79 protein-coding genes and 2 pseudogenes are annotated in these 91,522 nt (G+C 69.7%); 44 read left to right on the plus strand and 37 right to left on the minus strand.

The features are described from left to right. The first annotated feature begins 1,163 nt into the window (after nucleotides 1-1,163). From ACZ7SW_RS40325 to ACZ7SW_RS40345, 5 genes are all read left to right on the plus strand, one after another. Complete coding sequence (locus ACZ7SW_RS40325) at nucleotides 1,164-1,556, plus strand: YciI family protein (protein WP_470235626.1); 393 nt, start codon at nucleotides 1,164-1,166, stop codon at nucleotides 1,554-1,556. Between the two features lie 88 nt (nucleotides 1,557-1,644). After that, entirely contained in the window at nucleotides 1,645-2,865 is a 1,221-nt protein-coding gene (locus ACZ7SW_RS40330) for an RNA polymerase sigma factor (protein ID WP_470235627.1), read from the plus strand. Then, nucleotides 2,858-3,976, plus strand: a complete 1,119-nt coding sequence (locus ACZ7SW_RS40335) for an epoxide hydrolase family protein (RefSeq protein ID WP_470235628.1) — start codon at nucleotides 2,858-2,860, stop codon at nucleotides 3,974-3,976. The genes ACZ7SW_RS40330 and ACZ7SW_RS40335 overlap by 8 nt, the downstream gene beginning before the upstream one ends. A 66-nt stretch (nucleotides 3,977-4,042) precedes the next feature. Next, on the plus strand, nucleotides 4,043-4,867 hold the full coding sequence (locus tag ACZ7SW_RS40340; RefSeq protein WP_470235629.1) for an alpha/beta fold hydrolase: 825 nt from the start codon (nucleotides 4,043-4,045) through the stop codon (nucleotides 4,865-4,867). A gap of 8 nt (nucleotides 4,868-4,875) precedes the next feature. Continuing rightward, nucleotides 4,876-5,628: an SDR family NAD(P)-dependent oxidoreductase gene (locus ACZ7SW_RS40345; RefSeq protein WP_470235630.1), complete on the plus strand. Its 753-nt coding sequence runs from the start codon at nucleotides 4,876-4,878 to the stop codon at nucleotides 5,626-5,628. A gap of 280 nt (nucleotides 5,629-5,908) precedes the next feature. On the opposite strand, the gene ACZ7SW_RS40350 is transcribed toward ACZ7SW_RS40345, so the two are convergent. Then, entirely contained in the window at nucleotides 5,909-7,522 is a 1,614-nt protein-coding gene (locus tag ACZ7SW_RS40350) for an IS1634 family transposase (protein WP_470235631.1), read from the minus strand. A 135-nt stretch (nucleotides 7,523-7,657) separates the two neighbouring features. Here ACZ7SW_RS40350 and ACZ7SW_RS40355 point away from each other — a divergent pair, with 135 nt between their 5' ends. Further along, entirely contained in the window at nucleotides 7,658-10,255 is a 2,598-nt protein-coding gene (locus ACZ7SW_RS40355) for a bifunctional FO biosynthesis protein CofGH (RefSeq protein ID WP_470235632.1), read from the plus strand. On the opposite strand, the gene ACZ7SW_RS40360 is transcribed toward ACZ7SW_RS40355, so the two are convergent. From ACZ7SW_RS40360 to ACZ7SW_RS40370, 3 genes are all read right to left on the minus strand, one after another. Next, nucleotides 10,256-11,221: a helix-turn-helix domain-containing protein gene (locus tag ACZ7SW_RS40360; RefSeq protein WP_470235633.1), complete on the minus strand. Its 966-nt coding sequence runs from the start codon at nucleotides 11,219-11,221 to the stop codon at nucleotides 10,256-10,258. Nucleotides 11,222-11,244: 23 nt separating this feature from the next. Next, complete coding sequence (locus tag ACZ7SW_RS40365) at nucleotides 11,245-12,207, minus strand: alpha/beta hydrolase fold domain-containing protein (RefSeq protein WP_470235634.1); 963 nt, start codon at nucleotides 12,205-12,207, stop codon at nucleotides 11,245-11,247. Between the two features lie 108 nt (nucleotides 12,208-12,315). Beyond that, nucleotides 12,316-13,386 (minus strand): FAD-dependent oxidoreductase, encoded by a 1,071-nt coding sequence (locus ACZ7SW_RS40370; protein ID WP_470235635.1) that lies wholly within the window; start codon nucleotides 13,384-13,386, stop codon nucleotides 12,316-12,318. A 117-nt stretch (nucleotides 13,387-13,503) separates the two neighbouring features. On the opposite strand from ACZ7SW_RS40370, the gene ACZ7SW_RS40375 reads away from it, so the two are divergent. Together ACZ7SW_RS40375 and ACZ7SW_RS40380 are read left to right on the plus strand one after the other, a co-directional pair. Continuing rightward, nucleotides 13,504-14,442, plus strand: coding sequence for a TetR/AcrR family transcriptional regulator C-terminal domain-containing protein (locus ACZ7SW_RS40375; protein WP_470235636.1), 939 nt, complete (start codon nucleotides 13,504-13,506; stop codon nucleotides 14,440-14,442). Continuing rightward, nucleotides 14,439-14,849, plus strand: a complete 411-nt coding sequence (locus ACZ7SW_RS40380; protein ID WP_470235637.1) for a hypothetical protein — start codon at nucleotides 14,439-14,441, stop codon at nucleotides 14,847-14,849. The genes ACZ7SW_RS40375 and ACZ7SW_RS40380 overlap by 4 nt, the downstream gene beginning before the upstream one ends. On the opposite strand, the gene ACZ7SW_RS40385 is transcribed toward ACZ7SW_RS40380, so the two are convergent. Beyond that, on the minus strand, nucleotides 14,846-16,144 hold the full coding sequence (locus ACZ7SW_RS40385; protein WP_470235698.1) for an LVIVD repeat-containing protein: 1,299 nt from the start codon (nucleotides 16,142-16,144) through the stop codon (nucleotides 14,846-14,848). The two genes, ACZ7SW_RS40380 and ACZ7SW_RS40385, sit on opposite strands and share 4 nt — an antisense overlap. A gap of 134 nt (nucleotides 16,145-16,278) precedes the next feature. Between ACZ7SW_RS40385 and ACZ7SW_RS40390 the strand changes: the two genes are divergently transcribed. After that, nucleotides 16,279-17,745 (plus strand): ABC transporter substrate-binding protein, encoded by a 1,467-nt coding sequence (locus tag ACZ7SW_RS40390; protein ID WP_470235638.1) that lies wholly within the window; start codon nucleotides 16,279-16,281, stop codon nucleotides 17,743-17,745. On the opposite strand, the gene ACZ7SW_RS40395 is transcribed toward ACZ7SW_RS40390, so the two are convergent. Continuing rightward, entirely contained in the window at nucleotides 17,742-18,620 is an 879-nt protein-coding gene (locus ACZ7SW_RS40395; protein ID WP_470235639.1) for a LysR family transcriptional regulator, read from the minus strand. The two genes, ACZ7SW_RS40390 and ACZ7SW_RS40395, sit on opposite strands and share 4 nt — an antisense overlap. A 71-nt stretch (nucleotides 18,621-18,691) precedes the next feature. On the opposite strand from ACZ7SW_RS40395, the gene ACZ7SW_RS40400 reads away from it, so the two are divergent. Beyond that, nucleotides 18,692-19,723 carry an SDR family oxidoreductase gene (locus ACZ7SW_RS40400; RefSeq protein ID WP_470235640.1) on the plus strand — a complete coding sequence of 344 codons (1,032 nt, stop codon included), beginning with the start codon at nucleotides 18,692-18,694 and terminating at the stop codon, nucleotides 19,721-19,723. On the opposite strand, the gene ACZ7SW_RS40405 is transcribed toward ACZ7SW_RS40400, so the two are convergent. Then, nucleotides 19,707-20,444, minus strand: coding sequence for an SDR family oxidoreductase (locus ACZ7SW_RS40405; RefSeq protein WP_470235641.1), 738 nt, complete (start codon nucleotides 20,442-20,444; stop codon nucleotides 19,707-19,709). The two genes, ACZ7SW_RS40400 and ACZ7SW_RS40405, sit on opposite strands and share 17 nt — an antisense overlap. Nucleotides 20,445-20,502: 58 nt before the next feature. Between ACZ7SW_RS40405 and ACZ7SW_RS40410 the strand changes: the two genes are divergently transcribed. Then, entirely contained in the window at nucleotides 20,503-21,135 is a 633-nt protein-coding gene (locus ACZ7SW_RS40410) for a class I SAM-dependent methyltransferase (protein WP_470235642.1), read from the plus strand. A gap of 132 nt (nucleotides 21,136-21,267) precedes the next feature. Here ACZ7SW_RS40410 and ACZ7SW_RS40415 read toward each other — a convergent pair whose 3' ends face one another. Further along, nucleotides 21,268-23,169 (minus strand): S8 family peptidase, encoded by a 1,902-nt coding sequence (locus ACZ7SW_RS40415; protein WP_470235643.1) that lies wholly within the window; start codon nucleotides 23,167-23,169, stop codon nucleotides 21,268-21,270. A 163-nt stretch (nucleotides 23,170-23,332) separates the two neighbouring features. On the opposite strand from ACZ7SW_RS40415, the gene ACZ7SW_RS40420 reads away from it, so the two are divergent. Both ACZ7SW_RS40420 and ACZ7SW_RS40425 read left to right on the plus strand, forming a co-directional pair. After that, entirely contained in the window at nucleotides 23,333-24,526 is a 1,194-nt protein-coding gene (locus tag ACZ7SW_RS40420) for an MFS transporter (RefSeq protein WP_470235644.1), read from the plus strand. Nucleotides 24,527-24,563: 37 nt separating this feature from the next. Then, nucleotides 24,564-25,064: a GNAT family N-acetyltransferase gene (locus ACZ7SW_RS40425; RefSeq protein WP_470235645.1), complete on the plus strand. Its 501-nt coding sequence runs from the start codon at nucleotides 24,564-24,566 to the stop codon at nucleotides 25,062-25,064. On the opposite strand, the gene lpdA is transcribed toward ACZ7SW_RS40425, so the two are convergent. From lpdA to pip, 4 genes and pseudogenes are all read right to left on the minus strand, one after another. Beyond that, nucleotides 25,054-26,439, minus strand: a complete 1,386-nt coding sequence (gene lpdA / locus ACZ7SW_RS40430) for a dihydrolipoyl dehydrogenase (RefSeq protein WP_470235646.1) — start codon at nucleotides 26,437-26,439, stop codon at nucleotides 25,054-25,056. The two genes, ACZ7SW_RS40425 and lpdA, sit on opposite strands and share 11 nt — an antisense overlap. 215 nt (nucleotides 26,440-26,654) lie before the next feature. Beyond that, complete coding sequence (locus tag ACZ7SW_RS40435; protein WP_470235647.1) at nucleotides 26,655-27,434, minus strand: lysophospholipid acyltransferase family protein; 780 nt, start codon at nucleotides 27,432-27,434, stop codon at nucleotides 26,655-26,657. Between the two features lie 55 nt (nucleotides 27,435-27,489). After that, complete coding sequence (locus tag ACZ7SW_RS40440) at nucleotides 27,490-27,894, minus strand: nitroreductase family deazaflavin-dependent oxidoreductase (protein ID WP_470235699.1); 405 nt, start codon at nucleotides 27,892-27,894, stop codon at nucleotides 27,490-27,492. A gap of 75 nt (nucleotides 27,895-27,969) precedes the next feature. Then, nucleotides 27,970-28,908, minus strand: a pseudogene (gene pip / locus ACZ7SW_RS40445) (prolyl aminopeptidase); the annotation flags it as partial. A gap of 91 nt (nucleotides 28,909-28,999) precedes the next feature. Here pip and ACZ7SW_RS40450 point away from each other — a divergent pair. The 6 genes from ACZ7SW_RS40450 to ACZ7SW_RS40475 all read left to right on the plus strand — a co-directional run bounded on the left by ACZ7SW_RS40450 (nucleotide 29,000) and on the right by ACZ7SW_RS40475 (nucleotide 36,409). Then, the gene (locus ACZ7SW_RS40450; RefSeq protein WP_470235648.1) at nucleotides 29,000-29,683 is read left to right on the plus strand and encodes a response regulator transcription factor; all 684 of its coding nucleotides are present in this window, start codon (nucleotides 29,000-29,002) and stop codon (nucleotides 29,681-29,683) included. 4 nt (nucleotides 29,684-29,687) lie between these two features. Continuing rightward, nucleotides 29,688-30,953 (plus strand): HAMP domain-containing sensor histidine kinase, encoded by a 1,266-nt coding sequence (locus ACZ7SW_RS40455; protein ID WP_470235649.1) that lies wholly within the window; start codon nucleotides 29,688-29,690, stop codon nucleotides 30,951-30,953. A gap of 873 nt (nucleotides 30,954-31,826) precedes the next feature. Further along, nucleotides 31,827-33,209 (plus strand): amino acid permease, encoded by a 1,383-nt coding sequence (locus tag ACZ7SW_RS40460; RefSeq protein WP_470235700.1) that lies wholly within the window; start codon nucleotides 31,827-31,829, stop codon nucleotides 33,207-33,209. Then, nucleotides 33,206-33,982 (plus strand): carbon-nitrogen hydrolase family protein, encoded by a 777-nt coding sequence (locus ACZ7SW_RS40465; protein ID WP_470235650.1) that lies wholly within the window; start codon nucleotides 33,206-33,208, stop codon nucleotides 33,980-33,982. The genes ACZ7SW_RS40460 and ACZ7SW_RS40465 overlap by 4 nt, the downstream gene beginning before the upstream one ends. Next, entirely contained in the window at nucleotides 33,979-35,673 is a 1,695-nt protein-coding gene (locus ACZ7SW_RS40470; protein ID WP_470235651.1) for a flavin monoamine oxidase family protein, read from the plus strand. The genes ACZ7SW_RS40465 and ACZ7SW_RS40470 overlap by 4 nt, the downstream gene beginning before the upstream one ends. 106 nt (nucleotides 35,674-35,779) lie before the next feature. Then, complete coding sequence (locus tag ACZ7SW_RS40475) at nucleotides 35,780-36,409, plus strand: TetR/AcrR family transcriptional regulator (RefSeq protein ID WP_470235652.1); 630 nt, start codon at nucleotides 35,780-35,782, stop codon at nucleotides 36,407-36,409. 204 nt (nucleotides 36,410-36,613) lie between these two features. Here ACZ7SW_RS40475 and ACZ7SW_RS40480 read toward each other — a convergent pair whose 3' ends face one another. Next, nucleotides 36,614-37,324, minus strand: a complete 711-nt coding sequence (locus tag ACZ7SW_RS40480) for a TetR/AcrR family transcriptional regulator (protein ID WP_470235653.1) — start codon at nucleotides 37,322-37,324, stop codon at nucleotides 36,614-36,616. A 69-nt stretch (nucleotides 37,325-37,393) separates the two neighbouring features. Here ACZ7SW_RS40480 and ACZ7SW_RS40485 point away from each other — a divergent pair, with 69 nt between their 5' ends. The 3 genes from ACZ7SW_RS40485 to ACZ7SW_RS40495 all read left to right on the plus strand — a co-directional run bounded on the left by ACZ7SW_RS40485 (nucleotide 37,394) and on the right by ACZ7SW_RS40495 (nucleotide 39,033). Then, nucleotides 37,394-38,260, plus strand: a complete 867-nt coding sequence (locus ACZ7SW_RS40485; protein WP_470235654.1) for an alpha/beta fold hydrolase — start codon at nucleotides 37,394-37,396, stop codon at nucleotides 38,258-38,260. Between the two features lie 93 nt (nucleotides 38,261-38,353). After that, a complete protein-coding gene (locus ACZ7SW_RS40490; RefSeq protein ID WP_470235655.1) occupies nucleotides 38,354-38,776 on the plus strand; it encodes a hypothetical protein in 423 nt (140 codons plus the stop codon). 71 nt (nucleotides 38,777-38,847) lie between these two features. Next, the gene (locus tag ACZ7SW_RS40495; RefSeq protein WP_344287092.1) at nucleotides 38,848-39,033 is read left to right on the plus strand and encodes a DUF5302 domain-containing protein; all 186 of its coding nucleotides are present in this window, start codon (nucleotides 38,848-38,850) and stop codon (nucleotides 39,031-39,033) included. Nucleotides 39,034-39,392: 359 nt separating this feature from the next. Here the strand turns inward: ACZ7SW_RS40495 and ACZ7SW_RS40500 are convergent, their stop codons facing one another. The 4 genes from ACZ7SW_RS40500 to ACZ7SW_RS40515 all read right to left on the minus strand — a co-directional run bounded on the left by ACZ7SW_RS40500 (nucleotide 39,393) and on the right by ACZ7SW_RS40515 (nucleotide 43,383). After that, nucleotides 39,393-40,466, minus strand: coding sequence for a Glu/Leu/Phe/Val dehydrogenase dimerization domain-containing protein (locus ACZ7SW_RS40500; protein WP_470235656.1), 1,074 nt, complete (start codon nucleotides 40,464-40,466; stop codon nucleotides 39,393-39,395). 147 nt (nucleotides 40,467-40,613) lie between these two features. Continuing rightward, on the minus strand, nucleotides 40,614-41,813 hold the full coding sequence (locus ACZ7SW_RS40505; protein WP_470235657.1) for a kynureninase: 1,200 nt from the start codon (nucleotides 41,811-41,813) through the stop codon (nucleotides 40,614-40,616). Next, the gene (locus ACZ7SW_RS40510; protein ID WP_470235658.1) at nucleotides 41,810-42,601 is read right to left on the minus strand and encodes a tryptophan 2,3-dioxygenase; all 792 of its coding nucleotides are present in this window, start codon (nucleotides 42,599-42,601) and stop codon (nucleotides 41,810-41,812) included. Before ACZ7SW_RS40510 ends, ACZ7SW_RS40505 begins: the two co-directional genes overlap by 4 nt. 8 nt (nucleotides 42,602-42,609) lie before the next feature. Further along, nucleotides 42,610-43,383, minus strand: coding sequence for a PaaX family transcriptional regulator (locus tag ACZ7SW_RS40515; RefSeq protein ID WP_470235701.1), 774 nt, complete (start codon nucleotides 43,381-43,383; stop codon nucleotides 42,610-42,612). 88 nt (nucleotides 43,384-43,471) lie between these two features. On the opposite strand from ACZ7SW_RS40515, the gene ACZ7SW_RS40520 reads away from it, so the two are divergent. Together ACZ7SW_RS40520 and ACZ7SW_RS40525 are read left to right on the plus strand one after the other, a co-directional pair. Next, nucleotides 43,472-44,176, plus strand: a complete 705-nt coding sequence (locus ACZ7SW_RS40520) for an SDR family NAD(P)-dependent oxidoreductase (RefSeq protein WP_470235659.1) — start codon at nucleotides 43,472-43,474, stop codon at nucleotides 44,174-44,176. After that, the gene (locus tag ACZ7SW_RS40525) at nucleotides 44,173-45,000 is read left to right on the plus strand and encodes an enoyl-CoA hydratase family protein (protein ID WP_470235660.1); all 828 of its coding nucleotides are present in this window, start codon (nucleotides 44,173-44,175) and stop codon (nucleotides 44,998-45,000) included. Before ACZ7SW_RS40520 ends, ACZ7SW_RS40525 begins: the two co-directional genes overlap by 4 nt. A 167-nt stretch (nucleotides 45,001-45,167) precedes the next feature. Here ACZ7SW_RS40525 and ACZ7SW_RS40530 read toward each other — a convergent pair whose 3' ends face one another. From ACZ7SW_RS40530 to ACZ7SW_RS40550, 5 genes are read right to left on the minus strand one after another with little or no spacing between them, the layout of a single operon-like run. Next, entirely contained in the window at nucleotides 45,168-46,088 is a 921-nt protein-coding gene (locus ACZ7SW_RS40530; RefSeq protein WP_470235661.1) for an SMP-30/gluconolactonase/LRE family protein, read from the minus strand. A 9-nt stretch (nucleotides 46,089-46,097) separates the two neighbouring features. Next, the gene (locus tag ACZ7SW_RS40535) at nucleotides 46,098-46,754 is read right to left on the minus strand and encodes a histidine phosphatase family protein (protein WP_470235662.1); all 657 of its coding nucleotides are present in this window, start codon (nucleotides 46,752-46,754) and stop codon (nucleotides 46,098-46,100) included. Between the two features lie 14 nt (nucleotides 46,755-46,768). Further along, on the minus strand, nucleotides 46,769-47,524 hold the full coding sequence (locus tag ACZ7SW_RS40540) for an SDR family oxidoreductase (protein WP_470235663.1): 756 nt from the start codon (nucleotides 47,522-47,524) through the stop codon (nucleotides 46,769-46,771). A gap of 44 nt (nucleotides 47,525-47,568) precedes the next feature. After that, nucleotides 47,569-47,766, minus strand: a complete 198-nt coding sequence (locus ACZ7SW_RS40545) for a hypothetical protein (RefSeq protein WP_470235664.1) — start codon at nucleotides 47,764-47,766, stop codon at nucleotides 47,569-47,571. A 1-nt stretch (nucleotide 47,767) separates the two neighbouring features. Next, nucleotides 47,768-48,064, minus strand: coding sequence for a YciI family protein (locus tag ACZ7SW_RS40550; RefSeq protein WP_470235665.1), 297 nt, complete (start codon nucleotides 48,062-48,064; stop codon nucleotides 47,768-47,770). A gap of 396 nt (nucleotides 48,065-48,460) precedes the next feature. Between ACZ7SW_RS40550 and ACZ7SW_RS40555 the strand changes: the two genes are divergently transcribed. Then, the gene (locus ACZ7SW_RS40555) at nucleotides 48,461-49,399 is read left to right on the plus strand and encodes a hypothetical protein (RefSeq protein ID WP_470235666.1); all 939 of its coding nucleotides are present in this window, start codon (nucleotides 48,461-48,463) and stop codon (nucleotides 49,397-49,399) included. Nucleotides 49,400-49,483: 84 nt separating this feature from the next. Here ACZ7SW_RS40555 and ACZ7SW_RS40560 read toward each other — a convergent pair whose 3' ends face one another. Next, a complete protein-coding gene (locus tag ACZ7SW_RS40560; RefSeq protein WP_470235667.1) occupies nucleotides 49,484-51,109 on the minus strand; it encodes an acyl-CoA synthetase in 1,626 nt (541 codons plus the stop codon). 253 nt (nucleotides 51,110-51,362) lie between these two features. Between ACZ7SW_RS40560 and ACZ7SW_RS40565 the strand changes: the two genes are divergently transcribed. Then, a complete protein-coding gene (locus ACZ7SW_RS40565) occupies nucleotides 51,363-53,057 on the plus strand; it encodes a bifunctional 3'-5' exonuclease/DNA polymerase (RefSeq protein ID WP_470235668.1) in 1,695 nt (564 codons plus the stop codon). Between the two features lie 245 nt (nucleotides 53,058-53,302). On the opposite strand, the gene ACZ7SW_RS40570 is transcribed toward ACZ7SW_RS40565, so the two are convergent. The 4 genes from ACZ7SW_RS40570 to ACZ7SW_RS40585 all read right to left on the minus strand — a co-directional run bounded on the left by ACZ7SW_RS40570 (nucleotide 53,303) and on the right by ACZ7SW_RS40585 (nucleotide 59,455). Further along, a complete protein-coding gene (locus ACZ7SW_RS40570) occupies nucleotides 53,303-53,944 on the minus strand; it encodes a hypothetical protein (RefSeq protein WP_470235669.1) in 642 nt (213 codons plus the stop codon). Between the two features lie 9 nt (nucleotides 53,945-53,953). Next, nucleotides 53,954-57,826, minus strand: a complete 3,873-nt coding sequence (gene hrpA / locus ACZ7SW_RS40575) for an ATP-dependent RNA helicase HrpA (RefSeq protein WP_470235670.1) — start codon at nucleotides 57,824-57,826, stop codon at nucleotides 53,954-53,956. Between the two features lie 76 nt (nucleotides 57,827-57,902). Then, nucleotides 57,903-59,096: a cation:proton antiporter gene (locus ACZ7SW_RS40580; protein WP_470235671.1), complete on the minus strand. Its 1,194-nt coding sequence runs from the start codon at nucleotides 59,094-59,096 to the stop codon at nucleotides 57,903-57,905. Nucleotides 59,097-59,137: 41 nt separating this feature from the next. Continuing rightward, a complete protein-coding gene (locus ACZ7SW_RS40585; protein WP_470235672.1) occupies nucleotides 59,138-59,455 on the minus strand; it encodes a hypothetical protein in 318 nt (105 codons plus the stop codon). 290 nt (nucleotides 59,456-59,745) lie between these two features. Between ACZ7SW_RS40585 and ACZ7SW_RS40590 the strand changes: the two genes are divergently transcribed. Together ACZ7SW_RS40590 and ACZ7SW_RS40595 are read left to right on the plus strand one after the other, a co-directional pair. Further along, the gene (locus ACZ7SW_RS40590; protein ID WP_470235673.1) at nucleotides 59,746-60,603 is read left to right on the plus strand and encodes a chitosanase; all 858 of its coding nucleotides are present in this window, start codon (nucleotides 59,746-59,748) and stop codon (nucleotides 60,601-60,603) included. Beyond that, nucleotides 60,567-61,151: a L,D-transpeptidase family protein gene (locus ACZ7SW_RS40595; protein ID WP_470235674.1), complete on the plus strand. Its 585-nt coding sequence runs from the start codon at nucleotides 60,567-60,569 to the stop codon at nucleotides 61,149-61,151. Before ACZ7SW_RS40590 ends, ACZ7SW_RS40595 begins: the two co-directional genes overlap by 37 nt. Here ACZ7SW_RS40595 and ACZ7SW_RS40600 read toward each other — a convergent pair. From ACZ7SW_RS40600 to ACZ7SW_RS40610, 3 genes are read right to left on the minus strand one after another with little or no spacing between them, the layout of a single operon-like run. Then, a complete protein-coding gene (locus ACZ7SW_RS40600; RefSeq protein WP_470235675.1) occupies nucleotides 61,117-62,100 on the minus strand; it encodes a PHP domain-containing protein in 984 nt (327 codons plus the stop codon). The genes ACZ7SW_RS40595 and ACZ7SW_RS40600 overlap by 35 nt on opposite strands. An 18-nt stretch (nucleotides 62,101-62,118) precedes the next feature. After that, nucleotides 62,119-62,622 carry a metallophosphoesterase family protein gene (locus ACZ7SW_RS40605; protein WP_470235676.1) on the minus strand — a complete coding sequence of 168 codons (504 nt, stop codon included), beginning with the start codon at nucleotides 62,620-62,622 and terminating at the stop codon, nucleotides 62,119-62,121. Nucleotides 62,623-62,626: 4 nt separating this feature from the next. Next, the gene (locus ACZ7SW_RS40610) at nucleotides 62,627-63,280 is read right to left on the minus strand and encodes a GntR family transcriptional regulator (RefSeq protein ID WP_470235677.1); all 654 of its coding nucleotides are present in this window, start codon (nucleotides 63,278-63,280) and stop codon (nucleotides 62,627-62,629) included. A gap of 118 nt (nucleotides 63,281-63,398) precedes the next feature. On the opposite strand from ACZ7SW_RS40610, the gene araD reads away from it, so the two are divergent. Next, on the plus strand, nucleotides 63,399-65,117 hold the full coding sequence (gene araD, locus ACZ7SW_RS40615; RefSeq protein WP_470235678.1) for an L-arabinonate dehydratase: 1,719 nt from the start codon (nucleotides 63,399-63,401) through the stop codon (nucleotides 65,115-65,117). Nucleotides 65,118-65,209: 92 nt separating this feature from the next. Continuing rightward, nucleotides 65,210-66,985: a VanW family protein gene (locus tag ACZ7SW_RS40620; protein ID WP_470235679.1), complete on the plus strand. Its 1,776-nt coding sequence runs from the start codon at nucleotides 65,210-65,212 to the stop codon at nucleotides 66,983-66,985. Here ACZ7SW_RS40620 and ACZ7SW_RS40625 read toward each other — a convergent pair. After that, on the minus strand, nucleotides 66,969-67,646 hold the full coding sequence (locus ACZ7SW_RS40625) for a TetR/AcrR family transcriptional regulator C-terminal domain-containing protein (RefSeq protein ID WP_470235680.1): 678 nt from the start codon (nucleotides 67,644-67,646) through the stop codon (nucleotides 66,969-66,971). The two genes, ACZ7SW_RS40620 and ACZ7SW_RS40625, sit on opposite strands and share 17 nt — an antisense overlap. A gap of 79 nt (nucleotides 67,647-67,725) precedes the next feature. Here ACZ7SW_RS40625 and ACZ7SW_RS40630 point away from each other — a divergent pair, with 79 nt between their 5' ends. The 5 genes from ACZ7SW_RS40630 to ACZ7SW_RS40650 all read left to right on the plus strand — a co-directional run bounded on the left by ACZ7SW_RS40630 (nucleotide 67,726) and on the right by ACZ7SW_RS40650 (nucleotide 72,296). Next, entirely contained in the window at nucleotides 67,726-68,292 is a 567-nt protein-coding gene (locus ACZ7SW_RS40630) for an ester cyclase (protein WP_470235681.1), read from the plus strand. Nucleotides 68,293-68,334: 42 nt separating this feature from the next. Beyond that, on the plus strand, nucleotides 68,335-69,105 hold the full coding sequence (locus tag ACZ7SW_RS40635) for an ABC transporter ATP-binding protein (protein ID WP_067582806.1): 771 nt from the start codon (nucleotides 68,335-68,337) through the stop codon (nucleotides 69,103-69,105). Continuing rightward, the gene (locus ACZ7SW_RS40640) at nucleotides 69,081-70,667 is read left to right on the plus strand and encodes a hypothetical protein (RefSeq protein ID WP_470235682.1); all 1,587 of its coding nucleotides are present in this window, start codon (nucleotides 69,081-69,083) and stop codon (nucleotides 70,665-70,667) included. Before ACZ7SW_RS40635 ends, ACZ7SW_RS40640 begins: the two co-directional genes overlap by 25 nt. A 79-nt stretch (nucleotides 70,668-70,746) precedes the next feature. After that, nucleotides 70,747-71,106, plus strand: a complete 360-nt coding sequence (locus tag ACZ7SW_RS40645; protein WP_470235683.1) for a YciI family protein — start codon at nucleotides 70,747-70,749, stop codon at nucleotides 71,104-71,106. After that, entirely contained in the window at nucleotides 71,103-72,296 is a 1,194-nt protein-coding gene (locus tag ACZ7SW_RS40650) for an RNA polymerase sigma factor (protein ID WP_470235684.1), read from the plus strand. The genes ACZ7SW_RS40645 and ACZ7SW_RS40650 overlap by 4 nt, the downstream gene beginning before the upstream one ends. A gap of 696 nt (nucleotides 72,297-72,992) precedes the next feature. On the opposite strand, the pseudogene ACZ7SW_RS40655 reads toward ACZ7SW_RS40650, so the two are convergent. Beyond that, nucleotides 72,993-74,344 (minus strand): annotated as a pseudogene (locus ACZ7SW_RS40655) (TrpB-like pyridoxal phosphate-dependent enzyme). 208 nt (nucleotides 74,345-74,552) lie between these two features. Here ACZ7SW_RS40655 and ACZ7SW_RS40660 point away from each other — a divergent pair. After that, the gene (locus ACZ7SW_RS40660) at nucleotides 74,553-75,332 is read left to right on the plus strand and encodes a PIG-L family deacetylase (protein WP_470235685.1); all 780 of its coding nucleotides are present in this window, start codon (nucleotides 74,553-74,555) and stop codon (nucleotides 75,330-75,332) included. A gap of 857 nt (nucleotides 75,333-76,189) precedes the next feature. On the opposite strand, the gene ACZ7SW_RS40665 is transcribed toward ACZ7SW_RS40660, so the two are convergent. The 3 genes from ACZ7SW_RS40665 to pucD form a co-directional block, all read right to left on the minus strand. Next, nucleotides 76,190-76,678 carry a (2Fe-2S)-binding protein gene (locus tag ACZ7SW_RS40665; protein WP_470235686.1) on the minus strand — a complete coding sequence of 163 codons (489 nt, stop codon included), beginning with the start codon at nucleotides 76,676-76,678 and terminating at the stop codon, nucleotides 76,190-76,192. After that, nucleotides 76,669-77,547, minus strand: a complete 879-nt coding sequence (locus ACZ7SW_RS40670; protein ID WP_470235687.1) for an FAD binding domain-containing protein — start codon at nucleotides 77,545-77,547, stop codon at nucleotides 76,669-76,671. The genes ACZ7SW_RS40665 and ACZ7SW_RS40670 overlap by 10 nt, the downstream gene beginning before the upstream one ends. Nucleotides 77,548-77,866: 319 nt before the next feature. Then, nucleotides 77,867-80,200, minus strand: coding sequence for a xanthine dehydrogenase subunit D (pucD, locus tag ACZ7SW_RS40675; protein ID WP_470235688.1), 2,334 nt, complete (start codon nucleotides 80,198-80,200; stop codon nucleotides 77,867-77,869). 83 nt (nucleotides 80,201-80,283) lie between these two features. Here pucD and ACZ7SW_RS40680 point away from each other — a divergent pair, with 83 nt between their 5' ends. Continuing rightward, entirely contained in the window at nucleotides 80,284-81,279 is a 996-nt protein-coding gene (locus tag ACZ7SW_RS40680; RefSeq protein ID WP_470235689.1) for a LacI family DNA-binding transcriptional regulator, read from the plus strand. A 24-nt stretch (nucleotides 81,280-81,303) separates the two neighbouring features. Here the strand turns inward: ACZ7SW_RS40680 and ACZ7SW_RS40685 are convergent, their stop codons facing one another. Then, nucleotides 81,304-82,287 carry an amidohydrolase family protein gene (locus ACZ7SW_RS40685; protein WP_009081542.1) on the minus strand — a complete coding sequence of 328 codons (984 nt, stop codon included), beginning with the start codon at nucleotides 82,285-82,287 and terminating at the stop codon, nucleotides 81,304-81,306. Nucleotides 82,288-82,627: 340 nt separating this feature from the next. Here ACZ7SW_RS40685 and ACZ7SW_RS40690 point away from each other — a divergent pair, with 340 nt between their 5' ends. The 6 genes from ACZ7SW_RS40690 (at nucleotide 82,628) to ACZ7SW_RS40715 (ending at nucleotide 89,961) form a co-directional block, all read left to right on the plus strand. After that, entirely contained in the window at nucleotides 82,628-84,028 is a 1,401-nt protein-coding gene (locus ACZ7SW_RS40690) for an amidohydrolase family protein (protein WP_470235690.1), read from the plus strand. A gap of 33 nt (nucleotides 84,029-84,061) precedes the next feature. Next, the gene (locus ACZ7SW_RS40695) at nucleotides 84,062-85,423 is read left to right on the plus strand and encodes a nucleobase:cation symporter-2 family protein (RefSeq protein WP_470235691.1); all 1,362 of its coding nucleotides are present in this window, start codon (nucleotides 84,062-84,064) and stop codon (nucleotides 85,421-85,423) included. Nucleotides 85,424-85,632: 209 nt separating this feature from the next. Further along, entirely contained in the window at nucleotides 85,633-86,994 is a 1,362-nt protein-coding gene (locus tag ACZ7SW_RS40700; RefSeq protein WP_470235692.1) for a nucleobase:cation symporter-2 family protein, read from the plus strand. A 9-nt stretch (nucleotides 86,995-87,003) separates the two neighbouring features. Next, the gene (locus tag ACZ7SW_RS40705) at nucleotides 87,004-87,609 is read left to right on the plus strand and encodes a UbiX family flavin prenyltransferase (protein ID WP_470235693.1); all 606 of its coding nucleotides are present in this window, start codon (nucleotides 87,004-87,006) and stop codon (nucleotides 87,607-87,609) included. Further along, entirely contained in the window at nucleotides 87,606-88,967 is a 1,362-nt protein-coding gene (locus ACZ7SW_RS40710) for a UbiD family decarboxylase (protein ID WP_470235694.1), read from the plus strand. Before ACZ7SW_RS40705 ends, ACZ7SW_RS40710 begins: the two co-directional genes overlap by 4 nt. A 13-nt stretch (nucleotides 88,968-88,980) precedes the next feature. Next, the gene (locus ACZ7SW_RS40715) at nucleotides 88,981-89,961 is read left to right on the plus strand and encodes a CobW family GTP-binding protein (RefSeq protein ID WP_470235695.1); all 981 of its coding nucleotides are present in this window, start codon (nucleotides 88,981-88,983) and stop codon (nucleotides 89,959-89,961) included. Between the two features lies 1 nt (nucleotide 89,962). Here ACZ7SW_RS40715 and ACZ7SW_RS40720 read toward each other — a convergent pair whose 3' ends face one another. Then, on the minus strand, nucleotides 89,963-90,361 hold the full coding sequence (locus ACZ7SW_RS40720) for a RidA family protein (protein ID WP_470235696.1): 399 nt from the start codon (nucleotides 90,359-90,361) through the stop codon (nucleotides 89,963-89,965). Between the two features lie 63 nt (nucleotides 90,362-90,424). Here ACZ7SW_RS40720 and mtnA point away from each other — a divergent pair, with 63 nt between their 5' ends. Beyond that, nucleotides 90,425-91,387 carry an S-methyl-5-thioribose-1-phosphate isomerase gene (mtnA, locus tag ACZ7SW_RS40725; protein WP_470235697.1) on the plus strand — a complete coding sequence of 321 codons (963 nt, stop codon included), beginning with the start codon at nucleotides 90,425-90,427 and terminating at the stop codon, nucleotides 91,385-91,387. Nucleotides 91,388-91,522 lie beyond the last annotated feature (135 nt).

Genomic DNA, 91,522 nt, shown 5'->3' on the forward strand with positions numbered 1-91,522 from the left:
CATTCTCAAAGGAAACCCCGACGAGGGGGTTTCATATTAAGCTCTACTGGCTTAGTTCACTAGCACACTGTTGAGTTCTCAAGCAACACACCCCGCATCAAACCCAACCCCGTAAGGGCGAGCCTGACCGAAGCGGTCATTCCTAGCAGTTTATGGTGGGACACCCACTCAATCACCCTAGAGGCGAGAGCTTGGTTCGTGTCCCGGCGGCCACCCGGTTTCCCTGGCGACTTGGAGAACTTTACATGGCTCGAAACGGTCCGAAACAGGGGGGTCCCTTAATGCGATCTTCGCAGGTCAACCGGCCGAATGGGGCCGTGGCGGCCGATCCGGCGGGCGGGCGGGCCGCGACTCGGCGGACCGGGCCCGGCAAATCCGGTGGCTTATCGGCTCGCGGATGCCGCAATGCGAAGGAACGGGCGGCGCGTTATCGGCGAATAGCGGGAGCGAGTGGTCCCCTCGCTCCCCGATAGAGACCGGCGGGCGAAGCACCGGGCGAGGCAATGGGCGGAGGTCGACTTGCGGCACAGGGCGGGGCGAGGTCGGCTCGGCGGATGAGGTGCGGGCAGAACCGGAAGCGGAAGGTGCGGGCTGGGCCTGGAACGGGAAGGGCCCGGAGGGAACGGGAGGGGCCTGGAACGGGAAGGCGCGGGCAGAACCGGAAGCGGGAGGCAGGGGCCGAGCCCAGAACCGGAGGGGAAGACGCGGGCAGAGCTGGAAGCAGCAGGAAGAAGGCCGCGTCGGCAGGTCGACAGGAGGAAGGCCGGAAGCAGCAGGAAGAGTGCCGGGTCGCAGGAGGAGTGCCGGGCCGGCAGGACAAAGGCTGGGGCGCTGGGAAGAGCACCGGGGCGGGAGGAGGGGCACCGGGGCGGCAGGAAGAAAGCCGGGGTGGGAAGAAGAGGACCGGGCGGGAAGAAGAGGGCCGGATCGGCAGCGAGGCCGTTCTGCCGGAGGCACCATGGTCGTCTGCCGAGGTCGACTGCCAGGGTCGCCTGCCAGTGCACCGTGATCGCCAAAGCGGCCCTGCCCCACCGGCGAGTGATCCAGGTCACTCGAATAGACGGGCAGGCGATGTCCGGTCCCAGGCAGCCAGCTTCGTTCTTTCCTCGACTGGCGGCCCAGCCCCGGTCGCACGAGCAGACCCGAGAGAGAAGGGAACACCGATGAAGTACCTGATCCTGGCGTACGGCAACCAGCAGGACTACGACCACCTCGGCGGCAAGGACGGCGCGGCTACCCCGGCGGAGATGGCGGCGATCGACGAGTTCCTCGCCGGGTTCACCGGGGCGCTGGCCGAATCGGGAGAACTGGTCGAGACGCAGGGGCTCACCGCTCCGGTGCTGGCTCGCCGGCTCGATCTGCGGGACGGGGTTCCGGTCGTCACCGACGGGCCGTTCGGCGAGACCGAGGAGGTCATCGCCGGGTACTGGATGGTCGACTGCGCCAGTTTCGACCGGGCGACCGACATCGCGGCGGGACTGCTCAAGGCACCGGGCCGGTTGTCCGAGGCCGGGGTGGTGGTCCGGCCGGTGATGGGGACCGACGGCGAACTCTGACATCCGCCAGCCGAGGCCGTGCCCGGGCGGCGCGGCGACCCAGGCACGACCAGGCAGCAGACCAAGGCGACAGACCAAGGCGGCAGAGATGACCGACGAGTCCGAGGCCACGGTCAACGACACCCTCCGCACCCTCGCTCCGCGGGTGCTGGGCGCGCTGATCCGCCGGTACGGGCGGTTCGACCCGGCCGAGGACGCCGTCCAGGAAGCCCTGCTCAAAGCCTCCCGGCAGTGGCCGGAGACGGGGATCCCGGAGCGCCCGTTCGGCTGGCTGCTCCAGGTCGCGAGCCGGAAGCTGATCGATCTGCTCCGGGCTGACCAGGCGAGACGCGAGCGGGAGGTCCGGGCGGCTCGCGAAGAGGTCGGCGAGCAAGCGGGCGACGCGGACGACACGTTGATCCTGCTCCTGCTCTGCTGCCATCCGTCGTTGTCGGCGGCGTCGCAGATCGCGCTCACGTTGCGGGCCGTCGGCGGGCTCACGACCGCGGAGATCGCGAGGACGTTCCTCACCTCCGAGGACTCGATGACGCGCCGGATTTCCCGGGCCAAGCGGACGATCCAGGACAGCGGGGTGCCGTTCCGGATGCCGCCGGTGCAGGCGCGGCGCGAGCGGCTCGACGCGGTCCTGCATGTCCTGTACCTGATTTTCACCGAGGGCTACTCAGCGACGTCAGGGCCGGATTTGCGCCGCGGCGACCTGGTCGCGGAGGCGATCCGGCTGGCGGAGACGACGGCCGCGCTGCTGCCCGGCGACAGCGAAGCGGCGGGGCAGCTCGCGTTGATGCTGCTGACCGACGCCCGGTCGCCCGCGCGGGTCAGCGCCCACGGTGAGCTGGTTCCGCTGCACGAGCAGGACCGGACGCGGTGGAAGGCCGAGCCGATCCGGCGCGGGGTGGAGCTGGTGACGGCGGCGTTGCCGCGCGGGCCGGTCGGGCCGTACCAGCTGCAGGCGGCGATCGCGGCGGTCCATGACGAGGCGGCCACCGCGGAGGAGACCGACTGGCGGCAGATCGTCGGGCTTTACCGGCTGCTGCTCAGGGTTTCGGCGAGTCCGGTCGCGAAGGTGAGTCACGCCGTCGCGGTCGGGATGGCGGACGGGCCGGCGGCGGGGCTCAAACTGCTCGAAGCACTCGACCACCGCGACCGGCGGTTTTACGCGGCGCGGGCACATCTTCTGGAAAAGGCGGGCGACCGCGAAGCGGCCCGGAGCGCGTACCTGCGCGCGGCCGGACTCGCCACCAACATCCGTCAGGTGCGGTATCTCAACGCCTGCGCCCGGCGGCTCTCCGAAGGAGCTGGCAATGACTGACGAGATCCGGCCGTATCGGCTCGAGATCCCGGAAACGGACCTGGTCGATCTGCGGGAACGGCTCGATCGAACGAGGTGGGCGCCCGAGCCGGTCGGCGGCGACCAGGGGTACGGCGTCAGCGTCGGCCGGGTGCGCGAGCTGGCCGAGTACTGGCGCAGTCGCTACGACTGGCGGGCTTGGGAACGGCGGTTCAACGAGTATCCGCAGTTCACGACGACGATCGACGGCAGCAACGTCCACTTCCTGCACGCCCGTTCGCCGGAGCCGGACGCGATCCCGCTGATCCTCAGCCACGGCTGGCCGGGGTCGGCGGCGGAGTACCTGGCCGCGGTCGGGCCGTTGAGCGATCCTCGCGCGCACGGGCTCGATCCGTCGATCGCGTTCGACGTCGTGCTTCCGTCGTTGCCGGGGTTCGGATTCTCCGGTCCGACGGCCGATACCGGCTGGGGTCCGCGGCGGATCGCGCGGGCGTGGGCGGAGTTGATGCGCCGGCTCGGATACCAGCGCTACGGGACAGCGGGCAACGACTGGGGTTCGGGGATCGCGCCGGAGGTCGGTCGCGTCGTGCCGGAGCGGGTGCTCGGCGCGCACGTGACGCAGACCTGGGATCCGCCGCCCGACGACGATCCACAATGGATCGCCCAGCTGTCCTCTAAGGACAAAGCCGCCTGGGACGCGTTCCACCGCTACTTCGCCGAGGAAGCTTCCTACGGCGTCGTCCAGGCGCAGCAGCCGCAAACTCTCGCGCACGCGCTGTCCGACTCCCCCGTCGGACTGCTCGGCTGGAACGCGCAGGCGATGCACGACCACGGCCTCGACGCCGACGGAATCCTCACCCACGTCACGATCCACTGGCTGACTGGCACGGCAGGGTCGGCGATCCGGATCTACGCCGAGGAAGCCCGCGAGACGCCCGCCGAAGGCCGCAATCCGGTGCCGCTCGGGGTCGCGCAGTTCCCGGGCGACCTCCCGTCGATCCGGGTGTTCACCGAGCACCACCGGAATCTGGTGTCGTGGAACGAGTACGACCGCGGCGGGCATTACGCGGCGCAGGAGGTGCCGGAGCTGTGGGTGGGCGACGTCCGCCAGTTCTTCGCGCAGCTGCGCTGAAAAACATTGCTCCGACTACATTGCGCCTTATTGCACTGAGAAATCGCCCCGATTAGCGTCGGGGACATGCAGACAGTCCTCCTCCCCTCCGGCGCTCGGATAGCCTACGACGACCTGGGGTCGCAGCCGAAGATCGCGGTGCTTCTCGTGCACGGGCACCCCTTCGACCGGTCCATGTGGGGTCCACAGGCGGAGCACCTCGCGCGGAACGGACACCGGGTCGTGGTGCCTGACCTGCGGGGATACGGGGACAGCACCGGTCCGGCGGTCCGCGAGCTCAAGGACTTCGCCGAGGATCTGATCGGGTTGGCCGATCACCTCGGCATCAGCCGTTTCGCGCTCGGCGGGCTGTCGATGGGCGGGCAGATCGTGATGCAGACCGTCCGGGACTATCCGGAGCGGATCGCCGCGCTGCTGCTCGCCGACACGTTCGCCGAGCCCGAGACCGCCGAAGGAAAGGTGGTGCGCAATCAGGCCGCGGACCGGGTGCTCGCGGAAGGCATGACCGCGTACGCGGACGAGCTGTTGCCGAAGATGGTGTCGCCGGGCACGCTCCGGGCAAAGACCGAAGTGGCCGGGCACGTCCAGAAGATGATGCGCGACGCACCGGCGGCAGGCGCGGCGGCGGCGTTGCGGACCAGGGCGAAACGACCGGACTATCGCGATTCCCTCAAACAGGTCAGCGTGCCGACGCTGGTCGTCGTGGGCAGCGAGGACGAGTTCACTCCGGTCGCCGACGCGCAGCTGCTGCACCAGCTCGTGCCCGGCTCGGAGCTGGTGGTGCTCGACGGCGCGGGACACCTGCCTAACCTGGAAAGCGCGGCCGGGTTCAACGACGTGTTCGGCCGCTTCCTGGACCAGGTCCGGCCGGACCACGCAGAAGAACGGTGACGCACTCCATGAAGACCGTATTGGTGACCGGCGCGAGCGCCGGGTTCGGTGCCGCGATCACGCGCCGGTTCGTCGCGGAGGGCGCGCGGGTCGTCGCCGCGGCCCGCAACGGCGACCGGCTGAAGACGCTCGCGGACGAACTGGGCGACGCGGTGTACCCGCTGGTGCTCGACGTCCGCGACGCGGCCGCGGTCGCGGACGTCGTCGCGGAGCTGCCCGAGGAGTGGGCGAAGATCGACATCCTGGTCAACAACGCCGGCCTCGCCAAGGGTCTCGAACCCGCGCACGAGGCGAAGCTGGAGGACTGGGACCAGATGATCGAGACCAACGTGACCGGTCTCGTCCACCTCACCCGCGCGGTGCTGCCCGGAATGGTCGAACGCGGCGCCGGGCACGTGATCAACATCGGCTCCGTCGCGGGCAGCTACGCCTACCCCGGCGCGAACGTCTACGGCGCGACCAAGGCGTTCGTCCACCAGTTCAGCCTCAACCTGCGCTCCGACCTGCGCGGCACCGGCGTCCGCGTGACGAACGTCGAACCCGGCCTGGTCGGCGGCACCGAATTCTCGACCGTCCGGTTCGGCGGCGACCAGGCCAAGGCGGACAACGTGTACGCCGGGACGACTCCGCTGACCGCCGACGACGTCGCCGAGTCGGTGTACTGGGCCAGCTCCCAGCCCGGACACGTGAACATCAACGTCATCGAACTGATGCCAGTGGTCCAGACCTTCTCCGCACTGAACATCGACCGCAAGTCCTGAGCCCCCGACGTCCGTGAGGGGAACCCTGAGGGAATCTAATTCCCTCAGGGTTCCCCTCACAGCCCTCCCGCCAGCCGCACCCCGCACACCCCACGCGACCAAGCAGCCAGCCCCCGCCCTGCACCCCGATACGAAGCCTTCCCTGCGGTTCGGGGGTGCTTGTCAAGGCATCTTTCCCGCCTTGACAAGCACCCCCGAACCGTCAGCACAATCGGGCTTCGGGGTGCCCCCACGACGCCAAAAGCGATGTCGCCCCCAGGCGACGAGCCGATCGAGCCGATCACCCAGGCCCGAACCGCTCCAGCCCGAACAACTCGAACAACGCCTGCTGCCGCACAGTCCGGTCAGACAAAATCCGCCGCGTACGAGGCCGCCCTCCCGTAGACCGATGCCGCAGCACCGTCTCCCCGATCCCCCGCAACTGGTCGAGCAACTCCGCCACCGACAGGTTCATCCCGGCCCGGTCCGCCTCCCGCCGCATCAGGTGCGTGACCGTCGCGGAAAGCACCGACACGAGCGTATGCACCGCGATCCGGTGCGAAGTCCACTCCCACCGCGGCGACGGCCCGGCCGCAGCGGGCCCGGTCAGCCAGCGGAACGTCGACTCGAGGTGCGTCCGGGCCCGGTAGGCGGTGACCACCTCGGCGACCGGCCAGTCCCGGTCCGTCACGAGGATCTGCTTGCCGAAGAACTCCTCCGCCAGCCGGGCGACCGCGGCGTCGTCAACCCGGCACTCCAGCCGGAGATCCCCCGCGCGAGTGCCGGTCAGCGTCGTGTTCAGCACCCGCTCCACGCGGCGGCCGCGAATGATCCGGGACATCTCCGCGTGCACCTGGGTCCGGTCGCCGCGGTGGGTGCCTGCCGCGAGAGCGGCGGCCAGCCCGTCGAGTTCCCGCACCGTCGTGCTCAGTTCGCTGGTGAACGCCCGGTATTGCGCCGCGTGCAGCGTCGCGGAATGGGTGAGGATGACGCGTCGGCGGGCACCGTCGACAGTCGCCACGGTGTCGAACGCGGTCAGCCCGGCGAACCGCTCCGGGTCCACCCGCCGCCGCACCGACGCCGGGCGCGAGAGCAGCTCCGGGTGATCAGCCAGCGGAAGCGAGCCGACGAACCCGGTTCGCGCGCCCAGATCAAGCTGCGCGGCCTGGCCGGCGTGGAAGACCAACGTGACGTCCGCAGTCGGATACCGCTCCCCCAACTCGACCGCCAAAGCGCCGAAGGTCGGGGCCTTTTCCCTTCGATAGACCCGAGAAGCCAGCGGAATCGCCCCGTCTCGCGTGACGACCAGGCCCAGCCCGGCGAGCACGTCCTGACAGGCCGACGGCAGCGTGCAATCCGCGGCGGTGAACGCGGCGAACTGCGCGACGTCGACTGCCAGGGCTTCCGTCCCGTCGTCGCCCAACAGCTCCAGAACCGCTTCAGCGACAACGGTTTCCACTCCAGCGATCCGCTCCGGGTTGAGCCGCTGCAGCGCCCGCCAATGGCCAGCGGTCGTGATCGATCCCTTGGGCGGCCGCGGCCGGACGAGATCCTGCGCCAGACAGCCGGTCCACCACTCCTCGAACTCCGTCTCCGGCGCGGTCGCCCGATGCAATACCGCCAGCGCGACGTGGAGGCCGAGCGTCGGCCGGGCGCGCTGCGGTCCAGCGACAGAGTCGACGCGCCGGACGAGGTCGAGCCGCTGCAGCGTCCCCCACACGGCGGAAACATCGCCGAACGACCGGTGCCGCGCGCCGGCCGCCTCCGGTCCGCCGCCGGCGACTGCCGCCGCGATGTCCTCGGCGGTCCCGAGGTAGCGCTGGCCGACCACGCGCGGCTTGCCGTCGACGCGCGCGGACTCGGCGAGGTAGTAGTAGGTCCGCCCGCCGATGCGCTTCCCGATCACTGACGCCACCCTTTAGGTAATACCGCCGCCGGACCGCGGCGACAAGCCCGCAACCTGCGCTAATGATCACCCTGGACCGAGAGCGCGCACCGTGGCGGGCTAAGAGCTGGCTGGTCGCGGCGGCCGGGTCCTAGCGTGGCGGGAATGGAGCCCGAAGCTGGCGTGACCACGCCCACCCCGTCGGCCATGCGCCGTGCGCTCGCCCGCGCGCGGGACGGGAAGACGCTCGACGTCGCCGAGGCGGCCGTGCTGCTGCACGCCCGCGGCGACGACCTCAAGACTTTGTCCGGATACGCCGCCCGCATCCGCGACGCTGGCCTCGAAGAAGCCGGTCGCGCGGGGATCATCACCTACAGCCGCAAGGTGTTCATCCCGCTGACCCGGTTGTGCCGGGACCGGTGCGGCTACTGCACCTTCGTGACCGTCCCCGGCAAGCTCGAATCGCCGTTCCTGTCGCCGGACGAGGTGCTCGACATCGCGCGCAAGGGTGCGGAAATGGGCTGCAAGGAAGCCCTTTTCACCCTCGGCGACCGGCCGGAGGACCGCTGGAAGGCCGCGCGCGAATGGCTGGACGCGCACGGCTACGACGACACGCTGTCCTACGTCCGCGCGATGGCGATCCGGGTGCTCGAGGAGACCGGCCTGCTGCCGCACCTCAACCCCGGGGTCATGAGCTGGCAGGACTTCCAGCGGCTGAAGCCGGTCGCGCCGTCGATGGGCATGATGCTGGAGACCACCGCCCGTCGCTTGTGGAGCGAGAAGGGCGGGCCGCACTACGGTTCGCCGGACAAGGATCCCGAGGTCCGGCTGCGCGTGCTGGAGGACGCCGGCCGCAGCTCGGTGCCGTTCACCACCGGCGTGCTGATCGGGATCGGCGAGACGCACGAGGAACGCGCCGACGCGCTGTTCGCGATCCGCAAGACCGCGCGCGAGTACGGCGGCATCCAGGAAGTCATCGTGCAGAACTTCCGGGCCAAGCCGGACACGAAGATGCGCGCGACCCCGGACGCAGACCTCGAAGAACTGGCCGCGAACATCGCCGTGGCCCGGCTGGTGCTGGGCCCGAGGATGCGCATCCAGGCGCCGCCGAACCTCATCGGCGACCAGTACGACCTGATGATCCGCGCGGGCATCGACGACTGGGGCGGCGTTTCGCCGCTCACCCCGGACCACGTCAACCCCGAACGCGCGTGGCCGCAGATCGACCTGCTGGCGCGGCAGACCGAGAAGGCCGGGTACGCGCTGCGCGAGCGGCTGACCATCTATCCGGAGTACGTGAAGCGCGGCCAGCCGTGGCTCGACCCGCGCGTCACGCGGCACGTCGCGGCGCTGGTCGACGGGGAGACCGGGCTGGCCCGGGACGGCGCGATGCCGGTCGGGATCCCGTGGCAGGAGCCGGACGGCGGCTGGCAGGAATCCGGCCGCACCGAGCTGCACACCGAGATCGACACGACCGGCCGCACCGAGGACCGCCGCGGCGACTTCGATTCGGTCTACGGCGACTGGAAAGAAATCGGCCGGAAGATCAAGACCGGACCTCAGCGGTTCGACACCGACGTGCGGGATGCGTTGCGCAGCGCGGAAAAAGACCCGGCCGGGCTGTCCGACGACGCCGCGCTCTCGCTGCTGCACGCTGACGGGCCGGAGCTGGACGCGCTCACGAAGCTGGCCGACGACCTGCGGCGAGAGGTCGTCGGGGACGACATCACCTTCGTCGTCACGCGGAACATCAACTTCACCAACGTCTGTTACACCGGCTGCCGCTTCTGTGCCTTCGCACAGCGAAAGACCGACGCCGACGCGTACACGCTCTCGCTGGAGCAGGTCGGCGAGCGGGTCGACGAGGCGTGGGCCGCGGGGGCGACCGAGATCTGCATGCAGGGCGGGATCCACCCGGATCTGCCGGGCACCGCGTACTTCGACCTCGCGGCCGAGGTGAAGCGGCGGCAGCCGGACATCCACCTGCACTCGTTCAGCCCGATGGAGGTCGTGAACGGCGCGTCGCGGACGAATCTGTCCATTCGCGACTTCCTGATCCGGGCGAAGGAGTCCGGTGTGGACTCTCTGCCGGGCACCGCGGCGGAGATCCTCGACGACGACGTCCGGTGGGTGCTCACCAAGGGCAAACTGCCGACCGACGCGTGGATCGAAGTGGTCACCACCGCGCACGACGTCGGGCTGCCGACCACGGCGACGATGATGTACGGCCACGTGGACAACCCGAGCCACTGGGTCGGCCACCTGAAGCTGCTGGCGAAACTGCAGCGCGAGGGCGTCGAACGCAACGGGCGGCGCGGGTTCAGCGAGTTCGTGCTGCTGCCGTTCATCCACCAGAGTTCGCCGATCTACCTGGCCGGTCTCGCCCGCGCGGGCACGACGCTGCGCGAGAACCGGGCGGTGCACGCGCTGTCGCGGCTGCTGCTGCACGGCACGTTCGACAACATCCAGAGCTCCTGGGTGAAGCTCGGCGAGGAAGGCAGCCGGGCGGTGCTGCAGGGCGGCGTCAACGACATCGGCGGCACGCTGATGGAGGAGACGATCAGCCGGATGGCGGGCGCGGCGAACGGGTCGTACAAGACGATCAGCGACATGCGCGCGATGGTCGAGCCGCTCGGGCGTCCGCTGCGGCAGCGGACCACGTCCTACGGGACGCCGACCGACGAGCGGATCGCCGCGGCCGTCGAGTCCGACGGCGTCGCGACGGCGGTGCGGAAACCGTTGCTGCCGCTGCTCACGCCGTGATCAACCGGTGCGGTGCAGCCGCCACAAGGCGATGGCGAGCTGCAACCGCAACCGGCCGGCGGGATCGCGCACTGGCCAGCCGAGCAGGTGCTCGGCGTGGGCCAGGCGCTCCTGCAGCGTCGAATGGTGCACTACCAACGTGTTCGCGGCGCCGCGCAGACTCGGAGCGCCCGCCACGGCGACCAGCGTGGGCAAGACCCACGGGGCCGTCGTGCGGGCGTTCTCCAGGCTGGTGACGTCAGCGACCGGTTTGGCGCCCGGCCCGACCGCATCGGCGAGCACCGACAGGCCGCCGAGTTCGGCATAGTCCACAACGGACGGTCCAGGGTCGTCTTCGGTCGCGGTGAAACGGAAAGCGGTCCGGGCTTGTTCGCCGGACACCGGAAGGTCGGCCAGGTGCACCACCGCTCCCAGGCCGACCCGGGCGCGTTCCGGCGGAGTCCACTGTGGAGGGACGACCAGCGGGACCGCGTCCGCCACGACGGCCCGCGCGCTCGTGCCGAGCCCAAGCCGGTGCGCGGCGCGGAGCCGGGTCTTCTCGTCGGCTGAAGCGTCGAGCACCACCTCGACCGACGCCGGATCGACGACCCGGCCGCGCGTGCGGTCCAGCACCGCCCGAGCCGCCGCCGACGCGCGCTCCAGCACCATCGCGTCCACCGGACTCGCCGGACCAGGCCGTTCCAGCCACAGCGCGACCGGCCCGTCCGGCCGCACCGGAGCCGACGGCCATTCCGGATCCGGCGGTTCGGCCGAGGGCACCACCCGTCCGTCCGGTTCGACGCGGACGCGCACCCGGCGTTCGTCGTCGGCCAGCCGCGCGGGGCAGCCGGACAGCACCGCCGCCCCGCGCACGATCGGCTCCAGCCCGGCGCGGCCCTCGACCAGCCGGTCGAAGTAAGCGATGACCTTGACCGTCTCGGCCGCGCCGGGATCGAGCGCGCTCAGATGCGTGACCAGCTCCCTCATCGGTCCATCATCGCCCGTCCGGTTCAGCCGAGCAGCCGCCGCAGCCACGGCAGCCGCTCGGCGCGGGCCTGCTGCGACAGCGCGGCCTGCGGAGCCGAGCCGTCGAAGCCGTGGAACGCGCCCGGCCAGACGTGCAGTTCCGCCTGCACCCCGGCCAGCCACAGCTGGTTCGCGTAGGCGATGACCTCGTCGCGGAAGGTCTCGGTGCTCCCGACGTCGAGGAACGCGGGCGGGAGGCCGGACAGGTCTTCGGCGCGCGCGGGCGCGGCGTATGGCGACACGTCCGGACCGCCGCGGGCGTCGCCGAGCAACGCGGTCCAGCCGACGTTGTTCGCGGTGCGGTCCCAGCTGCCCATTTCGGCCATCTGGATCGCCGACGGAGAGTCGTTGCGGTCGTCGAGCATCGGGTACACGAGCAGCTGGCCGAGCAGTTCCGGGCCGCCTCGGTCCCGGGCCAGCAACGCCGTCGCGGCCGCGAGCCCGCCGCCCGCGCTCGCCCCGCCGATCACGACGCGGGAGGCGTCGAAGCCGTACTCGGCGGCGTGCTTGACCGTCCATTCGAGACCGGCGTAGCAGTCCTCGACCGGTGCGGGATGCGGGTGTTCAGGCGCGACGCGGTAGTCGACGCAGACGAAGCCGAGACCCAGTTCGGTCGCGTACTCCTTGAGGAAGTACAGGTCGCCGCCCTTGTGCCCGCCGATGATCATGCCTCCGCCGTGCAGCCAGTACAGCACCGGGACGTCGACCGCCCCGGCCGGCCGCGCGACGATCAGCGGGATCGGGCCGCGCGGCCCCTCAGCGTCCACTTCGGACACTTCGAGGGCGCCGTCGGCGGTGATCTCGTCCAGCGAGATCTGCCGCTTCCCCGCCGCCGCGCGCACCGCCGGGATCGACTCGAGCGTTTTGATCGGCGGACGCTCCGCTTCGAGCACCTCGAGCGCCGCGGCGAGCTCGGGATCGAACGGGAGCGGCGGATACGCGGTCATCGCGGGGACCTCCATGGAGCTCGGGTACTCGGGTACTCGACCCATCCTCGCCGCCCGGGAGCCGGACGGGGCCAGCCGGGCGGCGGGAATCTCCCGCCACCTGGCGGGTCAGTGCCGGACTCGGGTCAGGCTGATCGCGTTCTTCGCCCGTTCGACGGATTCCTCCGGTGCGGGCCCGGTCGGGTTTTCCGTGGCCAGCGCCTGGTTCAGCTCGACGAACGGGCGCATCCGGGTCTCGTAGTCGGCGAGGCCGTCGGCCAGGATGTACGCGCCGACCAAGGCCAGGCTCGTGCCCTGCCCGGACAGCACGGACGCGCAGTACCCGGCGTCGCCGACCAGCGCGACCCGTCCGGTCGTCCAGCGGTCGAGGCGGATCTGGAGCATCGCGTCGAAGAAGAAGGCCGGGGAGTCCTCCATCGCTTTGACCAGCTCGGGAACCGGGCCGCCGACCTCGGCCAGCCGCTGCGCGACGAGCTTCTTCTGCTCCGCGACGTCCCGGATCTCGCGGTACTCCGGCTCGCCGAAACCGAAGGTCACCCGGATCTCCTCGTTGCCGGGCACCGGGTAGACCGCGCCGCCGACGCCCTCGCCCTGGAACCAGATCTCCCAGTCTTCGAGGCCGACGGTGTTGGCCGCCGGGAAGATCGCCAGGTACTGCCCGAGGTAGCGGCGGAACTGGTCTTCCGGGCCGAACGCGAGCCGCCGGACCGCCGAGTGCGCGCCGTCCGCGCCCACGATCAGGTCGAAGGTGCGCGGTTCGGCCTTGGCGAACTCGACCCGGCCGGACTCGGCGTCGAGCGCGATGATCTCGTCGCCGAAGCGGTACTCCACGTCGGCCGCGTCGTGCAGCAGCCCGACCAGCTCGTCGCGGAGGATCTCGATGTCCGCGCTGTCGAGCCGTCCGCTGCTGAAGGTGCGTTCTTCGGAACGGAACACCTCGTTGCCGGACGCGTCGAGCATCGACATCCCGCGCATCCGCGTGCGCTTGGCATCGACCTGCTCGCGCAGTCCCATCCGGTCGATGACCTCCAGCGCGACCCCGCGGATGTCGACCGCCTGACCCCCGTTGCGCAATCCGTCCGCGCGCTCGACGACCGTCACGTCGTAGCCGTTGCGGCGCAGCCAGTAGGCCGACGCGCACCCGGCGATCCCCGCGCCGCACACCAGTGCTTCAGGCATTTCCTCACCCCTTGATACGGTGCATCATTACCCTGATGAACCTGCCCTGACCTGGCTTCCCACGCCAAAACTGACCTAGTACAGATACCCCGCTGACCTAGTACAGACAGGACGCCGATGCCGACCGAACCGCCCTACCTCCGCATCGCCGCCGCCCTGCGCGAAGAGATCGCGCGGGGAGAGCGGCCGCCGGGTGCGAAGGTGCCGTCGACCCGTCAGCTGGCTTCGGCGCACGGCGTCGCGACAGCCACCGCGGCCAAGGCGCTCGACGTGGTGCGCCGCGAGGGCCTGATCCGCGCCGAACCCCGGGCGGGCCACGTCGTCGCCGGTCAGCACCCTGCGGCCGACTCGAAGCGGCCAGTGCTGACCCGGGATCGGCTGGTGCGCACGGCAATCGCGATCGCCGACGCGGAGGGCGTGGCGGCGCTGTCGATGCGCGGACTCGCCGCGCGGATGGGCGTTCCGGCGATGGCTCCGTACCGCTATCTGTCCGGAAAGGACGAACTGGTTTTCCTGATGGCGGACACCGTTTACGGCGAAACCGGTTATCCGGCCCGGGAACCGGAGGGGTGGCGGGCGCAGTTGGAGCTGTCGGCGCGCACGCTCTGGTCAGTGCACCGGCGGCATCCGTGGCTGGCGCATCTCGTGCCGCTCACCCGGCCGTGGCCGCTGCCGAATCTCGCCGCGCACAACGAACGCGCGCTCGCCGCGTTGTCGGTCTTCGGGCTCAACTCGGCTGATCTGTGCGATCTGAATGTGTTGTTCTTCAACCACATTCAGGGCACCGCGATCCATCTGGAACGCGAGCGGCACGCGGTGGGCGCGACCGGGATCACCGAGGATCAGTGGATGGAGACGCAGGCGCGGGGGTACGCGGCGTTGACCGGGTCGGGGCGGTTTCCGGTGCTGGCGCGGATGGTGGAGGATCTGGCCGAGGGGTACGACCTGGATCTGGACCATCTGTTCGAGATCGGTCTGCAGGCGCTGCTGGACGGGCTGGCTGTGCGATATCCGGTTGGCGGCAAGGCTTCCGCGAGGCAGGATCGGCGGGTGTGAACCGCATCCGCCTGGTCCCCACGATCCGCGAGCGCAAGCAGCACCAGCGCGAACGCACCTATCTCGACTTCGAGGTCGACGGGGGCAGCCTGCGCGGCTTGGTCGACACCGAACTGGACTTGATTTCGATACTGGCCACCGACGACCCGCGCGACCCGCTGCGCTTGGCCCGCGTGCTCGGGGAGGCTCCTGGCGACGCGCCGGACGGCCGGGTGCTGCTGTACGTCTGCCCGGAGTGCGAAGACATCGAGTGCGGTGCCATCGCCGCGAAGGTTTCGAGGCGAGGCGACCTCGTCACCTGGCGAAACCTCGGCGTACCGGAAGAAGACGAGGCGGACAACGAGTTCACCGAGCACACGGTCGCCTTCTCCGCGCGACAGTTCCTCCGCGAACTGGCCGGCCGCTAAGCAGTCAGCTTCAGAATGTCGATCCCGCGCTTGTTGTCCGCCACATACGCGTACCCGTCGTGCCAGTACGGCGCCCACGAAGCCGCGTCGGCCGGCCGGAAGTACGCGATCTGCGTCGGGTTCGACGGGTCGCTCACGTCCAGGAACCGGGTCCCCTGCGCGTAAAACGACTGCACCAGCACATGTCCGCGCAGGTCGAAGTAGTGCGCCGAACAGTCGTCGGACACCGGGTCGCTGCCTTCCTGCCCGGCGACGCCCCAGGTGCCGATGCTGCGCATCCGGAACGGATTCTCCGGCGTGGACCGCCAGCCTTCGCCCTGGTACGAGCCCTCCAGCGAGGAAATGGTCAGTACGCCGTCGCCCGCGCAGCCGGGGAGGAAGCTTTCCTCGGTGGCGTACACGAGGTCGTGGCCGCGCCAGGCGCCGTCGTCCCGCGAGCCGACCGGGTGGAAGCTGTTGTGCAGGAACTTCGACGGCGCGGCCGTTTCCGACACCCCGCCGCCCGCGTACGGCACCGGCTTGAGCGCGGTCGCCCAGCGGTAGCGGTTCTGCACCGGGTCGCGATGGAGACCGGACGTCCAGTAGCCGCGCACGCCGCCCGCTCCGGACACCCACGCGACACCCGTTTTGTCCACCTGCACGTCGTGCACGTAGTCGGTTTTCCCGTCGTTGCGGGCGAGTTCGATCGGATCCGGGTGCACCTTCGGGGCGCGCGGGTCGCGCACGTCGGTGACCCAGATCGGCCTGCCGCCCCAGTCCGCGGGCTGGTTGTCGGCCTTCGCAGGGCCGCCGGTCCAGAGGTAGCGGCAGTCGTCGACGCAGCTGGTGGTGTGGCCCGCCGGGACCTTGACGTAGCTGAGGATCTCCGGCTTCTCCGGATGCGACACGTCGACGACGTAGATCCCGGACTCGCCGGTGTGCGTGTTGCCCTTGAACGCGCGCGGGTCGCGGGAGAGGAACACGAGCTTGCGCTTCGCGTCGACTTCGGTGTCCTCGGTCTCCCACAGCCCGGGCAGGCTCAGCTCGCCGATCGCGCGCGGCTTCGCCGGATTGTCCGTGAGGTCGTAGACCTTCAGGCCGAACTGACCGGACACGACCATCACGTCACGCTTGCCGTAGCCGAGGAAGTTCGCCGAAATGGCCCCTTGCGCGTCGGGCACGTTGCCGACCGGTTCCACGCCCTTGATCGCGCCGGGGTCGCCCAAAGAGTGCTTCGCCTCGGTGACCGGCTTGTCGTCCTCGCAGGCGGCGGCGGGCCAACCGGTCGCGACGAGAGTCGCCGCCGCCGTCGCCATCGCCAGTCCGGAACGAATCCACCAACGGCGCACGCGAAACCTCCCGGAGACCCCAGTGTGACTGAAGTACTTTAAGACGGTCCCTAACCGGACACAACCGCCTTTCGTTGCTTTCCACCTGGTAGTAAGACACCATGCGATCGCGTCTGCTGGTCCCGCTCACGCTCGCCGCCGTCGTCGCGGCCGGTCTCCCCGGCTGTTCGTCGTCGGCCGAACCCGCCCGGCCCGGCGTCTTGTCGGTCGGCCTCGGGGAACCCGGAACCCTGTTGCCCGCCGACGTCACCGATCCTTCCGGGCGGCTCGTCACCGGCGCGCTGTGGACCCCGCTCGCCGATTACGATCCGGCCAGCGGAAAAGCCACCCCGCGCGCGGCCGAGTCGATCAGCAGCGCGGACCGGGTGACCTGGACCGTGCGGTTGCGGCCCGGGAAGTTCCACGACGGCACCCCGGTCACCGCGCAGTCCTATGCGGACACCTGGAAGGCGATCGCGGGCCACCACTGGGCCAGTACCCCGGTGCTCACGAAGTCGTTGCGAGCCAAGGAAATCACCGCGGTCGACCCGGCACAGCTGCGGATCGTGCTCGACCGGCCGTCGAATCAGGTGCCAGCGTGGCTGTCCGCGCCGGGCCTGGTTCCGCTGCCCGCTTCGGTGCTGAAATCGCGCGACTGGAACGGATTCGCCCGCCATCCGATCGGCAACGGCCCGCTGCGGCTGGAGGGGGACTGGCAGTCCGGCTCCGGCGGCAAGCTCGTCCGGTTCACCGCGGATCCGGGGCGGGCCAAGGAAATCGAGCTGCGCGTCGGCAATCCGGCGGAGCAGTACGACGACGTCAAGGAGGGCACGCTCGACGTCGCCACGTCCGTCCCCGGCGACCGGCACGAGGCCATGCACGCCGATTTCGCCGACCGGCACGCGATGTGGGCGCTCCCCCGCGCCGGTTACCTGGTGTTTTCCGCTGAGGCGACGCGATTCGCCGACCCGGCGGTACGGCACGCCTTCGCGCTCGGCACCGACCGCGGCGCGCTGGAGTCCGGGCCCCTCGCGCACCAGGCGGACGCGGCCAAGGGATTGCTGCCGCCGGCGGTCGCGCCCGGCGAACGGTCCGGGAGCTGCCGTCCGTGCACTTTCGACGGTCCGGCCGCCAAATCCCTGTTGAACCAAGCGGGATTCACCGGCGATGCCGCGGTGTACTACGACAGCTTCGACGGCACTTGGCCGCAGGCGCTGGCCGACGGTTTGTCGAAGAGCCTGGGAATCTCGGTGACCGCGCAGCGAAAAGCGACCGGGGGCAAGCCGACCGGACCGTCCGCGTTGGAACTCAAGGCCGTGTCGCCGAGCCCGTCCGACATCTTGCACGCTCTCGCGGACGCCGCCGGTTACCCCGACGCGGGGTTCGCCGCCGATCTCAACTCCGCCGAAACGACCGCGTCGCCGGAAGAAGCCGCGCAGCTGTTCCGGATCGCGGAGAACGAAGCCCTGCGAGATCTCCCGGCGATTCCACTGTGGACTGGACACGGGCACGCCGTCTGGTCCGCCCGGGTCCACGACGCGGTGACGACGCCGTTCGCCGGAATCGATCTGACTCGGCTGCGGGACTAAACCCGCGCGTGCTGCGCCAGCACGTCGCCGAACGCTGCTGTCAACGGATCCGGTTCGCTGCGGCCGTAAGCGACCAGCTCCCGTCGGATCGGCTTGCCAGGACGCAAAACCCGGCCGCTGAACTCGGCAGGCAACACGTTCGCCGGAACCAACGCGGGCCCCAATCCGGCCGCGGCGAGCAACGGGGCGGCGGCGGTCTGCTCCGTGCGCACCGCTGGCCGAGGCCGGAACCCCGCTTCCGCACAGGCAGCGTCGAGAAGCTCCGCTAAGCCGTGCCCAGGCGCGTAATGCACCCACGCGCAGTCGGCAAGCTCGGCTAACTCGACCGTACCGTCCGAAGTGGACTCCGTCGCGCCGTCGGCCGGGAGCACCACGACGAACTCCTCGGTGCCCAGCGACCGCACCGGGCCGGTCCAGTTATCCGGACGCGGACCGATCGCGAGGTCCGCTTCCCCGGCCAGCATCGCGTCGCGCAGTTCGTCGGCGTGGCGGTATTCGAAAAGCCGCACGTCGACGTCCGGCCGCTCGCGCCGCCACACCCGGAGCGCGGGCGGCAGCACGCCGAGACTCACCGAGTACACGGTCGCGATCAGCAGTTCCCCAGCGACCTGGCCAGAAGCTTGCCGCGCGGCGCACCGGGCGCGTTCGGCGTCGGCGAGCGCGGCGCGGGCATGCGGCAGCATCGCGCGGCCCATCGGCGTGAGCCGGACCGAACGCGGCAACCGTTCCAGCAACGGCCCGCCGACGCTGTGTTCCAGCGCTCGCATCTGGTGCGACAGGGCGGGCTGCGTCACGTGCAACTGCTCGGCGGCCCGGGTGAACGAACCGGTGTCGACCACCGTGACCAGGTATTCGAGCTGCCGCAGGCTTGTCATAAACATAGTTTATCGAAGCGGTGAGAAGTAAGCCTTGGACTCATCACTCCACCGGGGTCAGGATCGAAGACATGAGCAGCACACGCGTGGCCCTGGTGGCCGGGGCCAACGGGATCATCGGCCGGAAACTCGTCTCTCACCTGCGGACTCTCGACGGATGGGAGGTGCTCGGGCTCTCCCGTCGCGGCGGTCCGGACAGCCTCGCCGTCGACCTGCTCGACCCGGCGGGCACCCGGGCGGCACTCGCCGGCATCGGCGCGACGCACCTGTTCTACGCGGCCTACCAGGACCGGCCGACGTGGGCGGAACTCGTGCCGCCGAACATGGCGATGCTGGAGAACCTGGTGAACGGCCTCGACGAAGGCCCGCTGGAGCACGTCAGCCTGATGCAGGGCTACAAGGTCTACGGCGCGCACCTCGGCCCGTTCCCGACTCCCGCCCGCGAAGCCGACGCCGGACAGCACATGCCGCCGGAGTTCAACGTGGACCAGCAAAAGTTCCTGGAACGCCGGGCCGCGGCAGGCGGCTGGTCGTGGTCGGCGATCCGGCCGTCCGTGGTCGGCGGGACGACGCTCGGCAACCCGATGAACCTCGCGCTCGTGATCGCGGTCTACGCCTCGATCTCGAAGGAACTCGGCCTGCCGCTGCGGTTTCCCGGCAAGCCCGGCGCGTACGACAGCCTGCTGGAAATGACGGACGCGCAGCTGCTCGCCGAGGGCACGGTGTGGGCGGCGACGTCCAGCCGCGACGAAGCCTTCAACATCGCCAACGGGGATCTCTTCCGCTGGCGCGAGCTGTGGCCGAAGCTGGCCGCGTACTTCGACCTCGAAGTCGCGCCGCCGCTACCACTGCCGCTGACCACGGTGATGGCCGACAAGGAACCACTGTGGACGGAGATGGCGGCGAAGCACGGCCTCACCGCGTCATACGCCGACGTTTCTTCGTGGGCCTTCGGCGACTTCGTTTTCTCCTGGGACTACGACATGTTCGCGGACACGTCGAAGTCGCGCCGCGCCGGTTTCCACTCCTATGTGGACACTGAGCAGATGTTCTACCGGCTGTTCGACGAGTTCCGCCGCGACGGCGTCATCCCCGGCCGATGAACGGCATCGTGGTGGCGGTGATGGTGAGGAACTGGACGTTGGCGTCCAGCGGCAATCCCGCCATGTAGAGCACCGCGTCGGCGACGTGGCCCGCGTCGAAGGTCGGCTCGGCCAGCAGCCGCCCGTCGGCCTGCGGGATGCCCGCGGCCATCCGCTCGGTCATCTCGGTGGCCGCGTTGCCGATGTCGATCTGTCCACACGCGACATTCCAGGCACGGCCGTCGAGCGAAATCGACCGGGTCAGGCCGGTGACGGCGTGCTTGGTGGCGGTGTAGGCGACGCTCGCCGGGCGCGGAGCGTGCGCGGAGATCGAGCCGTTGTTGATGATCCGGCCGCCACGGGGGTCCTGGTCGCGCATCAGCCGCACGGCCTGTTGCGCGCACAGGAACATGCCGGTGAGGTTCGTGTCGACGGTGCGCCGCCAGTCCTCGACGGACAGATCCGCGACGGTGCCGCCGAGCGATACTCCGGCGTTGTTCACCAGCAGGTCCAACCGGCCCCATTCGCTGCGCACCGTCGAGAAAAGCGCCTCCACCGAAGCGGGATCGGCGACGTCCGCGGGCACGACCAGCGCGTTCGCGTCCGAACCGGCCGTCTCACGCAAAGCGTCCTCGCGACGCCCGGCGAGCGCGACCCGGTAACCGGCGCCGAGCAGCGCTTCGGCGATCCGGCGGCCCAGCCCGGAACCTGCCCCGGTGACCACAGCGGTTTTCTCCGGCACGTCGCCTCCTCAAAAGTCCGTTCGCCCGCACGTTGCCATATCGCGGCACACTGGGTTCATGGGACCACGTGACACTTTGCTCGCCGGTTTGGCCAAACAGCTGGGTCATCCGCGGGGCCGGGCCGGGCAGGCTGTCGTCCGGTTGCTCAACAACGTCAACCGCGGGCCGGTCACCGGAGCGGTCGACGCGCTGGAGATCCGCCGCGGCGAAACCGCACTGGACCTCGGTTTCGGCGGCGGGCTGGGTCTCGACCTGTTGCTGCGGGCCACCGAGGGCGGCACCGTGCACGGCGCGGAGATCTCCGAAACGGCGCTGGCCCGGGCGCGCCGGACGTTCCCGAAGAACCTCGCCGCCGGACGGCTGGTGCTGCACCAAGCCGGAATGGCCGAGCTTCCGCTGGAAGACGGGACGATCGACGCGGCGCTGACCGTCAACACGGTCTACTTCATTCCCGACCTGGCGCCCGCGTTCGCGGAGGTCGCGCGGGTGCTCGCGGCGGGCGGCCGGTTCGTTGTCGGCATCGGGGATCCCGAAACGATGCGCGAGATGCCGTTCACCGGCCACGGCTTCCGTCTCCGCCCGCCGGAAGAGATCGAAAGCGCGCTCGCGGACGCGGGGCTGGAACTCCGCCGCCACGACCGGCTCGGCGACGGGCCGCGGGCGTTTCACCTGCTGGTCGCCGGACGCTGAAAGGGCGGGTTCCCAGCTCCCGAAGAAGTCCGTGAGGGGCCCTTGAGGGAATCAGATTCCCTCAAGGGCCCCTCACGGACCACCGCCCTTGGCGAGAAACCCCGGTCGGGGAACCCGCCGTTCCCGGTACCGCTACTTCTTCGGCACACCCAGCGCGGCCAGCGCCGGGCCGGCCATGATCACGCCCTTGCCGGTCACCGCGTCGAACCCGGGCGCGCCGAGGTCGATCGCGCTCGACACCAGCGCCGTGCGGACGTCCGCCGGGGTCGCGGACGGCTTGCCCGACAGCAGCAGCGCCGAGATCGCCGCCGCGTGCGGGGCCGCCGCCGAGGTCCCGAAGAACGGCTGGAAGCCGGCGACCGAGGTGGCCACGCCGTCCGCCGCGGTGATGTCCGGCTTCGCACGGGTCGCGCCGCCGGTCGAGGAGACGTTGCCCGGGGTCAGCTCCGTGCCGTCGGCGTTGTAGAAGAGGTGCCGCTGACCGTCGGAGGTGAAGCGCTCCCACTTGCTGGCCGAGGTGAACAGACCCGGGTACGGGCCGGCCGGGTTCGCCGGGTCGCCGGTCTCCAGCGGACGTCCGAACGCGGTCGCCGCCGGGGCCGCGGCCACCGAGAACGCCGCAGCCGCCGCCGAGTGTCCCGAGGTCACGCCTGCGGTGCTGAAGCCCTTGAGCGAACCGGAGTCGACGAACCGGCCGCGGACCACGTTGAGCGCGAAGAAGCGGTCCGCACCGTTGTACTTGACCACCGCGAGGCGGTAACCGGAACCGGACGTCGGCACGGTCAGGCTCTCGTACGGGTTCTGCGAGCCGTTCTGCGGGTTGGCGCTGGAGGCGACGACGCTGCCGGAAGCGTCGAGCAGGAACAGGTCGTAGTCGCTGGTCGAGTGGCCCCACGGGTCCGACCAGAACAGCGTCACCGGCCTGCCGAGCGAGCCTGGCGACAGCGGGTCGGTGGTCTGCACGCCGCTGCCCGGGTCGAAGTCGTGCGGGGTGCCGGTGACGCCCGGCAGCGTGGTGCCGGACGAGCGGAAGTCGCCCTCGTAGTAGCCGCTGCTGCCGTCGGTGAGATTGCCGGAGTTGCCCGCGGAGGAGAAGTAGAGCGCGCCGGCCGCGGTCACGTCGTTGACCGCCTGCGCGACCTGCGTGTCCTGGAACGGCGACTCGTCGAAGTACGCGACGTCGTCGACGATCACTGTGCACTTGCCGGTGTTGCGCAGCGCGCGGATGTTGTCCGCGAAGCTCGACTCGCTGGTGAAGGCGGTCGCGAAGCCGAGCGTCGCGCCCGGGGCGAGGTCGTGGACGATCTCCAGCATCGCGGTGCCCTCGTCACCGCTTCCCGCCTGGCCGGGCAGCACGTCGACCGCCGGCAGTTCGCCAGCGTCCTGCGACTTCTTCAGCGAGTTGACGCCGTCGGAAAGCACGCAGACCTTCACGCCGGTGCCGTTCACGCCGTAATCCGTGCGGGCGGTGTCCGCGCCGTGGGCTTTGTCCCCTTCGGACACCTGCGCGGCGGCGACGGCCTTCTTGGCCAGCTGCTGGCGCTGCGCGTCGGGCTCGTTCCAGGTCATCGCCTGCGTCGCGGGCTGGACCTGGCGGACGTCACCGCGCGCCGCGATCCGGTCCACCGCGTTCAGCGGCAGCTGGGCGCGAACCGAGCCATTGGACGAGGTGGACTGAACGGTGCCGCCCGCGGCGCGCACGGCCTTCGCGATCGCGGCACCCGCCGTGCCCGCGATATCCACCGAAACGGTGCCCGCCTGGCTGACCGGCAGCCCGGTGCGGTAATTCGGCAGCAGCGCGGCGAGACCGCGGTCGGCGCGCAGGCGCTTTTCCACGACGAGCTGGCTGGACTGCTTCTGCTCGGCCGGGCTGAGGGTCTTCTTGATTCCCTGCAGCGCGCTGATCCCCGCTCCCGAGCGCGCGTTCGCCACGTCCGCGGCAGACGGCTGCGCGACGGCGACCCCGCTCCCCGCGAGCACCACCCCGACCGCGAGGGGCACCGAATACGCGGCTACCCGGCTCGTTCTTCTCATGACAACTCCTGTTCTCGCCCCCGGCCACCCACTGTGGTCACGTGAATCTAAAGAGCGACCGCGAGTAAGACCACCGACCAAAGTGGTATCTGCCCGGATGGCCCATCTGGTGAGACTCCGACGCCTCTTCCCGGTGCCGAAGCGGAGCTGGCACTCTGCTCTCGTGGCGAACCTGGGGAGGGATTTCGCGCGGCTGTGGGCTGCGTACGCGATCAGCACGGCGGGCAGCACGGTCGGCGCGGGCGCGCTCGGGCTCGTCGCGGTGCTCGTGCTCGACGCGCCCGCCTGGCAAGTCTCCCTGATCACCGCCATCTCGGCCGCCTCCAGCGCGGTCATCGCTTTCCCGCTCGGGCCGCGCGTCGAATTCGCCCGGAAGCGTCCCGCGATGATCACCGGAGATCTGGTCCGCTGCGCCGTGCTGGCGAGCGTGCCGTTGGCGGCCGCGCTGCACGTGCTGACCATGCCGCAGCTCTATGCCGTCGACATCGTCGTCGCCACCGCCGCCGTCATCTTCTCCGCGGCCAGCGGCGCACACCTCAAAGCCCTTGTCGCACCGGACGAGCGAGCGATCGCCTTGAGCCGCTTCGAGAGCACCGATTGGGTCTGCTGGTCAGCCGGACCGCCGTTGGGCGGGCTTTTGATCAGCGCGCTGGGCGCTACCGCGACGATGCTCATCGACGCCTTCTCGTTCCTGCTGTCCGCGCTCGGAATCCGCCGCTTGCGTGCGCCGGAGCCGCCGCCTGCGGTTGCTTCAGGACCTGCGCGCCGAGGGTTCACCGACGGATGGCGTTACCTGCTGCGAAGTCCTGAACTACGGCCGTTGTTCTTCAACTCGGTGTTGTTCAGCGGCGCGGTCCTTTGGGTCACGCCGCTGCAAACCGTGCTGATGCTGCGGGATCTCGGCTTCGCGCCGTGGGAATACGGGCTCGTGCTCGGCGTCCCGTGCCTCGGCGGGCTGCTCGGTGCTCGTCTCGCGCCGACGCTCAGCTCTCGACACGGTGCGCCGAAAGTGTTGCTGTGGACCAGTTTCGCGCGTACGCCGTGGTTGCTCGCGCTGCCGTTCGCAATTCCCGGAGCCGCCGGAGTCACCCTGCTGATCGCCGCGAACTTCGGGCTGTTGCTGGTGGCGGGCATCTTCAACCCGACCTACTCGGCGTACCGCCTGTCGCTGATCGACGACTCCGTTCTGACGCGGACGCTCACCGCCTGGTCGACCGGAACCCGTACCGCCAAACCGATTTTCATCACCCTCGGCGGGATCGCCGCCGGAGTGCTCGGCGTGCGCTTCTCCCTGGGGATCGGCGCCGTGCTCTGCCTGCTCAGCGCCGCGGCGCTGCCCGCCCGCCGAGCCGAGTGATCAGTTTTTGTCGGTGGTGCCGGTTACCGTTCCTGGCATGTTCAAGATCGACCGCGCGACCGCTGCCGACGCCGCCGCGCTCACCGACCTCATGCACTCGTCCTCGGCCTACCAAGGCCAGTACGCCTCGATCCTGGAGGGCTACGCCGTCACGCCGGATTACCTTCGCCAGCACCAGGTTCTGGTCGCCCGGGGCCCGTCCGGGCCAGTGGGTTTCGCCGCGCTCACCGATGCCGAACTGGACCTGCTGTTCGTCGCCGACGAAGCGCAGGGAACCGGGCTGGGCGCCCGGCTTGTGCAGCGAATCCTCGAGCTGGCAGGGGAAAACGGGCTGACCGAGGTGCGCGTGGTGTCGCATCCGCCCGCGGTGAAGTTCTACGAACGCATGGGCGCCCGGCAGGTCGGGACCATTCCGCCGAAACCGCCGAAGATCTCGTGGTCCCGGCCGGAACTGGTGTTCTCCCTGCCCGAAAACGACAGCGCCCCGGACCGCGAAACCACCGCGGGCCAGGGCGACCGTCGAAGAATCAGAAGTTGATCATATGCCCGGCCAGACCGTGTACCGCTTCCTTGACCGCCTCGCCCAGTGTCGGGTGCGCATGCACATTGCGCGAAACCTCGTGCACCGTAAGGTCCCACTGCTGCGCCAGCGTCAGCTCCGGCAGGAGCTCCGTGACGTCCGGGCCGATCAGGTGCGCGCCGAGCAGTTCGCCGTATTTCGCGTCGCTCAGCACCTTCACGAAGCCCGCCGCGTCGCCGAGGCCGTGCGCCTTGCCGTTGGCCGTGAACGGGAACTTCGACACCTGGACGTCAAAGCCCTTCTCGCGCGCCTGTTCCTCGGTCCAGCCGAAGCTCGCGATCTGCGGCTGGCAGTAGGTCGCGCGCGGGATCATCACGAAGTCCAGCTCCATGGTCTCCGCACCGGCGATCGTCTCCGCCGCCACGATGCCCATCGACTCCGACGCGTGCGCCAGCATCAGCTTCGCGGTCACGTCGCCGATCGCGAACAGGTGCGGCACGTTCGTCCGGCCGCGGCCGTCGATCGCGATCGCGCCGCGCTCGGTGACCTCGACGCCGGTGTTCTCCAGGCCGTAGCCCTCGATGTTCGGCCGGAACCCGATGGCCTGCAACACCTTGTCGGCCTCGAGCACCTGCTGCTCGCCGTTCTTCGACACGGTCACCAGCACCTTGGCTCCCGAGTCGTCGATCGCCTCGACCTTGGTGCCCAGCAGCACCTTGATGCCCAGCTTGCGGTAGCGCTTCGCCAGTTCGGCGGACACCTCGGCGTCCTCGAGCGGCACCATCCGGTCGAGGAACTCGACGATCGTCACGTCCACGCCGTAGTTGCGCAGCACGTAGGCGAACTCCACGCCGATCGCGCCGGCCCCGGCGATCACGATGCTGCCCGGCAGCTCGCTTTCGAGGATCTGCTTCTCATAGGTGACCACGCGCTCGCTGCGCTGCGTGCCCGGCAGCAGCCGAGCCGTCGCGCCGGTCGCGATGATGCCGTAGGTGAAGGTGATCCGCTCGCCGTTCACCTCGAGGGTGTTGGCGTCCACGAAGGTGCCGCGCCCGTCGTACTCGGTGATCTTGTTCTTCTTCATCAGGAAGTGCACGCCCTTGACGCGCCCGTCCGCGACCTTGCGGCTGCGCTCGTACGCCGCGGTGTAGTCGAACCGGATCTCCCCGTCGGAGGAGATGCCGTAGGTCTTGGCCTCCTCCTTCACCGTGTGCGCCAGCTCGGCGTTGCGCAGCAGCGCCTTCGAAGGGATGCAGCCGACGTTGAGGCACACCCCGCCCCAGTACTTCTCCTCCACGACCGCCACGCTCAGGCCCAGCTGCGAAGCCCGGATCGCCGCGACGTACCCACCGACTCCGGCCCCGAGGACCACCACGTCATAGTCTGCGCTCATACCGTTGAAACTACCCGCCGCGCCCGCGCGGGGCGGCGTGACGGCGCCCGCTTTCAGACCGGCGGCCGCTCGCCCCGGACCTGCCTGCCGCCCCGGCGAATCCTGGCGATGCTCGCCGGAATCGGACGTCGCCCGGTCCGTAATTCCGATTCGGGCGCGGCCGAATCGTCCACAGTGGTCGCCGCCGCGGCGAGCCGGACCGCCGGATCCGGTTGTCAGACCGGCGGGCGCACGCCCCGGATGCCGGCCAGCAGCTCCGTCACCGCGGCCATGATCCGCGCCGTCGCCTCCTCCAGCACGTCCCTGGTCAGCTCCCGCCCGCGCAGATCGACGAGCTCCACCGGCGGCCCGGCGACGAACTCGATCTTCCGCCGCGGCAGGACGCGCGGAAACCAGGAGCCGGCGGGCAGCAGTTCGTGCGTGCCCCAGTTCGCGACCGGAATCACCGGCACGCCGGTCTCCAGCGCGATCCGCGCCGCGCCGGTCTTGCCCTTCGCCGGCCAGCCGTCCGGATCCGCGGAGAGCCCGGCCTCCGGGAAGATCGCCACGCATTCGCCTGCCCGCACCGCGGCGACAGCGTCGCGGTACGCACCCGCCGCGGTCGGCGCTCCCCGGTGGACCGGGATGTGCTTGCCCGAACGCATCACCGACTTGATCACCGGCGCGTTCCACAGGCTCGCCTTCGCCAGGTACCGCGGCACCCGGCCGGAGCCGAGGCAGAACGCGGTGAGCGTCGTCGGGTCGGCGTTCGAGAGGTGGTTGGAGGCCACCACGACCCCGCCCGAGGCCGGGATGTTCCGCGCGCCGCGCACGCGGAACCGGCTCGTGAGGGCGAGCAGCTGCCAGACGACCTCGATCGCGAAGTGGTACCAGGCGCCCCGGCCGGACTTGGCGAACCGCCTGCCGTACCGCTGCATGCCGCGGAAGCCGAGCAGCTCCCCTTCGAGAGGGGTCCAGTGGTCCCGGGTCCGGGTGCGCAGCGCCATGAGCGTCATTCGTAGCGGAAGACGCTCCGGTTCGGTGCCGCGCGGACCCGGGACGCGGCGGGAATCACACCCGCTCGAGCACCACCACGGGGATCTCGCGGTCGGTCTTCTTCTGGTAGTCGTTGTAGGCGGGCCACACCGCGGCGAGCTTGTCCCACAGCCGGGCGCGTTCCTCGCCGGTCGCGGTCCGGGCGCGCGCGGTGAACTTGTCCGCCCGCACCTGCACGCGGACCTCGGGGTTCTCCCGCAGGTTCAGGTACCAGCCGGGGTGGTTCTCCGCGCCGCCCTTCGAGGCGACGATCACCGGGTTGCCCTCGTCCTCCTGGTAGATGAGGGCGAACTTGCGGTCCTGCCCCGTCTTGCGGCCCTTCGTGGTGAGCACCAGCGTCGGCACGCCCTCTTGCCAGTCGTGCCCGACCTCCCCGTCGGTCTCCTCGTAACGGCGAACGTGCTCGTCACCGAACAGCATGCGGATTTCCTTTCGTTCGACTTCCGCGCTCGACAGCCCGGACCTGCCCTCCCACCCTGCCGCGAACCGGTCGGTCGCGCTGATCAGCTCGTGCAGCGTGCCCGGTTCGTCGAAGGCGTGCCCGGCGTCGCCGATCATCTTCAGCTCGGCGCCCGGCAGCACCTGTGCGAGTTCCCAGGCGGTGGTGGCGGGAGTGACCACGTCGTACCTGCCCTGCACCAGAACACACGGGATGCCCGAGAGCTTCCCGGCGCCGCGGATCAGCTGGTCAGGGGCGAGCCAGCCGCCGTGGCGGAAGTAGTGGTTCTCGATCCGCGCGATCGCGAGCGCGAACTCCGGCTCGGCGAACGCGGCCACCACTTCTTCCTGCGGGGTGAACTTGACGGTTTCGCCCTCCCACCGGCTCCAGGCGAGCGCGGCGGGCCCGTGCACGTTCGGATCCGGGTGGTTCAGCAGTTCGTGGTACACCTCGAGCAGGTCGCCGCCGCGGCGGGCGTACGGCACCGGCGCGAGGAAACGCGACCACGCCTCCGGGAACACGCACGCCGCGCCCCCGCCGAAGAGCCACTGCACTTCTTTCAGCCGCAACGTCGCGACGCCGCGCAGGATCAGCTCGGTCACCCGCTCCGGATGCGTCTCGGCGTAGGCGAGCGCGAGCACGCTCCCCCACGAGCCGCCGAACAGCTGCCAGCGGTCGATGCCGCGGTCCTCGCGCAGCTGCTCCATGTCGGACACCAGGTGCCAGGTCGTGTTCACCGAGAGGTCGACGTCCGGGTCGCTGCAGTGCGGCGTGCTCCGGCCGCAGCCGCGCTGGTCGAACAGCACGATGCGGTAGCGCTCCGGGTCGAACAGCCGCCGGTGCCGCGCGGACGCCCCGCCCCCGGGCCCGCCGTGCAGGAACGCGACCGGTTTGCCCTCGGGATTGCCGCATTCCTCCCAATACAGCATATTGCCGTCTCCGACCGGCAGCATCCCGTGGTCGTACGGATCGAGTTCCGGGTACAGACCGAGCATGCAGCCACTATGCCCGACCTCGGCCGCGTCCCGCTGAGGGTCCACTGTGGACGCGGGGACACGGCCGGGAGGGGCCGGTTAGGCTTCCCGCATGGCGAAGGTACTGGTGGTGGAGGACGACGCGGCGATCGGCAGCGTCCTCGACTCCGCGCTGCGCGGGCACGGCCACACAGTGCGATGGTGCCGGGACGGCCGGAGCGCGCTGCGCGAGACCGCGGCCGATCTCGTGCTGCTGGACCTGGGCCTCCCGGACGTCGACGGCGTCGAGGTGTGCCGCAGGCTGCGCTCGGCCCTGCCGGGCGCGGTGCTGGTGATCCTCACCGCGCGGGCGGACGAGATGGACGTCGTGGTCGGGCTGGAGGCCGGGGCCGACGACTACCTCACCAAGCCCATCCGGCTGGCCGAACTGCTCGCCAGGGTGCGCGCGCACCTCCGCCGCGGCGCGCCCGCCGCGCCGTCGACGCCGGTCGTGCGGATCGGCGCGCTGGAGGTCGACATCGCGAGCAGACGGGTCAGCCTGAACGGCCGGGAGGTCGCGCTGCGGGCGCGGGAGTTCGACCTGCTCGCGCGGCTGGCGGTCCAGCCGGGGCAGGCGGTCAGCCGCGACACGCTGATGTCCGAGGTGTGGGATTCGCACTGGCACGGCTCCACCAAGACGCTCGACGTGCACATCGCCGCGCTGCGCCGCAAGCTCGCCTCGGCCGCCGAATCGCCGTACGAGGTGCCGAGGATCGCGACCTTGCGCGGGCACGGATACCGGTTAGAGGGGGACTGACGGGGTGCGCCGCCGGATCGTGACGCTCACCGTCCTCGCGGCGGTCCTGGCCACGAGCCTGTTCGGGCTGCCGCTCGCCGTCGGGGCGATGTGGTACTTCCGCACGCACACCACGTCCGCGCTGGAGCGGGCCGCCGACAGCACGGCCGTCGTGGTGTCCGACGCGCTCGCCGCCGGCGAGCCCTTCCAGGTCCCGGACAACGAGGACGGCGCCGAGGTCGGCGTCTACGACCCGGCGGGCAAGCTCCTCGCCGGAGACGGCCCGCCCACCGCGGACGACGTCGTGCGCGGAGTCGCCGCGAGCCGCAGCGACATGCTGAACCAGAAGGTCGGCGACGAGGACGTGCTGGCCGTGCCGGTGCTGACCGGAGCGCGCCTCACCGGCATCGTGCGCGCGGCATTGCCCCGGTCCGCGCTGACCCGCGACGTCGGCATCACCTGGCTGGTGATGGCCGGGTGCGCGATCGGCGCGGTGCTCGGGAGCTGGCTGGTCGCCCGCCGGATCGCCGCGCGGCTGACCCGCCCGCTGGAAGACCTCGCCTGCGCCGCGGCCCGCCTGGGCGAAGGCGACTTCTCCGCGCGCTCCCGGCGCTCGGCGATCCCGGAAATCGACCGCGTCGGCGCGGCCCTGGACGTCACTGCCACCCGCATCGGCGAAACCCTGGAACGAGAACGCGCCTTCTCCGCCGAAGCGTCGCACCAGCTGCGCACCCCGCTGGCCGGGCTGCGCCTGCAACTGGAATCCGCACTGGAAACCCCCGGCCGCGACCCATATGCCGCGGTCCGCGCCGGGATCACCGCCGCCGACCGGCTGGAACGCACCGTCGAAGACCTGCTGGCGCTGTCCCGGGAACGCCGCGCCCCTCGCGACGAGCTGGACCTCACTTCTCTCCTGGCCGAGTTGACCGACGGCCCGCTGCCCGACCACCGCGAGTTGCGCCTGGAAATCACCGACCCGCCGCCAGTCCGAGCGTCGGCCCCCGCGGTCCGGCAAGTGCTCGCCGTGCTGCTGGACAACGCGCTGAACCACGGCGAAGGAACCATCACCGTCCGAGCCCGCGACGCCGGCGGTGCCCTGGCCGTGGACGTCGTCGACGAAGGCCCGGACCTCGGAGAACGCGACCCGTTCGCCGACCACACCCCCGGCGGGCACGGCATCGGCCTCCGGCTGGCCAGAAGCCTGGCCGAAGCCGAGGGCGGCCGGTTACGCCTTTCGCAGCCCGATCCGCCGACGTTCACGTTGCTGCTTCCGGAAGCACCCGCCTCCTGACCGGGCCCAGCGCATTCCTGCCGCTCGGACCCCAGCGAAGTTCCGCCCGCAGCCATAGCCGCCAGGGCTGACCGCGCAGCACCTTCGCCAACCCGCCTGCCGCACCGCTCCAGCCGACAGACCCTTCGCCAACCCGCCTGCCACACCGCGCCAGCCGACAGACCCTTCGCCAACCTGCCAGCCACACCACTCCAGCCAACGGGGCCTTCGCGCCAACCTGCCTGCTACACCGCGCCCTTCGCCAATCGGCCTGCCACGCCACTCCACCCAACGGCGCCGCCCCGCCCCGAGCCGGAACCCGGAGCGCCCTCGCCTATCACCCCGAGTCGCTCGGCCCAACCGATCCGCGCGCAACGAGTGATACCGCCCGAGCACGCACTGCCCGGTGGCCACGCGCGCCCGACACCCACGACTCCAGGTCGCCCCGCCCACTTCCGCCCGGCAGCCGGAATCCGAAGCGCTCGCGCCCACCACCCCCAGGTCGCTGCGCCCAACCGGCCCGCGCGCGCTGACCGGCACCGCCCGAGCACCCACCGCAGCCCCGGTCTCCCAGCCACCGCTCCAGCGCACCCCGCCAAACACCCGATCCGCGCGGGAAAACCCGCCGCCGCGGACCCGCTCCCCGATCACTTAGAGTCATTCGCGGCCCGGAAGCCCGGACCTCTCCAGGCCGCACCTCCTCGCAGCAACCGACCCCGAGAGCGCAATGAATCACCCACCACTGCCAGCAATCCACAACAGATCTCGGTTCTCGGGGCAATTTTCGATCGATACCGTGGCTCGAAGTCGACACTGCCGTCACAATCAATCGCTAGGAGCCGCCCGGTGAGCCCCACCACCTCCAATCCTGCGCGCGGGAGGCTCGCCGCGGCGATGCTGCGCCGCAAACCGGTCACCGATCTGGTGTCCGAGGCGGATCACGGTCCGCTGAAGCGGTCGCTCGGGCTCAGCCAGCTGACCATGCTCAGCATCGGAGCCACCCTGGGCAGCGGGATTTTCGTGGTGCTCGGCGAGGCGGTCCCGGTGGCCGGGCCCGTTGTCGTGGTCTCGTTCGTTCTCGCCGGGATCACCGCGCTGTTCTCCGCGCTTTCCTACGCCGAACTGGCGGGCATGATCCCGCGCTCCGGATCCTCCTACTCCTACGCGTACGCGACGCTCGGCGAACTGGTCGCCTGGGTGTGCGGCTGGTGCCTGGTGCTGGAGTACGGCGTCTCTGTCGCGTCCGTCGCGGTCGGGTGGGGTCAGTACGTCAACGAACTCCTGCACCTGGCCTTCGGCGTCACGCTGCCGGAGGCGCTCAGCGGGCCGCCGGGTGACGGCGGGCTCGTCAACATCCCGGCGATTGTCGTGGTGCTGCTGGCGATGGTGCTGCTGCTGTCCGGCGCGAAGGAGAGCGCGCGGGCGAACGCGGTCATGGTCGTGGTGAAGATCGGCACGCTGATTCTGTTCTGCGCCATCGCGTTCACCGCCGTCCGCGCGCAGAACTTCACTCCGTTCCTGCCGCTCGGGCTGGCCGGGATGAGCGCGGGCGGGGCGAAATTGTTCTTCTCCTACATCGGGTTCGACGCCGCCTCCACCGCCGGAGAGGAGGCGCGCAACCCGCAGCGGGACCTGCCGCGCGCGATTCTGTTGTCGCTGGGCATCGTCACTGTCCTCTACTGCCTGGTCGCGGTCGCCGCGATCGGCGCGCTGCCCTGGCAGGAGTTCGGCGACAAGCAAGCCGCGCTGTCGCACGTGCTGACCACGATCTCGAGCAACCCGCTCTGGGCGATCCTGCTCGCGATCGGCGCGATCGTGGCGATCTCCAGCGTCGTGCTGACCGTCCTTTACGGACAGACGCGGATCCTGTTCGCGATGTCCCGCGACGGGCTCGTGCCGAAGGCGCTGTCCAAGGTGCACCCGAAAACCGGTGTGCCGCGCACCAACACGCTCGTGGTGTCCGGTTTCGTCGCGGTGCTCGCCGCCTTCATCCCGCTCGGCAAACTCGCCGACGCCACCAGCATCGGCACGTTGTTCGCGTTCGGGCTGGTGAATATCGCCGTGCTGATCCTGCGCAAGCGCCGTCCCGAGGCCGAACGCACCTTCCGCGTGCCGTTCTCGCCGGTCACCCCGATCCTCGGCGTACTCTGCTGTGCCTACATGATGTTCAGCCTCGACGGGGCGACCTGGATCGTGTTCGGTGCGTGGATGCTGCTCGGCCTCGTGATCTACTTCGGCTACAGCATCCGCCGCTCGCGGCTCGCGGAGGTCCGATGATCATCGCCGTCCACCAAGGACCGTACGACCGGCTGCCCGAGGCGATGGCCACGGCGGCGGAGCGCGGTGCCGAGCTCCTCGTGACCGCCGAGATGGGCACGACGGGCTACAACATCGGTGCGAAAGCCGTCGCCGAGCTGGCCGAACGGGCGGACGGACCGCGCGCGGCCGAGCTGGGCGCGCTAGCTGCCCAGCACAAGATCGGGGTGGTTTACGGCTATCCCGAGCGCGACGGCGACGCGGTCTTCAACTCGGCGCAATTGCTGTCCCCGCAAGGGGAACGGCTCGCGAACTACCGCAAGACCCACCTGTTCGGCGACCTCGACCGCGACCAGTTCTCTCCCGGCGACGAGCCGGTGGTGCAGGCTGACTTCAACGGCCTCCGCGCCGGCCTGCTGATCTGTTATGACGTCGAGTTCCCCGAACTGGTCCGCGCGCACGCGCTCGCGGGCACGCAGGTGCTGCTCGTACCCACCGCCTTGATGCGGCCGTACGAGCGCGTCGCCGACTTGCTCATTCCGGTTCGTGCGCACGAAAGCCAGCTGTACGTCGTGTACGCGAACCGCTGTGACACCGAAGGCGAGCTGAGCTACTGCGGACGCTCGACAGTCGCGTCGCCGGATGAAGTCGTCGCGAAGGCCGGGCCGGACGAAGAACTGCTCTTCGCCGACCTCGATCCCGCCGTGCTCGCTCAGGCGCGAGCCGAAACCCCGTACCTGGCCGACCGACGGCCGTCGCTGTACCGCTCTCTCACCGAAGGACCCCGGGCATGACCTCCGCAGTTCCCGCCGCGATCCACGCCGAGGAACCGGCCGGCAGGCCGATCACGATGTTCGGCCCCGATTTCCCGTTCGCCTACGACGATTACCTCGCGCATCCGGCCGGGCTCGGCACCGTGCCGGAGCAGGCGCACGGCGCCGAGGTCGCGGTGATCGGCGGCGGCCTCTCCGGCATCGTGGCCGCCTACGAGCTGATGAAGCTCGGGCTGCGGCCGGTCGTGTACGAGATCGACGGGATCGGCGGACGGCTGCGCACGCACCATTTCCCCGGTCTGCCCGACGACGTCGTCGCCGAGATGGGCGCGATGCGGTTCCCGCCGGCGTCGACGTCGCTGTTCCACTACCTCGACACGACCGGACTGGAAACCATCCCGTTCCCGAACCCGCTTTCCGCCGCCACACCGAGCACAGTGGTCGATCTCAAAGGCCGCAGCCATTACGCGCGCACGCCCGAAGATCTGCCCGACGTGTATGGCGAAGTGGCTAAGGCGTGGCAACGCACCCTCGATGAGCACGCGTCGTTCACCGAGATGCAGACCGCGATCCGCAATCGCGACGCCGCGACGGTCAAAAAGATCTGGAACGAACTGGTGCCCCGGCTCGACAACCAGACTTTCTACGGATTTCTGTGTGATTCCCCGGCATTTTCCTCATTCCAGCATCGAGAGATCTTCGGGCAGGTCGGATTCGGCACCGGCGGCTGGGACACCGACTTCCCCAACTCGATTCTCGAAATCCTCCGGGTGGTCTATACCGGCGCGGACGACGAGCACCGCAGTATCGTCGGCGGCAGCGGGCAGCTCCCGAAGCGGCTGTGGGAGCACGTCCCGGACCAGCTCGCGCACTGGCCGTCCGGCACGAATCTGGCTTCCCTGCACGAAAACGGCCAGCCGCGGCCCGGTGTCACGCGGCTGCACCGCACCGCGCCGAACAACATCACCGTCACCGACGAGTCCGGGCACATCCGCACGTTCGGCGCGGCGGTGTTCACCGCGCAGAGCTGGATGCTGCTGTCGAAGATCGAATGCGACGAGGCGCTCTTCCCGATCGACCACTGGACCGCCATCGAGCGCACGCACTATATGGCTTCCTCCAAGGTGTTCGTGCCGGTCGACCGCCCGTTCTGGCTTGAGAAGGACCCGGTCACCGGCCGCGACACGATGAGCATGACGCTCACCGACCGGATGCCGCGCGGCACCTATCTTCTCGGCGACGACCCGGACCGGCCCGCGGTGATCTGCCTGTCCTACACGTGGGCCGACGATTCGCTGAAGTGGCTGCCGCTTTCCGTGTCCGACCGCGTCGAGGTGATGTTGCAGTCGCTGCGCGAGATCTACCCCGGCGTCGACGTGCGGCGGCACATCGTGGGCGACCCGGTGACCGTGTCGTGGGAGGCCGAACCGCATTTCATGGGCGCGTTCAAGGCGAACCTGCCCGGGCATTACCGGTACCAGCACCGGCTTTTCACGCACTTCGTGCAGGATTCACTGCCCGAGCGCTATCGCGGTTTATTCCTTGCGGGCGACGACATCTCGTGGACGGCGGGCTGGGCCGAGGGCGCGGTGCAGACCGCGCTCAACGCGGTGTGGGGCGTGCAGCGGCACTTCGGCGGCGCGAGCGATCCGGCGAATCCCGGTCCGGGCGACCGGTTCGCGGACCTCGCGCCGATCGAGCTTCCGGACTGAGCGGGGCCGTCAACCCATACCGCGCGGTAGCAGCCGAACGTGTTTCCGCCGCGACATTCCGCCCGGTTAATCCGCCTTACTGAACCGATCATGCCAAACTGATGCCATGAGCACCGATCCGGCGCCGAAGTGGCGGCGACTCGAACCGGACGAACGCAAAGAGCAGATCTACGCCTGTGCGGCGAGACTGTTCGGCGAACGACCGTATTCGGAAGTGTCCACTTCGGACATCGCGGCCGAGGCAGGCGTGGCCCGCGGACTGATCAATCATTATTTCGGAACGAAAAGGGAGTTGTACCTCGAAATAGTTCGGCGCGCGCTTACCGTGCCACGGATTGCGGTGCAGATTCTGCCGGACGGACCGCTGGAAGTGCGCGCGGACGCCGCCATCGACTGGCTGCTCGACATGGTGCGCGGGCAGGAGAAGCTGTGGCTCGCCGCGATCGCGCCGGAGGGCATCGGCCGCGATCCGGAGGTGGACCGGATCGTCGCCGCGGCCGACCGCGCGTCGGCCGACCGCGTGCTGGAGGCGGTCGGGCTGTCCCGCGACAGCGCGCACGGCGAGGAGCTGAACGCCGCGGTGCGCGCGTTCGCCGGCATGGTGAAGGCGGCGGGCCGGGAGTGGCTCGTGCACCGCTCGCTGGACCGGCACCAGGTCCACACGCTGCTCACGATGTCGCTCGTGACCGTGGTGGGCCAGGTGTTCCCCGCGATCCAGCACCCGCCCCGGCACTGAGGCGCCGGAAGGAGAACCCCCGGCACCACGAGGGGGGAGGAAAGTGCCGGGGGCCCCTTCCGGAGGCAAGGCCCCCGGTAGCTGTCCACGCTACGCCGGGAAAGCGTCGAATCGGTGTCGGTCGGCGCAGCGACGGCCCGACTTTTCATCATGACCACGCGGACGGCCCAGCGCGGGCCCCCGGGCGGAGCAATTTCGCGAATTTCAGTCGCGCAACTGAGCCAATCGGCACGTGAGCCCGTCGAGGCACCGGCGGATCGCGAAGTCGAACAGTCGCGGATGGTAATCGGCGGCGGCCTCTGGGTCGGCGAGCAGTTCGTGCATCGCGGCGGCGTGCGAGGCCATCCCGGGCAGGTCCTCGCGGCCGAGATAGGAGGCGTACTCCTCGGTGTTGTCCAGGCGCAACGCGAGGCTGCAGTCGCGGTCGTCCTCCAGCGCGACGTACTGGCACGCGGTGGTGGTGAGCACGGTGTAGGCGAGCGGGCTCTCGGCGCCGAAGCCCGCGTCCAGCAGGATCCGCACGCCGCGGTCCACTGTGGGCGTGGCCGCCGCCACCGACGGGCCGAACGACGCCATCCGGCGTGCGGTGCCCGGGTGCTTGCGCAGCACCTCGCGCAGGCCGGTCAGCAGCTCGACGAACCACTCCTGCCACTGCAGCCCGTCGTCCGGCAGCCGCAGCTGGCCGACGACCCGGTCGAGCACCGCGCACACGACCGCGTCCCGGTCCCCGACGTGGTGGTAGACGACCGCCGGATACGCGCCGATCGCGGCGGCCAGCTGCCGCAGCGTCCAGTTTTCCAGCCCGCGTTCGACGGTGAGCTTCACCGCCGCGTCGATCACTTTTTTCGCGGTGACCGCGGGCAGCCCGGCGGCCGAACGGGACCGGGCGCGCTGTCCGGCACGCGGAGTCGGCATGCCGTGCACCGTAACCGGCAACCCGCCGGCTCGGCCACCCGCGGTTCCACGCTGCGGCATGATCGGGGCATGCCACGCGCACAGGCCAACGGCCTCGAACTCGAGTACGACACGTTCGGCGATCCGGGCGCCCCGCCGATCGTCCTGGTGATGGGGCTCGGCGCCCAGATGATCACCTGGGAGGAGGGGTTCTGCGAGCTGCTCGCGAACCAGGGCTTCCACGTCGTGCGCTTCGACAACCGCGACGCGGGCCTGTCCACCTGGTTCGACGAACTGGGCACGCCGGACCTCGCCGGGATCGTCGCGGGCACCGCACCGGCTCCGTACCTGCTGTCGGACCTCGCGGACGACACCGTCGGGCTGTTCGACGCGCTCGGGTTCGCGAAGGCGCACGTCGTCGGCGCTTCGATGGGCGGGATGGTCGCGCAGCAGCTCGTGCTCGACCATCCGGACCGGGTGCTGAGCCTGACGTCGATCATGTCGACGACCGGCGACCCGTCGGTCGGCCAGGTCTCCCCCGCCGCGCTGGCGACGCTCACCAAACCGGTGCCGGAAACGCGCGAGGAGCAGATCGAACTGAGCGTCGCGAACTACCGTGTGACGGGGTCGCCGGGCTATCCGGCCACCGAGGAATACCTGCGGCGCAAGGCAACCCGGAACTACGACCGGGGACGGCACCCCGCCGGGATGCAGCGGCAGGCCGCCGCTGTCGTGGCGTCGGGCGACCGTACCGAACGACTGCGCGACGTGCGGCTGCCGACGGTCGTGCTGCACGGCGACTCCGACGTGATGATCGACGTCAGCGGCGGGAAAGCCACCGCGGCGGCGATCCCGGAGGCGGAACTGGTCATCGTTCCGGGCATGGGGCACGACCTGCCGGAACAGCTGTGGCCCGAGATCGTGGCCGCGATCGCCCGCGCGGCCGCTCGCGCCTGACGGGAGTCAAGAAGCCGTCAATAACCAGCGCCTGGGCGTACAGGTCCTGTACGCGCGCCCTGGTTTACGCGGTCGCGCGGGGTGCCATGGGGCATGCGTACTGAAGGACGGCTGGCGGGCGGGTTCGGTTTTCCGCTCGGTTGTGTGGCGGTGGTGGCGGCCGTGGTCGCGGCGGACCTTGTCGGGGCCACCGCGCATCCCGGTTACGCCGTGGTGGCCGTGGCGCTCGCGGTCGGAGCAGTGGCAGTGATCACGACGCCGCTCGCTGGGGCCGGGGTGGCGGCGGTGGGCTGGGCGGCGCTTTCCGGGTTCGTTTACGGCCGGGCCGGGGAGCTGCTTTTCACCGCGGCGACCGGGTGGGTCGCGGTGATTTTGGCTGGTACGGCGGGGTTCGGGCTTGTCCTCGGTGCCGGATGGCGTGCGGTTCGGCGGGTTCGTCCGGTCTTGGCGGAGGCTGTCGTGCCGGCGCCTCGGCGGTCTGTCGATCCTGGCCACCGCCGGGTGGCATCACTCTGAAATAGCTCGCCAAGGTGCGTGAAGGGTGCCAGGCTGACGGGGTATCACGTCGTCACCTTCGGAGGTCAGCCATGAGTGAAGCGCAACCGGCACCCAGCGACGGGGAGGGCGACGTCAAGCGGAAGTTCCGCGAGGCGCTGGAGCGGAAGCAGGCCAAGTCCCGCGAGGGGGCCGCGCACGAGAACGCCGGGCAGCAGGGGCAGCACGCGCATGGGCCCGCGGCTAACAAGCGGACTTTTCGGCGGAAGAGCGGCTGATCGCCGCTGGGGTGCGTGGGGGCACCCCGAAGCTTGATCGTGACTACGGTCTGGGGTTGCTTGTCAAGGCGGGAAAGATGCCTTGACAAGCAACCCCAGACCGCGTTTTGGCTTCGTATCGGGGTGCGGGGGTGGTGTGGGTGCTTGGATCTGTCGGGGGTGTGGGCTGCGGTTCTTGGTGATGGGGCCGGCGCCCCATTCGGCGTTGGTGGATCGCGACGGCGGGGGCGAGTCGGGTCGCGAAGGGCCGCTTGAGGAAGCCAGGTTCGTGGAGGGGCCGTCACTGCGCGCGGGGGTCGTGAGGGGAACCCTGAGGGAATTAGATTCCCTCAGGGTTCCCTTCACGGACTTTCGCGGAGCTACACCGTGAGGATCGAGCGCAGGCGGCCGACGTCGGTCATCCGGCGTTCGGCCAGGCGGTCGGCTGCGGCGGCGGGGGGTACGCCGTCGGCCTTCGCCAACTCGTACACCGCCTTCGTGGTGTCGAAGATGGCCGCTGTTTTGCGCTGCGCGCGGGCGAAGTCGAAGCCGTGCCGTTCGTCGTCCACCTGGATCACGCCGCCCGCGTTCACCAGGTAGTCGGGGGCGAAGAGGATGCCGCGGTCGTCCAGCAGCTTGTCCACGCCGGGGTGTGCTAGCTGATTGTTCGCCGCACCGCAGACGATTCGGGCGCGCAGGACGGCCACGGTCTCGTCGGTGAGCACGCCGCCCATCGCGCAGGGTGCGAAGACGTCCAGTGCGGTTCCGATCATGGTGTCCACATCGGACACCACCTCGACGCTCGGGTACGCCGCGCGAGTGCGTTCGACGGCGCTGGGTGCGACATCGGTGATCACCACGTGCGCGCCAGCCTCGACCAGGTGGCCGACGAGGATGTGCCCGACCTTGCCGACACCTGCCACGCCGACGCGGCGGCCGGTCAGCTCGGGGACGCCCCACGCCTGGTCCGCGGACGCGCGCATTCCTTGATACACGCCGAAAGCAGTGAGCACAGAGGAGTCTCCGGCCCCGCCGTCCTCTGGCGACCGTCCGGTGACGTGCCGGGTCTCGCGGGCGACGACGTCCATGTCGCGTACGTAGGTGCCCATGTCGCAGGCGGTGATGTACCGGCCGCCGAGCGAATCCACGAACCGGCCGAACGCGCGCAGCAGTGCTTCGGACTTCAGCGTGTTCGGGTCGCCGATGATGACGGCCTTGCCGCCGCCGAGGTCGAGGCCCGCGAGTGCGTTCTTGTACGCCATTCCCTTGGAGAGCGCGAGAACGTCGTCCAGCGCGGCGTCTTCGGTGGCGTAGGGGTAGAACCGGGTGCCGCCGAGGGACGGGCCCAAAGCGGTGGAGTAGATGCCGATGATGGCTTTCAGCCCGCTGGCCTCGTCGTGGCAGAACACGACTTGTTCATGGCCGCCGTGCCGGCCGAACACGCCTTCGGTCACGGTGGTGACTCCTTTGTCTCCCACGCGGCTCGTGGCCGCGCAAATGTGTGAACGGTGCGCACCGGGAAACGGGGGTTGCCCGTTCCACAGTGCACACCGTCAACCTACTTCGCCGTTCTTCGCGCCACCACCCGCGTCCCGGGAGGTTCACCCCAGATCCGCGACAGCTTCCCGAAGGGTGGAAATCGCGGTCTCGAGCTGTTCATCCGACAGATACGGCGCGGGGCCGAACCGGAGGTAATGGCCCCGGCTGTCGGTCCGCACGCCGCGCGCGGCCAGGCGTTCGCACAGTTGCCCGGCGACTGGACTGCGCAGCGATAGGAAGCCGCCGATGCCCTCCAGCGGGGTTTCCCGGTCTCGGGTGACGACGTCGTCGGGGAGGCCCAGATTGTCGAAGCAGCCGGCGAGCAGTCCGACCTGGTGCTGCGACACTTCGCGCAGGAACTCTGCGGTGAGTCCCTCTTCGGCGAAGAACCGCTGCACTCGCACGGCGCGGTAGTGGCTCGACGGGTCGTAGGTGGCTCCGGCGAACCGGTCGCCTCCCGGGGCGTACGCGACCTCGTCCGGTCGGCGTTCGTCGGCGAGGGCACCGAATTCCGCGTACCAGCCGGTAATCACCGGGCGCAGTTCCTGGGCGTGCGCGGGCAGTCGCAGGAAGCAGTTGCCCTCGCCGAGCTGGAGGTATTTGTAACCGCCGCCGAGCACCCACGCGTTGGTGAGGCCGAGGTCGTGCAGCGGGAACGGGACCGCGCCGACCGCGTGGTAGGCGTCGACCACCAGCTCGACCGAGCGGCTCCGGCAGGTTTCCGCCAAGTGTGCGAGACCCGGCACGATCCAGGACGTCTCGAACAGCACTGCCGACGTGAGCACCGCGGCGGTGCGGTCGTCGACCTGATCGGCGAGCCGTTCGGCCAAAGTGGTCACCGGCGCGGCGGGCACGCGGACGACCTCGACGCCCTCCTCGGCCAACCGGGCGAGCTGGCGGCGCAGGGTGTGGAATTCCCCGTCCGTGGTCACCAATCGCGGCCGCTTCCGCAGTTCGATCGCGGACAGGAACCGCAGCACGAGTTCGTGCGTGTTCTGGCCGAGCGCGTAGTCGCCGTGCGGATCGGACAGCCACTGCCGGAACCCGTTTCGCAGCTCGTCGGCCTTCGCGAACGCCCGGCCCCACTTCTCGTCCACCTCCTCCGCGGCGTCGGCGAACGCTTCGCGCAGGCCCTCTTCGGCGACGTCCGGCCAGGCCTGGTGCGAATGCGCCGACAGCAGCAGCCGGTCGGCGACGCGGAACCGCGAGTAGTGCGGGGCGAGCGCGTTTTCCTTGGCGCGCAAGGATTCCACTGTGGTCACAACCGGCTCCGGACAGCCCAGAGGTCCGGGAACATCGGGTTGAACAGCGTGGTGCGCAGGTAGGTCGCGCCGGACGAACCGCCGGTGCCGGTCTTGTCGCCGATCGTGCGTTCGACCATCTTCACGTGCCGGTAGCGCCATTCCTGCAGGCCCTCGTCGAGGTCGACCAGCGCCTCGGCGAGCACCGACGGGCCGCCGTCGTCCTGGTAAACCTTCAGCAGCACTTCTTGCAGCTCCGGCGACGCCTCAATCGGACGGGTCACGTCGCGATCGGTGGCAACCGGGTAGCCCTTTCCGGACAGATAGGTCAGGAACGAGTCGAACACCGACGGGCGGCGCATCGCGTCGGCGATCCGGGTGCGCTGCTCGCCGCCGTCCGGATAGTGCGCGAACACGCGCTCGTCGCGGCGGCCGAGCACCGCCTCCAGTTCGCGGAACTGGCCGGACTGGAAGCCGCTCGACGCGTCGAGGCGGGCGCGGAAACTGGTGAACTGGCTGGGCGTCATCGTCTCCAGCACGTCGATCTGCGCGACCACCACCTTCAGCACGGTCAGGATGCGGCGCAGGGTGCGGATCGAATGCGCGGTCTTGCCCGCCTCCAGGCTCTCCTGCAGGAACTCGGCCTCGTGCAGGATCTGCTTGAACCACAGCTCGTAGACCTGGTGGATCACGATGAACAGCAGTTCGTCGTGTTCGTCCGAGCGCGGGCGCTGCGCGGTCAGCACCTCGTCGAGCGCCAGATAGGACGTGTAACTGAGCGCGGCCCGGGTGTCGTCGGTTCCGGTCATCGGGTTCCTCATCTCGTGGACAGGGTTCGGTCGAAGTGGCGCTGAGCGGGTGGCGCGAGCGCCGAATACAGGTCGTGGAACAGCTTGACCGCGGCGTCCCGGGTTTCCGGAGCCGGGATCAGCGCGGACGGCAATTCCGGGTCCAGCGAAGGAAATTCGCGATAGGTGTGCACCAGCCGGGTGCGCACGACGAACGCCTGCGCGTCGCTCAGCTCGCCCGGGCAGTCGCCGAACTCGGCGACGAACGCGGCGTAGCGGGCGGACAGTCCCTCGAGGTCCCAGGCCCGTCCGGCGAGCCGGCGCACGTCCAGCGCGGCGGACGGGGTGCCGAGCATCAGGCCGGCGTGCTCGGCGACGTCGAGTTCGGCGAGCACCGCGAGCACCTCGGCCTCGCGGTCGTGCGGGGCGAGCCAGGTGCCGTCCTGGACCGGGCCGAATCCGAGGAAACGCAGCCGCCGCACCAGCCGTTCGCGGGATTTGCGCCGGGTTTCCGGGATGTTCTGCCACAGCACGGTCCAGGTCCCGGCCGGTTCGTCGCGGCGGCCGAGACCGAAGATCCGGCGGTCGCCGTCGTCCAGCAGGGCGACCGTGCGCGAGGTCAGCGAGTAGTGCACCAGCCTGCCCTCGCGGTGCCGGGACAGCAGGCCGCGGCGCACCAGCCGGGTCAGCGCGATCCGGGCCGCGCCGTCGGAGAACCCCAGCTCGTGCAGCAGCGCGACGAGCCCGCCGGACCACACGCGCCTGCTCTCGCGCGGACGCACGTAGCTGCCCAGCAGCGTCATCACGAGCTCCTGGGGCGTGCGGGCGGGTTCGATGTCGGGCACGAGGCAACTCTATACACCTCAGCCCGCTGCAGTGTAGCTTTCGAGAGTGAGCAGTTTTTCGGATCGAGTCGTCGTGGTCACCGGCGGCACCCGCGGCATCGGCGCGGCTGTCGCCGAACGGTTCCGCAGCGCCGGCGCGACGGTGCACTCCCCCGGCCGCGCCGAATGCGACGTGACCGACGAGGCCGCCGTCCGCGCGTACTTCGCCCAGCTCGGACCGGTCGACGTGCTGGTCAACAACGCTGGGGTGTCGTCGAGCGCGCCGCTGGCGAAGACGGCCCTCGACGATTGGCGCGGCCAGTTCGAGGTCAACGCGACCGGCGCGTTCCTGTGCACCCGCGAGGTGTTGCCGGGGATGCGCGAGCGCGACTTCGGGCGGATCGTCACGGTCGCGTCGACGGCGGGCCTGGCCGGTGCGCGCTACACCTCGGGCTACACCGCGTCGAAGCACGCGGCGGTCGGTTTGATGCGGGCGGTGGCGGCGGAAGTGGCGGGCACTGGCGTCACGTCGAACGCGGTGTGCCCGTCGTTCGTGCGCACCGACATGACCGCGACGTCGGTGGCCCGGATCCGCGAACGCACTGGCCGCGACGAAGCCGACGCGGAAGCCGCGCTCGCCGCCGCCTCCCCGCTCGGACGGCTGCTCGAACCCGGCGAAATCGCGTACGCCGTGGAGTTTTTCGCCGCCCCGGAGGCGGCCGCGATCAACGGACAGACTCTCGTACTCGACGGTGGAGGAATCCAGAAATGAGCCCGTTCCGCGCCAGTGTCCCGCTCACGAAATCGTGGGAGCACTTCGAGTTCACGGTGGACGACGGGGTCGCGACGGTGACCTTCGACCGTCCGGAAAAGCTCAACGCGCTCACCTTCGACATCTACGCCGACCTGCGCGACCTCGTCGCCGAATTGCCGCACCGCGGCGATGTGCGAGTGCTCGTGCTCACCGGGAAGGGCCGCGGGTTCTGTTCGGGCGGCGACGTCGAGGAAATCATCGGCGAGCTGCAGAAAATGGACACCGCGGAACTGCTCGAATTCACCCGGATGACCGGCGCGGTGGTGAAAGCCATGCGCGAAACGCCGATCCCGATCATCGCGGCGATCAACGGCGTCGCGGCCGGAGCCGGTTCAGTGCTCGCGCTGGCGAGCGATTTCCGGCTGCTGGCCGAATCCGCGAAGTTCGCGTTCCTGTTCACGAAGGTCGGTTTGGCGGGCGCGGACATGGGTTCGGCGTATCTGCTGCCGCGGCTGGTCGGTCTCGGGCGCGCGACGGAACTGCTGATGCTGGGCGACAAACTCCCCGCCGCGCGCGCCGAAGCGATCGGGCTGGCGAACCGGGTGGTGCCGGATGCCGAACTGGCCGACGAAGCTACCGCGCTGGCGCGACGCCTCGCAGACGGCCCGGCGCTCGCGTACTCGACCACCAAGGTGTTGCTGACCCGGGAGCTCGACAGCGACCTCGGCAGCTCGATCGAACTGGAAGCCATCACGCAGGCGTTGCTGATGACTGCCAAGGACCACAAGGAGTTCTACGCCGCCTGGACCGCCGGTCGCAGTCCACAGTGGACCGGCCGCTGATCAGGCCGGGGTCACCGATGCCTGGAGTTCCGGCACCCAGTCGTCGCGGTTTTCCGGACACTCCAGGGTGACCTCGCGCGGATAGCCGGTCGGCTGGGTAGCCATTCGCGTCGATCCGGCGGGCCAGCGCCTGGGACGTTGGCCGGGCGCAGCAGTCAGTTCGCTGATCAGAGATCCGTGTAGGCGAGCGCGTTTTCTTCCAGAGAACCGAACCACAACCGCCCGTGGTACTCGCGAATGCCCACCAGCAGGTGGAATCCGGGGATCTCGCCGCGCAGTTCCCGCACCACCGCACCGTCCGGGGTGACCGCGACCGCGCCCACCCGGCGTTTCGGGGCTGGCTGCAGCGCATCCGGCAACGCGCGGACTGCTGTCCGGACCGCCGGGGGAAGACGGCGCACGACGTCGAGGGCCCGGACGCGCGGGCTGGCCTCGGTGATCCAGATCAGCCCGTCCGAACCGGTCGCGATGTTGTCCGGGAAGCCCGGCAGATCGTCGATCAAGACGTCGCGATCGCCCGCGCGCGGGCCGGTCAGCCAGACCCGGCTCACCCGGCACGCGCCGGTTTCCGCTACTGCCACATAGGATTCGTCCGGCGGCAGCGCGACGCCGTTCGCGAACTGGAGACCGTCGGCGAGCAGGTCGATCTCGCCGTCCGGGGTGCGGCGCAGCAGCCGTCCGCCGGCGGTCTGCTCGATGAGATCGTCGCGCCAGTTGTCGATGCCGAAGCGGCGCGAGGAATCGGTGAAGTAGACCGTGCCGTCGGCGGCGACCGCGGCGTTGTTGCAGAAGACGAAATCCAGCCCGGCGCCGGAGGTCGCGAGGGTCGTGGTCTCGCCGCCGGCCAGCGGCATGGTCAGCAATCCGGCGCGGGCGTCGCAGATCAGCAGTTCGCCGTCGCCGTACAGTTCCAGCCCGAGCGGGCGGCCGCCGGTGTCGCCGATCAGGTCGATCCGCCGTCCGTCCGGCGAGACCCGCAGGATCCGGCCGTCGTCGACGCCGGTGTAGACCCGGCCCTCGGCGTCCACGACCACGTCTTCGGGACCGTGCCCGTTCACCGGGACGATCGTGACCTCACCGAACCGCACGCCAGCCTCCTACCGGTAGCTGAGCAGCCGCGCCGTCTCGCCTTCGAGATGCGGATGCTCGTTGAAGGACAACAGGGTCACGCCGCCGCGGCCGGACGTCAGCTTCGTGATGCCGGTGTTCACGGTGACGCGGTTCAGCTTCAGCAGCCCGGGCCCGGGCGTGCCCAGCAACGATCCGGCGACCGCGCCCAGCACGCCGCCGGAGGTGAACACGAGCCCGTTCTCGCCCTTGCCCAGCGATCCGGCCAGTTCCGCCAGCGCCGCCGTGCAGCGGCTTAGGAAGGCTGGCCAGCTTTCCGCGCACGGACCGGTTTCGCCGGAGTCGACCCACGCGGTCAGCGCGGCGTCCAGCAAGCGCTGGTACTCGCGCGAATCCTGTTGCGGCGCACCGCCCGCGTGGTGCGCCGCGATGTCGACGTGGTCGTATTCGTTCCAGCGTTCGTCCTCGATCACCGGCACGTCACAGCCGAGCGCCTTCAACGCCGTCGCCGCGGTGTCCCGCTGGCGGGCCAGCGTTCCCGAGCGCACCTGCGCGAATTCGACGCCGCGTCGCTTCAGCTCCGCACCGACCAATGTGGACTGTTCGAAACCCAGCGGCGACAAGGCGTCGTAATCCGCCGCGCCGAACGACGCCTGTCCGTGCCGGATCAGGTAGATCGCACCCATTTACGCCCGTCCCGTCAGGAAAACATCCGCAGCAACCGGCCCGGCGCCAAGCGTACCGCCAGACTCAGCGGCACCCAGGGCCACGAAGGCACGTACGCGCGCTTCAGCTCCGCTTCGATCGCCTTGACCAGCGCGTGCGCTCCGGCTTCGGCCGACACCATCAGCGGATTGGGTTTGGTCGAGCGCGCGGTCATCTCGGAGCTGATGTAGCCGGGCCGCACGTCAGTGACCGTGATGCCGTGGCTACTCAGCTCCAATCGCGCGCCCTCGGCGAACGCGGAGATCCCGGCCTTCGACGCGGAGTACGCGGTGAGGTTCCGGGGAAAACCGCGCAGTGCCATGAACGACGAGATCACCGCGAGGTGCCCGTCGCGCTGCTCGCGGAAGATGCCCGCCGCCGCCTCGATCTGGGCCACCGCGCCGACGAGGTTGGTTTCGAGCGTCTGCCGGTTGGCGTCGAACCGGCCCGCGCCGACCGGCTGTCCCTTGCCGAGCCCGGCGTTGACGATCACGCGGTCGAGCCTGCCGAGCTCCGTCCGGAACTCCTCGAACACCTCGAAGACGCGCGCGTGGTCGGTGACGTCGAGCGCGCGCGTCGCGACGGTGATGCCCGGGTACGCCTCCCGCAGCTCGGCGGCCAGGTCGTCGAGCCGTTCGGTGCGCCGGGCGCACAACGCGAGGTTGCGGCCGCGAGCGGCGAACTGCCGGGCCATTCCCTCGCCGAGACCGGAGCTGGCTCCGGTGATCAGGATGTTCTGCCGCAGGACCATGCCCGGAGCCTACCCGCTGGTAACCCGCCTGGCGGTCCGGCGGCTCACCCCGCCCACCTCCGCTCGGCCCGCTCCCGGCTGCCGGGAATCAGCCGGAAGAGAAGCTTCGGCAAAGCACCGGCGAAGTAGTACGTCTTGCCGTCGACCTCCAGCGCGTGCTGCGCCTTGCCCGCGGGAGCTTTGCCCGCCGGCGCCAGGCTCAGCGCGAACGCGCATTTGCCGTCGAACTCCGGCGCGGCCATCTCACGCCCCCGGCGGCGGGAGAATCTCCAGCACGTCGATCGTGCCGATCTCGGTGTGCGGGTGCCCGACGAGAAGACCCCGCACCGCCGCCGCCGAATCGGCCCGCAGGATCGAGTACCCGCCGATCGTGCCGTCCCCGCCCGCGGTGGGCGCGCCGCCGTCCACCACCGCGTCGCCCGCTTTCGCGAACCACGCCGTCCAAGCCTGCATCCCGGCGGCCTGCTGTTCCGGCGTCGCCTGGGCCATGCGCTCCGCGGCCGACTGGTCGGCGCGGTAAAGGAGAAGGAATTTCGCCATGCCGGTCACCTGCGATCGAGGGAAACCGCCCCGCTGACGGGGATCGCACCTATGGTCTGCCGCTTCGGCGGCTCGCGCAAGTGCGGGCGGGTCCGGCGCGGATGACCGGTGGCCCGGCCTCTGGGGGCATGCCGGGCCACCGGTTCCGGGCGCGGCCGCCGGCCGGGCGCGGGGCGCGGTCCGCGCTGCCGGGGCCGAGGCTCCGGACGCGCCGGGGGCGGCGCGTTCCGTCCTGGCCATGGAAGCGCGACCGCGCAGGTCACGGCAATGGTTCACAGTTGCCAGTACTAGCCCGTTCGCCGGAGTGGTACGGCGGTACAACCTGGTCCGGCGGCTGCTACCGTGCCTGTGTCGGACTCGGCACGGTCGGTTACCGGTGGGGGCGGTCGACGGGAAATGACGCAGCGACATGCGGACCACGCCGGTCCGGACACTGACGGAGGCGCCCGGACCGCGTTCGCGAGCGCGCTGCGCGCCGCGATCGGGGCCAGCGGGCTCTCCCTGGACCGGATCCAGGCACGGCTGCGCGCCCGCGGCGCGACGGTCAGCGTCACCGCGCTCAGCTATTGGCAATCGGGCAAACGCCAGCCGGAACGGGCCGGGTCGCTGTCGGCGGTGCGGGTGCTGGAGGAAATCCTCGACGTCCCCGACGGCGCGCTGCTCGGCCTGCTGCCGCCGCCCCGGCCGCGCGGCGCGAGCAGGCGCGACCGGGCGGGCGAGGAACCGGTCACCTTCACCCGCGAGATCCTGCAGCCGCTGCTGGACCGCGTCGGCGCGCCCGACGCCCTGGACCAGCAGCACCAGCTGAAGCTCATCGGCCTGCACGACCGCTGCGACATCGCGGCCGACGGCGGCCAGCTCGCGGTCACCTCGCGCGCGGTGTTCCAGTCCGGTGCGGACGGTCAGGACCGCTGGCTGCTGGTGTACGCACAGGGTGACGCGACGGCGGTGCCCGACTTGCAGCCAGTGCGCAACTGCCGCGTCGGCCGCGCCGAAGTGGACGACGACCACGGCATCCTGGTGGCCGAACTGCTCTTCGACCGAGCGCTGGAACGCGGCGAGACACACCTCATCGAGTACACCCTGCGCAACTCCGGGCCGCCGTATCCGCAATGCCGGGCGACGCACTACCGGGAATTCCGCCGCCCGGTCCGCGAATACCTGCTGGAGATCCGCTTCGACCCGACCGCGGTGCCCGCCCGCTGCTGGCAGTACGCGAACGCCACCGACGAAGCACCGGCCCGGCGCCGGCTGCGGCTCGACAGCGGCAACGGCGTGCACGCGATCGCGCTGGACTTCGGACCGGGGATCTTCGGCATCGGCTGGGGTCCGTGATCCCGGCGGCTGAGCTGCGCGAGCCGACCGTTCTGGTCGACACCGGACGGTGGCGCGAGAGGGTTCTGGACTCGGTGTGCGCGCTCAGCTCAGCTTGGTCCGCAACACCTTCCCGGTGGCGTTGCGCGGCAGCTCCTCCAGGAATTCCACATCCCGAGGCACCTTGTAACGCGCCAGATTCGCCTTCACGTACTCGCGCACGCCGTCCTCGTCGAGCGTCGAGCCTCCCGTGCGCACCACGAACGCCTTGAGCCGCTCGCCGAAGTCCGGGTCCTCGACGCCGATCACCGCCGCCTCGAGGACGTCTTCCCGCTCCACCAAGAGGTTTTCCACCTCGATCGGGAACACGTTCTCGCCGCCGGAGACGATCATTTCGTCGTCGCGGCCGTCGATGAACAGCAGGCCGTCCTCGTCGAAGTGGCCGACGTCGCCGCTGGAGAGCAGGCCGTCGATGATCTCCTTGTTGCGGCCGTCGGTGTAGCCGCCGAAGCTGAGCCCGCTGCCGACGAACACCCGACCGGTCACGTGCGGCTCGGTGATCTTGGCGCCGCGCTCGTCGTACAGCGCGACGCGGCAGCCGACCGGCGCGCGGCCGACCGTGCCCGGCGCGCGTTTCCAGTCCTCCGGCGTCGCGACTGTCGCCACGGCGACTTCCGTTGAGCCGTACAGGTTGTGCACGACGTCGCCGAATTCCTCGTTCGCCCGGTTGCCGAGATCCGGCGACAGCGCGGACCCGGCGACGAAGATGATCCGCAGGCACGAAGTGTCGTAGCGATCGCGGACTTCCTTCGGCAGGTCGACGATCCGCTGCAGCATCGTCGGCACCAGAACGAGCGCGGTGCACCGATGCGTGGCGACGCCCTTCAGCGTGGCCTCCGGGTCGAACTTCCGGCGCATCACCACCGTGCAGCCGAGCGCGAAGCTGAGGATGAACTGCGACAGGCCGGTGCCGTGGAACAGCGGGGCGCCCATGAAGGTCGCTTCGCCGGAGCGCAGCGGGATGCGGTCCAGGAACTGCGCCGACGCCAGCGCGGACGTGTGCGGTCGCGGCGCGCCCTTGGGAGTGCCGGTGGTGCCGCTGGTCAGCAGCACGAATCCGCCGGGTTTGGCGGGCGCGGGCAGCGGGCGGTCGTCGGTGCTGGCGATGATCTCGGCGAGCACCGGGATCTCGTGGCCGCCCGGTTGGTCCACCCAGGCCAGGTAGCGGTCGACGTCCCCGTCGATCGCGTCGAGCAGGCCGGTGAACTCCTGGTCGTAGACGAGCGCGGTGACGCCCTCGCGCTTGGCGACGTCGGCGAACTGCGGTTTGGCGAACCCGGTGTTCATCAGCAGCAACCGCGCGCCGAGCTTGCCCGAGGCGGCCATCGTGAGCACCAGCCCGCGGTGGTCGCGGCACAGCGCGGCGATCACCGAACCGGGGCCGAGGCCGCGCTGCGACCAGGCGCGGGCGAGCGCGTTGGACTGGTCGTCGAGCTGCTTGAAGGTGAGCGGGCCGAGGTCGTCGACGATCCCGACGGCCGTCGAATCGCGCCGGGCCGCGATGTGGTTCGCGCCGGCGAACGGGCCGTACTTGCGGATCGCGACGAGGGACCGCAACCCCTCGTCGAGACGAGGGAACGGCACCAGCCCGGCGCGGCGCATCACCTCGACGCTGCGCACGGTCTCGGTCAGCTTGCCTGCCACCTGGCCGGCCAGCTCGGCCACACTCATCCGGGCACCTCCATTGCTGCTGCGGGAGCGCCCACGCCGACGGTCTCCGTACCGCCGGTATGGGAGTTACTCGACAGTAAAGCAAGGCCCGGCCGCGCACCAGTGCCCGGCCGGGGAGGAAATCTCCGGTACCGGTCACGGACCGTCCGTGAAGGGCTCCTTGAGGGAATCTGAGTCCCGCAAAGAGCCCTTCACGGACGTCGGGGACGCTGGGTGCGCGGAAATTGTCGGTGCTGGTCCGCACAATGTGACAGTGCAGGTGATCACCGGCCGGGAGGAAGAGTCCGGCTATACGATCGAGGGCTCCTCGGGGACCCTCCGCGGGCTGTCGCTCGCCGACTGGGCCGGCGAGGTGCGTCGGCTGGAGGCGGCCGAGAGCCCGCGCTGGGTGCTGCCTTCGGTCGAGGAGATCTATCCCGCGCTGGTCAAGGCCGGGGTGCGGCTGGGCCGCTGCTACGACCTCTCGCTCGCCGAGGGGCTGCTGCTCGCCTACGAGGGCCGGGAGGACGAATCGCGCAGCTTGCGGGCGGCGTGGGCGCGGGCGAACGGGGAGGAACCGCCCGACGACGGCCCGGCCTTCGGCGAGGACGCGCAGCCCACGCTGTTCTCCCCGCGCGGCCCTGGTCTGCCGCCGGGAGTCACGGTCGTCGCCGCGGCCCGGCGGGTCCTGGCTGAGCAGGAGAAACGCGTCGCCGCCACTGAGGCACCCGCGCGGATGCGGCTGCTCCTCGCGGCCGAATCGGCGAGCGCGCTGGCCGCCGCCGAAATCTCCGCAGCCGGGCTCCCCTGGCGCGCCGACCGCCATCTGCAGTTGCTGGAAGAACGTCTAGGACCGCGCGTACCCGCTGGTCAACGCCCGAAAGCCCTCGTCGACCTCGCCGCGAGGATCTCGGCGGCCCTGGGCGGACGGCCCGTGAACCCGGACTCGTCGGCCAGCGTTGTCCGCGCACTGGCCAGGGAGGGCATCGAAATCCCGGCGGCGCGGAAGTATCTGCTGCAGGACATCGACCACCCCGCCGTCGCGCCCCTGCTGGAGTACAAGGAACTGTCCCGGCTGCACTCCGCCAACGGCTGGGCATGGCTGGACGAATGGGTCAGCGACGGACGATTCCGGCCGCACTACGTGGTCGGCGGCGTGGTGTCCGGCCGCTGGGCCACCCGGGGCGGCGGGGCCTTGCAGATCCCGCGCGCGCTGCGCTCGTGCGCGTCCGCGGACCCCGGCTGGAAACTCGTCGTCGCCGACGGCGCGCAACTGGAACCGCGTGTCCTCACCGCTCTGTCCGGGGACCGCCGCCTGGCCGAAGTCGCCGCTGCCACCGATTTGTACGCCCGTTTGGCGGAAGCCCTGTTCTCCGGCACCCGTTACGTCCCGCTCCGCCCCGGAGATACACGAGACGACCGTTCGCGCGCGAAGATCGCCATGCTGTCCGCGATGTACGGCGGCACCTCCGGCGAGGCCGGACCGCTGCTTGCGTTGCTGCGCCAGCGTTTCCCGGACGCAGTGTCCTATGTGGAGCATGCCGCCGCGGCGGGCGAACGAGGCGAACGAGTCCGATCCCGGCTGGGCCGGACCTCTCCCGCCCCGTCCGCCGCCTGGCGGGCCCTGACCGGCGGGCTCACCGAGGACGAGGCGACGGAAACCCGCGCCCGCCGAGCGTCGCGCAGCTGGGGGCGGTTCACGCGGAACTTCGTGGTGCAGGCCAGCGCGGCTGACCTGACCGCGGTCCTGTTGGCCACCCTGCGCGGACGGCTGCCCGAACCGGCGCACCTGGTGTTCTTCCTGCACGACGAGGTGATCGTGCACGCGCCCGCCGAGCTGGCGGACGAGGTCGCGGGCATCGTGGAGGCGGCGATCCAGGAATCCGCCCGTTTGGTGTTCGGCGAGGCGTGCCCGGTGCGGTTTCCGATGCACGCGAAACCGGTGGACACCTACGCGGAGGCGAAGTGATCGCGTCCGGAACCGCGCCGCCGGACCCCACCAGCTTCGGCTCGCTCCGCCGAACTGCCCGCGATCGGTCTCGCCCCGGCGGTTTTCCCAGGCACCCCAAGACTGTCCAGGCACCACACGGCGGAGCCGCGCCTCACCAGTTCGGCTGAGCATCCGGCCGCACCGGGTCACCGCGGACGGATTTCGAGCACTCTCCCGGTGCCGCCCAGGCGCGAGTCGGCGGCGGTCGTCCGGCCGGTCCGTCCTCAGTCCCCGATCTTGATATGCATTCGCACGGTTCCGCCGGGATGCGTGCGAAAGTAGGTCAGGACCTGCGCGCTGTCCGCCGTGCATCCGGCGTTCGTGAAGCCGTTTCGTTCCGTGTAGCCCAGAATGACGGAACATTTCGCGATAAAGGTGTACTCGTCGGGCAGCAGCACGAAGAACGTCGCCACCGCGGTGCCCGGCCCGCCGTCATTGCGGAAAATGGCGCTCATCGTGCACGCGGAGCCCTGGCACGGTCCGTCCCATTGGGAGGATCGCACCTGGAAGGAGGGTTCCGCGGGCGCGGTGCCGCTGGGGCTCTCCGAAGTTTCCGGGGTCCTGCCCGGGGTGGTGCTCGGCGTGATTTCGACTGTGCGCACCGGGCTTGTCGGCGGCGCGCCAGCAAGCGTGTCCGTCGCCTGCGACCTGCTGGCCCCGGCGACCGAATCGCCCGCGGCTCCGGAAACCGGCGCGGTTTTGCTCGCGGGCGGCGAAATCCATTCCTTTACCGGATTGAACCCGGTCAGCGTGGTGACGGCCACCAGAATAGCCAGAACACCGCTCACCACGCCGATGATCAACGACCATTTCTTGACGCCGGAATCGTCGTCGGGCTTCTTCGGCTCGTCCCCCTCGCCTGCCATCGGGCGATTCTACAGCGCTTCGTCCAACGCCTTCGTAATCCGCTTCAGCGACACCGGATGCGCCGTCCCCAAGGTCTGCGCGAAGAAGCTCACCCGGAGTTCCTCGATCATCCACCGCACCTCCGCCAGGGCAGGCGACGACGTTCCCGGCGGCAACGCACTCAGCGCGTCCTGGTACTCCTTCGTGATCCACGCGACGTCAGCCATGCGCTGCAGGTCCCGCGTCTGCTCCAGCGGCAGCTTCTCCAGCCGCCGCTCGATGCCGCGCAGATACCGGACCACGTTCGACAGCCGCCCGGCGCCCGTTTCCGTCACGAAGCCCGCGTGCACCAGACCGTCCAGCTGACGGCGGATGTCCGCCAGCGACTCAGCCGGGCCGCGCGTGTCCGACAGGCGCGTTTCGACGTCGATGGCCGCGCGCAGGATCCGCTCGACCTCCGTCAGCACCTCCAGCACCTTCGTGTTCAGCCCCGCCCGCACCTTTTCCAGCAGCGCGGCGAAACCCGCCTCGTCCCAGGCCGGGCCGCCCGCCGAGGCCATCAGTGCGTCAACAGCACAGTCGACACAGTCCTCCAGCAGACCCGCGACGCTGCCGTGCGGATTGCGGTTCAGCACGAGCTTCGAGGAGTTCGACAGCGACCGCGTAATGAACTTCATCGGCGAGTTCAGGTTCAGCCGCAGCATCCGCCGGGTACCGGCCCACATCGCGTGTTGCTGTTCGGCGGGCGTGTCGAGCAGCCGGACGGCCACCGACTCGCCCTCGTCCACGAGCGCCGGATACGCCTTCACGTCGTGGCCGCGCCGGGTGGAGGCGAACACCTTCGGCAGCTCGCCGAACGACGGCTGCACCAGGCCGGCCTTCTCAATGCTGTTGGCGGCCTTGGAAATCGTCTCCCGCACGCGCGGCGCGAGACGGCGCTTCAGCTCGTCCAGGTCCTTGCCCTCGGCCACCCGCTTGCCGCGCTCGTCCACCACGCGGAACGTCATCCGGAGGTGGTCCGGCACCGTCGAAAGATCCCACGCCGAATGCGGGACGTCGATGCCGCGCATCGCGTGCAGCTCGTCGCCCAGGATGTCGAGCAGCGGACCGTCCGAAGGGGACATTCGCGTCAACGCGTCGGCGGCCGTGTCCGGAGCCGGGACGAAGTTGCGCCGCAACGTTTTCGGCAGCGATTTGATCAGCTGAGTCGCCAGCTCGCCGCGCAGCCCGGGCACCTGCCAGTCGAAACCGTCCGGCGTCACCTGGTTCAGCACTGGCAGCGGAATGTGCACGGTCACACCGTCGGCATCCGCGCCGGGCTCGAACTGGTAGGTCAGTTTGAAGACGTGCGTGCCCTGCGTCCACGAGTCCGGGTAGTCCGATTCCCGGACCGCGCCCGCGACCTCGTTGATGAGCATGGACTTCTCGAACGACAGCAGGTCCGGCTCGTTCCGCCGCGCCTTCTTCCACCAGCTGTCGAAATGCCGCACGGACACGACGTCCTCGGGCACTCGCGCGTCGTAGAACTCGTACAGCGTCTGGTCGTCCACCAGGATGTCGCGCCGCCGGGCGCGGTTCTCCAGGTCCTCGACCTCGTCCAGCAGCGCGCGGTTCTCCGCGAAGAACCGGTGGTTCGTGTGCCAGTCGCCCTCGACGAGCGCGTGCCGGATGAACATCGCGCGCGAGATCTCCGGGTCGATCCGGCCGTAGTTCACCCGCCGGTCGGCGACGAGCGGCACGCCGTACAGCGTCACCTTCTCGGTCGCCATCACCGCGCCCTGCTTGCGCTCCCAGTGCGGCTCCGAATACGAACGCTTCACCACGTGCTGCGCGAGCGGTTCGACCCAGTCCGGCTCGATCCGGGCGTTGACCCGGCCCCACAGCCGCGACGTCTCCACCAGCTCGGCCGACATCACCCAGCGCGGCTGCTTCTTGAACAGCGCCGAACCGGGGAACACCGAGAACCGTGCCCCGCGCGCGCCCAGGTAGTCGCCCTTCGCCGGGTCCTTGAGCCCGATGTGCGACAGCAACCCGGAAATCAGCGCCGTGTGCACGTGCTGCGGTTCGGCGGGCGTGGTGCTGAGCGTGATGCCGAGCGGTTTGGCGAGCTGGCGCAGCTGGCCGAAGATGTCCTGCCACTCGCGGATCCGCAGGTAGTTCAGGTATTCGGTACGGCACATCCGGCGGAACTGGTTGCCGGTCAACGTTTTCTGCTGTTCGCTGACGTACTCCCACAGCTTCAGGTAGGAGAGGAAGTCCGACGTCGGGTCCGCGAACCGGGAGTGCTGCGCGTCGGCGGCCTGCTGTTTCTCCGCCGGACGCTCGCGCGGGTCCTGAATGGACAGTGCGGCGGCGATGATCATCACCTCGCGCACGCAGCCGTTCCGCGCGGCCTCCAGCACCATCCGGCCCATCCGCGGGTCCACCGGCAGCAGCGCCAGCTTCCGGCCGACCTCGGTGAGCTTCGAGGAATCGCCGGTCTCGAACGCGCCGAGTTCCTGCAGCAGCTGCACGCCGTCGGTGACCTGGCGGCGGTCCGGCGGCTCCACGAACGGGAACGCGTTCATGTCGCCCAGGCCGAGCGACGTCATCTGGAGGATGACCGACGCCAGGTTCGTCCGCAGGATCTCCGGATCGGTGAACTCCGGCCGCGATTCGAAGTCTTCCTCGGAGTACAGCCGGATGCAGATGCCGTCCGAGGTACGCCCGCAACGGCCCTTGCGCTGGTTCGCCGACGCCTGCGAAATCGCCTCGATCGGCAGCCGCTGCACCTTCGTGCGGTGGCTGTAGCGCGAGATGCGCGCGGTCCCCGGATCGATCACGTACTTGATCCCGGGCACGGTCAGCGAGGTCTCGGCGACGTTCGTGGCCAGCACGATCCGCCGTCCGGTGTGCCGCTGGAACACGCGGTGCTGATCGGCCGCGGAGAGCCGCGCGTACAGCGGCAGCACCTCGGTGTTCCGCAGGTCCAGCCGGTTCAGCACGTCCGCGGTGTCGCGGATTTCGCGCTCGCCGGAGAGGAACACGAGGATGTCGCCCGGCGCCTCGCCGGACAGCTCCTGGACCGCCTCGGCGATCGCCTGCGTCTGGTCGCGGTCCGGGTCGCCCTCGGGCTCGTCCGGGTCCACGAGCGGGCGGTAGCGCACCTCGACCGGGTAGGTCCGGCCGGAGACCTCGACGATCGGCGCGTCGTCGAAATGCCGCGAGAAGCGCTCCGGGTCGATGGTCGCCGAGGTGATGACGACCTTCAGGTCCGGACGGCGCGGCAGCAGCTGCTTGAGGTAGCCGAGGATGAAGTCGATGTTGAGGCTGCGCTCGTGCGCCTCGTCGATGATCAGCGTGTCGTACTGGCGCAGCATCCGGTCGGTCTGGATCTCGGCCAGCAGGATGCCGTCGGTCATCAGCTTGACCAGGGTGTCCTGGCCGGAGTGGTCGGTGAACCGGACCTTGTAGCCGACGGTGTCGCCCAGTTCGGTCTTCAGCTCGCTGGCGATCCGGTCGGCGACCGTGCGCGCGGCCAGCCGGCGCGGCTGGGTGTGCCCGATCTGCCCGCGCACGCCGCGGCCCAGCTCGAGGCAGATCTTCGGCAGCTGCGTGGTCTTGCCCGACCCGGTCTCCCCCGCGACGATCACCACCTGGTGGTCGCGGATCGCGTCGCCGATCTCGTCCTTGAGCCTGCTGACCGGCAGTTCGGCCGGGTACTCGATCTTCGGCACGCTCTCGCGGCGCTGCCGCACGCGCAGCAGCGCCGTTTCGACGTCGGCGGCGATGCGCTCGGCCGTCTCCTGCTTGCCACGAGACCGGCGCGCGCCGTCGAGACGACGACGGAGCCGGTACTCGTCGCGCAGCATCAGTTCGGGCAGCTGGGCGCGCAGCTCTGCGAAGGGGGATGGAGTGGACATACTTGGAGCAAGGATAGCCGTGCGTGACCGTCGTGGCTTCCGAATATGCCGCGAGTGACAGCCCGGCACCCCCGGCTCACGACACCGGGGCCGGGCGCGGCCGCCCGAGCTTGGCCGGAAGCAGCCAGGTCAGCCGGTCCGAGCGGAGCACCGCGAGCGGCCCGATCACGGCCAGGAGCAGCACGTACCCGGCGACGAACGGGGCCACCCGCGCATCGAGCCCGGCCGTGGTCGCCATTGCCGCCAGCACCAGCGAGAACTCGCCCCGGGTGAGCACGGTCAGCCCGATGTTCACGCCTTCCTGCCGGTCGAAGCCGTGCAGGCGGGCGGCGAACGCTCCGGCGGCGAGGTTCAGCACCAGCGTCAGCACGACCGCGGCGAGCACCGGGAGAACGACCGTGCCGACCGCGCCCGGGTCGATCGACAGCCCGAAGATGAAGAAGAACAGCGCGCCGAACGCGTCCCGCAGCGGCAGCACCAGCTTGTGCACCCGCGGCGCGACCTTGGAATTGCCGAGCATCATGCCGACCATGAACGCGCCGATCGCGTCGGAAACGCCCACCTCCTCGGCCACCGCGGCGCCGAGCACGGCCACACCGACGAAGCAGACGGTCAGCAGTTCGTCGTCCGCCGAGCCGAACAGCCGCGACACCAGCCGTCCGCCCCAGCGGGCCAGCGCGGCGAGCACGAGCAGGAAGCCGAACGCCTTGCCGAAGTCGGCGAGCGCCGCGCCGAAGCCGTCCGCGCCGGACAGCACCGGCTGCAGCAGCGCCAGGTACAGCGCGAGGAAGAGGTCTTCCAGCACAATGATGCCCATGATCAGGCGGGATTCCCGGTTGTTCATCCGCCGGGTTTCCAGGAGCAGTTTGGTGACGATGGCCGAGGAGGAGATGCCGATCGCGCCGGCGATCACCAGCGCCTCGCGCGCGCCCCAGCCCAGCGCGAAGCCGAACGCGAGCCCGCCGCCGACGTTCAGCACCAGGTACGCCAGCCCCGCCCAGGCGAGCCTGGCGCCGCCGCGGGCGAGGTCGTCGAGCGAGAACTCCAGTCCGAGATAGAAGAGCAGGAACACGAGCCCGAGCCCGGCCAGTACGCCGAACTCGGCCGGATCGTCCACAAGGGACAGTCCGGGGGTGTGCGGGCCGAAGACGAAACCGGCCAGCATGAACAGGGGAATCGTGGGCAGCCCGATCCGGGCGCCGACGCGGGCGAGGGCGCCGGCGGCGAGAAACGCGCCGCCGACGGCCAGCAAAGCATGACCGTTGCTCATGAAATCCTCTTAAGAGCCGGGTACAGGCGGGGAACGAGTACTCAGCAATCGGGAGGGGCCCGCGCCGCGGCGGGCGCTGGCGCGCGGTCCAGTTCGACCGGTGGCGCGGCGGAGAACGGGACGGTGCGCCAATCCGGCCGCGCGAGGCGGATTTCGCCCGGGGCGTCGGCGAGCGGCAGCGGATGCGCCGCCACGAGATGCGGGCCTTGTTCCTGGACCAGAGCCGGTTCGGGGTCGTGCGGACGCGGGCCCGCCGGTCCCGGGCCGGGGACTGCGACGCCGAGCAGGAGCAGCGCGGCGAGCAGCAGGACGAGGATGGACCGGTGCCGTGGCGCGGGAGCGGCGGCAGCAGTCGTCATCTCGGGTCGAGTTTACCATGTCTTTAATGTGCGCCGAGGGCTCTCCGCGACATCCATAGTGGACAGTCCAACGAAGACTCCCGCAGTTCCAGCGGATTTTCGGCCGCCTTCAGGCAATCTTCATCGTCCACAGTGGACGGCCCGTGTTCACATCCGTGAAAAATTTTCGCATCCCTTGCCCCACGGCTTCACGCTCGGTTATCGTGGCGCTACGCCGCAGCAGTACCCGGAACCGGTCCCTTCGCCGGTCCGGCCGCCTTGCCCACGTACCGCGGAAAGGGATTCCCCTCATGCGCAAGACGACGCGGCCCACGCTGGTCGCCGGTCTCACGGCCGCCTCGGCCCTGGCCCTCGTGCTCAGCACTCCCGCTCTCTCGGCCGCCGCCGTGCCCGCCCCGCTCGCCGCCTCGGCAGTGTCTTCATCGGTGCTGGGCTCCGGCGGCGACCTCGCGTCTCCGGAGAAGAAGGAGATCGCGATGCAGCTGGTGTCGAGCGCGGAAAACTCGTCGCTCGACTGGAAGAAGCAGTACTCCTACATCGAGGACATCAAGGACGGCCGCGGCTACACGGCGGGCATCATCGGATTCTGCTCCGGCACCGGCGACATGCTCGAACTGGTGCAGGCCTACACCAAATCCGTGCCGGACAACCCGCTGGCGAAGTTCTTGCCCGCACTGGAAAAGGTCAACGGCTCCGATTCGCACGACGGTCTCGGCGCGCCGTTCGAGAACGCCTGGAAGGAAGCCGCGGGCACGAAGGAATTCCAGGCCGCGCAGGACAGCGAGCGCGACCGCGTCTACTTCGACCCGGCGGTGAACCAGGCCAAGTCCGACGGCCTTGGCGCGCTCGGCCAGTTCATCTACTACGACGCCATCGTGATGCACGGCCCCGGCACGAGCACCGACAGCTTCGGCGGCATCCGCGACGCCGCGCTGTCGAAGGCGAAGCCACCGGCCCAGGGCGGCGACGAAACCGCTTATCTCAAGGCGTTTCTCGACGCGCGCAAGGTGGTCATGAAGAAGGAAGAGGCGCACGCGGACACCTCCCGCGTCGACACCGAACAGCTCGTCTTCCTCAACGACGGCAACCTCGATCTGCACACGCCGCTGAAGTGGAAGGTCTACGGCGACCCGTACGAGATCAACTGAACCCGCAACAGGTTCTCGCGGTCACCGCGCACAGCGCGTCCGCATGGGACCACGACGGCGGCCGCTGGGTACGGGCACTCGGTCCGTACCCAGCGGACGTCGGCGCGCAAGGAATCGGCGTTGCGAGCGAAGGACTTTCGCGCACGCCCGCCGGAATCTGGCCGCTCACCGAGGCGTTCGGCATCGAGCCGAACCCGGGCACCCGGCTCCCCTGCCGGCAGGTGACCACTTTGGACTGGTGGGTGTCCGATGTGCACTCTCCGCTCTACAACACGCATTACCGAGGCGCACCAGGCCCATTCGATGAAGCGGCGGGCGAGAATCTCGGTACGGCAGGCCCGGCGTACGCGCACGCGGTGGTGATCGACTACAACCGCTCGCCGGTCGTGCCCGGCGCCGGTTCGGCGTTCTTCCTGCACGTGGCCACCGGCGGGCCGACCGCGGGCTGTGTCGCGCTGGCCCGCGACGAGCTGATCGCCGTGCTGCGCTGGCTCGATCCCGCTCGGAATCCCGTTATCGCAATAACTGGTCGGCCGTCCGCGTGTTGATGACCCGTTCCGGCCCGATGCCCGCGTTTTCCGCCCGCTCGCAGCCGTAGACCTGCCAGTCGAGCTGGCCGGGCGCGTGCGCGTCGCTGTCGATGGCGAACTCGCAGCCCAGCTCGACGGCCTGGCGCAGCAACCGCGTCGGCGGATCGAGCCGGTCCGGCCGCGAGTTGATCTCCACCGCCACCCCGTTTTCGCGGCAGGCGGTGAACACCTTCTCCGAGTTGAACTGCGACTCCGGCCTGCTCCGTCCGCCGACCAGCCGTCCGGTGCAGTGCCCCAGCACGCGGACGTGCGGGTTCTCGACAGCGGCCAGCATCCGCGGGGTCATCTCCCGTGCGGGCATGCGGAGCTTCGAGTGCACGCTCGCCACCACGAAATCCAGCCGGTCCAGCAGCTTCTCGGTCTGGTCGAGCGCGCCGTCGTCGAGGATGTCGACCTCGATGCCGTGCAGCAGGCGAAACGGGGCCAGCTGCTCGTTCACCCGCGCGACTTCGTCCATCTGCGCGCGCAGCCGCTCCGGGGACAGGCCGCGCGCGACGGTCAGCCGCGGCGAATGGTCGGTGAGCACGATCCACTCGTGCCCCAGCTCGCGTGCCGTCTCGGCCATCTCGAGGATCGGGCTGCCGCCGTCGGACCAGTCGGAGTGCGTGTGACAGTCGCCGCGAAGCGCCGTACGCAACGCACCGCCGTCCGGGAACTTGCTTTCGGGCAGCTTCGCCGCGTACGCAGGCGTACGGTCGTGCCACGCGTCTTCAATGACCCCAGCAGTGGCTTTGCCGATCCCCTTCAACGCCTGAAGCGTCTTCGCACCGACGCGGGACGTCAGCTCGTCCTCGGACAACCGGTCGACCACCGCGGCGGCCTGACGGAACGCGCGCACCCGGTAAGTGGGTTCACCGGCGCGTTCGAGCTGGAAGGCGATGTCGCGCAGGGCGCGGGCCGGGTCCATGACTCCTGTTTTACCCGTTCAGCCGCGCCGAGGCAGCTCGTGCAGCTCGACGTCGCCGAGCCGGCCGTCGCGGATTTCGGCGGTTTGGTAGGTGCAGAACGGCTGCCGCCGCCGGTCGGTCGGCGAACCGGGGTTGAGCAGCCGCAGCCCGCCGGGCGTCACTGAATCCCACGGGATGTGGCTGTGGCCGAAGATCAGCACGTCCACGTCGGGATACCGCGCATCGCAGCGGGCCGGACGGCCCTTCGCGTCGCCGGTCTCGTGGACCACCGCCAGCCGGACGCCCTCCAGTGTCTCGCGCGCCACCTCGGGCAGACGTTTCCGCAGTTCAGGACCGTCGTTGTTGCCGTAGACGCCGATCAGCCGGGCGCTGCGGGCATCAAGCGCGTCGAGAGTGTCCACGTCGACCCAGTCGCCCGCGTGCACCACGACATCGGCCTGCGCGACTTCGTCCCAGACCTGCGCCGGCAGTTCCTTCGCCCGCTTGGGCAGGTGGGTGTCCGCGAGGAGCAGCAACCGCACGCCGTCACTCCTCCCCGATCGCCTCGAGCACGTGGTCTAGGAACGCCGCGATGTGCGCTCGCAGCAGCTCCGCCGCGCCGTCCTCGTCGCCCTTCTTCGCGGCGGCGAGCACGGCCTTGTGCTCGTTCCATTCCTTGCGCCAGCTGGGATTCGCGTCCCAGCCGACGACCGTGATCAGCGCCGCGCGGTCGCGCAGATCGTCCAGCATCGACACCATCAGCGGGTTGCCGCAGCCCGCGTACAGCGCGCGATGGAACCGCCGGTTCAACAGGCTCATCGTGGTCTGGTCGGCATCGGCGGCCGAGGCTTCCTTGAGGATCTGCCCGGCCTCGTCGAACCCCGTCCGGTCCGCCGAACGCACGGCGCGGCGCAGCGCTTCGGGCTCCAGCACCATCCGCACGTCGTAGACCGACCGCGCCAGCTCCGCGTCGACCACGCACACCGAGGCGCCCTTGTACGGGCTGAACGTGACCAGCCCGGTGTTGGACAGCACCTTGAGCGCCTCGCGCACGGGCGTCTTCGACACCCCGAGCCGCGCGGCCAGCTCCGCCTCCACCAGCTGCTGACCGGGCACCAGCTCGCGGGCGAGAATGCCGCGCCGGATCTCCTCCAGCACCACCTCGGTGCGGGAGGCGGGGAGGCTGAACGTGGACGGCATGCCGACCCTCCTGGCTTTCGCGCTCGTCCCCGCACATTCAACCAGGCGGGCGTCTCCGAGCGTCGACACGTACGATCATATATCAGATGCCATCCGCCGACCGAGGAGACGCAGCCCGATGAAGGCACCCGAGGACTTGCGCAGCCACCGCTGGTTCGGCGGCGACGACCTGCGGAATTTCAGCCACCGCACCCGCGCCCGCCAGCTCGGCTACGAGGCCGAGGAGCACCTCGGCAAGCCGGTGATCGGCATCCTCAACACCTGGAGCGACATCAACCCGTGCCACCAGCACCTGCGCGAACGCGCGGAGCAGGTCAAGCGCGGCGTGTGGCAGGCGGGCGGATTCCCGCTGGAGTTCCCGGTGGCGACGCTGTCGGAGACCTACCAGAAGCCGACGCCGATGCTGTACCGGAATCTGCTGGCGATGGAGACCGAGGAACTGCTGCGGTCGTATCCGGTCGACGGCGCGGTGCTGATGGGCGGCTGCGACAAGACCACCCCGGCGCTGCTGATGGGTGCCGCGAGCGCGGGGCTGCCGTCGATTTTCGTGCCCGCCGGGCCGATGCTGCGCGGAAACTGGCGCGGCGAGGTGCTCGGCAGCGGCACCGACATGTGGAAGTACTGGGACGAACGGCGCGCGGGCACGATCGGCGACCGCGAACTGGCCGAACTGGAACGCGGTCTCGCCCGCTCCCCCGGACACTGCATGACGATGGGCACCGCGTCGACCATGACGTCCGCCGCCGAGGTACTCGGGCTGACGCTGCCCGGCGCGGCGTCGATCCCGGCGGTCGATTCCGCGCACCACCGGATGGCCGCGGCGAGCGGCGCGCGGATCGTGGGCATGGTGCGGGAAGACCTCACGATCGCGAAGATCCTCGACGAACGCGCGTACGCCGACGCGATCACCACGGTGCTGGCGCTCGGCGGGTCGACCAACGCGGTGATCCACCTGATCGCGATGGCCGGGCGCAGCGGGATCTCCTTGTCCTTGAAGGATTTCGACGAGATCGCACGGCGGGTGCCGGTGCTGGCGAACATCCGGCCGGGCGGCGACTGGCTGATGGAGGACTTCTATTACGCGGGCGGCCTGCCCGGGCTGTTGTCCCGCTTGACCGACCTGCTGCACCTCGACCGGATCACCGTCACCGGGCGTCCGCTCGCCGACTCTCTCGCCGACGCCCGCGTGCACAACGACGACGTGATCCGCGCGCGCGACAACCCGGTCGCCAGCGAAGGCGGCGTGGCCGTGCTGCACGGGAACCTCGCTCCCGGCGGCGCGGTGATCAAGCACATCGCCGCCGACCCGTCCCTGCTGACCCACACCGGTCCGGCGGTGGTTTTCGACAACTACGCGGACCTGAAGAAGCGCATCGACGACCCGGCGCTGGGTATCACCGCCGATTCCGTATTGGTGCTGCGCGGGTCCGGTCCGCTCGGCGGTCCCGGGATGCCCGAGTACGGGATGCTGCCGATCCCGGCGCACCTGCTGGAACAAGGCGTGCGGGACATGGTGCGGATCTCCGACGCCCGGATGAGCGGCACCAGCTACGGCGCGTGCGTGCTGCACGTGGCCCCGGAATCGCACGTCGGCGGTCCGCTCGCGCTCGTCCGCGACGGCGACCTGATCACCCTGGACGTGCCTTCCCGGACGTTGCGGCTGCAGGTGGACGACGCCGAGCTGGAGCGTCGCCGCGCTTCGTGGGCCGCCCCCGCGCCGAGGTTCGAGCGGGGTTACGGTGCGCTGTACGCGGAGCACATCACGCAGGCCGACGAGGGCTGCGACTTCGACTTCCTCGCCCGCGCCGGCGCCAATCCGGAACCGGACGCCGGGTGACCGGTTTGTTCCGCTGGGGGCAGTAGTCCGGCATGTCCGGCTCGGCCCGTACGCTGTGCCCCTGACCGCAGCGAATCGAAGGGGTCGTAGAGGTGCAGTACGAACCGCGCTGGCCGGAAACCGACAGCGACCAGACCGAGATCCTGCCGGTCGTGCCGCCCGAGGAACCTCCGTCCCCGCCGCGAAGGCGCGGCCTGCGCAAAGCGGGCTGGATCAGCGGCGGCGTGCTCGGCGTCCTGGTCGTCGCCTACCTCATCGACCTGCTGACCAGCCAGGGCCGGGTGCCGCGCGGCGTCGTCGTGGCCGGCGTGGACGTCGGCGGGCTGGAGCGGCCGGTCGCCGAACGCGAACTGCGCGGGAAGATCGAACCGCGGCTCACCCAGCCGCTCACCGTCACCGCGGGCAACGCGCACACCAAGCTGTCGCCGACCGAGGCCGGGCTGGGGCTCGACTGGAGCGGCACCCTCGACCAGGCGGGCGACCAGCCGGTCAACCCCTTCACCCGGCTCGCGTCGTTCTTCAGCACCCGGGAACTGGGCGTCGTGTCGCACGTCGAGGCCGAGAAACTCGACCCGGCGCTCGAGGACCTGCGCGGGCGCGTCGACCGGGAGCCGGTCGAGGGCACGATCCGGTTCGACGGCGCCACCCCGGTCGCGGTGCCGCCGCAGGCCGGGCAAAAGCTCGATGTCGCGGCCGCTCGCGCGAAGGTGCTGAGCGGCTGGGCTTCCAGCAACGAACTGACGCTGCCGGTCGCGCCGACGCCGGTTCGCACCACCGCCGAGGGCGTCCAGCGGGCGCTCGCCGAATTCGCCAAGCCCGCGGTGTCCGCGCCGATCGTGGTCAAGGGCGAAGGCGCGGACGCGACCCTGACGCCGGAGCAGATCGCCGGCGCGCTCACGTTCGTGCCCGGCGACGGCGGCGGCCTCGCCCCGCAGGTCGACCCGAAGAAGGTCACCGACGCGCTCGCGCCGCAGCTGAAGTCCACCGAACAGGAGGGCAAGGACGCGGCCATCGCGTTCTCCGGCGGCAAACCGGTCGTCGAACCGTCCGCCGACGGCAACACGGTCGACTGGGAGCAGAGCCTCAAGCCGCTGCCGAACACGCTGAAGCAGACCGATTCGCGCGAGCTGAAGGCGATCTACAAGAAGACGCCCGCGAAGGTCACCACCGAGCAGGCGGACAAGCTGGGCGTCAAGGAAGTCATCGGCGAATTCAGCACCGGCGGGTTCGCCGCCGACTCCGGCACGAACATCCGCGTGGTCGCCGAGAAGGTGAACGGCGCGATCGTGAAACCGGGAGAAACGTTCAGCCTCAACGGGTTCACCGGTCCGCGCGGACGTCCGCAGGGCTACGTCGAGGCTGGTGTGATCGAAAACGGCGCGCCCGCCCGCGAGGTCGGCGGCGGCATTTCGCAGTTCGCCACCACGCTGTACAACGCGGCGTACTTCTCCGGAATGAAGGACGCCGGGCACAAGGAACACAGCTACTACATCAGCCGTTACCCGGCCGCGCGCGAGGCCACGGTGTTCCAGAATCCCAACGGCGCCAGCGTGATCGATCTGAAGTTCACCAACGACTCGGACACCGGCGTCGCGATCCAGACGGTCTGGACGCCGTCGTCGATCACCGTGAAACTGTGGGGCACCAAGCGGTACACCGTCGAATCGGTTCCCGGCGAGCGGTCGAACCCGACGCCGCCGCCGACGAAACCGGGTCCGGCGGAGAACTGCCACGCGTCCAACGGCGCGCCCGGTTTCACCGCGAGCGACACCCGGATCCTGCGGGACGCCGCGTCGGGCCGGGAAGTTTCGCGGCACACCCGGTCGGTCCGCTACAACCCGCAGCCGAAGATCACCTGCGGGGAGTAGCGAGCCGCTGCATCGTGGCGGCCACCGCCAGGTCGACGGCGAAGGAAAACTCCGCTTCGTGATCACACCGCGCCAGATGCGGCGCGGATTCGACGACGGCGGGAAGTTCGGTCTGCTCCAGTTCGGCCCGGCGGCGGGCGATTCCGGCTTCGTCGGTGACGCCGAACGCCGGTCCCGCGCCGGCCTCGCGCAGGAGCGAGCCGACCACGACGGCCAGCAGCGACCGCAGCAGGTGCACAGCCTCTTCGGGGGACGCGCCTGCCTTGCGCAGCACCGAAAGCACGGCTTCGACCGGCGCGAGCGCGGCGATGGACGGCAACTGTCTGGTTAGGACGAGCGCGGCGGCCTGCGGATGCGCGCGCGTCGCCTTTCGGAAGGACTGGGCGATCGCGCGGAGGTCTTCTTCGGGCTGACCGGTCAAGTCCGGGAGGTCGATCCCGCCGAGCACGTGCCCGGCGACGGCGTCGAGCAAGGCTTCTTTGCCGTCGATGTGGTGGTAGAGGCTCTTCGCGTCCACGCCGAGGCGCTGCCCGACGGTCCGCATGCTCACCGCTGCCGCGCCGTCGGCGTCGACTACTTCCAGCGCGGCCGTCAGGATCGCTTCCCGCGACAGCCGGGCGTCTCCCTTGCGCGGGCGTCCCCGGCGCGTCGTGGTGTTCACGGCTCCATCATGGCGCACTTGCGTTAAACCCACAGCGTGGATTAAATTGCGGTTCCGCTCTCCCGGCTTGGAGGAACCCGTGGACCCGTTGGCGATCCCCGCGCCCGAAGTGCTGCGAGCCCGGCAAAAGCTCGTCCTCGACCACTTCCACGACGAGGTGCGCCAGGACTGGGACGACGTGCTGGCGACGTTCCCGCACCCGCGCTACGAGATCGTCCCGACGATGACCGTGCACGACGGCGATTCCGCAGTGCGCGGCTACTACGACGAAACGCGTCGCGCTTTTCCCGATCAAGACCACGAAATCATCGCGCTGCGGCACAGCGCAGATGCGGTAATCGTTGAGTTCTGGCTTCTCGGCACGCATCTCGGACCACTCGGCACGATTCCGCCGACCGGGCGGCGGTTCCGGGTCCGGATGACCGCGTACTTCCTGTTCGACGCCGGCGAACAGCTGGTGTGCGAACGCATTTACTTCGACACGCTCACCATGCTCCGCCAGCTGCTGCGCGCGTACGACGTCCGGAAACCCACGTCCTGGCCCAAGCTCGTCCGGGCCGTGCGCGGGCTGCTGGCGATGTCCGGAACCCCTGATCCCCGGCTTTCCGGCACCACTCCGCCGGAGCTGTCCGCTTTTTGTCGGTGACCCCTTGTACAGTCGGGCGCACACCACGGGAAGGGGGAACCGGTGTCCGACGACGCGGCCATGGGGCTTTACGGACTCACCAAACGGTTCGGGACCACGCTGGCAGTAGACGATGTGCGGCTGGAAGTGCCACGAGGGTCGTTCTTCGGCCTCGTCGGGCCCAACGGAGCCGGGAAAACGACGTCGTTGTCGATGGCGGTCGGGCTGCTTCGGCCGGACGCCGGCGAAGCGCGCGTGTTCGGAGTGGACGTTTGGCGGGAACCGGAACGGGCGAAAAGCCTGATCGGGGTTCTTCCGGACGGATTGTCCATTCCGGAGCGGCTCACCGGGCGGGAACTGCTGACGTACATGGGCTTGCTGCGCGGGCTCGCGCCGGACACGGTCGCCGAACGCGCGCAGGAACTGCTCGGCGTGCTGGAGCTGACGGACGCCGAGCGCACGCTCGTCATCGACTATTCCGCGGGCATGCGCAAGAAGATCGGCCTCGCGACGGCGTTGCTGCACGGCCCCCGGCTGCTCGTGCTGGACGAACCGTTCGAGGCGGTCGACCCGGTTTCGGCGTCGACGATCCGCACGATCCTGCAGCGGTTCGTCGCTTCCGGCGGCGCGGTCGTGCTGTCGAGCCACGTGATGGCGTTGGTGGAACAGCTGTGCAGCCACGTCGCGGTGATCACGCGCGGGCGCGTCGTCGCCGCGGGCGCGGTGGCTGACGTACGGGGCGAAGGCACGCTGGAAGACGCGTTCGTGCACATTGTCGGCGGGCGGACCGGTGGAGCGGAGGGGCTGGCGTGGTTGGCGTCCTCGTCCGACTGAAGCTGCGGGTCCTGCGCAACTCTCTGCGCGGGCGGCAGATCGCCGGAATCGTCGTCGGCGGCGTCTTCGGTCTCCTGGCGGCCGCGTTCACGGTCGGCGTCGCGGTGTTCCCGGCGCCGGAAGCGCGGATCACCGTCGACCTGCTCACCTCGGTCTACGCGGTGTGGATGGTCGGCTGGGTGCTCGCGCCGATCGCGACCGGCGGCGGAGACGACACCCTGCGGCCGGAACACTTCGCGCTGCTGCCGATCGGCCGGCGCAAGCTGGCGGTGGGCCTGCTCGCGGCGAGTTTCGTGGGCGTCACGGCGCTGGTAAGCCTGCTGGCGTTCCTCGGGCTGGTGTTCTACGGGCTGCGGTTCGGCGCCGGAGCGGCGCTCGTCGGGCTCGTGTTCACGGTGCTGCAGCTGGCGTTCGTGGTGTTGCTGTACCGCGTGGTGATGGCCGCGCTCGGCGCGCTGCTGACGTCACGCAAGGGCAAGGAACTGGGCATCATCCTGGTGGCGCTCACCGGGTTGTCCGGCGTCGCGGTGAACTACGTGATGAAGAGCGTCGGCCCGGCGATCGTCACCGGCCAGATGCCCGGTTTCGTCAGCGTCATGCACGCGCTGCCGTCCGGTTGGGGCACGCTCGCGGTGCACGCCGCCGGGGTCGGCAATTGGGGCACCGTCTGCGGCCTCTTCGCCGCATTGCTCGGCGCAGTGGCGGTTCTGGTCCTGGTCTGGGGCGCGTTGCTGGCCCGTCAGGTCACCACCCCGTCCTTCCGCGGTGCCTCCCGCACCCGCGCGAAGAGCACCCGGACGCGGCGCAGCCTGCTGCCCGCCACTCCGGTCGGTGCCGTGGCGCGCAAGGAGCTTTACACCTGGTGGCGGGACGCCCGCCGACGCGTCGCTCTGCTGTCGACGCTGCTCATCGGCTTCGTCATCACTGTCGTGCCAGCCCTGTCCGGCGGTGGCGGACAGTCGGTGATGCTGCCGTATTTCGGGGTCGCAGTGGTGGTTTTCGCGTCCATGCAGTCCGGCAACCTGTACGGAATGGACGGCAGCGCTCTCTGGCACACGCTGGTCGTCCCCGGTGCCGAACGCGCCGACGTACGCGGCCGGCAACTGGCGTGGGCCCTGATCGTCGCCCCCGTGGCCTTGGTGCTGGCGCTGGTCCTGCCCGGCGTCACCGGCGTGCCGGGCGCGTACCCGTGGGTCCTCGGCCTAGTCCCGGCGACGCTGGGCGCCGGAGCCGGAATCCTGATGCTGCAATCGGTCTTCCTGGCGTTCCCGCTGCCGGATCAACGCCGCAGCGGCAGCCCGTGGTCGTCCGGCGGGCGGCCCGGTTGCGCCCGCGCCGCCCTGATGCTGGCGACGACGCTGCTCATCGTGCTCGGCGCGTTGCCGGTGGTGGCGCTGTGCGTGGCCGGAAAGCTCGCGGACCTGCCCGTGCTTCAGTGGCTGGGCATTCCCGCCGGGATCGCGACCGGCGTCGCACTGGCGTGGTGGTGGGGTTCGCTCGCTCAGCAACGCCTAGTCGCGCGCGGCCCGGAGCTGCTGGCGACCGTCTCCAAAGAACGGTGACAGATTTTTCCCACCGGGTGTCGAATGGCGTCGAGCGCGTTCGTAGCCAAGGTAAGAGACCCGGTTTGAGGAGTTCGCCATGAAGCAATATCTGCTTGCTGTCCAAGGAGACGAAACCACGCTGGAGACCGGCGACGAACTGGCCGCCCAGATGGCCCGCACCACGAAGGTCACCGACGACATGAAGGCCGCCGGCGCCTGGGTCTTCGTCGGCGGTTTGCGGCCCTCGCACGCCACCACAGTGGTCCGCCCGGCGAACGGCACCACCACGACGACCGACGGCCCGTTCGCCGAAACGAAGGAGCAGCTGGGCGGCTTCTGGGTGATCCGATGCGCGGACCTGGACGAAGCCCTGTCCTGGGCCGATAAGTGCGCCCAAGCCTGTGGCCGCCCCATCGAAGTACGCCCGTTCGCCGACGGCCCGGAGGACGTTGCGTGACGCTGGACGCGGTCTACCGAGCCGAGTACGGCCGCTGCGTCGCCACCCTGACCCGCCTCCTCGGCGACATCGGATTAGCCGAGGAGGCGGTGCAGGACGCCTTCGCCATCGCCGTCACCGCCTGGGCCGAGTCGTTGCCGGCCAACCCCGGCGCCTGGATCGTGACCACCGCCCGAAACCGCGCGATCGACCGCCTCCGCCGCGAATCCACCCGCGAGGCCCGGCACGCGCAAGCCCTGCTCCTCCACCAGCCCGGCGAACCAGCAGAGGAGGGCCCCGTGCGCGACGACCAGTTGCGGATGATCTTCACCTGCTGCCACCCGGCCCTGTCGCCCCTCGCGCAGACCGCACTGACCCTGCGCCTGCTGGGCGGTCTGGAAACCGCCGAAATCGCACGCGCGTACCTGGTCCCGGAACCGACGATCGCCCAGCGCATCGTCCGGGCCAAGAAGAAGATCCGCGACGCCGGCATCCCGTACCGGGTCCCCGACGAGGCCGCCCTGCCCGATCGCCTGGCCTCTGTCCTGACGGTGCTGTACCTGGTTTTCAACGAGGGCTACACCTCGACCTCCGGCCCCCTGGTGCGGACAGACCTGTGCCTGGAAGCCGTCCGCCTGACGCGCGCCCTGGCCGGCCTGATGCCCGACGAGCCCGAGGTCCAAGGCCTGCTGGCCCTGCTCCTCCTGAGCGAAGCCCGCCGCCCGGCCCGCGTCGACTCCGCTGGCGACCTCGTCGTCCTGACCGCACAGGACCGCTCGCTGTGGAACCAGGACCTGATCGCCGAAGGCCACGCCCTGGTAAGGCAATGCCTGCGCCGCGGCCAGCCCGGGCCGTACCAGTTGCAAGCCGCCATCAACGCCGTCCACACCGATGGCGCCACGACGGATTGGCGGCAAGTACTGGCCCTCTACGACCAGCTCCTGGCCCATGCGCCAACCGCCGTGGTCGCCCTGAACCGCGCCGTCGCAGTCGCCGAAGTACACGGCCCAGAACTGGCCCTGGCCCTAGTGGACGAACTGCAACTGCCCGGCTACCACCTGCTCCCCGCCACCCGAGCGGATCTGCTGACCCGTCTGGGCCGCCGCGCGGAAGCCGAAGCCGCCTACACCGAGGCGATCACGTTGGCCACGAACGACACCGAACGGACGTTCCTTGAGACCCGCCGGTCGCGGCTCGGCGGGGATGTCTGAGCCTGGTCTCGCTTCCTGCCCCAGCGCTGGTCCTTCGCTCCGGCCGTTGCCACGGTTCGGCTCGGCGGGGCTTTTGGCTTCCGTTCGCCGTCTCTGCTTGCCTCGCCCAATAACCAGCGCAGGCCAGCCCGCGGACACCGGCTGGTGTCCGACCCGGCACGGCATTCAACCCCCGTCAACCAGCCCGCGAGAACACACCGCGGCGTAATTCGCCGGAGCTTCCGCCTTCCGCCGCCAGGACCCCGCCCATCCGCTGGATCAGGCTCGTCCGCCAAGTCAGCTAAGCCCAGCGATAACGGCGAGGACGGCGAGGACGGGGCTCAGGCGGGCACCGAGCCAATTCGCCGGAGCCCCGCGTCACCCGAGACGAAGCCGGACCGCTTCCTGCGCAACCGACTGCAGCCCACTCAAGCCGGGCCGTCGTCCCGCCATCGTCAGGCCATTCCACCCAACGACACCTCACCACACCAACCGACCGCAATCCACCTGGGCCGCCAACTGATCCATCCGTCCAGCCTGCCGCCTGCTCACCAAACGAACCGACCGCAACCCGCCTAGGCCGCCAGCTAATCCATCCGTCCGGCCTGCCGCCTGCTCACCGATCCCAACCGCCCGCTTCCGGTCAGCCCACTAGCGCCGCATCGCCTGCCAGCTAGTTCCCTCAGCCCCTCCTCTCCACTCCGCCAGCCGCACCCGTCAAGGAAGCGCCGCCAGCGATTCCTCCAGCACCGTGTCCGGAAGTTCGTTGTCCACCATGTCCCCCGCCAGATACGCCCCGTACGCGGGCAGGTCGAGGTGCGCGTGTCCGCAGAGCGCCGTCAAGATCACCTTCTCCTCGCCAGTCTCCTTGCAGCGCAACGCTTCCTGGATGCACGCGGCCAGCGCATGCGTCGGTTCCGGCGCGGGAATGATGCCTTCCGTGCGGGCGAACTGCACCCCCGCGGCGAAACATTCCTGCTGACCGATCGCGAGGGCCTCGATGAGACCCAGCTCGTAGATGTGCGAGATCAGCGGCGACATCCCGTGGTAGCGCAGGCCTCCGGCGTGGATCGGGTCCGGGATGAAGCCGTGGCCGAGCGTGTGCATTTTCAGCAGGGGCGTGAGGCCAGCAGTGTCGCCGAAGTCGTAGGCGTAGCGGCCTCGGGTGAGGGTCGGGGAGGCCGCCGGTTCGACCGCGCGGATCACCGGGTTCATCCGGCCGGCCAGTTTTTCCCGCAGGAACGGGAAAGCAAGCCCGCCGAAGTTGGAACCGCCGCCGGTGCAGCCGACGAGCACGTCCGGGGTGTCGCCGGCCAGTTCGAACTGCCGGAGGGCTTCCTCGCCGATCACCGTCTGGTGCAGCAGCACGTGGTTGAGCACGCTGCCCAGCGCGTACCGCGCACCCGGATCCGCCGCGGCCTGCTCGACGGCTTCGCCGATCGCGATCCCGAGACTGCCCGTCGACTGCGGGTTCTCCGCCAGGATCGCGCGGCCGGCGGCAGTGCGGTCCGATGGACTCGGGTACACCTGCGCGCCGAAGGTCTCCATCATCAGCTTGCGGTACGGCTTCTGGTCATACGACGCCCGCACCTGCCAGACCTCGCACGACAGCCCGAAGGTCGCGCACGCGAACGCCAGCGCGCTGCCCCACTGCCCGGCGCCGGTCTCGGTGGTGAGCCGCGTGACGCCCTCGGCCGCGTTGTAGAACGCCTGCGGCACAGCGGTATTCGGCTTGTGCGAGCCGACCGGGCTGACGCCCTCGTACTTGTAGTAGATCCGCGCCGGGGTCCCGAGCGCCTTCTCCAGCCGACGGGCACGGTAGAGCGGAGACGGACGCCAGAGCCGGTAGACGTCGCGGACTTCCTCGGGAATGTCGATGTACCGCTCGGTCGTGACTTCCTGCTCGATGAGCGCCTGCGGGAACAGCGGGGCCAGGTCCGCGGGCCGACGGGCTCGCGCGTTCCCGGATGCGGCGGCGGAGGCGGCGGCTCGGGCAGGTCCGGCACCACGTTGCACCACTGCGCCGGGAGATCGGCCTCGTCCAGGATGTATTTCGTCCGTTCTGCCATGACGCCTCCTCGGTCGGCGGACCCCAACGTAAGCCGGGCGGCGGGAGAAGCCAAGCGCCGGAGCGCGCGAGGGGACCCCTCGCGCGGACAAAACGGCAGGTCCACCCGTGTGGGCGACCTGTCCACAATGGAGGGTGTGGAGGATTCGCCGGAAACCGTTTCCGGCGGGCACCGGTTTTTGTCGGTGGGTGGCGGTAGGTTCGTTGGCATGGCGACATTGGTGACGTTCCACGCCCATCCGGACGACGAGGCGATCATGACCGGCGGCGTGATGCGCAAGGCGGCCGACGAGGGGCACCGTGTGGTGCTCGTGGTGGCCACGCGCGGGGAAAAGGGCGAGATCCCCGAGGGCCTGCTCGACGACGGCGAGCAGCTCGCGGACCGGCGCGTGAAGGAAACGCAGGCGGCGGCCGAGGTGCTGGGTGTCTCGCGGGTGGAGTTCTTGGGATACCAGGACTCCGGAATGATGGGCGACCCGTCGAACGACGGCCCGGACACGTTCTGGAGCGCGCCGGTCGAAGAAGCGGCGGAACGGCTGGCGACGATCCTGCGCGAGGAATCGGCCGACGTGCTCACGGTCTACGACGACTTCGGCGTCTACGGCCACCCGGACCACATCCAGGTCCACCGCGTCGGCATGCGAGCGGCCGAGCTCGCGGGCACGCCGCGGGTCTACCAGGGCTCGGCGAACCGCGACCAGATCCGCCGAGCCGCCGAATCCGCGCGGGCAGCGGGCGAGGAAGGCGGCCCGGACGAGGAGATGGTCATCGGCAAACCGGAAGCCGAGCTGACGGCCGAAGTGGACGTCACGGCATACCTGAAGGTGAAGCGGGCCGCGATGCGCGCGCACCAGAGCCAGATCAGCGAGGAGTCGTTCTTCCTTGCCCTGCCGGACGACAAGTTCGGCGAGGCGTTCGGGACGGAATGGTTCATCCGGGAAGGACAGGGGCCGGGGGTGACCGAGACGGATCTGATGAAGGGGCTCTGACTGGGGCTGGGCGAGCCGCGGGGGCGCGGGGTTTTCGACGCGGGTCACGGGACCCGGGCCGGGCGGGGCCGGGCCGGGTCGGGCCGGGCGGGGCCGGGTCGGGCCGGGCGGGGCCGGGTCGGGTCGGGCGGGGCCGGGTCGGGTCGGGTCGGGAGGTTGGCGCCGACGGTCGCACGCGGTCGGGATTTCCAGCGCGGATCTTTGGGCCCAGTCCGGTCGGCGGATCGACGCCAGCGGAGCCGTCCACAGGCACGGTTCCCAGGCCCAGATCGCTGACCGAGCCCGGTCAGCGGACCGACGCCAACTGAGCCGTCCACAGGCACGGTTCCAGGCGCGGGTCACGAGACCAGACCCAGTCGGCGGGTTGGCACGGGCGGTCGCACGCGAGCGCGATCTTCCGACGCGGATCGCTAGCCGAGGCCAGTCGGCTAGCGACGCCAATTGAGCCGCCCGCAGGCGCGGGTCACGGGGCCAGGTCGGGTCGGCAGGTTGGCACCGACGCTCGCACGCGGGCACGGGGCTCTGGCACGATGGCTAGCCGAGTCCGGTCGGCGGACCGGCACCAGCGGAGCCGCCCACAGAGGCGATTCCCAGGAACAGTCCGCAAACCGAGCCCGGTCGGCAGATCGGCACTGGCGATCCCACGCTGACCGAACGTGAAGAGCGGCCGGGTCCGCCGTGGGCCGGTGGTTGAGGGCGAAACTGACCGTGCCCGGAGCGGGCGGGGTTTTCTCGCTGGACACCGTGCAAGGCGGCCCCGCAGCCTCAGGCAGGTGCTCAGAACTCAGTTCGAACGAGGCCGTAAGAGCACAGACTCGTGCTGATCCGACGTGATGGTCCCCGCAAACGGGCCGCCATCACGAAGGACTAGCGGGCTCCGCCTCCCCGACTCGCGCCGCTGCCAGCCGCACCGCGTCCAGGATTTTCTCGTACCCGGTGCAGCGGCACAGATTGCCCGCCAGGGCTTCGCGAATCTCCGGGTCCGTCGGGGCGGTCACGCGGTGCACGAGTTCATGTGCGGCGACGACCAACCCCGGCGTGCAGAAACCGCACTGCACGGCGCCGGCCTCGACGAACGCTTGTTGCACCGCGTCCAGTTCGTCGCCGTCCGCGAGGCCCTCGACGGTGCGGACATTCCTGCCTTCTGCCTGGCCCGCGGCGACCAGGCACGAACACACTGGGGCACCGTCCAAATACACTGTGCACGAACCGCATTCGCCCTGTTCGCAGGCGTTCTTCGAGCCCGGCAAGCCCAGTTGGTCACGCAGCACGAACAGCAGGCTCTGCCCTTCCCAGACCTCGTCGACGGTCCGGGGTTCGTCATTGACAGTGAGGTTCAGGCGCATTTCGGCTGCCCGCCTTTCCGATAGTCTTCCCAGGCCCACTTCACCGTCCGGCGGGCCAGTACTGCGATCGCGTGGACGCGGTAATCCGCGCTGCCCCGGACGTCGTCGATCGGGGACGCGGCGCTCGCGGCCAGTTCGCCGAAGCGGCGGACCACCGGGTCCGGCAGCGGGGCGCGGGACTCCCACGAATCGGAGAGGGCGTCGCGGAGGAAGTCCTCGGCGGCGGTGGCCCGGCGCGGCGTCGGGGCGGCCGATCCCACGGCCGCGCCCACCCAGCCGGTTTCCGGGGCCAGGTCCAGCGCGAACGAGCACACCGCGATGACCATCGCGTTGCGGGTGCCGACTTTCGCGAACTGCTGCGGGCCGGTCGCGACCGGGAGATGGATGGCGGCGATCAGCTCGTCCGGGGCCAGTGCGTTGCGTTTGACGCCTTGGTAGAACTCCGTCGCCGGGATCATCCGGGTGCCGCGCACGGACGCGACCTCGATCGTCGCGTCGCAGGCCAGGAGCATCGGGTGGGTGTCGCCGGCCGGGGAGGCCGCACCCAGGTTTCCGCCGACGGTGCCGCGGTTGCGGATTTGCGGAGAGCCGACGGTGCGGCTGGCCATCGCCAATCCCGGCAGCCGAGTGCCCAGTTCGGTGATGATCCGGGTGTACGACACACCCGCACCCAGCCGGATCCGGCCGTCTTTCTCGGTCCACTCGGTCAGGTCGCCGATCCGGGTGAGGTCGAGCAGCGCGGTCGGGCGGCGGTGGTCGAAGTTGAGTTCGACGAGGACGTCGGTGCCGCCGGCCAGGGGGACGGCGTCCGGGCGGTCGGACTTCACCGCCAGGGCTTCCGCCCAGGTCGCAGGGGTCAGGAAATCCACGGGGCACCTCCGGCCTCGGGCAGGAACGGGATAGGTCGAACAAGCAGAACGGCCGCGTTGGGGAAGCCGGTTACGCGGCTGTGCCCGGCGACGACTCGGCCGCTGCGGCGCATGGCGGTCACGAACGCGGCCGATGCCGCCCGGACCAACCCAGCCACCGCAGCTGTCACGAAGCGGTGCCCGACGCCAATCCAGCCACCGCAGCTCACGATGGTCACGAAGCGGCACCCCACGCCGCCTGTGCCAACCCAGCCATCGCGACGCGCGGTAGTCACGACGCGGGCCCCGCCGTCGACCCGGCCATCGCAGCTCGCGGCAGTCACGAAGCGGCTGGCAGATCCGCACCGCGATCACCGGCCAGGGCGATGTCGTCTGGGCGGATGGGGGCGTTCGGCAAAGCCAAGCCGGTCGCCGAGCGGAGGGCGTTCAGGATCGCCGGGGTCGAGGACAGGGTCGGCGGCTCCCCTACGCCGTTCAAGCCGTACGGCGAGTCCGGGTGCGGGAATTCGAACAGGCTGATCGGCATCGGCGGCACATCGAGCACGGTCGGGATCAGGTAGTCAGTGAAGGACGGGTTTCGCACTCGTCCCTCGGCGTCCACCAGGATTTCTTCCATCAACGCCAACCCGAGGCCCTGCACGCTCCCGCCTTCGATCTGGCCTTCCACGGCCAGCGGGTTCATCGCCTTGCCGACGTCCTGGGCGGTCGCCAGCTCGACGACCTTCACCAAACCCAATTCGACATCCACATCCACCACCGCGCGGTGGGCGGCGAAAGCGAAAGCGATGTGTGCGTCGCCCTGGCCGGTTTCCGGGTCGATGCCTTGGGTGGGGCGGTGGTGGTATTCGAAGGTGTGCGAAAGAGTCTCCGAACCGACGAGGTCGGCGATGGAGCACACGGGGCGTCCGGCGGAGTCCAGGACTTGATCGTCGGCCAAGGAGAGCGCAGAGAAGCCAGAAGCGGCAGAGGCGCGGCGCAGGAGTTCTCGGGCGAGGTAGCGGCAGGCGCCTTGCACAGCCCCGGTCGACATCCAGGTCATGCGGGAAGCGGACGCGGAGCCAGCGTCGCCGATTTGGGTGTCGGCGGGGAGGACGACTACCCGGGATACGCCTAGTTCCGTGCTCGCCACCTGCGATTGCACTGTCGTAACGCCTTGTCCGCATTCCGCGGCGGCGGTGTGCACCGAGACCACCGGAGCACCGTTTACGACGGCCAAAGCGACTCGGGCGGTCGAGATGTCGTCGACACCGCCTGAGTAGCCGATCGCTTTCACCCCTACCGCGTAGCCGACTCCGCGACGCACCCCCTCGCCGTGCGTCGTGTTGGCGGCTCCGCCGGGGAGGGAAAGCAAGTCGGTCGCGCTGGCGGGCGGCAGCGGACGGTCGCGCAGGGCTTGCAAGAGTTCCGCGACGGGGGCTGGACCGTCGACGGCCTGGCCGGTGGGCAGGACGGTACCTGTGGTCATGGCGTTGCGGAGGCGCAACGCCATCGGGTCCATGCCCAGTTCGTGCGCCAGTTTGTCCATATTGGACTCACAACCGTAGGCGGACTGGACGGCGCCGAAACCGCGCATCGCGCCGCACGGCGGGTTGTTCGTGAACACTGCCAGGCCGTCGATTTCGGCGTTCGGGACCTCGTAGGCACCGGTGACGAAATAGCACGCGTTGGCGATGACTACCGGCGAGGTCGAGGTATAGGCGCCGCCGTCCAAAACCAGGCGGGCTTTTACATAGACCAGCCTGCCGTCCTTGGTGGCTCCGTGTTCGTAGCGCATCTTCGCCGGATGGCGGTGCACGTGGCCGAAGAAGGATTCGTAGCGGTTGTAGGACATCTTCACCGGACGTCCGAGGCGCAGGGCGAGCATGCAGGCGTGCACGTGGACGGAGAGGTCTTCCCGGCCGCCGAAGGCGCCGCCGACGCCTGCCAGGGTAAGTCGCACTTTTTCCGGTGGCAGGCCTAAGCAAGGTGCTAACTGTTCCAGGTCTTTGTGCAGCCATTGCGAGGAAACATAAAGCTCGACGCCACCGTCCTCGGAAGGAATCGCCAGACCGGATTCCGGGCCGAGGAAAGCCTGGTCCTGCATGCCGACCTCGTACTCGCCGGTGACCACGACATCCGCCTCGGCGCGGGCCCGGGAAAGGTCGCCGTGGCGGATTTTCACGTGCCGCACCAGGTTTCCGTCCGGATGTATCGGGCGGACGCCCTCGTCCAGTACCGTCATCGGGTCCGTGACCGGGGTCAGCGGTTCGTAGTCGACGATGATCAGTTTCGCCGCCTGGCGGGCGGTTTCCGGATCGTCGGCGGCGACCAGCGCCACCGGTTCGCCGTGGTAGCGGACCTCGTCGACAGCGAGGACCGGCTGATCGGCGGATTTCATTCCGTACGTTTTCGCGCCGGGCACGTCCTCGTGGGTGAGCACGGCGTGCACGCCCGGCTGGGCGAGCGCCTTGCTCGTGTCGACGGACCGGATCCGCGCGGCCGCGTACGGGCTGCGCAGCGTGGTCGCCCAGACCATGCCCTCGATCCACAAATCCGACGAATAGGCGAACCTGCCGGTCACCTTGGCGCTGCCGTCCGGACGGAGGGCGCTTTCGCCCACCCCGGCGGCTTTCCCGGTTTCCGCGGCGCGTACCAGCGAGTCCACAGTGACCACCAGCTTTCCTGCGTTGCCGACTCCACGGGATTCAACACGTGTAGATCGGGACTGTCAACGGCTCTTCGGGTATCGTCTGGCGCATGCAGCGGGTCACCCGGGACGATGTCGCACGGCTGGCGGGCACCTCGCCGGCCGTGGTCAGTTACGTGCTCAACAACGGGCCGCGTCCGGTCGCTCCCGCCACCCGGGCGCGGGTCGAACAGGCGATCGCCGAGCTCGGGTACCGGCCGAATCTCGTCGCGCGGGCGTTGCGGTCCACGCGCAGCAACGTGCTCGGGCTGGTCGTTCCGGACAGCAGCGAAGGCTATTTCACCCAGCTCACCCACGCGGTCGAGCGCGCCGCGTTCGCGCGCGGATCCCTTGTGCTGCTCGGGAATTCGGCGTTCTCCCGGGAGCAGGAGCTGCGGTACGCGGAATCGCTGGCGAACATGCGCGTGGACGGTCTGCTGCTGGTCCGCGCGGAGATCGCCGGGGCGGCCGCGACCCACTCCACTTTGGATGTTCCGGTCGTCTACCTGCACCACCACGCCCCGGCCGGGGCCATCGCGCCGTCCGTGGTGCTGGACAACAAGGCGGGCGGGCGGCTGACCACCGAACATCTGCTCGGGCACGGCTACCGGGAGATCGGGTGCCTCACCGGGACCGCGCGGTCCGGGCCGGTGGCCGATCGGGCCCGGGGCTGGACCGACGCGATGCGGGCGGCGAAGAGGAGCGCGGGCAACGTCGTCCGCACCGGCCTGGATCGGCATGCCGCGCGGGCGGACATCCGGCGATGGCTGCGGTCGCCGGAGAGGCCGCGCGCGATCATGGCGACCGCGGACGGGCTGGCGCTCGACACGCTCACTGTCGCGGCCGAACTCGGCTTGAGCGTGCCGAAAGACCTTGCGGTGATCGGCTTCGGCGGCACCGACGCCGCCGCGCACAGCTGGCCCGCGCTGTCCACCGCCGGGCATTCCTTCGACGATTTCGCCGACGCGGCGGTGTCCACTCTGGACAAGCTCCGGGAGAACACTCAGCCCGACGACCGCATCCTCGACGTGCGCCTGACCGCGCGCGCCAGCTGCGGGTGCGACTGAACCCGCAGCCGACGCGGCACCGAATCAGGAGTTCGCGGCCTCAGCCCACGCCGAAGGCGTGTAGCCGAGATAATGCGACGCGTGCGTATTCGCCGCCGAGGCTTGCGGAATGTCCCCGCGCAAATACGCCTCGGCTTCCGCCTTGTCCTTCGGCGGCGGCGTCGGCGCGAGGCCGAGCAGCTTGGCCATGTTGTTGCCGAGGTAGCCTTCCAGATCGTCCTCGGACAGGTTCAGGCCCTGCGGCGGCTGGTGGCACAGCACTTCCAGCTCCCGCGCCCACATGCCGGGCTCGTTCGGCGGCGAATCGGTGCCGAAGACCAGGTCGCTCTTCTTCATCTCCTTGGCGAATTCGACGATCCGCGACTGCAGCAGCCAGCCCGACTCGCCGATCACGTTCGGCGAGTCCTGGATCATCCAGAACGCCTCGAAACAGTAGACGCCGCCGGTCTGGATGCCGAAGTGGCCGAGAATGAACGTGACGTTCGGGAACTCGCGGATGATCGGATAGAACTGGGTCGGGATCGAGTACGGCCCGTCCCCGGTGTGGATCAGCACGATCACGCCGAGCTCGTCGCACACCCGCATCACCGGGCGCAGCCAGTCCAGCGCCCGGTCCGGGCGGTAGGAATGCATGTTGGCGTGCAGCTTCAGCATTTTGTAGCCGTATTCCTTCACGTGGAAGGCCAGCTCCGCCGCGCCGTTCTCCGGGCCGAACCTCGGGTTGTACATGAAGTTCCCGACGAACCGGTCCGGGTACTGCTGCACCAGCGAGGTCACGTACGCCTGGTACTCGCGGATGCCTTCGCGGCCGGTTTTGTTGCCCTCGCGCCAGGTCGTGTTCCCCGGCGGCGGCATGATGCAGCTGACGTCCACGCGCCGCGGCTTGCCGTTGATCCAGAATGGACCGTCCATCATTTCCAGCGTGCGCTCGCCGGTGAACGGGGTTCCGGTGTGCCGCCAGGCTTCGTCGACGAGATTCGTCGGATGGACATGGGTATCGATAATCACCGGATGTCTCCTTACGCAAGACTTGAGTAAAGGACTCCCCGGCCGCGCTTCACCGCACCTACGGGACCCGGAAGCGCGATCAGCGCTCCGGCGCAACCGAGTGCAGCACCTTCTCCGCCCGCTGTCAACACATGATCGCCAAATCCGTTGCGCGGCAATACTTTTCCGGAAGAAGCTCTTGACACCGGTCCCGCGAGGGCTTTGCATTGAACGACCCGGCGGCGCTGCCGGGCGCCGGTGACCTCCCGTTTCGGGCCAACCGTTCGGCCAGCTGCCTCCAGCCGCGCGCTGGAGACGACCGCCGGGCCGGGTCCGACCCCGCCCGGGGAAGGGCGGCCCGATGTCGGCTGCGGAACCCTGCGACCTCCTCCTGACCGGCGGCACCGTGGTGACCGTCGACGACCAGCGCACAGTCCACCGGAAAGGCCACGTCGCGATTATCGGCGACCGGATCGCCGGTGTCGGACCGGGATCGGGCACCGACCGCTGGCGCGCGAACGAGGTCGTCGACTGTCACGGCAAAGCGGTGTTGCCCGGCCTGGTCGACGGGCACAACCACCTCTACCAAGCACTCGCCCGCGGTCTCGGCGAAGGCATGTCGATCGTGCCGTGGCTGTGCGAATTCATGTGGCCGTATTCGATCGCGATCACCGGGCCCGAAGCAGTGGCCGGGGCACGGCTCGGCGCGGTCGAGGCGTTGCGCGCCGGCATCACGACGGTGATCGACAACCATTACGCGCCAAGCGATCTCGAAACGACGCTCGCCGTCGCCGACGTCATCGAGGAGGCCGGGCTTCGCGGCGCGGTCGCCCGCGGCATGCTGGGCGAGCGCACCGAAATCGCCGACCGCCGCGGGCAGCCGATCGAACTGTTCCGCTATTCCAGCGAAGACGAATTCGCGATCACTCGCGAGGCGATGCAGCACCGGCCGCGAGGCTCCAAGGTCACGGTGTGGCCGGCCGCGCTCAACCTCTGCTACGTGGAACAAAAACTCGTCCGCCAGACGGTCGAGCTCGCCCGGGAATACGGCACTCGCTGGCACACCCATTGCTGCGAGAGCAAAACCGATCCGGTCAGCTACCTCGAAACCCACGGGGTCCGGCCGGTGGAATGGCTCGCGAAGGAAGGCCTCCTCGACGAACGGGCCACCCTCGCGCACGCGATTTGGCTGGACGACGCCGAAATCGAGCAGGTCGCCGCCGCCGGAGCGGGCATCTCGCACAACCCGGCTTCGAACGGCTACCTCGCTTCCGGCACCGCGCGGATCGCGAGCCTGCGAAAGCAGAACGTCCCGGTCGCGCTGGGCACCGACGGTCCCAGCTGCGGCCACCGGCAAGATCTTTTCGAGGCGATGAAGCTCAGCGTCTTCGCCCAGCGAACGGCCACTTTGGACCCGACGGCGTTGCGGGCCGAGGACGCGCTGGAAATGGCCACCCGCGAGGGAGCCCGTTACGCCGGAATCGACGCGGGAGTGCTGAGCGAAGGAAAACTCGCCGACGTCATCGTGACCGCGCTCGACCGTCCGCACCTGCGCCCGGTGCACCGGGCTGTCGCCGCCCTCGTCTACTCCGCCCGCGGGTCCGATGTGGAGCTGACGATCGTGGGCGGCGAGATCGTCTACCGCGCCGGACAGTGCGTCCGCGTCGATGAAGAAGCCGCCGCCGACGAGGCGGAACGGCACGCGGCCCGGCTGCTGAAGCGCAGCGGCATGGGCGGACTGCTCACTCCCTGGGCGCGGTGATCCGCGCTCCCCTTCCCCGCTGTGGAGGAAACCATGCGATTCCGTCCGCGCACCACCCGAGCCGAGGCCACGACCCGCGACGCGGTCGACGCCGTCCCCCGGCTGCGGCAAATGCTGCCGCTCGGCATCCAGCACCTGCTGGTCGCCTACTCCGGAATGGTCACCGTCCCGCTGCTGATCGGGCTCGGCGTCGGCCTGTCCACCGCGCAGATCGCCACGCTCATCACGGCGAACGTCCTGGTCAGCGGCATCGCGACGCTATTGCAGACGCTCGGGATCGGCAACGTCGGCGTCCGGCTGCCGATCGTGATGGGCTCGACCTTCACCGGCATCACCCCGGCGATCATCGTCGGCAAGGAGGCCGGGCTGCCCGCGGTCTTCGGCGCGACGATCGTCGCCGGGTTGCTGACCTGGCTGATCGCGCCGTGGTTCAGCAAGCTGATCCGGTTCTTCCCGCCGATCGTCACCGGCACGATCATCGCCATCATCGGGTTCTCGCTGCTGCCCTCCACCGCGACGCTGATCGCCGGGTCCAATCCCAGCGCCACCGATCACGGTTCGACCGGACGGCTGATCCTCGGGCTGGGCACCATTGTGCTGACTGTCTGTCTGGAACGGTTCGCGCCGCCCGCGGTGCGCCGTTTCGCGATCCTGATCGCGCTCGCCGCCGGCACGCTCGTGGCGATCCCGCTCGGCATGGCGGACTTCAGTTCGGTCGGGCAGGCGGAGTGGGTCGGCGTGGTGAAGCCGTTCGAATTCGGCATGCCGACGTTCGCCTTGTCCGCGTTGCTGCCGATGATCATCGTGCAGCTGGTGAACATGGTGGAATCGACCGGCGACACGCTCGCCATCGGGCAGATCGTCGGCCGCGACGTCGGGCCGCCCGAGATTTCCCGGGCACTGCGCGCGGACGGGATCGGCACCGCGTTCGCCGGCGTGTTCGGCTCGTTCACCGTGGTCACCTTCGGCGAAAACGTCGGCCTGGTCAGCATCACCCGCGTGATGAGCCGGTTCGTGGTCGCCACCGCGGGCGCGGTGCTGGTGCTGATGAGCCTGGTGCCGAAACTCGGGGCGGCCGTCGCGTCCCTGCCCGGACCGGTGCTCGGCGGCGTCGGAGTGGTCATGTTCGGCACCGTCGGGGCGGTCGGGTTGCGCATCATGAGCCAGGCGGATCTCAGCAACGGCCGCAATATCCTGATCGTCGCCATCTCGTTCGGCTTCGGCTTGCTTCCGGTCGGCGCGCCGGAGTTTTACCAACATCTGCCCGTTGTGGTGCAGACAGTGCTGACGAGCGGCATCGCGGCCGGCGGCATCGCGGCGTTCCTGCTGAACCTCGTGCTCAACCGCCGCGAACGGGCTCCGCGCACCGGAGGGGAAGCCGCGCCCGGGTATTGACCGTCGGCGGCTTCCGATGCACCATAGTCGAAACTCCTTGCAGGGAAGGAAAAATCTTCGGAACTACCCTAACCCCGTAGGTGCGGCGGCAGGATGCGCGCGCGGCCGGGGGTCATCGCCGCCGGAAGCCCGTCCGGCTCCGGCGACGCCCCGCGATCCGCCCGGCCCGGCCTTTCCCGGCCCCGCCGGCCCAACGAGGTGAGGGAATCATGGCCAATCACCCGTCTCCCCCGTCCCCGGTGGACGAACGTCCCCGATTCGGCCCGCTGGTGCTGCTGGGTCTGCAGCACGTGCTCGTGATGTACGCCGGTGTCGTCGTGGTGCCGATCGTGGTCGGCGCCGGGCTGGGCCTGCCCCAGGCGCAGATCGCCGACCTGGTCAGCGTCGACCTGGTGCTCGCCGGGATCGGCACTATGCTGCAGGCGTTCGGCGTCTGGAAGTTCGGCATCCGGATGCCGCTCGTGGTCGGCGCGGCGTCCAACGGGATCGTGCCGATGGTGCTGATCGGCAGCACCCAAGGCCTGTCCACTGTGTACGGCTCGCTGCTCGTGGTCGGCGTGCTCTGGGTGCTGATCGCGCCGTTGTTCAGCAAACTGCTCAAGCTGTTCCCGGAAGTCGTCACCGGCACGGTCATCACGTTGATCGGGCTGACGCTGATCCCGGTCGGGCTGAAACTCATCGCCGGTTCCAGTCCGTCCGCGCACAACTACGGTGCGCCAGCGAATCTCGCGCTCGCCGGGTTCACGCTCGCCTTGATCGCGGTGTTCTACCGGGTGTTCCGCGGTCTGCTCGGCCAGCTCGCGATGCTGCTCGCGCTGACTGTCGGCGCGGTCGTCGGCTGGCTGACCGGCCTGGGCAGCCTGGCCGGAGTGGCCGACGGGCCCGTTTTCGGCTTGCTGCGACCGATGCATTACGGAACGTTGCAATTCGACATTCCGTCGATCCTGCTGTTCCTGGTGATCGTTTTCGTGCTGATGGTCGAGGCTTCCGGACAGGGTCTCGCGGTCGGCCAGGTGGTCGGAAAGAAAGTCGGGCCGCGCGACATCGCCAATCTGCTCCGGGTGGACGGACTGCTCACCGCGCTCAGCGGGGTGTTCAACGGCTTCGCCTACACCACCTTCGGCCAGAACATCGGGCTCGTCGCGCTGACCAAGGTGCGCAGCCGCTACCCGGTCGCGGCCGGCGGCGTGATCCTGGTGATTTTCGGGGTGGTGCAACCGATCGGCCGGGTGATCGCGGCCATCCCGCAACCGGTGATCGGCGCGGCGGCCGTCGCCACGTTCGCGGCGCTGACCGTGTCCGGCATTCAGCTGCTGTCCCGAGTAGACTTCAACAAGACCGGCAATCTCGTGATCGTCATGCTGTCGCTCGGCGTCGGTTTGATCCCGGCCGGAGCGCCGGACTTCTACAAGCAGTTTCCTTTCGCCGCCCAGGTTTTCCTGAAGAGCGGCGTCGCTACCGGCACGGTCTTGGCGGTGCTGCTGAATCTGCTTTTCTTCGCCCGCCGGAAACAGCGGCCGGAAGAGCCGCTCGTGCACCGAGAACCCGCCGCCAAGCTTTCCCAGTCCTGAAAGGACGTCATGGGCACCGAACCGCAGCGGCCCCGGCTGATCGTCGGCATCACCGGGGCCAGCGGCCCGCACCTCGCTGTCCACCTGCTGGCCGCGCTGCGCAAGCTCGGCACGGTGGAAACGCATCTGGTGATGTCCCGGGCCGCCCACCGCACTGTCGAACTGGAAACCGGGATGCCGCCCGCCGAGGTCGCCGAACTGGCCGACGTCCGCCACGCGCGCGGGGACATCGCCGCGCCGATCGCGTCCGGTTCCTTTCGCACCATGGGCATGGTCGTCGTGCCGTGCTCGATGAAAACCGTCGCCGGGATCGCGCACGGCTACAGCGACGACCTGCTCGTCCGCGCCGCCGACGTGACCCTGAAGGAACGCCGTCCGCTCGTGCTCGTGGCCAGGGAGACCCCGTTGAGCCTCGTGCATCTGCGCAATCTGGTCGCGGTCACCGAGGCTGGCGCGACCGTGCTCCCGCCCGTTCCCGCCTTCTACCACCAGCCCGAGTCCATTGAGGACATCCTCGCCCATCTGACCGGCAAGGTGCTCGACCAGTTCGGCATCGAGAACGAACTGTTCGCACGCTGGCAGGGGCCGCCCGCCTCGCAAGGAGTTTCGCGGTGAACCACCGGCAAGATCCCCATGCTTTCGTTGACCAGTACCGCCGACAGTTCCCCGAAGACGTGCTCGTCCTCGACGATCCCGTCCCGGCCGACGAGGGCGTCACCGGGGTGATTTACGAACTGGCCGCGGCCGGACGGCACGAGATGGTGCTGTTCCGGAAGGTGACCGGGCTCGACGTGCCGGTAGTCAGCAATATGTTCGCCTCGCGGCAGCGCATCGCCCGCATGCTCGATACCGGACCGTCCGGTTTGCACAGTGCCTATCAGCACCGTGCGCTTCGTGCGGTACCGCCGAAAGTAGTCGACAGCGGACCGGTACTGGACGACGTGACGACCGAGGTCGACTTGGCGACCATCCCCATGCTCCGGCACTTCGCCAGCGACCGATCCCCTTACGTCACCAGCGGAATCATCGTCGCCGAGGATCCGGACACCGGCGTCGGCAATCTCAGCTATCACCGCGCGATGCCGCATTCCCGCACCGAGTTGGCGACCAGCCTGCATTCTCGTGGCGATCTGTGGCGGATGTTGCGGAAGTACGCCGAACGCGGCGAACCGATGCCGGTCGCGATGGTGCTCGGCGGGCATCCGCTGTTCATGCTGGCCGCGTCCGCGCGGGTCGGCTACGACGTGGACGAACGCGAGGTGGCTGGCGGGCTTTTCGGCGAACCGCTCGAAGTCGTGCGTACGCCGCAGCACGGCATCGGCGTACCGGCCTGGTCGGACTTCGTGCTGGAGGGCACGATCGACGCCTCCGAGCACGCGGACGAGGGACCGTTCGGCGAATTCTCCGGCTATTCCTCGAATCGCTCGACCAACAACGTCCTCCGCGTTCAGACCGTGCTGCGCCGTTCCGACGCCATGCTCATCGACGTCGTCGGCGGCAACACCGACGAGCACCTGAATCTCGCCCGCGTGCCGCGCGAATCGGAGATGGCGGAGAAACTCAAGGCTCGGTTCCCGGACGTCACCGCAGTGCACTATCCGACGTCCGGCACGCATTTCCACTGTTATGTCGCACTACAGCAGCGACGGCCCGGTCAAGCCCGGCAGGTCATGCTCGGATTGCTCGGCTGGGACCCGTACGTGAAGACTGTGATCGCAGTGGACGAGGACGTCGACGTCACCAATGACAGTGAAGTTTTATGGGCGCTGGCCACGCATTTCCAGCCGCACCAGGACTTGTTCACTGTGGACGGTCTGCCCGGCTCGCCGCTCGACCCGTCCTCGGGCTCCGACGGCACGACGTCCCGGATGGGCCTGGACGCCACCCGCGGCCCGCGTTTCGACGGCGATCGCATCGTCGTCTCGGAAGAAGCACGCCAGCACGCCCGCCGGATTCTCGGCGGGAACGTTTAAGGAGGGAATCATCATGGCCAAAATCCCGGTGACCGTACTGACCGGCTTTCTCGGCTCCGGCAAGACCACGCTCGTCAACCACATCCTCACCGCGGACCACGGGCACCGGATCGCGGTGATCGAGAACGAGTTCGGCGAGATCCCGATCGACAACGCGCTCGTGCTCGGCGGCGACGAGAAGATCATCGAGATGAGCAACGGGTGCTGCCTGTGCTGCACCGCGCGCACCGACCTGATCGAAATCCTGCAGTCGCTGCTGCGCCGCCGCGAACGGTTCGACCGGATCCTCATCGAGACCAGCGGCATGGCCGACCCGAACCCGGTCGCGCAGACGTTTTTCGTGGACGACGAGGTGGCCTCGGCCTTCGCGCTGGACGCGATCGTCACGCTGGTCGACGCGCGGCACGTCGGCAGCCACCTCGAGGAGGGCGAGCACGACGGCGTCGGCGGCCAGGTGAGCAACCAGATCGCGTTCGCCGACCGGATCGTGCTCAACAAGATCGACCTGGTCACCGAGCCGGAAATCGAGGAACTGCGCACGCGGCTGCGCTCGGTCAACGCGACCGCGGACATCCTGACGTCCAGCTACGGGAGCGTCGACCTGAACGACATCCTCGGCGTCAACGCCTTCGACCTGAACCGCACGGTCGCCGCCGACCCGGACTGGCTCGAAGACGAGTCCCACCACCACGACCCGACGCTGGAATCCGTCTCGATCGAACTCGACTGCCCCCTGGACCGCGCCGCGTTCGAACAGTGGCTCACCGCCCTGCTTGCCGAACGCGGCGACGATCTGTACCGGTTCAAGGGAATCCTCGCCTTCGACCGCCGCACGGTGCTGCAAGGCGTGCATCGGATCTATGAGCTGACGGATGCCGGCGAGTGGGGCGAGCAGCCGCCAGTCAGCAAGCTCGTCCTCATCGGGCGCAACCTCGACCGCGCCGAGCTGACGGACACGGTGTCGCGCTGCAGCCTGGCCGCGGCTGGACGGTGACTCAGGCGAGCGCGGCGGTCACGTCCAGCTCGACGAGCTGGCCCCGGAAGCCCAAGCACGTCACCCCGAGCAGCGTGCTCGCGGTGGTGAACGCCGCCGCGATCGGGGAGTTCACGAACCGATCCCACACCGCGGCGAGGACCGGCTGGTCGGAGGTCGCCACGTAGATCACCGTGCGCACCACGTCCTCCGGGGTCGCCCCGGCGTGGGCCAGCGCGGTCTCGGTGTTGGCGACGACCTGGTCCACCTGTGCGAGGACGTCGCCGGGGACGACCTGGCTGTCGGCGGTCAGCGGGCACTGGCCGGCGAGGTGCACGGTGCGGCGCGCGTCGACGGTGGTCACGTGGTGATAGCCGGGAGTCGGGTGCGAAGCGGGCGGGTTCTGCCGTTGAATGGTCACGAGGCGGATCGTCGCGCACGCACGCGGCGGGCCGCCACGGGATTTCCGGACCGGGAGGGGCGCATGCGCAGGACAGTCGACTGGGCCGACGGGGCGATCGTGATCGTGGACCAGGTAGCGCTTCCGGGCGAGTACCGCACGCTCACGCTGCGCACGGTCACCGAACTGGTCGACGCGATCCAGCGGCTGGCGGTTCGCGGGGCACCGGCGCTGGGGGCGGCCGGCGCGCTGGGCGTCGCGCTGGCGGCTCACCAGGGCGGGGATGTGCGGGCGGAGGCGGACCGGATCGCGCAGGCCCGGCCGACGGCGGTCAACCTGGCTTGGGGCGTTTCCCGGGCGCTGGACCGGCTGCCGGACGGGGCCGACGCGGTGCTGGCCGAGGCACAGGCGATGCTCGACGAGGACGAGCAGCGCAACCGCACCGCGTCGGCGCACGCGGCGGAGGTTGTGCTGGACGCGTGCCCGCGCCGGCCGCTGCGGCTGCTCAGCCACTGCAACACCGGACACCTGGCGACCGTCGCGTGGGGCACCGCGCTCGGGGTCGTCTGGCATCTGCACGCACGAGGGCTGGTGGAGTCAGTGCTGGTCGACGAGACGCGACCGTTGTTGCAGGGATCCCGGCTCACCGCTTGGGAACTCGAGCAGGCCGGAGTGCCCTACCGCGTGCAACCGGACGGCGCGGCAGCCGCGGCGATGGCGCGCGGACTGGTGGACTGCGTCCTCGTCGGCGCGGACCGGATCGCGGGGAACGGCGACGTGGCCAACAAAATCGGCACCTACGGCCTGGCCATCGCCGCCGCCCACCACGGAGTTCCGTTCGTGGTAGTCGCGCCGACGTCCACTGTGGACAAAGACATTCCCACCGGCGCGGACATCACCATCGAGGAACGTGCGGCCGTCGAACTGACCGAGTTCGGCGGGACTCGAATCGCGCCGGACGGAGCGGCGGTCTTCAACCCGGCCTTCGACGTCACGCCCACCGCGCTGATCACCGCGGTGGTCACCGAAAACGGCGTGTTCGGCTAGCGGTGAAGGGCCGTGAGGGCCACCTTCAGAGACTCTGATTCCCTGAGAGGGTGTTGCGGAACCTGGGTGGTTAGTCGTCGTGGTCTTGGGCTGGGCGGCGTGCTGCTTCGGTTTCGATGGGGCCGCGGGGTTCGA

Source organism: Amycolatopsis sp. NPDC114484, assembly GCF_055633755.1.

Coding starts and splice junctions, on each gene's coding strand:
- ACZ7SW_RS40325 (WP_470235626.1), top strand. CDS start 1,164: ATGAAGTACCTGATCCTGGCGTACGGCAACCAGCAGGACTACGACCAC.
- ACZ7SW_RS40330 (WP_470235627.1), top strand. CDS start 1,645: ATGACCGACGAGTCCGAGGCCACGGTCAACGACACCCTCCGCACCCTC.
- ACZ7SW_RS40335 (WP_470235628.1), top strand. CDS start 2,858: ATGACTGACGAGATCCGGCCGTATCGGCTCGAGATCCCGGAAACGGAC.
- ACZ7SW_RS40340 (WP_470235629.1), top strand. CDS start 4,043: ATGCAGACAGTCCTCCTCCCCTCCGGCGCTCGGATAGCCTACGACGAC.
- ACZ7SW_RS40345 (WP_470235630.1), top strand. CDS start 4,876: ATGAAGACCGTATTGGTGACCGGCGCGAGCGCCGGGTTCGGTGCCGCG.
- ACZ7SW_RS40355 (WP_470235632.1), top strand. CDS start 7,658: ATGGAGCCCGAAGCTGGCGTGACCACGCCCACCCCGTCGGCCATGCGC.
- ACZ7SW_RS40360 (WP_470235633.1), bottom strand. CDS start 11,221: ATGAGGGAGCTGGTCACGCATCTGAGCGCGCTCGATCCCGGCGCGGCC.
- ACZ7SW_RS40365 (WP_470235634.1), bottom strand. CDS start 12,207: ATGACCGCGTATCCGCCGCTCCCGTTCGATCCCGAGCTCGCCGCGGCG.
- ACZ7SW_RS40370 (WP_470235635.1), bottom strand. CDS start 13,386: ATGCCTGAAGCACTGGTGTGCGGCGCGGGGATCGCCGGGTGCGCGTCG.
- ACZ7SW_RS40375 (WP_470235636.1), top strand. CDS start 13,504: ATGCCGACCGAACCGCCCTACCTCCGCATCGCCGCCGCCCTGCGCGAA.
- ACZ7SW_RS40385 (WP_470235698.1), bottom strand. CDS start 16,144: ATGGCGACGGCGGCGGCGACTCTCGTCGCGACCGGTTGGCCCGCCGCC.
- ACZ7SW_RS40390 (WP_470235638.1), top strand. CDS start 16,279: ATGCGATCGCGTCTGCTGGTCCCGCTCACGCTCGCCGCCGTCGTCGCG.
- ACZ7SW_RS40395 (WP_470235639.1), bottom strand. CDS start 18,620: ATGACAAGCCTGCGGCAGCTCGAATACCTGGTCACGGTGGTCGACACC.
- ACZ7SW_RS40400 (WP_470235640.1), top strand. CDS start 18,692: ATGAGCAGCACACGCGTGGCCCTGGTGGCCGGGGCCAACGGGATCATC.
- ACZ7SW_RS40410 (WP_470235642.1), top strand. CDS start 20,503: ATGGGACCACGTGACACTTTGCTCGCCGGTTTGGCCAAACAGCTGGGT.
- ACZ7SW_RS40415 (WP_470235643.1), bottom strand. CDS start 23,169: ATGAGAAGAACGAGCCGGGTAGCCGCGTATTCGGTGCCCCTCGCGGTC.
- ACZ7SW_RS40425 (WP_470235645.1), top strand. CDS start 24,564: ATGTTCAAGATCGACCGCGCGACCGCTGCCGACGCCGCCGCGCTCACC.
- lpdA (WP_470235646.1), bottom strand. CDS start 26,439: ATGAGCGCAGACTATGACGTGGTGGTCCTCGGGGCCGGAGTCGGTGGG.
- ACZ7SW_RS40435 (WP_470235647.1), bottom strand. CDS start 27,434: ATGACGCTCATGGCGCTGCGCACCCGGACCCGGGACCACTGGACCCCT.
- ACZ7SW_RS40440 (WP_470235699.1), bottom strand. CDS start 27,894: ATGCTGTTCGGTGACGAGCACGTTCGCCGTTACGAGGAGACCGACGGG.
- ACZ7SW_RS40450 (WP_470235648.1), top strand. CDS start 29,000: ATGGCGAAGGTACTGGTGGTGGAGGACGACGCGGCGATCGGCAGCGTC.
- ACZ7SW_RS40460 (WP_470235700.1), top strand. CDS start 31,827: ATGCTGCGCCGCAAACCGGTCACCGATCTGGTGTCCGAGGCGGATCAC.
- ACZ7SW_RS40465 (WP_470235650.1), top strand. CDS start 33,206: ATGATCATCGCCGTCCACCAAGGACCGTACGACCGGCTGCCCGAGGCG.
- ACZ7SW_RS40470 (WP_470235651.1), top strand. CDS start 33,979: ATGACCTCCGCAGTTCCCGCCGCGATCCACGCCGAGGAACCGGCCGGC.
- ACZ7SW_RS40475 (WP_470235652.1), top strand. CDS start 35,780: ATGAGCACCGATCCGGCGCCGAAGTGGCGGCGACTCGAACCGGACGAA.
- ACZ7SW_RS40480 (WP_470235653.1), bottom strand. CDS start 37,324: ATGCCGACTCCGCGTGCCGGACAGCGCGCCCGGTCCCGTTCGGCCGCC.
- ACZ7SW_RS40485 (WP_470235654.1), top strand. CDS start 37,394: ATGCCACGCGCACAGGCCAACGGCCTCGAACTCGAGTACGACACGTTC.
- ACZ7SW_RS40490 (WP_470235655.1), top strand. CDS start 38,354: ATGCGTACTGAAGGACGGCTGGCGGGCGGGTTCGGTTTTCCGCTCGGT.
- ACZ7SW_RS40495 (WP_344287092.1), top strand. CDS start 38,848: ATGAGTGAAGCGCAACCGGCACCCAGCGACGGGGAGGGCGACGTCAAG.
- ACZ7SW_RS40510 (WP_470235658.1), bottom strand. CDS start 42,601: ATGACCGGAACCGACGACACCCGGGCCGCGCTCAGTTACACGTCCTAT.
- ACZ7SW_RS40515 (WP_470235701.1), bottom strand. CDS start 43,383: ATGACGCTGCTGGGCAGCTACGTGCGTCCGCGCGAGAGCAGGCGCGTG.
- ACZ7SW_RS40525 (WP_470235660.1), top strand. CDS start 44,173: ATGAGCCCGTTCCGCGCCAGTGTCCCGCTCACGAAATCGTGGGAGCAC.
- ACZ7SW_RS40535 (WP_470235662.1), bottom strand. CDS start 46,754: ATGGGTGCGATCTACCTGATCCGGCACGGACAGGCGTCGTTCGGCGCG.
- ACZ7SW_RS40540 (WP_470235663.1), bottom strand. CDS start 47,524: ATGGTCCTGCGGCAGAACATCCTGATCACCGGAGCCAGCTCCGGTCTC.
- ACZ7SW_RS40545 (WP_470235664.1), bottom strand. CDS start 47,766: ATGGCCGCGCCGGAGTTCGACGGCAAATGCGCGTTCGCGCTGAGCCTG.
- ACZ7SW_RS40550 (WP_470235665.1), bottom strand. CDS start 48,064: ATGGCGAAATTCCTTCTCCTTTACCGCGCCGACCAGTCGGCCGCGGAG.
- ACZ7SW_RS40555 (WP_470235666.1), top strand. CDS start 48,461: ATGACGCAGCGACATGCGGACCACGCCGGTCCGGACACTGACGGAGGC.
- ACZ7SW_RS40560 (WP_470235667.1), bottom strand. CDS start 51,109: ATGAGTGTGGCCGAGCTGGCCGGCCAGGTGGCAGGCAAGCTGACCGAG.
- ACZ7SW_RS40570 (WP_470235669.1), bottom strand. CDS start 53,944: ATGGCAGGCGAGGGGGACGAGCCGAAGAAGCCCGACGACGATTCCGGC.
- hrpA (WP_470235670.1), bottom strand. CDS start 57,826: ATGTCCACTCCATCCCCCTTCGCAGAGCTGCGCGCCCAGCTGCCCGAA.
- ACZ7SW_RS40580 (WP_470235671.1), bottom strand. CDS start 59,096: ATGAGCAACGGTCATGCTTTGCTGGCCGTCGGCGGCGCGTTTCTCGCC.
- ACZ7SW_RS40585 (WP_470235672.1), bottom strand. CDS start 59,455: ATGACGACTGCTGCCGCCGCTCCCGCGCCACGGCACCGGTCCATCCTC.
- ACZ7SW_RS40590 (WP_470235673.1), top strand. CDS start 59,746: ATGCGCAAGACGACGCGGCCCACGCTGGTCGCCGGTCTCACGGCCGCC.
- ACZ7SW_RS40600 (WP_470235675.1), bottom strand. CDS start 62,100: ATGGACCCGGCCCGCGCCCTGCGCGACATCGCCTTCCAGCTCGAACGC.
- ACZ7SW_RS40610 (WP_470235677.1), bottom strand. CDS start 63,280: ATGCCGTCCACGTTCAGCCTCCCCGCCTCCCGCACCGAGGTGGTGCTG.
- araD (WP_470235678.1), top strand. CDS start 63,399: ATGAAGGCACCCGAGGACTTGCGCAGCCACCGCTGGTTCGGCGGCGAC.
- ACZ7SW_RS40645 (WP_470235683.1), top strand. CDS start 70,747: ATGAAGCAATATCTGCTTGCTGTCCAAGGAGACGAAACCACGCTGGAG.
- ACZ7SW_RS40660 (WP_470235685.1), top strand. CDS start 74,553: ATGGCGACATTGGTGACGTTCCACGCCCATCCGGACGACGAGGCGATC.
- ACZ7SW_RS40665 (WP_470235686.1), bottom strand. CDS start 76,678: ATGCGCCTGAACCTCACTGTCAATGACGAACCCCGGACCGTCGACGAG.
- ACZ7SW_RS40680 (WP_470235689.1), top strand. CDS start 80,284: ATGCAGCGGGTCACCCGGGACGATGTCGCACGGCTGGCGGGCACCTCG.
- ACZ7SW_RS40690 (WP_470235690.1), top strand. CDS start 82,628: ATGTCGGCTGCGGAACCCTGCGACCTCCTCCTGACCGGCGGCACCGTG.
- ACZ7SW_RS40695 (WP_470235691.1), top strand. CDS start 84,062: ATGCGATTCCGTCCGCGCACCACCCGAGCCGAGGCCACGACCCGCGAC.
- ACZ7SW_RS40700 (WP_470235692.1), top strand. CDS start 85,633: ATGGCCAATCACCCGTCTCCCCCGTCCCCGGTGGACGAACGTCCCCGA.
- ACZ7SW_RS40705 (WP_470235693.1), top strand. CDS start 87,004: ATGGGCACCGAACCGCAGCGGCCCCGGCTGATCGTCGGCATCACCGGG.
- ACZ7SW_RS40715 (WP_470235695.1), top strand. CDS start 88,981: ATGGCCAAAATCCCGGTGACCGTACTGACCGGCTTTCTCGGCTCCGGC.
- mtnA (WP_470235697.1), top strand. CDS start 90,425: ATGCGCAGGACAGTCGACTGGGCCGACGGGGCGATCGTGATCGTGGAC.